Genomic DNA, 112,885 nt, shown 5'->3' on the forward strand with positions numbered 1-112,885 from the left:
CGCGAAGTGCGCGGCTTCCTCGGCGGTGGAGATCATGGGGGCCATGACCCACACTTCGGCCTGGTTGGCGGCCTCTGCCGCGGCGATCGCCTTGAGCTGGCGCTCGAGGACCCCAGGGGAGGTGAGGTCGGTACGGTACCCGCGGACGCCCAGAGCGGGGTTGGGTTCATCAGCGTTGGTGAGGAACGGCAGCGGCTTGTCAGCGCCGGCGTCGAGGGTTCGGACCACAACCTTCTTGCCCGGGAACGCAGCAAACACGGCGCCGTAGGCGGCGATCTGCTCCTCGACGGTGGGTTCGTCGTCGCGATCCAGGAAACAGAACTCGGTGCGCAACAATCCGACGCCCTCGGCACCGGCGTCGGCGGCTTTGACCGCATCGGCACCGGTACCGACGTTGGCGAGCAGCGGAACCCGGAACCCGTCGGCCATGACGTTGCTGCCGCTGAAGGCGGCAACCGTTGACGCCTGGGTGGCCCAGGCCTTGGCCGCAAGGCGGAGTTCCTCGCCGGGATCCACCGTGATGGTTCCGGCAGCGCCGTCGATGTAGATCTCGGTGCCGTCCGCGATCTCGTCGACTCCCGGGGCCGCGACGATCGCGGGCAGGCCCAAGGCACGGGCCAGGATAGCGGTGTGGGATTGCGGGCCGCCGCTTGAGGTGATCAGGGCGATCACCTTGGCGGGGTCCAACGTGGCGGTGTCTGCCGGGGCGAGGTCCTCGGCGGCCAGGATGAACGGAACATCCGACGCCGGGATACCCGGCGCAGGCAGCCCGCGCAGTTCCGAGACGATGCGTGCGCGGACGTCCAGGACGTCCGCCACGCGCTCCGCCATGTAGCCGCCGAGGGCCTTCAATGAGTTTGCAACCGTGGCACCTGCCTCCCAGATGGCCCGTTCAGCGGTACGTGCGCCGCCCGGGGCATCGGGGAGAGGAGCTTGATGGCCGATTTCACCAGCATCGGATCGGCGGCCATCAAGGCGGTTGCTTCCAAGACCTCTTTGCCTTCGCCGGACGCGGTGGCGGCTCGGGCACGGAGTTCCGCCTGCACGGCCTTGGCGGCATCCTTGATGCGCTGGCCTTGCGACTCGACGGTAACGTCCGCAGGAATGTTGACGTTCGGGTGCGGTTCCTGCACCGGCTTGGGCATCTGCCGCGCCGGCCCCAGAACACGCCCGGGAGCAACGCCTACGCCTGAAAAGGTCTGCATGGATTTAGTCCTCTACTTGCTTGCTAACGGTGACGTCAGGCTGCGGCAACGACCGGAACGGGCTCTGCCGCAACGGGCTTCCGGACTGCCCAGCGCTTGAGCGCGAGCAGGACGAGGGCCGTGACCACGACGCCGACCGCGATCGATGCGATGAACATGAACACGTTGCCGATAGCGAAGAAGACGAAGATGCCACCGTGGGGTGCCTGGGAGGTGACCCCGAAGGCCATGCTCAGCGCACCGGTAACTGCGCCGCCCACCATGCTTGCGGGGATCACTCGGAGCGGGTCGGCAGCTGCGAATGGGATGGCGCCCTCGGAGATGAACGAAGCACCCAGCAGCCAGGCCGCCTTGCCGTTCTCGCGCTCAGCCAGGCTGAAACCCTTGCGGTTCAAGGTGGTGGCGAGTGCCATCGCCAGCGGCGGAACCATGCCTGCGGCCATGACGGCAGCCATAATCTGCAGCGGAGCGGGGTTGGCGAGGCTTCCCGCGCCAAGGCCGGCGACGGCGAAGGAGTAGGCAACCTTGTTGACCGGACCACCGAGGTCGAAGCACATCATGAGGCCCAGGATGATACCGAGAACGATCGCCGACGTGCCGGTCATGCCGGTCAGCCACGTGTTGAGGCCCTTGGTGATTCCGGCGATCGGGCCGCCGAGGAAGAGGAACATCAGGCCGGAGGCAACGATTGAGGCGACCAGCGGGATGATGACCACGGGCATGAGGCCACGCAACCAGCGTGGAACGGAGAACGTGCCGATCCAGTGTGCCGTGAGGCCGGCCAGCAGACCGCCTACCAGGCCGCCCAGGAAGCCGGCGCCCATGAAACCGGCCACAGCACCGGCCACGAAGCCGGGAGCGATGCCGGGCCTGTCAGCGATGCCGAAGGCGATGTAGCCCGCCAAGGCAGGGACGAGGAAGCCAAGGGACAAAGCACCGATCTTGAAGAACACGGCCCCGATGAAGGCGCCCAGCGGACCCCAAGCATGCGCAGGGTAGTCAGTGGGCAGATTCACGAGGGTGTTCGCGCCGAGGATCTTGTCAGCCACTCCGGCGATTTCGTAACCGCCCAGCAGGAAGCCCAAGGCAATGAGCAGGCCGCCACCGGCGACGAACGGGATCATGTAGCTGACGCCCGTCAGCAGGACCTTCTTGACCTTGGTGCCGAGGTGTTCGCTGGCAGCTTCGGATGCATGTTCGGCGTTTTCTTCCGCGCCGAAGTGCGGGACGCGGTGGGCGTGGGGATCGGACGCGGCGGCGATGGCTTCCTGGACCATCTTGGCCGGCTCGTCGATGCCGCGCTTAACAGGCGCGTTGATGACGGGCTTGCCGGCAAAGCGCTCCTTACCACGGACGTCGACGTCTACCGCGAAGATCACGGCATCGGCAGCGGCAATGACAGCCGGGTCCAAGGCGGTGAATCCACCCGAGCCCTGCGTCTCCACCTGCAGGTCCACGCCGGCTTCCTTGCCCGCAGCCACGAGGGAGTCGGCCGCCATGTAGGTGTGGGCGATGCCGGTGGGGCAGGCCGTGACGGCGACGATGCGCTTCGGCGACATGGCGGAAGCGGCGCGGGCCGAAGCCGGCGCAGCCTCTGCAGCAGGTTCGGCAGCGGACCCCGCTGCGTGCGCAGCTGGCTTGTCGGCCAGTGCGCCGTCAACCAGGTCCACGATGTCCTGCTCGGTGACGGCCGCACGGAGGGCTGCCGTGAAGTCCTTTTTGATGAGGGAGCGGGCCAGTTTGGAGAGCAACTTCAGGTGCTCCTGGTCTGCTCCTTCAGGGGCTGCGATGAAGAAGATGATGTCGGCAGGGCCATCCTTGGCGCCGAAGTCCACCTTCTGGGAGAGGCGGGCCATCGCCAAGGCGGGCTCGGTCACGGCGACGGAGCGGCAGTGCGGGATAGCGATGCCGCCGGGCACGCCCGTGGCAGTCTTCTGCTCGCGGGCGAAGGCGTCGGCGAAGAGCCCTTCAACCTCGGAGGCGCGTCCGGCTGCGGCAACTTTGCCCGCCAGGAAGCGGATGACATCGGCGGGAGAATCGCCGAGGTTCTGGTCAAGGGAGACCAGTTGGGGGGTGATGAGCTGGGTCACTGTTAGTCCTTCTAGAGGGCCGTGATAGTTACGGCGTCGGGAGTTGTTTGGTGGACCGCCGGGACAGTGGAGCCCGGCAGCGAAGCAGCGGCGGCACCGTGTGCCACAGCCTGACGGAGGCAGTCCTGCGCGGAACCGCCGCGAGTGGCGGCCAGCAAGTAGCCAGCAAGGGAAGAATCGCCGGCACCAACTGTGCTGACGGCTTGGATCGGCGGATGCGTGGCGAGCCACGCGCCGTCGGCGGTTACCAGGACGGCGCCCTTGGAACCGAGTGTTGCGAGTACTGCACCCACACCGCTGCCGACGACGGCGGCGGCAGCCCTGGCGGCAAGGCCGGGGTCCGCTTCCAGTTCGTCAGCCGTGTGGACGTCTGTGAAGCCAGCTGCGGCGGCCAGTTCGGCCAGTTCTTCTGCGTTGGGCTTCAGGAGATCGGGCTTGCCGTTGATGGCGCTGGTGGAATCGCCACTGATGGCGGCCGCCAGCGGGGCTCCGGAGGAATCAATTGCTATCAAGGGGGCGTCGCCGTCGTGCGTGGAACGGAGCCGGCGGGCGACCGTGGCGTAAAAATCAGCCGGAACTCCTGGTGGGAGCGATCCGGCCAGTACCACCCAGCTCGCGCCACGGGAGCGGTCCAGCAGCAGCCCGATCAGGGCTTCCTGCTCGTCCAGGCTCAACTTCGGGCCGGGTTCGTTGATCTTTGTGGTGACGCCGTCCGGTTCGGTGAGCGTCACGTTGCTGCGCAGCGGCTCACTGATGGGAAGCGCTGCGTAGGGGACGCCGTCGTCGAGCAGTCCCGCGAGGACGGGATCGGAGTCCCCGCCCGGCAGGACGGCGACGGTGTCCAGGCCCGAGGCGACCAGCGCCCGGGAGACATTGACGCCCTTGCCGCCGGAGTGCTGGTGGACGGCGACGGCGCGTTGCACCTCGCCGCGGGCCAAGGGGGCCGGGAGCTCCACGGTGCGGTCAAGGCTGGGGTTGGCGGTCAGGGTGACGATCATGCGATCACCACGTCGACGCCGGCCTCGGCCAATGCGGCGGAGAGCTCTTCGGAGGGTTCGTGGTCAGTAATCACGGTGTCCACATCTTTCAGGGCAGCGAACTGGACGAGCGTTTCGGCGTCCAGCTTGGAGGAATCCGCGAGGACGACGACGCGCCGTGCGGACGTGACGAAGGCGGCCTTGACGGCGGCTTCTTCGGGGTCAGGGGTGCTGAGTCCGAACGTGGCGTGGATACCGTTGGCCCCGACGAAGGCGATGTCCGGCCGGAGCCGGGAGGCGGCTTCGACCGTGGACTGCCCGACTGCAGCCTGCGTGAGGCCGCGGACCCGGCCGCCCAGGATCTGGAGGGAGATGTTCGGGTTGCCGGAGAGCCGTCCGGCGATGGGGATGGCGTGGGTGATCACAACCAGTTCTTCGCGGGGTTTCCCGTTGGCGGACGCCGTGTGCTGGGCTGCGCGTTGGCCCAGCAGGCGGGCCAGGGCCTCCGTGGTGGAGCCGGCGTCGATCAGGATGCTGCCGGCCGCGTTCTCGGGGATGAGCGCTAGGGCGGCCTCGGCGATACGAAGCTTTTCCGGTTGACGCTGGATGGCGCGCTCAACAACGCTTTCCTCGCGGGTGCTGAGGCGGTCTGAGGGGACAGCCCCGCCGTGCACGCGGCGGAGGTTTCCGGCGGATTCGAGGGCAGCGAGGTCGCGGCGGACGGTCTCCGTGGTGATGCTGAATCGGTCCGCGAGGTCCGTGACGCTGACCCGTCCGCGCTCAGCGACGAGCTCGGAGATCAGCTGTTGGCGCTCTTCGGCAAACACATACCCTCCATTGCGTACAAGCTGTAAGTACACCAGTGACAGTCATCACATGATGTGGAATTGCTTGACTCTATCTTTGTTCGTGTTGGTCTGTCAACAGAAAACAACATAAACAAAGATTTGGGGGTGTGTGGGAATGGTTGAGGTGCGTGCCCCTACGGCCACTCGATCTCGCTGGGGCCGGGGTAGTCGACGGGGAGGTTGTCAGGGTCGGGCGGATCCGGCAAGCGGAGCTGCGGAGAGGAGTCCGTTTCCTTTCGATGCTTGCTTCGTTGTTCGTCCAACTGGCTGGATTCTTGCTGGGGGTCGTCTTCGGGGTGTCGATTCTGGGTACTTTCGAGCTTCATCATGCTTCCTTCGGGTAATGCTGCAATGCGGTTAAGTAGGTATTTCGAACTCCAGGAGGCCATCCTGTATCCCCCGACGATTCAGGATGGCCCCCGCCTGCTGGACAGTGGCTGGGTGGCTGTAGGAAAACCCGCATGACATGCACGTGTAGAACACGGCGAGCTGCTGGGAAGACCGCGGAGTCTGGGCCTGGATGGATTCGACGATCAGGTGCGCGTCTGTGCCACAAGCGCTACACCACAGAGGAAGGACGCCGGACTGATGAGGTTCGTGAGGTACCGGGGATTGGGAGAGGGTCGACATCGACTAGCTCCGCGCCGGTATCAGGTATTTGCTCATGGGGCAGCACCTTCATGTTGAATGAAATGGCGCCCGGCTGCTTGAGCGAAACAGGCCGAAGACCCGGCCTTTTGTCCGGTGGTCTGCGCGGACTGTAGAAGAATTGTGCACTCCACATCCCCGGTGCGCAACCCCGGCGGAGAGTCTGTCCAAGTGGTGGACGCCGGATTGGGACGCCCTTTTTCCTCCGTTGCGACCCTGCTGCTCGTAGACTGAGCCATGGACGATATGAGCCTGGATGGCTCGGTAGTGGGACAGCTCCAGGATTTGGTCATCGACAGTGAGGATGTCAGTGGCTTCCTCGAAGACCTTGCGGAGTTCACTGCGTCGTCAGTGTCTGCTGCACGGGGCCAGGAAGTCCTGTGCGGGGTCACGCTGAGCCGACGACGCCGTTCGATCACGGTCGCCGGAAGCAGCCACGAAGCCCGCCTCATTGACGAGGTGCAGCAAGCTTACGGAGATGGACCGTGCTTGGAGGCCATGAGGACCGGGAAATCCGTCCTGGTTCCGGACACGTCCGCGGACTCGCAGTGGCCTGAATACTGCACCACCATCGCGGAGCGTGGGCACATGGCCGTCCTCTGTGTCCCGTTGGGCCTGGAAGAGGGTGCGACGGCGGCGATCAACCTGTTTGCCCGGCAGCGCAATGCATTTGATGAGGCCTCCATTCGCAGCTGCGAACAATTCGCCAGCCAAGCAGAAAAGGCCTTGCGGCTGGCGGTTCGGATCGGTGCCAGGCAACAACGCGCAGAAGACCTTGAGCAGGCCATGCGTTCCCGGACGGCAATCGATCTGGCAACCGGCGTCATCATGGGCCAGAACAGGTGCAGCCAGGAAGAGGCCTTCAGGATTTTGACCAAGGCCTCAAACGGAAGGAACCAGAAACTGAGGGATGTCGCGGAATCGCTTCTCAAATCCTTGACGAGCAAAACGCCAGTCTTGCACTTCGAGCCTTAAGCGACTCCGCTAACTGCGCTCCGCGATATTTTTGACGCTCTCCACGAGGCTGTCCCACATGCCCTTTGAATGTGCGGCTTCATCCGGGCTGGCGTTGTTGTCTTGGGTCAGGGTCAGCTTGGTAGCACCGCCTTCGGGCTCCAAAGTCCACGTCAGCGTGTGGTAGTTCTCCGGAGCGTCATCTTGGCCGGACAGTGGACTGAAATGGGTGTTCACCAGCCGCCTCCCGGGCTCGAATTCGAGGATGACCCCCTTGTCTTCATACGCCTTGCCCTTCCAGATGCCGCGCCAAACGATGGGTCCGCCGACTGTCCAGTCAGTGACAACATCGGTTCCGAACATGAACTCCTTGATGGCTTCGGGGTTTGTGAGCACGGACCACACGCGATCGGCGCTTGCCTGGATCGCGATGGATGAACTCGCAATGAAATTGCCTGTCATGTCCTTCTCCTTAGCCTGCTCGGCGTCCTGAAGCTCGCGAAACAGAGTCTACGCCCGGGGTGAGGGGCGGCGGAGCCAGGCTTGGTTGTGCTCACGATCACGTCAAGAGATTGAGGGTGTTTTCTCTTAGGCTCGAAGTGCCTCTCAGAATTGTGCCTCTGAGCTGGGGCGATATCCCGTTTGCGACGAGCGTTATGCATTCCGCCCTCGGAATGTCTGCCGCAACGTGCAGTTTGCCCACGTCCGGAAAAGCCGGGTCCGTAGCGTGATGTCTCACACACAAAGTTCCTCTTCAGAACAATCAGGAGACATACATGCCGAACTACAGGGTGTCTATGGACATCGGTGGAACGTTTACCGACATTGTCGCGTATGACCAGCACGCCGGAACCTACGCGGCCACGAAAGCATCCACTACGCCGGGGAATCTGAGCGCGGGTGTCATCGCCGGCCTCGAATCCATTGTCGACAACTTGTCCGACATCGAGTTCCTGGTTCACGGCACCACGCAGGGATTGAATGCCTTCCTGGAGCGCCGCGGCGTACCGGTGCTGCTGCTGGCCACCGCCGGTGTCGAAGACACTTATCACATTGCCCGCGGACCGCGCCTTGAGCTCTACAACGCCCAGTACCGCAAGCCTTCCCCGCTGCTTGAGCGCAAGGATGTCATCGGTGTTGGGGGACGCCTGGATGGGCAGGGCCTCGAGATCAGGCCTTTGGACGAAGTTGCTGTCCGTCAGGCAGGCCGTCGGGCAGTTGCCGAAGGTTATGGCGCAGTCGCCGTCGCATTCCTGTTCAGCTACAAGAACCCCGCTCACGAGCTTCGGGCCAGGGAAATCCTGCTCGAAGAACTAGGCGAAGATTTCACCGTTTCACTTTCCCACGAGGCCGCGAAGGAGTGGCGCGAATATGAGCGCACCTCATCCGCCGTCGTCGAGGCCTACACCGGACCGGTGGTCCGCAACTACCTCCTGGACCTCGAAAAGAAGCTCGGGGACCGCGGCGTGGAAGCCCCGCTGCACATCATGCAGTCTTCCGGCGGGGTGCTAACCGCTGAGTCCGCACGGAAGCGCCCGCTCCAGACGCTGCTCTCGGGCCCGGTCGGCGGCGCCATGGGCGACGTCGAACTGGCCGGCGTTTCGGGAAACCGCAACCTAATCGGCGTCGACATGGGCGGAACGTCCTTCGATGTCTCATTGGTAGTCGACGGCAAGCCCGACGTCTCCACCGAGGCGCACCTCGAAGGCCTTCCAATGCTCATGAGCGTGGTCAACATCCACACCGTGGGCGCTGGCGGTGGCTCGGTCGCCTGGCTCGAAGCCGGTGGCCTCCGGGTCGGGCCGCGTTCCGCGGGAGCCACGCCCGGACCGGCCTGCTACGGACGGGGAGGCACGGAACCCACTGTCACTGATGCCAACCTGGTGCTTGGCCGCGTGGACCCGGACTGGTTCGCGGGCGGACAGGTTGCCCTTGATCGCGAAGCCGCGGTCACCGCCCTGAAGACCGTAGGTGACCAGCTAGGACTGGACCCCATTGCCATGGCCGAAGGTATCTGCGACGTGGCCAACTCTCAGATGGCCCAGGCGATCCGGACCATCACGATCTCCCGGGGCATCGAACCCCGCGACTTCGCCCTCGTGGCTTTCGGCGGCGCAGGCCCCATGCACGCCGTCTTCCTGGCCAAGGAACTGGGCATCCCGGAAACGGTTGTTCCCCGCTTCCCGGGCGCTTTCTCCGCCTGGGGCATGCTGCAGACCAACATCCGCAAGGATTTCTCCGAGCCCTACTTCTACCTTGACGAGGACATCGACGTTGCCCATATGGCCGGCGTGCTGCGGTCCATGGAAATCGAAGGCCTGGGTTCCCTGGTCTCCGAGGGTGTTCCGGAGGACAGCCGCCTCACCAATGCGTCAGTAGATGTGCGCTACCAATCGCAGGAATTCTCCCTGAACGTTCCCCTGGCCTCCGCGGACGAACCAGAGTCCGCCGACTTTCTTGCCAAGCTGGCCACTCGTTTCTCCTCGATGTACCACGAACGTTACGGCCACTCCAACCTCGGAGCGCCTATCGAAATCGTCGCGCTTCGGACGCAGGCCGTCGGCGAGTTGGGCCGCCTTGATGCACCACGCTTCCCCACCGCCCAGAGCGCCGAGTTCAAGCATGAAATCCGCCCGGTGGTCTTTGAGCAGATCGAACACGAGACCATCGTGGTCCGGCGCGACGAACTTGAAGCCGGCCATGCATTCGAAGGCCCCGCCATCATCGTGGAGCAGACCGCCACAACCGTGGTGCCCCCGGGCTTCGACGTCATCGTCGATGAATTCGGATCCCTGGTCATCCGCACCCAAGACGTCGAAGGAAACTGAGGTACCAAGAATGACAATTGCAGCAGTCAAAACCCTGGATCCGGTCACCGTGGAGATCATCCGCAATGCGCTCACGAGCGCCGCGGATGACATGAACGCCACACTGATCCGTTCCGCTTACTCACCGATCCTCTACGAGGGCGGGGACTGCGTCGTGGCCCTCCTAGACACCGAACACCGCGTGCTCGGACAGTCTGCCGGCCTGCCGCTGTTCCTGGGCAATCTGGAAACCTGTTCCATCGCGGTGGAGGAGATGTATGGCCGCGCGGTCTGGCAGGAAGGGGACATCTGGATCCTCAACGATTCCTACCTTGGCGGGACCCACCTGAACGATGTGACAATTTTTGCGCCGATCTTCGACGAGGGTGCGGTGGTTGGCTTCGCAGCTACCCGCGCGCACTGGATGGACATGGGATCCAAGGATGTCGGCGGTTCCATGGATGCCACGGACATCTTCCAGGAGGGCTTCCGGATGGGGCCGGTCAAGCTTGTCGAGGCGGGCATTGAGACGTCCGTCGTGGACCTGATCCGCACCAATGTTCGCTTCCCGTACCAGACCATCGGCGACATGCACGCAATGATCGCCGCCCTCCGGATGGGGACCACCCGGATGAAGGAGCTGGTGGGCCGCTACGGGATGGACCAGCTGGATGCTGCCCGGGATGAGATCTTCCGCCAGACAGAGGAGATCGAGCGCGAGACCGTCCGCAACATCCCCGACGGCGTTTACGAAGCCGAAGGCTTCCTGGACAACGACGGTATCAACCTGGACACCCCGATTCCGATCAAGCTGAAGATCACGGTCTCCGGCGACACCGTTGATTTCGACGTTACAGGATCGGCTGACCAGACCATGGGTCCCGTCAACTGCGGTGCTGCCCAGGCCGTCTCGGCGCTCCGCGTGGGGTACAAGCTCCTCGTCAGCCCGGACTCCAACTCCAACGGCGGATCTTTCCGGCCCTTGACCACCCAGGTGCGTTCAGGTTCAGTCCTTGGCGCGGTTGCCCCGGCTCCATGCCAGTGGTACTTCTCCCATCTCGGGCTGCTGATCGATCTTGTTTCCAAGGCCATGGCGCCGGCCATGCCCGAGCGGGTTGCCAGCGCCAGCCACGGCGATTCGATGATCATCACCGCCGCCGGCTTCGATCCGCGCTTCGGCCGGAACTTCGTGACCATGGAGGCCACGCTAGGCGGTTGGGGGGCCTGGCAGGGGACGGACGGAGAGTCCGCCATGATCAACAACGTGAACGGCTCCCTCAAGGACCTGCCCATCGAAATGATGGAGACACGCTACCCGTTCCGGATCAACGAGTACTCCATCCGTCCCAACTCGGGCGGCCCCGGCCAGTGGCGCGGCGGAAACGGTGTAGTGCGCGAATACGAGTTCCTAGCCGACTGCGTCGTAGGGCTCTGGTTCGAAAGGTCGAAGACCCCGGCTTGGGGACTCTTCGGGGGCTCGGATGCCCAGGGCCCCGAGGTTGTCTTCAACCCCGGACGAAATGACGAGGTCCGCACCTTGAAAGCCAACGCCCGGAAGGTCAAGGCCGGCGACGTCGTCCGACTCGCCGTCGGCGGGGGTGGCGGCTTCGGAGATGTTGCCCAACGCTCGCGGGAAGAGATCACCTACGACATCGTCAACGGCTTCATCACCGAGGCCTTCGCCAAGACCCACTACGGATACTAAGCCCCGCCCACAGAAAGACACCCCAATGAAAAACATCAAGCGATCAGCGGCAGCCGCCGCCCTCATCGGGCTTGCCCTGCTGACGTCGGCCTGCAGCCCACCCACGCAAGCGGCCGCAGGGCCAGCTTCGACGGCGGACGCCGGCACACCCCTCAACGTCGGATTCTTCGGCTTCGCCAAGTCCAACGGCTTCGCCCAAGGAACCTTCCTCGGCGTCCAGCAGGCGGCCAAGGCCAACAACGCCACCGCCACGTTCGTAGACCCCAACTTCAACGCCCAGACCCAGGTCCAGCAGATCCAGGACGCCGTCACCTCAAAACAGTTCGAGGTGATCGTTGTCCAGGCGAACGACAACCAGGCCCTTATCGCGCCACTGCAGCAGGCCGTCCAAGCTGGCATCACGGTGGTGGTCGAGTTCTCCGTTATCGGCCCGAAGTTCGACACTATCCAGCCCCAGGTCCCGGGTGCAATCAGCATCGTTGACCTTCCCACCAGCAACGGCAAGATGCTCGGCCAAATGGGCAAGGATGCCTGCGCCAAAGTCTCCAAAGACACCTGCAAGGTGGCCTACCTCGAGGGATTCAAGTCCCTGCCGCTGGATAACGCCCGGACCGAAGCAGTGAAAGCTGAGCTGGCCACTGATCCGAAGATCAAGCTGGTGGCCAGTGTCGAAGGCGGATACACCCAGGACAGCGGCCGGCAGGCGTTCCAGAACGTTTCCCAGGCCAACCCGGACGTCGATGTCGTCATCGGCGCATCCCAGGCGATCACGGGTGCGGCCGCCGCGGCTGGCAATAGCAACATCAAGTTCATTGGCAACGGCGCATCCACCTCGAATGTCGAGGCCGTCCGATCCGGTAAATGGTTCTCCATCTACGTCAGCGACGTGGTGGCGAACGGCGCCAAGGCCACGGAACTCGGCCTTGCCAAGGCCCGCGGCCAGCAGGTGGAAATGGCAGTGGACGAGGCCAGCCTTTCCCCCAACAAGGCCAAGGGTACGAAGGAAGCCTTGGACGCCGTGAACTACGTCTCGAAGTACTCGGACTAGCCGACTTATCCCCCCTCGTGGTCCTGTCCTGCCGGGGCTGAGGTCCCGGCAGGACCGGCCAAAACTTCCATTCCATCTCCCGAGGTCAAAATGGCTATACAACAGTTGGATACACCAGAGCGAGTCAATCGGAGTGCCGCTCCGGAAATCACCGTCTCCGGAATCGGAAAGCGGTACGGTGCCAGCACTGTGCTCCGCGATATCACGTTGTCGGTGGCTCCGGGGGAAATCCACGGCATCATGGGGGAAAACGGTGCTGGCAAGAGCACGCTGCTGAAGATCCTCGGCGGCGCCATCGCGGCAGATTTCGGCGTCGTCAAGCTTGACGACCGGGAGGTGAAGATCACCGAGCCCCGGGACGCCATCGCACAAGGAATATCCCTTATTTCCCAAGAGCTGGCACTCATTCCTGGCCTTTCAGTGCTGGAGAACGTCTTCCTGGGCCGATGGGCCAACACTGGAAGCCTGCTCCGTTCGCGGCGGGACGCCGATCACTTGGACCGCCTCCTGGCCGAGACCGGCTTTGAGCTTGACCCCCGGGCGATGGCAGGGGACCTCCCCATCGGTCAGCAGCAGCAGGTCGAAATCCTGAAAGCCCTCGCCCGTGGCGCCAAGGTGCTGTGCATGGACGAGCCGACGGCGGTCCTGAACGAGGCCGAGAAAGCAAAGCTGTTGAAGGTGATCAGGAGCCTCGCGCGTTTGGGCACCACCGTCATCCTCGTATCGCACTATCTGGAGGAAGTCCTGGGTTTAGTGGACCGCGTGACCATCCTCCGTGACGGACAGCACATCACCACTGAAGACGCCTCGGGGCACACGCCGGAGTCGCTCGTCGGCTTGATGGTCGGCAGGGAAGTCGATTTCCTCATCCCGGAGGTTCGGCCGGTGCCTCCGGAAGCAAAAACGGTAGTCCAGGTGGCGGGACTGAGCAGCTCAAAAGTGCAAGACGTCTCCTTTACGGTCCGCCAAGGCGAAATCCTGGGTATCGCCGGCCTGGTGGGCAGTGGCCGCAGCGAGACCCTGCTCGCCATGTTCGGTGCTGATCGAACCACCGGTGGACATGTCCAGATCAACGGCCGACGCCTCCGTGCCAACTCCATCCGGGAAGCCATCAAAGCCGGAATGGCCCTCGTCCCCGAGTCGCGGAAAGAACAGGGCCTGGTCATGTCCCGGCCGGTGGACGAAAACATCGCCCTTTCCACCTTGTCGGGCCGATCACTGGGCGGTTTCGTCAGGGTAGCCCGGGAAAAGGCAGCCGTATCCGAGATCAGCCGTTCCGTCGACCTGCGGGGCGCCCGCCGCGGCTCGCTGATTGCCGATTTGTCCGGAGGAAACCAGCAGAAGGCGCTCTTCGCCAAGTGGCTGCTCAATCCTCCGGCGGTGCTACTGGTGGACGAACCCACGCGTGGTGTCGACATCGCGGCCAAGGCGCGCATCCACGGAATGATCGCCGACCTCGCAGCAAAGGGCACGGCTGTTGTCGTTGTCAGCTCCGAACTCGAGGAAGTCATCGGCCTGTCCCACCGTATCCATGTCATGAGGCAGGGCCGCATCGTTGCTGAATTCGACCGGAACGCCTCCCGCGATGAAGTCATGACTTCCGCATTTCTGAAATAGGTGAATCAAATGACCACAGTTACCGTTGCCAAGTCCGAGCCGGCCGAGAAGAAATTCAAGCTCAATGTCAAGGATTTCGGGATCGTCTTCGGACTGATCGCCATCATGCTGTTATTGACCCTCAATACCGGAACGTTCCTGACGGGCCGAAACTTCATTAACTTGTTCGACCAAGCTGCCATCGTGGGACTGTTGGCCGCTGCCGCAACACTGTGTATCGTCAGCGGTGTCTTCGATCTCTCCTCCACCGCAAACTTGGCTGTTTCCGCCATCGCCGGAGTGATGATCACCCAGCACTTAGGGGTGATCGCGGGATTCGTCGGCGCATTGTTGGTGGGGGCCGCCCTGGGAACCGTCACCGGCCTGATCGTGGTTAAGACGAAGGTGAATTCCTTCATAGGCACGCTGGCGGTGAGCATCATTTATCGCGGCCTGGCCATCGTGATCACGGGCGGAGCTATCGTCGCGCCGCTGCCCGAGCAACTTGCCGCCTTCCAGACGTGGACCTGGCCCAGCCTCTTCGGCCTCACTGCAGGCTCCGTGCTCATGGTTGCCATGACGATCGTCCTAGGCATCGTGCTCTGGCGCACTACGTTTGGACGCAGGATTTACGCCGTTGGCGGCAATAAGGAAGCGGCACGCCTCAGCGGTATCCGCACCGGTTCCATCCACGTCGCCGTCTTTGCCATCAGTGGCCTGTGCTCCGCGATGGCCGGCATGATTCTTGCTTCGCGCGCAGGCTCAGCCCAGCCAGCCATGGCCATCGGCGTCGAACTCACGGCCATTGCCGCCGTGGTCATCGGAGGCACCAGCATTCTCGGCGGACACGGCGCTATGTGGCGGGCCTTCGTCGGAGTAATGATCCTGACCGTCATTGGCAACGGCTTCAACCTGCTCCACTGGGACACCACCTACCAGCAGGTTGTCACCGGCGTCCTCATTCTGCTTGCGGTCGCCGCGGACGGATTGTTCTTCCGTAAACGCGCCAGATAGGCCCTCTTGGAGGACTCTATATACATGGAACATGGTCATGACCTGTTGAGGGAGCGGCAAAACGCTGAACAGGAGGCCGAACAATGCGCATAGGGCTGCGATTGCAGGGAACAAGCTGCCGGACCTTGGTGCTGGACGGGCACAGCGTGGTGGCCGCCGCGGCTGCGGTGCGATGCCGCACGGTTGCGGAGGCAGTCGACACCGCCTTCGAAGAGCTTCGTCACGAGCTCGGTTCGGAAGTGACGAAAGTAACGGACATTACCTCCGACGCCGGACGCGTCCTCGCAGCACGGAAACTGGCCTCGGTGATCGCGATCCGGATTTCGCCCCGCCCGCCTGCGGACGCGTTCCACGTCACTGGGCTGCCGGCACTCATAGAACCAGTGGTGGCCCGGACCGTCCACGTCGGCGGAGGCCACGACCTGCGGGGACGCCCCCTCGCTCCGCTGGGGTTGGAGGCTTTCCTGGCCGAACTTCCGGACATCCTCTCCGGAGAGGTACGAAACATTGCAATCACCTCCGTCGGGTCGACAGCGTCGAAGGATCACGAAACGCGCATTGCCGATGCCATCTTGTCCAATGACAGCGAAATGCGTATCAGCATCTCCAGCGACTTCTATTCCAGTGTTTTCCGCGACCGTGACTACACAGCCATCCTGAACAGCGCCCTTATGGAAACAGGGGAGGACCTGGCCGCGATACTGGAAGCGTCGGGGCGGCGGCATTTTCCCTCCGCCACGATGTGGTTCGCCAAGAACGACGGCGGCCGCGCGCCGCTTGCGCGGCTGGCAGTTATTCCGATTCACGGGTTGCGCCCCGAACCCGCTATGCAGCTCCTCGGCGCGGCTACCTTGGCCGGCGCCCCGGATGGGGAGGTCGTCATCTGCGCGGACTCTGGGGTCACTGTGGGCCAAATCCGTGGGGGCCTCCCTGCCACGCGAAGCGTCATCCGCCAAGGGTACGAGGCGAGCCTCGCCAGCAACGCCGCCGTCGTCGAACCGTACACGGCCGACCATCCGGTCCGCCCTGCGGTCCCCTCGGTGATTGCCGACCTCCGAAGCGGGCAGGACACCCCGCTCCCGTTCGGGCTGGTTCCCACGCTGGCAACTGCGCACGACGCCGCGCAGGTGGGGTCCGCCGTCGCGCCCCTGACCGCCTGGATCGACAGGTTGGAGACAGTTAGCGGGCCGGCGGACCTCCAGTTGGTGCAGCGGCGCGCGGAAGAAGATGCCGAGTCGGCAGCCGTTCAGTTGGGGGCGAGCCCCGGGCTCACGCGGATCATTGAATCGAACGTCTATGCCATGCCCTATGGCAACCCCGGTATCGTTCGGATCAGGGTCCAAGCGGCTGGTGAAGTCTCCGGGGACACGATTGAAGATCCCGCCGAAATTCAAGTACGGGCACCTTTCGGGGCGGAAGAGGGTGTCATCCGATGAGCGCCCTACTGACTGTGGAGGATGTCCGGCACCTGCGAACCGGCGCCCACTTCCTGGCCTGCACCATCGACCCGACGGCCATCTACGTTTACGCGGAGATGATCGAAAAGGCCATGGAAAACCGTGCGTTGGAACTCATCTCCATTGACGAGCTGGCCCCCGATGACCTCGTGGTTGCAATCGGAATGGTCACTCAGGGCCTCCTCATCGCGGATATGCCTCCGGTAGGCGATGAGTTCATTGGATGCATCCGTGCCATCGAGGCCAACCTCGGCCAGCAGGTGCGGGCGATCTATTCGCTCGCCGCCGCCAACATCAACGGAATTGTTCCCCTCATGGTCGGGCTGCAGTCCTCGCTGCCGGTGATTGATTCCGACCCCATGGGCCGTGTTTTTCCCTTGATCAGCCAAACAACGTTGAACATCGGACACGTCCCCATCAGTCCGATCGCCCTCATGGGAGTTACCGGCGAACGGGCTGTGGTGGAGGCCGAGAACCCGCAGCGGGCCGAAACCCTGGTGCGGGCACTCGTCACGGAGATGGGTGGGTGGGCCGCTACAGCCATGTATCCGTGCTCAGCGGGCCAAATGCGCGAGCACGGAGTCCACGGCTCCATCAGCCGGATGATCCGAATCGGGGAGATTCTCGACGCTGAAACCTCGGTTGAACGCAAGTTCCAGCAGCTCGCTGAATTTCTGGGTGCCACCCGGATTGCCCGGGCCCGGGTGAGCCACGTCGAAGGCCTATCGCGCCCTTCGGACCTAGGCCTTCCGGCGCTGCCGTCCAGCGTGACGCTCGTGGACGAACGATCCGGGCAGATCATCCGCTTGGAGATCCAGAACGAAATCTTGCTGGTCCTCGTCGACGGTGCCGTCGCAGCAGCCGTCCCGGACATCGTCTCGCTGCTCAACTCCGAGCACGGCACGGTGGTCAACATCGACGATGTGCGGGTTGGCGATGTCATTGACGTCCTGAAGATCACGGCTGCGGCGCAATGGTACTCGGAGGCGGGCCTTGATCTTGCTGAACCAAAGGCCTTTGGTATTCCGATCGGGCACCCAAGGCGGCAACATGCGTAGATCGAAAAGCGAGAACCATCTGGATGTCGCCGGGCTCCTGGCGCACGGCTCCCTCCGCGGCACCACCCCGCTGTATCTCACCCCGACCAGCGCGGCAATCGACGGCGTCGTTCTTGTCTCGCAACTCGATGCCATCCAGCGGGTGCGGCCCAACACCGTCATCGTCCTGTCAGCGGAGATGGGCTCCGGCGGCTGGCTGGTGTCCGCAGCCCTGCGGCACGCCTGGGAGCGGAAGGCCAGCGCCGTCGTCGTCGCTGGAAGTACCTACTCCAGCGCGGTGATCGGCCTCGCCGAGCGGTTGGGTATCACCTTGCTGGCCGCCGAGGGCGACACGTCGGGCATCGCCCTCGCACTCGCCGCTGAAATCGGCGCCGCCCTTTCTGTGGTGGACGCTGAGCTGGCGCGGTTTGCCCGAGCGGTCGCGAAGGACACTACCTTGGGAGCTGTCCTGAGGACCATCTCCAGGGAGCTGGACGGTATTGAAATCTTGCTGGAGTACGACGGCGTGAGCCTGGCGTCCGCGGGAACGCCCACCCGGGAGGCAGTCGAAATCATCACGGTGGATGTTCGCGGGTCGAATACTTCCATCCCATCCAGGCTCACCGCGCGGGTGCCAAGATCCGGAGTCCACAACCTGCAGCTCGTCCGGTCGATCCTCGAGGTGGCCACGCCGTCGGTAAACGCTGCGTGGCTGTTGGGAGATGTCCTCGACACCGCGCGAGCAGTACCCACGGCGGCCTTGGTCAGCTTGAACCACGACCCCGACTCCTCCTGGACCACGTTCCTGGAACGTCACCGGCACTTGCTCTTTCAGCTGGGCTGGCGTGGGGAGGAACAATATGTGGCGGTGTGGATCCGCAGGGCGTCGTTGGAAGCTCATCGTCCGGAGCTTACAGCGGTGCTGCGGCTGCTCTGGCGGAAAGTCACAGTCCGCAGCCCCCTGGCCGAAGTCCACGGTGGCTGGCTCGCCCTTGTTCCCGCCGGATACCAGGAGGCCGCGGATCAGCTCGAAGCGCGGATCAGGGTCCGTCTCGGGAAGTCTTTGGGGGAACTGGGTCTGGGGGCAGGACTCTCCCGCTGGCGCGAGGAACCCGCGGCACTGCCGAATATCGTCCGTGAATCCCGTTTGGCCGCCGAATCCGCGCTCTCGACGGGACCCGGCACGGTGGCAGGCTTTGCCAACCTTGACGTTGCGGCGGCCGCGACGTTCGTCGATGAGGACTCGGTCCTGCTCGTGGCCGAACTGACGCTGCCCCTGCTCATGGCCAGCCCGGACAGAGACCTCGTCATTGCGGCTGCGGGGGCCTTCCTCGACCACCACGGCTCCGTCAGCCTCGCAGCAAGCTCCCTTGACCTGCATCGGAACACCCTGCAGGCCCGGCTCAACCGTGCCCGCGAATTGGGCGTCCCCCTCGACATCCCAGCCAAGCTTTTGTCCGTCCACCTCATCCTCAGCACACTTCGCCGCTCAATCCACAGCAAGACGAGTTCCGCCAATCCCGGCTTAAACCAGAAAGGACTCCCATGAGTTCCCAGTTCGACAACTTTGACGATGTCTATGCCGCCGCACAGGAAACGCCCGGCGTCATCCTGTTCACCGCTTCCGTCGTCGCCGACGCAGGCACCAGCATGGCGCGCATCTATACGAGCCACCCAGGGGTCTATCCCGTCGGAGGAAGGAAGACCCTGGACGGGGACACCAACCCCGTGTGGCTTGAGCAGGTCCTCAAGGGCCAGCAGCCGTTCCTTGGGGCCGACAAGGAAGCAGTCCGGGCATTCTTCTTCGACTCCGCAACCATTGAGTCGCTGGGTTGCGGTGCCATCGTCAACGTTCCAGTGGTAAGCAACGGTGAGACCATCGGATCCATGAACTTCCTTGCCCCAGAGGGTAGCTATGGGAAGACATCGGTGGATGCGGCCGTGGACATCGCCCAGCGCTCTGTCCCGCTGTTCGAACAAGCAGAAAGGAACCTCCACACGTGACCACTAGGCAGCCGGGAACACTGACAATCCGGAACGCCCTCATCTTCGATGGCGAGACCCGGAACCTGCTCGAAGGCTCCATCACAGTCCGCGAAGGCCGGATCACGGAAGTGGGGCGAGACGTGGAAGAGGCCGGAAAAATTGTTGACGCCGACGGCCGTACCGTGATTCCCGGGCTCATCGATGCGCATTTCCATGCCTACGCACTCAGCTTGACTGCCGCCAAGAACGAAACGGGGCCATTGAGCTACTCTGCGCTCGCAGGGGCCCGGCGACTTGAGGCGGCCTTGAACCGGGGCTTCACGAGCGTCCGTGACGTCGCCGGGGGAGACATAGGCCTTGCCAATGCCATCGACGAAGGCTTATACGCAGGTCCGAGGTACTTTTTTACCGGACCGGCGCTGAGCCAGACAGGTGGCCACGGTGACATCCGGGCCGCGGACGACGGCGGTTGCTTCCATGGCGGGCACATGTGCGAAGTGGTGGACGGCGCGGATGAGCTGCTGCGGGCCGTGCGCAACCGCTTCCGCACCGGGGCCACGGCCATCAAGCTCATGACGTCCGGCGGGGTCATTTCGCCCGTCGACCCCATCAGGGTTCCGCAGTACAGCTCGGCCGAAATCCGTGCGGTAACGGAGGAGGCATCCCGCCGGGGCAGCTATGCCACGGCCCACGCCTACTCGCCCGAGGCGATCCGTCATTCGGTGCTCAACGGGGTGCGCTGTATTGAGCACGGCAATCTGTTGGACGCCGAAACTGCCCGCTTGATGGCTGACAACGAGGTCTTTCTGGTACCGACTTTGGCGACCTACGACGCGATGGCCCGGCGCGGCGAAGAAGTCGGTCTCACGGAGGTGGGGGCGGCCAAGAACCGGGAAGTGCTGAATGCCGGCCGGAACGCCGTCGAGCTGGCCCGCGACGCGGGAGTCCGGATTGGATTTGGTACGGACCTCATGGGGGAGTTGGAGGATGAGCAACTGGCCGGGCTGCGCCTGCAATGCGAAGCACTGGGTGTCTACGATGCGCTCCGCTCGGCAACATCGACCAACGCAGCCCTGTTGCGTCGCGATGACCTGGGCCGTATAGCCGAAGGAGCCTGTGGAGACCTGGTCATCCTGGACGGAGACCCCGTCGACGATCCGTCGGTGCTCTGGGACGAAAGTCGCACACGGACGGTCATCAAGGCTGGGCAGGTCGTCACAAGGCAGTAGCCAGCCGCGCACCGGGATCGAGGCCCGTGCGGTCCAACCGACCGCGGTCCCGCCACCACTAAGCTGTGGCCCATGGAAACAGTCGTCTGGTCCAAGCCGGAAAATGAGCGCGCCGGGACGCCGCTGCTTGTGATGATGCACGGATACGGTACGGACGAGCAGCGAATGGTGGATCTCTTCCCACAGCTTCCCCGGGAATTCACCTGCGCTGCGCTCCGTGGGCCCATGCCGATCGGCGACCACTACGGCTGGTTTCTGCTGGACTACTTCCTGGCCAATGACTTTGCGGACGTCATTACCGCCACCAACAAGGTGTTCGCCTGGATTGACTCAGTCAAACGCAACCACAGCAGCGTGAGCCTCCTGGGCTATTCCCAAGGCATGGCCATGGCAAGTACCCTCTTGCGGCTTCGTCCGGAAGGCTTCAAAGCGACCGTTGGCCTCTCCGGATTCGTACTGGAAAACGATCTTCTGGCGCTAAGCGAGTCCTTCGACTCGCCACCGCCGTTCTTCTGGGGCAGGGACAAAGCCGATCCCGTGATCTTCAGTGATGCCATTGAGCACACGGCGGAATGGCTCGACAAGAACACGGCTCTCACCGCGCGAACCTACCCTGGGATGGGGCATCGGATCGAGGCCCCGGAAATGACTGATGTCAGCGCGTTTCTGAAGTACTACGTCCTCCGCTGAGGTGAGCCCCGCGTCACATTCAGTGATGCTGGAAAACAACTCTTGATTGCCAAAATTGTAAGCGCTTACACTCTTCTTCGGCGGTGCAAGGATGTGCCGTCTAATCCAGAAGATGAAAGGGTTGAGGCCGTGTTGAATGGTTAAGGCTCAACGCGTGACAATTCAGGACGTCGCAGTCCTCTCAGGCTTGTCCATCTGCACCGTCTCACGCGCTCTGCGGAACCTGCCGAACGTGTCCGAAAAAGCACAAGCGAAAGTGTCCGACGCCGCCGCCAAGCTCGGCTACAAGGCATCCTCCGCCGCAGCCCGGTTGGCCGGCGGAAACACCGGCTCCATCGCAATCATCGCCCCCACCGCCACCGCCTGGTTCTTCGCCCAGGCCGTCGAGGCCGCCGAGGAAGTGTTCGGAGACAGCGGTTTCGACACTGTTCTGATCAGCCTGCGCGGCAAATCGAGCGTCAAACGGAAGATCTTCGGCGACCTCCTTGGCCTGTCCCAACGCGTGGACGGCGTGCTCCTCCTCAACGTTGACTTGAGCGAATACGAGGTTGCCCTCCTGGCCGCATCCGGCCTTGCAGTTGCGAGCGTGGGGATGACTTCCGTACCGTGGGACAACGTAGGGATCGACGACGAACTTGCGGCTTGGCAGGCTACCTCGCACCTTTTGAGGCTGGGGCATTGGGATTTGGCGGTCCTTTCCGGCCGCGAAACCCAGGAGAATTCCGTACTGACGTCCAGCGACAGGCTCAAGGGATTCGGCCGGGCATTGAAGGACCATCACCTGACCGTTCATCCGGACTTGGTCATCAATTCGGATTCCACCATCGACGGCGGCCGCAAAGCCATGAACGAACTCATTGCCCACAGAAGCCTTCCCACGGCAGTCTTCGCAGATTGTGATGAGGCGGCCTTCGGAGCCCTGATGGCCATGCGCGAGCATGGATTGTCCGCACCGAAGAATGTCTCCGTGATTGGAATCGACGACCACCCCATGAGTTGGTTCCTTGGACTGAGCACAGTGGCGCAGCCGGTGGCGGACCAGGGTGCCTTCGCTGCCAACCTGCTGGTGGACCGCCTCCAAAACGCCGACGCTCCAAACGAACCCTCCAACCATTTCCTTGACACCAAGCTCATTGAACGCAAAACCACGCGCCGCCAGCGCTGAACGGACCACTGCACACCATGACTGATACCACCCAGAAGACTGCCTGGACCGGCGCTGCCGCGCTCCTTTTCGACCTCGACGGCGTGCTCACGCCCACCGCCGTCGTGCATGAGCAGGCTTGGCAGGAGCTCTTTGACGGCTACCTGGCGGAAACCGGCCACCCGGACGGCTACCAGGAGAGTGACTACTTCGACCACATCGATGGCAAGCCGCGCTTCGATGGCGTACGGGATTTCCTCACCTCCCGCGGAATCAGCTTGCCGGAGGGGCCGATCGACGACGATCCCGCGAACACCAGCGTGCAGGGCCTGGGCAACCGCAAGAACCGGATCTTCAACGAGATCGTGGATTCGCGCGGCGTCGAGCCCTACGCGGGCTCCGTCCGCTTCATCCACGCCGCTTTGGAGCTGGGACTCAAGCTCGCCGTCGTATCCTCATCGCGTAACGCACCCGCGGTCCTGAAGGCGGCCGGACTGGATGGCTACTTCCCTGTGGTGGTCGACGGCCAGGTGGCGGCCGCCGTCGGGCTTCCGGGCAAGCCGGACCCCGCAACTTTCCGTTACGCGGCCGCGCTGCTGGACGTTCCCGCCGCTGGCTGCGTCGTCGTCGAGGACGCAGTGTCCGGCGTGCAGGCCGGCAGTGCCGGGAACTTCCGCGCGGTGATCGGGGTGGACCGCGGTGCCGGCCACCAGACCCTGCTCGACGCCGGTGCAACTTTCGTGGTCGACGACCTCGACGAACTCCTCTAACCAAGCCGTTTCACCCAAGCCGTTTCACCAGAAACAGAAGGAACCCAACAGTCCATGGCACTCATCAGCTCCGATCGGCTGCGCTTCCCTTGTGAACCGTGGAAGCTCGTGGAGAGCATCCACGTTCCCGGTGACGCCGGTACGCTCGAAACCCTCTTCAGCCTCGGCAACGGCCACCTGGGCATCCGCGGCGCCCACTGGGCGGGAGCGGACGCCGAACTCCCCGGCACGTTCATCAACGGTTTCCACGAAACGTGGGACATCAAGCATGCCGAGAACGCTTACGGTTTCGCCCGCACGGGACAAAGGATCGTCTACGTTCCCGATGCCAACAACTTCAACGTTGTGGTCGACGGCGAGCACCTGAGCCTCGCCGAGTCCACGGTGCAGAACTACCGGCGCAGCATCGATTTCGCCACGGGCGTGTATGAATGCGCCATCACCTGGGAATGCCGTTCGGGAGCAACCGTCACCACGGTGGAACGCCGCGCAGTCGGAATCGAATCCCGGGGTTCCCTTGGCATCGAGCTGAGCCTCACCGCCGATCGCCTGGTGTCTGCGGACATCACGTCCCTGGTGATCAATCGGCAGGACCAACCTGTGGAGGACCACTCGGCCCACGATCCCCGCCGCTCCGGCCGCCACGCCGGCCGGGTGCTGCGCCCCCTCCACCTCCAGGGCTCCGATGGATCCCTGCGTCTCGCCTGGGAGACTGCTGAATCCCACCAGCGCATCGGTATGGCCGTGGACCACTGGATCTCTGCCGAAGGCCAGCCGTTCGAAACCGTGGTGGGGGAGGACGAGTCCACGGTTCGCTACGTCATGGCAGTGAGCGAGGGCGAGACCTTCCGCTTGGAGAAGAGCGTCAGCTACGTCGTGAACAGCGCCGACGCAAACGCAGCAGAGCCGGGCGAGATCCTGGCATCGGATGCCGAGTTGGGGCTCGTCCCGTTCAACACGATCCTTGCCGAAGGGGCCGCGCACTACCGCGACTACTGGTCCACCGCTGACATCACCATTGGTGGCCAGCCCGAACTGCAGCAGGCCGTGCGCTGGAGCCTGTTCCAGCTTGCCCAGGCCACTGCGCGTGCCGGCGTCGCGGGCATCCCCGCCAAGGGAGTCAGTGGCTCCGGCTATGAGGGCCATTACTTCTGGGACCAGGAAGTGTACCTGCTGCCGTACCTGACGTACACCAACCCGTTAGCTGCGCGGCAGGTCCTGGAATCGCGCCATGCCATGCTGCCCGACGCCCGGATCCGGGCCAAGGAACTAAGCGTCGACGGTGCGCTGTTCCCGTGGCGCACCATCAACGGTCTCGAGGCCAGCGCCTACTACGCCGCCGGCACTGCGCAGTTCCACATCGCCGCCGCCATTTCCTTCGCCACCAACCGCTACCAGTGGGCCAGCGGCGACGCCGGATTCCGCGCCGAGGTGGGCGCCGATCTGCTGATCGAGACGGCGCGCATGTGGGCTTCGTTGGGCTTCTTCGGCAAGGACGGCATGTTCCACATCCACGGCGTCACCGGCCCGGATGAGTACACGGCCGTGGTCAACGACAACCTCTACACCAACGTGATGGCCCGCTTTAACCTGCGTGCCGCCGCAGCCTTGGAGCATCCGGATGTCCCGGAAACCGAGCGGATGGTGTGGCAACAGGCCGCGGCGCGTATGTCCCTTCCCTACGATCCGCACATGGAGATCTACAGCCAGGACAACGACTTCATGACCCTGGAGCCGTGGGACTGGTCCACGCCGCGGTCCAAGTACCCGCTGTTGCTCCACTTCCACCCGCTGGTGATCTACCGGCACCAGGTCCTCAAGCAGGCGGACACGGTGCTGGCGATGTTCCTGCAATGGCAGGACTTCACCGCCTCGGAAAAGCAGCGCGCGTTCGACTTCTACGATCCCATCACCACCGGCGACTCCACCTTGTCCGCGTGCGTGCAGGGCATCATGGCGGCCGAGGTGGGCTATTCCGACGTCGCGCTCAAGCACTTCACCGAGGCGCTGTTCATTGACCTGGACAACACGCACAACAACACTGTTGACGGCGTGCACATCGCATCCACAGGCGGAATCTGGAGTTCCTTGGTATGCGGTTTCGCGGGTATGCGGGACCAGGGCCAGGTCCTGCACTTCGATCCGCGGCTGCCGGCCGAGTGGGACAGCCTGTCCTTCCGGCTCAAGATCCGTGGGCGGCTGTTGTCCGTCGAGCTGCGTCCGGGGTCTATCAGCCTTGCGCTGGTCCCGGATTCCGGTTCAGCGCCCGACGCCGGTGCCGCACCTTTGGAGGCCAGCGTGCTGGAGGTCAGCGTGCGCGGGCAGCGGGTCGTCGTCGGCGTCGAGACCGTCACTGTGCCCCTCGACGAAATGCCGGTCCCCGCACCATCGGTCTTCCCGAGCCTCTTCCCGACGGCGGGACTCCCCGTGATCGGAAGCGCGCGGGTCTAACTGGGCCCATCGATTGCTCCCCACCGGCTCCCAGCCTTCGCAAGCTCAGGCCGGTGGGGAGCTGCGGTTTCGGAGTTATTCGGGAACGGTTCATTCCTGATTCATGGGACGCAGATACGGTCTCCGGAGACCTCTCAGGAAAAGGACTCCTCCCATGGATCGACGGACATTCGCCTCCGCTGCCTTGTTGACCGCGGCGGCACCGCTGCTCACCACTACTCCGGCCCTCGCGGACTCGTCCGAGAAAGGAAAGGACGCCAAACTCACACGCACCATGTTGGACGCTTTGGAACGTGAACTGGACGACCGTGCCACCGCCGCCTCTCTGGAACCCCACATTGAAGACATAGGATTCAACTGGCATCCGCCAACCAAGCCGGTCGAGAGCATTGATTTCATCATTGCCTACGGTTTCGGCAACCGACGGCCGGCAGGAGGCGGAGATCCCAGCCGCGTGCTCTACGAGCCTGGACCGGTCAACGAAGCTCTCGCGGACACGGTTGCGAAGCTGCGGGCGAGGCGCGACCTTCCCGTCTTTGCCCAGTGGGAAATCGCCAGGTTCCTCGAGTCCAAGTACCACATGAGCGGGGTGACCTCGATTGAACCGGTCATTTCGGCGGATGGCACCATTGTGTATCTGAGCACGGACGGCGTTGCAGCCCAGGTCAAGGAGCTGCGCGCCGCTCAGCCTGCGGGGATCGCCGGAATTGTAGGATTCCGGGACCACATCAAGCGCTGTGTCCAAACCACCCAAGATCGCGGGATGGACGCTTTCGCACCCGAAGGCATCGATATGCCCGGCACCTATGATCCGCAGTCCGGACAGCCGTGGACCCGGCGTCGTGACCTCTATCTGGTGCACGACATGTACGCCCAGATCGCAGTGCTCCGCGCGAAATTGATCGCACAGGCCTATCCCAACGGCTGACTCCCGGATGGCGCAGGGGACGTGGGGTGCTAAGCGAAGTTCAGCGCGCCGGTGCCGTTTCCGGCGCGTCCCAGTCGATGTGGTGGCGATAGACCCAGTCGAAGTTGTCGGCCGTCTTCCGTGCGAGTGAGCGGAAGGCGGCCTTCAGCACAAGGTCTTCGAAGACTCGCTTGAATTGGCCGCGGATCTTCGGGGCGGCGTTCCGTCGACCCCATTCGACCACCAATTCCGCCCGGCTCCGGCGTTCCTTCTCGTAGCGGGACAGGGCGCCGGGGATGTCCGCGGGCGAGATGCCCCGGAGCGATCGCCCGAGTGCGACGGCGTCTTCGATAGCCATGGAGGCGCCTTGCCCGGACGACGGCGATGCGGCGTGGGCGGCGTCTCCCACCAACACCAGGTTGCCGCGGTGCCAGCTGGGGATGCTCGGAAAGTCGGAGGTCGTGTACGGCCTGATAATGCCGTCAGTTGCGGCGATGATCTTGGCCATCGGGGTGCGGTCCCCGGCCACGAGATGACTAAGCCAGGACTTGCGGGCGCTGTGGTCCAACACGGCCGGATCTTCCGACGACCGCTGGAGCGGATTGGCAAACCACCAGATCCTTCCCTCCGGATCCTGCATGTAGCAATAGAAGCAGCGCTTGCCGAAGACCATCTTCATACGCCCCGGTTCAAGGTTCAGCAGCTCGGCCGTGAGCAGCCCGGCCTCGACAATGCCGCCGGTGTTGAGCAGGGGGATATTGCGGGGAGCGGGGGATGAGGGGTCGATCAGGGGCCGCACGGCCGAGTGGAGGCCGTCCGCGCCGACCACCAGGTCTCCATGAGCTGAGGTGCCGTCGGTGAAAACGGCCGTGACGCCGTCGTCCGCTTCTTCTACCGTAGCGAGCCGCTTGCCATACTCGATGCGGATCCCGCGGTGACTGGCCGCCTCGCGGAACATTCCATACAGCTCGGAACGCGTCATGGTGCGGGCGGTGGTGCCGTCAGGGAGGGATCCGCCGTAGTCAAAGTCGATGAGGTGTTTTCCGGTGCTGCCCAGGTACATGGACATCTGTGGGGTGCTGAAGCCCAGATTGGCGGCTGCGCCTTTGAGCCCGAGGGTTTCCAAGGCATCGAAGCCATTGACGGCCACGGTGAGGAAGCCGCCAACGCCGTCCGAGGGCTCACTGTAGGCCTCGAAGACGGTGGCGTGATGGCCGGCTTTCTGCAGCGAGATGGCCGTGGCGAGTCCGGCGATTCCGGATCCGATGACAAAGCAGTTCAGCATGGCGGAGTCCTTTGCAATTTATTTCGTTCGGTTAAAAGAAATATATGGCTGGCGCCAAGTGCCGTCAATCCTTTCGGTGAGACGAAATAATTTGCTAGCCTCGGAGGATGGAGAACCACACCGGCGTCAGTATGCAGCGCCAAGAATTGCTTGAGGCGGTCTTTGCCTCGGGACGGGAGCTTTCGACGGCGGCCGTCATGTTCCACACAAAGCTGTCCGAGCTGCGCGGACTGTCAGCGACGGAGGGCAAGGCGATCGACATCCTGCTGCGCTTCGGACCCATGACGGCGGGGGAATTCGGCGAACATTCCGGGCTGGCTCCAGCCTCGGTCACGGGACTGATGCAACGCCTCGAGAGCAAGGGTGTGGCCCGCAGGGTCCGGCACGAAGGGGACAAACGGAAGGTGCTGATCGAGCTCGTGGGGGACCAGGTCACCGCTGCAATGCCCTATTTCGTCGATTTCATGGGCGGCCTGGCGAGCCTGTTGGAAGGGTACAGCGACCAAGAACTACGCGTCATCGCGGACTATTCGTCCAAAGCCGCACGTATCCAACAGGACGCGGCGGGGCGGCTGGGTGCCGAACCCAGCGGGAACGCGCATGACGACGGCGGCCGCGCGCCGTCGTCGAACCCCGCCTGAGCTGCTCCCTACTGAGGCGCTATGCCCCGCATGCTGTTGTTCCGCTTCTCGTGGGTAAGTTCGGCGAGGCCAAGGGCTTCCAGGAGCGGCGGCATGTACATGCCGAAACGGCCGCGGTATCCCTTGCGCAGGCCGTACCAACCGCCCACCGGATTGCCGCCGTCGCGCCCCCAGGCCTCAACGGTGCCTTCGACGGCCGGTTTGTTCTCGTCGGCGGCGCCGAGCGGCACCCAATCGCCCTGCTGGAGTAGCCACGCATGCAGGTCTTCGATGGCGCTCAAATGGTATTTGAGGGTCGTGGAACCCACCTGGCAAACGATCGCGGGAGGGTCACCCGCTTCGTCCCGATACATCGTGTAGTCGGAGGAGCCAGACGGGGTGGTGAGCTTCCAGGGGTCTTCCTTGGATCCAGCGGCCATGTACGGTGTCCTTCCTGGCGGGCGTCGCGCGGGTGTTGGCTACACGCTACAGAGCATCGGGCGGTATGTCAGCGGGGCGAGGGGCGGGCTTAGCCGCCCTCGGCTAGCCGAACCGCCAATGCCCGGCTGTAGCTCGGGGGGTCGCTCCGCGTCACCGCCGAAACAACTAGTTGCCGGCGGCTGATGCGTTTGGCGTAGAAGCCGGCGTAGGGGAGAACGATGATTTCTTCCAGGCCGCTCTCCCAGGCCGGGATCAAGGCCTGCAGGCTATCGCGTTCCGCAATCGGCGGAACGGTAGGGACCAGGGAATTGTGCCAGGCATGGAAAGCCGCCTGGTCCACGCCCTCGCTGCCGTACTCAGAACTCCACAATGGTGGAATGAACGGGTGGAGCGGTTGACCCGGCCGGGTGACCTGCCGGATCGCCTCAGGTGTGGGCCTGTTTTCCGCGGTCCGTTCCCTCATCTTGTACCAGTCCCAGGCGCGGCTCCAGGCAGTTTGCCACCTTTCCTCCCATTCGGCGACGCTTGCCGAACCGGGGGGCCGTGAGCCCCCGGATCCGGACGGGGTGAGAGTGCGGGAATGTCGGCGTCGGGGGCTAGGGCCCAAGCGTGCCGGATGAACAGAAGTTCGTTCAGGGGCAGGGAGCGGTCCTCGACGCTGATCACCATGTCGTGCGGCCATGGGTTGTTCCACGGCATACCCGCGGGAGCATTGATCCAGCGCATGAGGCCCTCCCATCGCGATGATGGCTACACGCTACACAGCATCGGGCGGCACTGGAAGGCGGACAGTGGGGCCGCGCAGGAAGTCCTCGATGGCGTCGGCAGCTGCGGGCGCTCCGCCGGAATTGCGGACGCTGGCGCTCATTGCCTCGAGGTTGCCCCGGATCGCCTGATCGCTACTGACTTCAATGACAGTTTCCCGGATCAGCCCGGGGGTAAGCCCCTCCAGGGGGAGCCTCCGGCCGAGTCCCAGATTCTCCACGCGGCGTGCATTGGCGCCCTGTTCGGGCTGCAGCGGGAAGGCCACCAGCGGCACGCCGAAATAGAGCGCCTCCATGGTCGAGTTCATTCCGGTGTGGGAAAGGAAAGCGTCGGCGTGGGCTAGGACTTCCAGCTGCGGAAAGAACGGCCGTACCTCAAAGTTCTCCGGGATGTCCGCCAGCTCGGACTCCTGGACGCGCTCTCCGATTGCCATGGCAACCTGCCAGTCGGTGTCCGCAAATCCTTCCAGGCACATCCTGAAGAAGTCTGGCCGGTCATTCAACGGGGTGGTGCCCAATGAGATAAACAGCAGCGGCCTGTCCTTCTCCCGGGGTTGCCAGGCCCCCTCGTTGCCACGCAGACCGAGGCACGGGCCCACGAAATGGAACCTGGCATCGAACGTCTCTCCCGAGGGCTGGAATTCCCTCGGGATGAAGGAGATGTTCAACGATGCAGGAGGGCCTCCCATGAATTGCAGATGGCCCACGCCCTGCTCGGCGGCGAAATCATGGATCCGCTGGCCGACCTGTTTCCAGGCCTCGACCATGCCTGGCGGCGGAGGGCCGGGCATGAGATCCCGCATCGAGAAATGTTCATTGGTGGCATAGCTCGGAAGCAACGCAATGTCCGGCAGGGCCAGCTTCGCGGCAGCCATCTTCCCGGCGAGCGTCATGGCGTCGTAGGCCACTCCGTCCGGCGGTTCCTCGGCAAGACGGGCCAGCAGCGTCGGGAATTCCTCCCTTGCGCCCTTGAGAATCCGCCCAAGCAGTCCCGACATCATTCCGGACGGCATTCCGGCGAACATCCCCGTCATCGGTGATGGACCTCCACTAGCGGGCGCTGCGCCGCCGTCTGCCGGTGCCGGACCGCCTTCAGCGGAACGCTCGCGCGGGGGGAGCAAGGCCGCCAGATCCTCTCCACTGGGAAAGAATGCGGCGCCGGCAGATTCGACCGCCTTCGCGTACTTCTCCGACGTGGCATAGGTGACCTTGTGGCCCCTGCGAACCAGCTCGGCGACCACTGGCAACGTTGGGTTCACATGGCCCGCCGCAGGCAGACAGATGAAGGCTATGTGCATGGCGCCACTCCCAGGAACAGCGAATGCCTCAGTTGGAAAGATCAGTGCCATGGACGCTGCGCCGACGCGATTTCAGCCCAGTCTCGAGCTTGGTCCGCACCTCGCGCTTCACGCGGGCGGCAAGCTCGGTCTCATGCGATTCCAAGAAGGTCCGGACGGCACGCGGATCCCACGGCACCAAGGACCGCAACGCCCAGCTGGCTGCCTTGACCACCGTGTCGTCGCGATCGTTGATCAAAATCCCGACGACGGCGAGCGTGCGTTGCGTATCGCCGGTTCCCCACCGCGACCTGGTGTTGAGCACGGTGGTGGAAACAAGGGCAATACGACGCCACCAGTGGTCCGGGCTCCGTGCCCAGCCGTCAACGTCGGAGTCCGAGATCAGCCCTTCGCGCCACGCCGGCCCCACCAAGATCGTGGCGAAGGCATCGGCCTGGCCCCAGGAAGCGATGCCTGCCCCCAGCTCTTTCAAGCGGGCCGGTGTGAGGGCCGCGAAAGCCGCCCGGTGGGCGTTGATGAACTCCCATCCTTCCCACTCAAAGCCGGCTTCCACCAAACCTTCGGCGAGACTGAAGACGACGGCGGCGTCCAGAGTGGAGATTTCCGCGGAGACTTTGCGGCGGACGGCACGGAAGCTCGCGGCGTCGTGCTTCTCCAAAGCGCGCAACTCTTCAAGGACGCGCGCCAACAATTGCCCCGGTTGGGTATCCCCCGGAGATACGAGCACTCCGTGCGAGGCCATTTCCAGCCCCAGGATTGCGCGGCTGAACGCTATTATTCCGGGGCGTCGTCGGTGTCCGGCCCTTCGGCGGGTTCCTGGCTATGCAGCCCGGTCTCGTGGAACACCCAGCCCTCGGTTTCCCCTTCAGCAGGGGCGTCGCTGTGGTGGCGGACGTCGTTGGGCTCTGCTGGCTTCTTCATTCCGGATACTTCCTGTCCTTCGTTGGACTGTTCCCGCGAACGCCTTAAAGTCTACGCCGGGGAGGGGGTGCGTGGCCTAGGCTAGGCCAAGGAACTACCGCACGAATCCAACGGCTGAATGCAGAGGTGAAGAATGGCCAAGCGACCCAATCCAGCAGTGAAGATTGCGCAGGAAACCGCCCATAACACCGTGTTCGACGCCAACGGCAAAGCCAGGCCCGGTGTCCACAATGTCCTGCTTCGCGCCGTCGAGGTGCAGCGCCCCCTTGTCTTGGCGAACCTGCGCCGACTTCACCGCAGGCACCCGCAGGCCACCGCGGCGCAGCTGGCCGCCAAACTGGAGCGGGACTACCTTGCCGCAGTCACCGGTGGAGGAGCCGCGGTGGGGGCAACCGCCGTCGTGCCCGGTATCGGCACTGCGGCCTCGCTGGGCCTGTCCGCGGTGGCCACTATCGGCTTCCTGGAAGGAACCGCGCTCTACGCCGCTTCCTTGGCCGAGCTCCACGGCATCCGCCTGACCGATCCGGACCGGGCCCGCACCATGGTCATGGCCATCATGCTCGGTGAAGAGGGCACCGCCTTGCTGGGTTCCCTGAGCGGACAATCGCTCGGCAAGGGCAAAGGCGTGACCCAGGCCTGGGGCAAGACACTCACCAAGAAGCTGCCCGGCGGAGGGTTCGGAGTAGTTCGCGACGCCATCCAGCGCGCCTTCCTCAAGAAGCTGCTGAGGCACCAAGGCACCGCCTTCCTTGGCCGCGCCCTGCCCTTCGGCGTGGGGGCCGTAGTGGGCGGAGTGGGGAACCGCATCATGGGGCGTGCGGTGGCGGCCGCGGCGAGAGAAGCATTCGGTCCTATGCCGGACACCATCCCGGGCGAGCTGCTCCCAGCCGCCCGCCAGAACGCGCTGGAAGGCGGAAATAGTGGATCTCAACGCTGATTCGGGGGAGTCGTTCGGCTCCTGGACCATGGGAAACGACGCCCCGATGTTTCGGATTGTCAGTAGCGCCAACGTCGCTTGCGGCTTTCATGCCGGCGACCCGGTGACCATGCTGGACAGCTGCCGTGCGGCCTTCGAGCTCGACGTCCGGGTTGGCGCCCATGTGGGCTACCGCGACCTGCACGGCTTCGGCCGCCGATCGATGGACATGTCCTTCGACGAGCTCTTCGGGGACGTGCTCTACCAGCTTGGTGCCCTGGACGGCATGGCCCACGCGGTGGGCGCCTCGGTGGACTACGTGAAACCGCACGGCGCCCTGTACAACAGGATCGTCAACGACGTGGAGCAGGCAGAAGCCGTGGTTGCCGCCGTTCACGCCTACGATCCCGGGCTTCCCGTCCTTGGCTTGCCGGGTTCCGCGTTCCTGCGCCTCGCCGAAGAATCCGGCCATCCGGTGTTCCGGGAAGCTTTCGTGGACCGCGGCTACATGCCGGACGGCACCTTGGTGCCGCGCTCGCAGGAAGGCGCAGTGGTCCACGACGCCGCAACTGTAGTTGAGCGGGCCGTGCGCTTTGCCGTGCGGGGCGAGGTGCTCGCCGTAGACGGCACGGTGGTGCGCGTGAAGCCAGATTCGCTGTGCATCCATGGCGATACCCCTGGTGCTGTTGAGCTGGCTGCGGCGGTGCGCGCCGGCCTTGAGGAAGCTGGTGTGGAGATTGAATCCTTCGCCTAAGTTTCTTTTGCCCTGCGGGGACAGCGCTTTCTTGGTGGAACTGCCGGACCTCAATGCCGTGGTGGCGTACTACCGAGGACTGACCGGGGCCGGAGTCTCTGCGAGCCTTTCCCTACCGCGGGGGATCATCGACGTCGTGCCCGCCGCCCGGACCGTCCTGGTCACCTTCGATCCCGGGGCGATCCGTCCCGCCGAGGTCCGCGACTGGCTGGACTCCGCCGAGCCCGCACGGGACGCCGTCAGCTCCGGCCGGGAAGTGACCATCGAAGTGTCCTATGGTGGCCCCGACCTTGCCGAAACGGCGCAGTTCCTCAGCATGAGCGAGGCCGAGGTGGTCAAGCTTCACACGACCTCACAATGGACGGCCGCTTTTTCCGGTTTTGCGCCCGGTTTCGTGTACCTGGTCACCACGCATGAGCGGCTCCGCGTCCCGCGTCGGAACACCCCGCGCACCGCTGTGCCGGCCGGGGCTGTTGGTCTCGCGGGCGAGTTCAGCGGCGTCTACCCGCGATCTTCGCCGGGCGGCTGGCAGCTGATCGGAACCACGACGGCGGCACTGTGGGATGCGTCCAAAGCGGACCCCGCGCTGATTCGGCCGGGCGACGTGGTGCGGTTCGTGGAGGCCTGATGGCGATTGTGGTGGTGAACCCCGGCCCGCTCACCCTGGTGGAAGACCTCGGCAGGCAGGGCTGGGCTTCGTTGGGGCTGAGCCCTTCCGGTGCCTTGGACCGGCAATCTCTTCGCCTCGCCAATCTGCTGGTGGGAAATCCTGTGGAGGCGGCCGGGCTGGAAATATTGCTGGGCGGGCTTCGCTTGCGGTTCGTGACCGCGTCCACTGTTGCGGTGTCAGGTGCGGAGGGAATCGTGACACTCAATGGTGCCGAAGTGCCATTCAACCAAGCCGTCCGTGTTGCTCCCGGGGCAGTGTTGGATTTCGGGGTTCCGCTGTTCGGTCTGCGGTACTACCTGGCTGTGCAGGGAGGGATCGATGCGCCCAAGCTCCTCGGTTCAAGCAGCACGGACATGCTCTCCGGTGAAGGCCCCGCGCCGTTGAAATCGGGTGAGCAGTTGGGGATCGGCCGTCTTTCAGTGGGCAACGGTTCCGGCACTTGGGCCTTCAACAACGTAGCGGCCCTGCCTGCTATCCGGCGCGCCCCGGATCCCGGGCGCGCCATCACAGCCCGAGTGGACCGCGGCCCCCGTGCAGACTGGTTCGACGAGGATTCCTGGCGCCGCCTTGTCAGCCAGGAATGGACCCTGTCGCCCGATTCCAACAGGATCGGTGCCCGGTTGGTGGGCCGCCCGCTCACCCAGACCCGGCTCGAGGAACTGCCCAGCGAAGGCATGGTGCTCGGCGCGCTGCAAGTGCCGCCGTCGGGCCTTCCCACGGTATTCCTGGCGGATCATCCCGTGACGGGCGGGTACCCCGTCATAGCGGTGGTGCGTCGCACGGACTTGGACTTGTTAGGCCAAGCCCGCCCCGGCCAGCGGATCCGTTTCCTGGGCTGAGGGGTTCCCCCGCCGGACTGGTGTCAGCCGAACACCAGGTGCGCCACCGTGAAGATCGCCAGCCCGGCCAATGATCCGACTACGGTTCCGTTGATGCGGATGTATTGCAGGTCCTTGCCGACTTGGAGCTCGATCTTTTGCGATGTTTCCTCGGCATCCCAGCGCGCCACGGTGTCCGTGATGACCCCGGCGATGTCCGAGCGGTAGGTGTTCACGAGGTAGCCAGCGGCGTCCCCGATCCACGCGTTGACCTTGCCTGCCAGTTCGTCGTCGCTGACAAGCCGGGAACCGAAGTCCCGCACGGCGCTTTTGAAGCGTTGGGTCAGCTCGCTGTCTGGATCGTCGACGGCGGTGAGCAGCGCGTTCTTAATGGTGCCCCACGTGCGGGAGGCAAGTTCGCGGACCTCGGGATCACCAAGGATCTGGGTCTTGATGCCTTCGGCCCGGGCGATCATTGCAGGATCGTGCTGCAAATCCTGGGCGAGATCGTTGAGGTAGGTATCGATCGATTGGCGCACTTGGTGATCGGGATCCTGCTGTACCGCCCGGACGAACTTGGAGATCTCGTTGTAGACCCTGCCGCCCACAATGTCGTCCACGAAGGACGGAACCCACAGGGGAGAACGGTCGGACACGAGCCGGTTCACGGTGGAGTGGTTCGCTTCCACCCAGTCCGCGGCGCGGTCAACCAACAGGTCCACCAGCTTATGGTGGTGGCCTTCGGCGAAGATCCGCTCGGCCATCCGTCCCACAGGCGGTCCCCACGGCGGAGTCAGCAAGTGCTTGCGGACCATGCCCTCGATCACTGCCTGGACGTCGTCGTCGTTCAGGACGGTGAACGCGCCGCGGATCACCGCTGAACCCTCCTTGGCGACGCGCTCGGCGCCGCCCGGGGAAGCGAGCCACGTGCCGGCTTTCCGTGCGATGTCCACGCTCGCAAGCTTCTCCTGGACCACCTGCTCGGACAGGAAATTTGTCTCCACGAACTCCCCCAGTGAGGCGCCGATCTGGTCCTTCCGCCGAGGAATGATGGCCGTGTGCGGGATTTTGAGGCCCATGGGGTACTTGAACAGCGCAGTGACGGCGAACCAGTCGGCCAGCGCTCCCACCAAGCCGCCCTCGGCAGCCGCCCGCACATATTCCATCCACGGGTACTGCTTTTGCAAGGCGAAAGCGGCCGTGAAAACCAGCGCCATGAGGATCAAGAGTGCCAGCGCCACCGACTTCATCCGACGCAGGGCAGCTGCCTTTTCGGCGTCACCGTTCCGTTGCCCGACGCCGGGCGCAACCGTTGAGGCGGTCCTGGCGCCCGCGTGCCGGGGGGCCTTTCCCGGGAGGGCACTGTCCGTCACCGGGATTTGTTCAGAGTTCACCTGCATGTGCCCAGCGTAGCCCCGTCGCTGTCATGGGCGTGGGCTACCGTGTCCCCATGACAAATGACGAGCCCGGTCGCCCAGACCAAAGCACGGAGCAGAACACGCGGCCCATGGTCTACGCCCACCGTGGAGCCAGTGCCGCATTTGCGGAGCACACGCGTGCCGCATTCCTGAAGGCAATCGCCGACGGCGCCGACGGCGTCGAGTGCGATGTCCACCTGACCCGGGACCAGCACGTTGTCCTGCTCCACGATGCAAACCTGGACCGTACCTCGGACGGAACGGGTCCGGTGGCCGACAAGACGCTCGAAGAGCTGCGCCAACTCGACTTCTCCTCCTGGAAGGGCGCCCGTATTCCGGAGCAGTACGGCGCAAAGTCGGAGCAGCTGCTGACGCTCGCTGAACTGCTGGAGATCCTGCGCGGCGCCGGGAGGGACATCGGCTTGGCCATTGAGCTCAAGCACCCCAGCCCGTACCAGCTCAAGCTCGAAGACCGTGTGCTGGAGCTTCTGGGCAGTGAAGGGTGGAACGCGGAGACCTCCATGGTGGACAACATCCAGGTTTCCTTCATGAGTTTCAGCCCGGATTCCGTCAAGCACTTGCTCCAGTTCGTTCCCGCGAAGCACATTTGCCAGCTCGTGGACGATGTCACGGTGGAAGAAGTCCGCGATGAACTTGGCTTGGGCGTCATCACCGGGGGAGCCGTAGCCAACGTGATGAAGGCAGCCCAGCAGGAAGGCGAACGGATCCTGGACGACTGTGAAGTCGGACTGGCGGGCCCGGGCATCGACTACGTCCGCAAACACGCCCGCACCGTACAGCGTTGGCTGGAATCAGGCCGACGCTTCCGGGTGTGGACCGTTGACTCGGAGAACGATGTTGCCCTCTGCCAAGGCCTGGGCATCCACGAGATCACCACCAACAAGCCGGCGCAGGTCCTGGCCCAGCTTTAGGCTCCCAACTAACTCGCAGTTGTTGTCGTTATGGGGCCTTATAACGACAACAACTGCCAGTCAGATGACCGTGTTGCTGAGGGTTCCGATGCCGCCCAGCGTGATGTCCACCCGGTCGCCAGGCTGAACTGCCACGAAGGTGTTCGGGGCTCCCGTCATGATGATGTCTCCCGGCTCCAGGGTCAGCCATTCGGTGACGTAGACAAGGCAGTCCGTGATGGAGGACGGCAGGTTGAAGGAGCCGGAGCGGGCCTTGACCTCGCCGTTGACCACTACTTCGGTGCTGACGTTGTCCGGATCCTCGATGTCGGTCTCGATCCACGGCCCCAGCGGTGTGTAATTGGTGCCGGATTTGCCCTGGAACAGTTTTTCGTCGATCTGGTTCTGGTCCACGTTGGTGACGTCATTGACCACGGTGTATCCGAGGATATGGCTCAAGGCGTTCTCGGCCGTGAGCTTCTCGGCCCGCTTCCCGATGACGGCGGCCAGCTCGCCTTCTACGTTGACCGTTCCTGCGCCACGTACGGCCACAATGTCATCACCGGGGCCGGCGATGCTGTGGACGGACTTGTGCCATGCCTGGATGGGCAGCACATGGCTGTTATTGCCCAGGTTGTGCCCGATTCCAAGCACGACGGAAGGCCGCACCGGGGCAAGGAACACGGCGTCGTCGGCAGAACTGGACTCCCCGGTGTAAGCGAGGGTTTCGGCAAAAGGATCTTCGATGTGATCCCAGTTTCCGTTGCGCAGCACTGCGTGCCGGGGGCCGGAAGGGGTCTGTACTCGGGCAATGCGCATGGAACTCCTCGTTGAATTTCTTGTGGCGGTGGACATAGCCGGGCAACAGCCACCAAGAGAAGCTAACACTATGCTGAACTGAGTTCAATACTCTGAACGGTTATGACGTTGCTGCTGCCCTGCGCGCCACCTTTCCGTTTATCGTGCCGGGCGGGGCTGTGGTTGCATGAATACATGCCTTTTTCATGGTCCGCCCGGACAGCCCAGACAATCTCCGCGGCGGCCTTGAGCGCACTATTGTTCGCGAGCGCTAAGAAGCACTTCGAGGAGCCGAAGTTCTTCTCTCCCGTGGTCCCGGACTATCTGTGCCGTGAGGACAATGTAGGCGGCCAGGCCGATCTCGAAGACGGCCACAACATTGCCAACGCAGCTGCACCCCGGAACGGCGCCTTGGCGGTCATGTCCCGGGAGGAATGGATCGCGGTGAGCGGACTGCTCGAGGCGGCCGCCGCCGTCGGGCTCCTTATTCCTGCCACGCGCAAGGCCGCGGCCCGCGGCACCACGCTGATGTTCACTGCGTTCCTGGCCGGCCATGTGGACGCGCTCCGCCGCGCGTACTCTCCCGGCGGAACCACGTCCGAGCGGCGAATTCACACACTGCGCCTTCCCTTGCAGGTCCCCTTGATCGTATGGGCTTGGAGCTTGGCTGGAACGAAACGGGGCGTATGAAACTCCTCGAATCCCCGGCAGTGAAGGTGGGCCTCTCCATCAGCATCGCAACGGGCCTCTACGGCGTCTCGTTCGGGGCGTTGGCCTCGGCCTCCGGATTCAATTTCTGGCAGACCATGGCGTTCAGCCTGCTCATGTTCAGCGGTGGCTCGCAATTCGCCTTCATTGGCGTGGTGGCTGGTGGTGGCTCCGGGATTGCGGCCATGACTGCGGCCGCCCTGCTGGGCCTGCGCAACGGCATCTACGGCATGCAGATGAACGCCCTGTTGCGTCCCGGCGGTTGGCTCAAGTACCCGCAGGCCCACATCACCATCGATGAATCCACGGCCACGGCGTCGGGCCAAAGCGATCGGGATGAACAACGCCGTGGTTTCTGGACCGCCGGAGTCGGAATCTTCGTGCTGTGGAACATTTTCACGGCCGTCGGAGCCTTGGCAGGCGATGCCCTGGGCGACCCCAAGCAATGGGGGCTCGATGGCGCGGCCGTGGCAGCTTTCCTTGGGTTGCTGTGGCCGAGGCTCAAAGGACGTGAGCCGTGGGCGATTGCCGCGGCTGCTGCATTGGCAACCATCATTGCGGTGCCGTTCGTTCCGGCCGGGGTGCCCATTTTGGTGGCCGCCGTCGTGGCTGGAACCATCGGCTGGTTCAGCCACGGACGCAGCGACGAAGGCATGGAGCCCGACGTCGATCCCTATCAGCACGAGCATTCTCGCGCGGACCAGGCGGGCCAAGCCAGCAAGGAAAGGAACGCCGAATGAATCTCTGGCTCTGGATCCTGATCGCCTGCGGCCTGGCGTACCTCACCAAGCTCTCGGGCTACTTCGTGCCTGCGAAGCTGCTGCGGAGTCCCCGGATGATGCGCGTGGCCGGCACCATGACCATCGGCCTGCTGGCGTCCCTGACCGTGGTCAACGCGGTGGCGTCGGGGCAGTCCCTGGCTTTCGACGCCCGGCTCGGCGCCCTGGTCGTGGGGGCCATTGCACTATGGCTCCGCGCGCCGTTCCTCGTGGTGGTCATCGTCGGATCAGCGGCGGCCGCCTGCCTGCGGCTGCTCGGCTGGCGCTGACTGGGTCTTTTGGCGAGCCCGACGGCGGCGACCCGCCGTGGGCGGGTCTAACGGTCGCTGTGGTGCGCGCCGCCGTCGTGCGCTGTTTCCTCGAAGGCCATCCCCGGGATGGGAGTTTGAGGCGGCAGGGGGCGCGACGGACGTTCGGTGCGGATGGCGTCCTCGAGCAGGGCAACCGGCCGTTCCCAGGCGCGGGATCCCGGCTCCATAGTGTCCACGGCGCCGATCAGCATGGCAACAAGGCGGACCATGTCCTCGATTGAGATGTCCCGGCGCAGCGAGCCTTGGCCCTGGCCACGGGCAAGCAGCTCTGCCATCGAATCGATCAATCCACCAGTGATGCCAACCAGGAGCCCTCGACGGCCGGCGACGGCGCCAAGCAGGTTCGCGTCTTCACTGGCAACCTGCACCACGGCGTCGATCACTCGGATGAGCCCGACGGCGGCATCCATGGCTGCCAGGGCGTCTTCCACCACGGGGTCCACATTCAGCCTGAGTTGCCGCGATAGTGCAGCCAGGACAAGTTGTTCCTTGTCAGCGAAGTTGCGGAACAGGGTAGCCGGGCCAACACCTGCGGTGGCGGCGATCGTCTGCAGCGGAACCTCTGGGCCCAGCTCGCGGAAGCACTGGCGTGCGGCCGTGATGATCTTGTCCACATTGCGTGCAGCATCAGCTCTGAGTGGCTTGCGTTCTAAGGGCCGGTCCATGCTGCTCACAGTAGCAACGGAGGGGCTCCCAATAGTTTTGTGACATTCTTGCCCATGAAAGACTGGATTCATGTTGCTTGCCTTTTCAGTTGCCCCGTCCGGCCAGCCTGCTGCTGGCGCCGTATCGGTTGATGGCTCGGTGCACGACGCCGTTGCCGAGGCCGTGAAGATCGTCCGCGAATCGGGACTCCCCAACCAAACTGACTCGATGTTCACCACCATCGAGGGGGAGTGGGACGAGGTGTTCGACGTCGTCAAGCGCGCCACCGAGGCCGTGGGCAAATACGGAAACAGGGTCTCCTTGGTGATCAAGGCGGATATCCGCCCCGGGTACACGGGGGAACTCACCGGGAAGGTCGAGCGGTTGGAAAGCGCGATCGCCCAAGGGGAGTAGGGATCCACTGGCGGCCCGCGGGACTGCGCGGGTCCCCGCCAGTCCTTCCCTCCGCCCGGACCCGGTGCCAGACTGGGGCCATGCTTGAACACAAGGCCCAGCCAGCTTGGGTGGCTGTCGAGGAATACTTGTCCGCCGCCGTCGTCCGCCCAAACGCGGCGCTCACACACGCGGTCCAATCGGCCGTCGACGCCGGGATGCCGCCCATCGAGGTGGCGCCCAACGCGGGCAAACTGCTCAAGATGCTGGTACAGATCTCCGGTGCCCGGCGCGTACTGGAAATCGGCACCTTGGCCGGGTTCAGCGCCATTTGGATGGCCCAGGGACTGCCCGACGACGGCCGGCTGGTCACCTGCGAATACCTCCCGGAACACGCCAGGGTGGCCCGCGCGAACGTGGACATGGCAGGGGTGGGCCACAAGGTGGACATCCGGATCGGACCGGCGTTGGAGACGCTTGCCGCGCTGGCCGAAGATCCCGCGCGGGATGAGCCGTTCGACTTCGTCTTCATTGACGCGGACAAGGAGAACGATCCCAATTACCTCGACTGGGCCATCCGGCTCGGGAGGCCGGGGACCGTGATCGTGATGGACAACGTCATCTGGGAAGGCGCCATCCTGGATCCTTCCATGGACGAGGTGAATGCTCCGGGCATCGTAGACGCCTTGGAGATGATGGGCAGGGACCCACGCCTCGACGCAACGGCCATCCAAACGGTCGGGACCAAAGGCTGGGATGGATTCGCGATAGCCCGGGTTGTGTGACGCTAGGCTGTGCCCATGGAATTTACCCTCCGTCCCGCCACGGTGGACGATGCCGAGTCCCTGACGCGCATGCATTTGGCTGCTTGGCGCGAAAGCTACCGCCGTCTCTTGCCCGAGGAGTTCTTCGCCTTCCGGGAAGCCACTATCAACGCCCGGATCGAGAGGCAACGGGAGGCTTTGGCAGGCTCCTACAAGCCGATGCTGGCCCACGACGCCGACGGCGTTTTGGTTGGTCTCGCCTCTGCTGGTCAGGCCCGGGATGAGGACCGGCCCTGCGAGCTGCAGCTGCAAATGATCTACACCCTGCGTCGTGTGCACGGTTTGGGTGTGGGGCAGGCGCTGGTGGACGCCGTGATCGGCAACGCTGCCGCCTTCCTTTGGGTGCTTGAAGACAATCCCCGCGCCCAGGCTTTCTACCGCAAGAACGGGTTCGAGGCCGACGGTACGCGGCAGCTCTTGCCGCCGGAGTGGCACGAACTGCCGGAGATCCGGATGGTGCGTCCCGCCGTCGGGGGCTGACGACGCCGGGTGCGTCGCGCCGTCGGGGGCTGACCGCGAAGACAGCTGCGTCAACTAGGGTTGAAGCATGACCGGAAGAGGGCGGCTATAGTGGCAAAGCGGGGCAAAAACAGGGGCGCCGGGCAGGTCGCCGGAGTCATCGAGGTGCCCGCCGGCACAAAGCCGGACGGTCCCGTGGAGGGCGTTTACTACATCGATACCGGCGACTGTGAACTCGTTGCCGATCCTGATAACTCCAACGGCTGGCTCCTCAAGATCAACGGCGTCATGAGCTCGCACATTGATGTTGCGGAGCCGCTGTTCCTGGACTTCGAGTACATGCGCTGGATCGCGGCTTTGGTCGAATCCAAGTGGCCCCCGGAGGCGAAACCGAAGCTGCGTGCCTTGCATCTCGGCGGCGGAGCATGTTCCCTGGCCCGGTACTTCCACGCGGCTTATCCCGATGCACGCCAAGTGGTGGTGGAGCTCGACGGCAAGCTCGCTGAATACGTGCGCGGCTGGTTCGATCTCCCCAAGGCCCCGCTGCTTCGAATCCGGGTGGGTGAAGCGAGGGAGGTCACCGAGAGCCTCACCCCGGATACGCGCGACCTCATCATTCGGGATGTCTTTGCCGGAGCCTTCACACCACGGGCGCTCACAACCCGGGAGTTCAACGATCACGCACAGAGGGTGCTTGCCCCGGGCGGGCTGTATATCGTGAATTCCGGAGACGCTCCGGACCTCAAGAACGCCCGCGAGGACGCAGCCACCATCGCAGACACCTTCGCGCACACCATGATCATCGCCGACCCCGCCATGCTCAAAGGGCGCAGGTACGGCAACATGATCATGGCCGGCAGCCACGAGCCCTTCGGCGACGATCCCCAACTGGCGCGGAAGCTCCTCGGCGGGGCGGTTCCCGCGCATATCTGGGACGATGCCCGGGTCCGGGCGTTCGCCGTTGGCGCCCACGTCCGGCACGACCCCTTGCCGGCCGTCGGTGCACCTTAACGCCGCGCCAGTAGCAGTTCCCGGTGCGCGGCCGTCTCCTCCTGCAGGGCGTGCACGACGGCGGCAACAGCCGGGCGGCGCATCGAGTCCGGGCGCAGGACCATCCAGTAGGGGAGCAGCTCCGCGAAGTCCGAGGGCAGCAGCCGGACCAGGTCCGGGTGCCGGTCGGCCATGAAGCACGGCAGGAAGCCGATGCCGGCCCCGGCCCGTGTCGCCTCCACATGGACGAAGACGTTGGTGGAGCTCAATCCGTCGCGCATGGACGGGACCAGCCTGCGAGGGGCGTCAAGATCGTCCACTTGCAGCATGGAATCCACGAAATAGACGAGCTGATGCTGTGTCAGTTCCTCCACAGTGGAGGGTACTCCGTGGAAAGCCAGGTACTCCCGCGAGGCATACATTCCCAGCATGTACTCGCCCAGCAGCAGTGCCTCGGCGCGGTGCACCTGCGGTTCGCCAACCACCACCTCCACATCCAAGCCGGAACGCTGTTGGAGTGCCCGGCGCGTCACCGTGATGATCTCCACGGTGAGCCCGGGATGCGCTCGCCGCAACCGCGCCACGGCGGGTGCCGCGATATATGCGCTGAAACCGTCAGTTGCAGTCATGCGTACGACGCCGCCAATGGGGTCCGGTGCGCGGTCTTCCGGTCCCAGCGTGCCCACCGCCGCTTCGATCCGCTCTGCCACGCCCACGGCCTCGGCACCGAGCTCCGTGACTTCCCAGCCGCCCGCCGCCCGCGCGAGGACCCGGCCGCCGAGCGCCTTCTCCAGTGCGGCGATCCTGCGGGAAACGGTGGTGTGGTTCAGGCCCAAAGCTTGGGCCGCCGTCGTGAACTTACCTGAGCGCGACACCGCGAGGAGGACCAGCAGGTCATCCGGATTCGGATTCATATCTGCAATTCTGCACGCACTTGGTGCCATTTTGGCCATTGAAGCACCGAAGATGTGCGGCAATACTCATTGGAGCATTTCGTGTTGTGGATCACAGCACGTGTCAGCGTGGACACTAAGGAGATGGACATGAGCGTAGGACAACGCTCCGCAGCAGGCGCCGCCGCGACCGGTAAAGGCTCAGGACTCAAGAAGATCGTCGCCGCCTCGATGGTGGGCACCGTGGTGGAATGGTACGAATTCTTCCTCTACGCCACCGCCGCGACCCTGGTTTTCGGCAAGTACTTCTTCCCGCCTACCGGCAATGAGCTTGACGGCATCATCCAGGCATTCCTGACCTACGCAGTCGGCTTCGTTGCCCGGCCCCTGGGCGGCATCGTCTTTGGCCAGATCGGCGACAGGCTCGGCCGCAAGCCCACGCTGCAGCTCACCATCGTGATTGTTGGCGTCTCCACCTTCCTCATGGGTTGCCTGCCGGGCTTCGCAGACCTCGGTTACTGGGCGCCGGCCATGCTCGTGGCGCTCCGTTTCATCCAAGGCTTCGCGCTCGGCGGCGAATGGGGCGGCGCAGTGCTGCTCGTGGCAGAACACAGCCCCAACAAGTCGCGCGGATTCTGGTCAAGCTGGCCGCAGGCCGCCGTTCCAGTCGGCAACCTCCTCGCCACGCTGGTCCTGTTCATCATGTCCACCACGCTCAGCAGCGCAGCCTTTCTGGGCTGGGGCTGGCGGGTGGCCTTCTGGCTCTCCGCCGTGATCGTCTTCGTGGGCTACTACATCCGCACCCACGTGACCGAGGCACCGATCTTCCTTGAGGCGAAGGCCCTAGTGGAGAAGGAGCAGGCCATCAGCTACGGCATCGGCGAGGTCATTCGCAAGTACCCCAAGGGCATCCTGCAGGCCATGGGACTGCGGTTCGCCGAGAACATCATGTACTACCTCGTGGTGAGCTTCTCGATCGTCTACCTCAAGAGCGTGCACAAATACGACACCTCGTCCCTGCTGCTCGCCTTGCTGATCGCGCACGTCATCCACTTCGTCGTCATCCCGCAAATCGGCAGGCTGGCGGACAGCTGGGGACGCAAGCCGGTCTACCTGATCGGCGCCATCAGCGGTGCCACGTGGCCCTTCTTCGCCTTCCCCATGTTCGACACCAAGAACCCCGTGGTGATCGTTGCCGCCGTGACCATAGGCCTATGCCTGCACGCCTTCATGTACGCAGGTCAGCCGGCCATCATGACGGAGCTCTTCCCCACACGGATGCGCTACTCGGGCGTCTCCCTTGGATCCCAGGTCACCTCGATCTTCGCGGGTTCGCTGGCCCCGCTGCTGGCGACCCAGTGGCTCAAGGACACCGGGTCCTGGCTCCCCACCGCCATCTACCTCGTGGTCGCGTGCGCCATCACCGCCGTCGTCGTCTTGACGCTCAAGGAGACCCGCGGCGTGGCACTCGAGGACGTTGACAACGCCGACGCTGTTCGCCACGGCCTGCCTATCGGTGCCCGCGCATGACCCTGGAAGGCCGCAAGGCCTTGGTCACCGGCGGGGCGAGCGGCATCGGGGCAGCATGTGCCACGGCCCTCGCCGCGCGGGGCGCGAAAGTTGTCGTGGCCGACGTCGACGCCGCCGGGGCCGCGGCGCTCGCCGACAAGCTCGGCGGCACCGCCTGGGCTGTCGACTTGCTCGACACGAAGGCGCTCGCCGGACTCAGCCTGGATTGCGACATCCTGGTCAACAACGCCGGCATCCAGAAAGTCGCTCCCATCGAGGAGTTCGAGCCGGCAGACTTCCGCCGAATCCTGACCCTCATGCTGGAAGCCCCGTTCCTGCTCATCCGGGCCGCATTGCCACACATGTACGCCAACGGATTCGGCCGGATCATCAATATTTCATCCGTCCATGGGCTGCGGGCGTCGGCGTTCAAGAGCGCGTATGTCTCGGCCAAGCATGGGCTCGAGGGACTCAGCAAAGTGACCGCCCTCGAAGGCGGCCCGCACGGGGTCACATCCAACTGCATTAATCCGGGGTACGTGCGAACGCCCCTCGTCGAGAGGCAGATCTCCGACCAGGCCTTGCTCCACGGGATTCCGGAATCCGAAGTCCTGGCCAAGGTCATGCTGACGGAGTCCGCGGTGAAGCGACTGGTGGAGCCGCACGAAGTCGCGTCGCTGGCCGCGTGGATGGCGTCCGACGACGCCGGCATGGTCACCGGGGCGAGCTACACGATGGATGGGGGCTGGTCCGCCCGCTAACGCACCCCTCAATGTCGTACGCTGGGGTGGGGGTGCGAGGGGAAACGAATATGGGTCTCGATCCGGCCAGTCTCAAGGTGGCTCTGGGCGTTGTCGCGCTCACCTTGTGCCTGCTGTTTTTCGGATCGTTCCGCAAGACCCGCTCGGCGTACAGCGGCTGGTGGTGCCTTGCCCTCGTCCTCTTGCTTGCCGGGAATATGGCCTACCTGCTCACCGGGACTTCCCAGCAGGTCTGGGCGGGTCCCCTCGGCAACGCCTTGCTGGTGGCCGGGGCATTCAGCGTGTGGGCGGGCTCGCGTTCGTTGAGGTTGCTCCGGACCCCGCGATGGCAGATCCTCGCTGGACCCGTCGCCACCGCTGTGGCCGCGGCGCTGGAGAATCCAGCCACCAACGCATGGTCCGGCGGCTTGGTGTATCTGGCCATGATGTCCATGGGCATGGCCTTGGCAACAGTTGAACTCTGGCGGTTGAAGCCCAGCGTTTCACACGCCTATCGGTCCCTGGCGCTGGCCGCGGGCGTCCTGGCCGCGTTCTTTTTGTGCCGGGGGATCGCGTACGTCGTGGAGGGGCCCGACGGGCCGGACTTCGGTACCTATCTCAGCCCGGCAGCCACCAGTGTGATCACCATGGTGCTGCTGGTCACCGTGTCCTTCAGCATGACGGCGCTGAGCAACGAACAGCTTATTAACGGCCTCAACGAACGCGCCACCCGCGACGGCCTGACAGGTCTTCTCAACCGCACATCCTTCTTGGAGTTGGCCACGCGGGAAATCGGCCGGCTGCACTCCATCGGATCGGTCTCTACCTTGATCCTCGCCGACCTGGACCATTTCAAGGCCCTCAATGACAGCCACGGCCATGCCGCGGGCGACACCGCCATCCAGGCATTCGCCGCCGCATGCCAGGCCTCGGTCCGCCACACAGACCTCGTCGGGAGGTATGGCGGGGAGGAATTCACCATCCTGCTTCCCGGGGCAGACGTGGAGAGCGCCGAAATCATCGCGAGCGAAATCAGCCGCCGTTTGGCCTCGGCAAAAACTCCGGACGGCATCACCTTCCCCACCGTGAGCTACGGCATCGCTCCCAGCACCCTTGTCAACGCCGAGGTGACCCACATGATTGCGGCCGCCGACAAAGCCCTCTACCAAGCCAAGTCCCTCGGGCGGAACCGCTCGGTCTGCGCGACTGCTTAGCTACGGCGATCCAACCGCCGGCGTGCCCGGTAAAACAATCTGCTAAAACGCTTGATCAAAAGTGTGACCTCGGTTACGCTTGCCATGATCAAACGCTTTAGCAGAAATGGACATCAACGCCGATGACTCGCTCAGTCTTCTTCCAGCCCGCCGATGGATGGGTCGGAGACTTGATCCCTTTCCAGAAGGACGGGGAGTTTTGGCTCTTCTATCTGCACGAGGTACGGAACGAACCGAAGCCGGGGACGTCCTGGAATCTTGTGACCACCAAAGACCTGACACTGTTCGAAGACCATGGAGTGTCGCTGCACCATGGCGCGGACGGCGACGCGGACTTCAATGCGTACACGGGAAGCGTTGTATGTGACGAATCCGGAATCCACCACTTGTTCTATACAGGACAGAATCCGCGGCACCTCGGCTCCGACGGAGCTCCGTTGCAGCTCGTCATGCACGCCACGAGCGCGGACGGAATGCTGACATGGGTTAAGCATCCGGAGCTGACCTTCGGCGCCCCCGCTGGCTACGAATCCGGCGACTGGCGCGATCCGTTCGTCTTCAAGGACGAGGCAAGCGGTGTGTGGCGGATGCTGCTGGCCGCACGGCACTCGGAAGGCCCGGAGCGCCGCCGTGGAGTGATCGCCCAATGCGTTTCCCCGGACCTGATGGCCTGGGAGCACACGGAGCCCTTCTGGGATCCGCGCCGGTACATCACCCACGAATGCCCGGAGGTTTTCGCCTGGGGCGACTGGTGGTACCTCGTCTATTCGGAATTCTCCGAGTCCTTCACCACCCGCTACCGCATGGCGAAAAGCCCCGATGGGCCATGGATCGTGCCGCCACGGGACAGCGTTGACGGCCGCGCCTTCTATGCCTCGAAGACGGCCGAGAGGGATGGCCGCCGGTTCTTCTTCGGCTGGATCGCCAGCAAAGAGGACAACCGCGACGACGGCCCCTGGCAGTGGGCGGGCACGATGTCCGTGCTCGAGGCGCGCCAGAACGACGACGGCACCCTGGCGTTTTCCTTCGCCGACGAACTTGTCGAGAGCTTCTGGGACGACATCCCGGTAACCCTCGGCAGCGACCTTCCCGCGGCGCTGCATGCCCCTGACGGGTACACGGCCTTGGTGTCCGATGAAGTCCTCCCTCGGCAGTTCTATGCGCGGGCGGTGTTGCAGATCGAAGCCGATACCACCGAATGCGGCCTGCTGCTCCGCTCAAGCGCGGACGGAGACGAGTCCTACATCATCCGCCTGGAACCGAGGCGCGGCCGCATGGTGTTCGACCGATGGCCCCGCGAAATCAACGGCGACGCGCAATGGCACGTCTCGGGGGATGTCCCCTTCGAGATCGAGTTGGAACGCCCCTGCGAGCTCGTCCCGGGAGAGCACACCCTCGAACTTGTCGTGGACGGGGACCTCTGCGTCGCCGTCGTCGACGGGCAGGTCGCGTTGAGCACCCGGATCTACGGGCTACCGGACGGCCGGATCGGCGTTTTCGCCGGTGAAGGCACCGTCGCTCTCACTGAACTTGAGATACGTAAGCGCACAGACAACTAAATACCCAGCGCCAGACCTCCGTTCAAATCAAAGGAGATTGTCCCCCATGAAGAAACTCATGCGAACGGCCGCTGTAGCGGCGGCCGCAGCCCTCGCCCTCTCCGCCTGCGGCGGTGGAGGCGCCGGCAGCGCCTCCAACGTCAACTCCACCGGAGACATCAAACCGCGGCAAATCTCGTGGCTTCTGTCCCGGCCGGCCGACGGTGCAGTCATCAACGTCATGAAAAAGGTGGCCGACGAGTACGCCCAGACCCATCCCGGCTTTTCCCTCAACCTGATCACCACCCCTGACCGGCCCTCGTACATCCAGAAGTACGAAACCCTCGCCGCTGCGAACAAGCTTCCGGAGCTGTTCGACACGGACGCCACACCCTTCGCCCAGCAACTCGCCAAGCAAGGCAAGATGGTCGATGCCGAGAAGCTGCTCAAAGACCTCGGTGTCTACGACAGCTACCGGACGAACGCACTGAATTACCAACGCTTCGACGACGGATCCCTCTACATGATCCCGTTCCAGTTCGAGCTCGAGTACTTTTGGTACAACAAGGCCCTTTTCCAGCAGGCTGGAGTATCAGTGCCGAAGTCACTCGACGACATCCCCGCGATGTGCATGGCCCTGCGCAAGGCTGGGATCACGCCCCTCGCTCTTGACGGCCAGGACCAGTGGCCCCTTGAACGCTACGTCTCCTACCAGCCCTTCCGCGACGCCGGACCCGACTTCGTGCAGAAGCTCAAGAAAGGTGATGCGAAGTTCAGCGACGCCGCCGGCCAGAAGACAGTCAACTGGATAAGCCAGCTCGGAGGGGCCGGTTGCTTCCAGGACGGGTTCTCGTCGCAGGGCTACTCTGACGCCCAGAACCTCTTCACCTCCGGCAAGGCCGCCATGTACAACATCGGCACCTGGGAGCTGCCCAGCCTCGCGACCGACAAGCTGAATCCGGCGGTGCGTAACGACGTCGACTACTTCACGCTTCCTGCCACGCCAAGTTCCGCGACGGCCGCCAACGAGTACGTGGCTACTTCCGGGATCGGCATGGCGGTCAACTCCAAGACCTTTGACCCGCTGGTGAGCGACTTCCTGAAGTTCGCCCTCGCCAAGTACCCCTCGGAGTACGCGGCCACGGGCGCCCTCTCTCCGACGACGAATGTCCAGACGACGATTCCGGCCAACGCCACGCCGCTGTACAAGAAGGCAATCGACCAGGCGAAGGATCTCGGATCGAAGCTCGCGATGCCGTGGGACACGCAGCTTGATCCGACCACCAACAGCAGGCTGCAGCAAGAGCTCGTGCTCTTGGCCCAGGGCAACGTCAAGCCTGCCGAGTTCACCAGCACGATGGATAGCACCATCGCACAGAACGCTCCTAAGTTCTTCAAATAACACGCAGCGGTGGGGGGCTCAGGCCCCCCACCCGAAAGGCCCTCCCATGCTTCCCAATCGATCACGACTCTCGGTCCTGGTCTTCCTGCTCCCGCCGCTGCTTCTCTATGGCGTCGCGGTGCTGTTCCCGATACTGCAGTCGCTATTCCTCAGTTTCTTCTCGTGGAACGGCATCAGTGACATGGAGTTCGTGGGCTTCGCAAACTACGTGCACATGCTCACCGGTGACGGCGTCTTCTGGCGTTCTTTCTTCAACGCCCTCGGCTACCTCGCCATCTGCCTCGTCCTCCAGTTGGGCGGTGCGCTGTTCGTCGCCAGCCTCCTGACCTCCCTGCGCCGGGGCCGCGAACTCGTCAAAACCCTGTATCTCCTGCCAGCGGTGATCTCGACGGTGGCCATCGCCTTCCTCTTCGTACGCATCTACTCGATCGACCCGGTGGGGCTTCTCAACCAGGTCCTCGGCTGGATCGGTCTCGGCGCCCTCGAACGTCCCTGGCTTTCCGACGTCAATACTGTCCTCGCCGCAGTTTCAGCACCTGAAGGCTGGCGGTTCACGGGACTCTACATGCTCATCATCTACGCGGCGCTGCTCGCCGTCCCCCAGGAACTTGAAGAGGCGGCACGCCTGGACGGCGCCAATCGATGGCAGCTGTTCACCAAAATCAGGTTCCCGCACATCCGGCCCGTGTGGATCACCACCACCATCATGGCCACAACCTACGGCCTGCGCGGATTCGATATCCCTTACCTCATGACCAACGGCGGTCCCGGCCAGTCCTCGGAGCTCCTGACGACGTACATGTACAAAACCGCGTTCACCAGCACCGACTTCGGCTACGCCAGCACCATCTCGGTGTTCATCGTGGTCGAGTGCCTCGTCGCCGTCGGATTCATCTTGCTCATGCTCAAACGAAAGGCTGACGCATGACCGCGCAAACAGCCCCCGTTACCCGGCCGATCCCCGCCCCACCAAGCACTCCGGCGCCCCAACGTCGGCGGCGTAAGCCAAACGTCTTCCGAAGCTTGTCGAGGGTGCTGATCGTCCTCATCGTCGTGGTGCAGGTCTACCCCCTCGCCTGGCTGTTCCTCACGAGCCTGCGCAACGAGCACGACTTCGCCACCGGTGATCCCTTCGCGCTGCCGAGCTCCATCAGCTTCGACAACTACGTTCGCGCGTTCCAGACAGGCAACCTCGGCCAGAACATCCTGAACAGTTTCATTGTCACGATGGGTGCCAACCTCCTGATCGTCCTGCTGGGGATGATGGCGGCCTATGCGTTGCAGGTCCTCGGATTCCGCTTCAGCAAATTCGTCCGTGGCCTCTTCCTGATCGGCATCATCGTGCCGGTGCAGATCGCGCTTGTGCCGCTGTTCATCGACTACTCGTCCGTGAACCTGCTGGACACCTACCAATCGATGATCATCCCCTTGGCAGGGTTCGCCCTTCCCATGTCGATCTACCTCTTCTCATCGTTCTTTGAATACATTCCCAGGGAGACCTATGAGGCAGCCTCGTTGGACGGCGCCGGCCCGTACCGGATCTTCGGGCTGATCACCCTTCCGCTCTCGACCAACACCGTAGTGACAGTGGTCCTGGTGAACAGCATCTTCATCTGGAACGACTTCATCTTCGCGAACACGTTCGTCCTCTCCGAAGGACTCAAGACCATCCCGCTCGGGCTGCAGAACTACATCGGAGCGATGGGCAAGGTGGACTGGACCGCGACGTTCGCCGCTGTCTGCATCACGATCACGCCTCTGCTGCTCGTGTTCCTCGTCCTCAACAAGGCGATGATCCAGGGCCTCGAGAGCGGGGCGACGAAGGGGTGAGAAAGCGCCACTGGATAGACTGTGAGGGGAGGGCCAATGACGTCTGAAGAAAGCTCTAAAGAACCCGAGGTTAACCCCTCGCATCCACCGGCGACTCCGAGGACGAGTCATCCGGTCACGATGCGGGAGGTAGCGGAAGGGGCTGGGGTCTCCGTTGCCACGGTTTCCCTCGTTATCAACAACAAGAAAGACGCCCGGATCGGCGCCGCGACCCGCAAACGCGTCTTGGACACCATCCGTGAACTGGGATACCGCCCGAACGCCCTCGCGAAGAACCTCGTGAGCGGCAGTTCACGGTTCATTGGCCTCGTCGCTGACGCGATCGCCACGACTCCCTTCGCAGGGCAAATCATCCATGGCGCCCAGGACGAAGCTTGGAAGCACGGATTCGTGCTGCTGGTCGCCAACACCGAGGGCGACGAGCCCGTGGAAAAGGACGCTATCTCCATGATGCTCGAGCACAAGGTTCGCGGCATCCTGTACTCCACCTGGTTCCATCGCCCAACTGAGATCCCCGCCGCGTTGCAGGAGACCGACTTCGTGCTGGTGAACTGCTTCTCCCCGGGCTCCGACGCGCTTGCGGTGGTCCCGGATGAAGTCCACGGCGGACGGGAAGCCACTGAAATCCTTGTGCGCAAGGGGCACCGACGGATCGCCTTCATCAACGCAACCATTCCAGCCCCGGCCAAGGATGGACGTCTCCAGGGCTACCGGGAAGCGCTCGAATCTGCCGGAATCGCATTTGACCCGCACCTCGTGTTCGACGCGTATCCTGACCAGGAAGGCGGATATGGCGCCGTCGAGGAACTTCTCAAACGAGACGTCACGGCGGTCTTCTGCTACAACGACCGTATGGCCATGGGTCTCTACGACGGGCTGAAGCAGCGAGGGTTGTCCATTCCCGAAGACATGGCCGTCGTCGGGTTCGACAACCAGGAAGTCATCGCCGCCCACATGCGGCCACCGCTCTCCACCGTCGCGCTGCCGCACTACGAACTCGGCGCTGCCGGCGTGCGCCTCCTCCTCGGCGTCGACGAACCTGTAGGCAGCGCTGTGGTCAAGATTGAGTGCCCGCCAGTGGAACGCGATTCCGTCGGAACGAACATCCTGACAGGTCCGCGGCTTCGTTGGAGTTCAACTACCTGATTCTTCGGCGCCGTCCGGGTGCTGCTCGGCCTCGTCCACTGCGGAGTGTTCGATGTAGGACTCCACCGCAGACTCCGGAACGCGGTATGACCGCCCGAATCGCACCGCGTGGATGGCGTGCGAGTTCACGAGGCGGTAGACGGTCATTCTGGATACCCGCAACGCCTCGGCAACCTCGGCGATTGTCATGAATCGGTTGGCTGGAATGCCGGCGGCGGACATGTTCACCACGGCTTCCTCAACTGACGGTAGTCGTAGTAGACCACCGGCCCACCACTTCGCACGACAGTTCGCAAGCCAATCGATGAACCATTGATGACGGCCACTACGCCTTCCTGGCTCCCGTTGAATGGATCGTCACCGGCCACGTAGTCGCCAAGCTTGAAAGGGGAGACCGTCACTTTGGCCTGCTTGGCTGCCCCGGAAAATACCTGGCGCAGTCGTCGGGCCAGCGCGAAGCAACGCCTCACCCGCATCCGAACGATGTACCTCGATGTGGGATCAAACATCAAAACCACTCCCTTGCAGTCGCGATGTGCCTAGGGTAGGCGCCGACCACACAAGGCACATGAGTGACTTTCACCCGTTATGCCACACGGGCCACTCAGGCCACTCGGTCAACTACTCGGACGGGAATCCCAATTCAAGCAAGTGGTCACCCGAGTAGTCCGGGCAAAAGACGGGTAGGTGCCACGCAAGCCAGACCGGGCGAACAGTCCCTAGGCTCAAGGCAAATGTTCCGTCAGTTCCGGGGGCTGTTCGGTGTCCCCGTTCTGTGTGCCGTTCGGTTCCCTGAGCCGCAGCCAGATGGGGTCTATCTATGAGCGTTTCCAGTCCGCCCACTCAGGAGAGGCCCAAGCCGCGGAGCATTCCGACGGCGGGCGCCCGCCGTCGTCGTTCCCGTACGTTCGCCGCTATTGCGGCGGTCGCCATGGCCAGCGTCGCCCTGGTGTTTGCCGCCCCAGCCGCGCAAGCGGCCAATCCCACGATTGTTTCCCTGACGTTCGACGACGGGAACGCGGACCAGCTGAACGCGGCCCAAATCATGAAGGCCCAAGGCATGGCGGGGACGTTCTTCATCGTTTCGGGATTTGCAGACAACCCCGGCTATCTGTCGGTGGCGGATCTCCACGGACTCGTTGCGGACGGCAATGAGATCGGTGGCCACACCGTGACCCACCCCGACCTGGTCACCCTGCCTCCAGACGAAGCCAAGCGTCAGATCTGCAACGACAGGGTCAACCTGAGCAACTGGGGCTTCTCGGTCACCGATTTCGCGTACCCTTTTGCCTCGGAAAACGCCTCAGCCGAGGCCATTGCGCAGAGTTGCGGCTACAACAGTGCCCGTGGCCTGGGTGACATCAAGACCCGCTTCAGCTGCCCGACATGCAGCCTGGCGGAAACGATGCCCCCGGCCAACCCCTACAACACGGCGGCGCCCGATGAGGTGGATTCCACCTGGACGCTGGCCGATTTGCAGACTTCGGTCACCCAAGCGGAGGCAGCCGGCGGCTGGGTGCAGCTGACCTTCCACCACATCGATGCGAACAGCACGGACCCCCTGAACATCCAGCCGGCCCTTTTTGAACAGTTCCTGGTGTGGCTCAAGGCGCGTCCGGCAACCACCACCGTGAAGACCGTCAACCAAGTGATGGGCGGCGCGGTCAAGCCGCTGGTCTCGGGACCGGCTGTACCTCCCCAGGCTCCCAACGGCAACCTTGTGCAGAATCCCGGGCTCGAGACCTTGGTGAGCGGAATGCCCCAGTGCTGGTTCGCCGGCGGCTATGGCACCAATACCCCCAGTTACTCCGTGGTCAGTCCCGGCCGGACAGGCGCAGTCGCCGAGAAGCTCGTGATGACCGGCTATGTGGACGGTGACGCGAAATTGCTGCCGGCCCTGGACCTTGGCGGATGCTCGCCAACGGCAACGGAAGGGCATCAATACAACATCGGAGCCTGGTACACGTCTACGGTGCCCACACAATTCACCCTGTACTACCGAACTGGACTGGGCTCATGGAAGTACTGGACATCCAGCCCATGGTTTGCCGCGGCAACGAGCTACCAAAAGGCGGCCTGGGCCACCCCGGCACTACCCGCGGGTGCAAACGGAATCAGCTTTGGATTGAACCTCTTCAGCAACGGCACCCTCATCACGGATGACTATGAAATGTTTGACACCGCCACGGCGCCGGCCCCGGTTCCCCCGGCTCCCGGTACCAACCTGGTGCAAAACGCGGGCCTTGAGACGGCGGGAATCGGCTGGGCACCGCAGTGCTGGCAGGCCGGAGGCTACGGAATGAACAATGCGGCCCTCAGCGCCGTGCCCGCGGCCCACAGCGGCGCAATGGCGGCCCAACTTGTTGTCAGCGGTTACACCGACGGCGACGCGAAGCTCCTCCAGACCATGGATAGCGGCAGCTGCGCTCCGCCGGCCATCGCCGGACATGGCTATTCGCTCCGGGCCTGGTACACCTCGACGGCGGTGACCCAGTTTACGGTGTATTACCGGGACGCTACGGGCAGCTGGGTCTACTGGACATCGAGTCCCTGGCTGGCGGCGTCGGACACGTACATCCAGGCCAGCTTCACCACTCCCGTGCTGCCGGACGGTGCCACAGCCGTGAGCTTCGGCTTGAACCTCTTCAGCAACGGCACGCTGACTACTGACGACTACGCCATGTATGACACTGTCGGGGCGCCGGCACTGTGAAACATCGGGGGCTTCACGAAGGGGAAGGTGCGGTCGCTGGCCGCGCAAAGGCTGGCCGCGCAAGGGGCAGGGAAGTGAGCTGGGAACGATGAAACGAGCGGCAAAAGCAGGAATCGTGGTTGCGGGCGTGGTCGCGGTCGGAGTGGCGGGGGCGATTACCCTCAATGCCACCCAGACAGCCTCACTCTCAGTTGCAGGCGCCACACCGTCGGTCACCGCCAGCGCGGCTCCCTCCGCTTCGGGAGCCACCCATGCGCCATCTGCGGCGCCGAGCGCCGCCATCTCAACGCCTGCCGCGAATGCCTCCTCGAGCGCAGCGCCTTCAAGTCAGGCCGCAGCCCCCGGCCCGGCGATCACCTCGAAGCCCGACGCCCCGGTTGCACCGGCGCCAGCGCCAGCCGCGCCGGCTCCTGCCCCGGCTCCCGGGGCGCAGGGCCTCGACGCCGCTGGGATCCAACGTATCGAAGACACCTGCAGCGCCCGGCTGAAAAGCGATGCTGCCCATTCCGGAACAGTGACCGGAACGGTGGTTCCGCGGCCATTCATCGTCGTCTCCATTGCCTTCTCGGGGACCCCGGTGCGGTCAACGGCCGCCTCGGGACTGGCGTCGTACGACGTCCTCATGAAGATCACCACCAAGCTGGTTGATGGTCCTACCCAGGACGGAGTGCGTGTTTGCCGCGTCTATGACTCGGATTCGCACGTGGATTGGCTTCCGGCAGGCTGATTCCGCGATTGTCGCTGCGGGTTCCGCGAGAAAAGGACGCTAGGACTTGGTGCCCGTGAGTGCCAAGGTTCCGCCGAGCCCGATCATCATGACCCCGCCAGTCGCACCCAAAGTGGAAATCCGGCGAGGGGAGCGCGCGAACCAGTGGCGGGCAGTACCTGCCGCAAGGGCCCACATGCTGTCGGAGACCAGGGCGATCACCAGGAAAACGGCTCCAAGCTCGGCGAGTTGAACTGGAATGCTGCCGCTGGAGTATTCCACGAACTGCGGCAGCACCGCCACGAAGAACACGATCGATTTCGGGTTGCTCGCACCCACGATGAAGCCTTCGCGGACCAGCCGCCAGTTAGACCGCGACGGCGTCGGACCGGCCGCCGTCGAACGCCCTCCGCGGTGACGGATCGCCTGCACGCCGAGGTAGACCAGATAGGCCGCGCCCGCGAACTTGATGACAGTGAAGAGGAGGATCGATTGCGCCAGCACCGCGCCGAGCCCCAAGGCTACCGCGGTGATCTGCGGAACCATGCCCAAGGCATTTCCGAGCACGCTCAGGAGTCCGCCTTTGCGGCCTAGGGCAAGGGAACGGCCAATCACGAAAAGCACACTGGGACCAGGGACTGCGATGAGGACCAGCGAGGCCAGGGCAAACGCCAGGAGATTGGTGAACGGAACCATGCCTGATGATAACCCTGGCCTCTAGTGACGGTCGATGGTTGGCGGGGGCCGCCGTCGTCGTCCTCTTCGCCGCAGCTACGAGCGCTCGGCGACCACCGGTATCGAGGCGGTCTCGTCAACGAGGTCCGCACGGACGCGCCCGCCGCCGCGGACCCACAGCTTGTAAGCCAGCACTAGCAACCCGAGCCACACGGCACCCACGTACAACGCCACGCGGGTGTCCTCGAAGACGCCAAGGATGACGATCACCATGGCCATGAACGCAATGGTCAGCACGGAAGCGGTGGGCCACCACGGCGACGCGAATTCCGACGCCGGCAGTCCCTTGCGCTTGATCTCCCGCTTCATGGCTACGTGGGAGGCGAGGATCATTGCCCACACCCACACGGTCGCGAAAGTGGCGATGGAGGCGATGATGACGAAGACGCTCTCAGGGATCACCGCGTTGAGCACCACGCCCACCAGCAGGATCCCGCCCATCAGGACAACGGTCATCCAGGGAACTCCGTGACGGGAGATCTTGCCGAAGCTCCTGGGTGCGTGACCTTGCTGGGAGAGACCGAAGAGGATGCGTCCCGCGCCGAAGATATCGCTATTGATCGCGGACAGCGCCGCGGTGATCACCACGGCATTGAGGATGTGGGGCGCTGCGGGAATGCCGAGGCCGCTGAAGATCTGCACGAACGGGCTGCCGTTGTTGCCGATTTCATTCCAAGGGAACAGGCTCATGAGCACGCCGAGAGTCAGGACGTAGAACAGCAGCACGCGCACGGGCACGGTGTTCACGGCCTGCGGGATGACCTTCTTGGGGTCTGCGGCCTCGCCTGCGGTGATGCCGATCGTCTCGATCCCGCCAAAGGCGAACATGACGACGGCGAACGAGGCCAGGAGCCCTTCGAAACCGTTCGGGAACAGGCCGCCATGGTCAACGAGGTTCCCCAGCCCCGGTGCCGCACCGCCGTCGCCCGTGTGGAAGCCGAACACGATGATCGCCGCACCGCCCGCAATCATGGCGATGATAGCCACTACCTTGATGAGGGAGAACCAAAACTCGAGTTCCCCGAAAACCTTGACGCTCAGGAGGTTCATGGCCCCGAGGAGCAGAATGATCGCCAGGACCCAGATCCAGCGGTCCACCTGCGGGAACCAGAAGCCCATGTAGATACTGAATGCTGTCACGTCCGCGATCGCCACGATGGCCATTTCGAAAACGTAGGTCCATCCGGTGATGAACCCAGCCAGCGGTCCGAGGTAACGGCTGGCGTACTGGCCGAATGAGCCGGAAACGGGGTGGCGGACAGCCATTTCGCCGAGCGCGCGCATCACCATGAAGACGGCGGCGCCACCGATGATGTATGCAAAGAGAACTGCCGGGCCCGCCTTTTGGATGGCAGACGCGGAGCCGTAGAAGAGGCCTGTTCCGATGGCCGAACCGAGGGCCATGAAGCGGATGTGGCGGACGTTGAGGCCGCGGCTGAGAACGGTGGTTGCCGCGCCGGCGACGGCGTCGGCGGCTGTTGTCCTGCCCGCTATTGGTGCTTGTTGCATGCGAATACCTTCTCGTCATTGGGAGGGGGACTGTTAACCAGCAGACCATTTCGGGACGGCCTGTGATGGGACTCACGGCGCATCGCTGTCTCGGTTCTCAGACCCTGGTGACATGGTGCTTTGCCCTGTACGTCAAAAACTCTTGACTCAATGTCAATCAGGCTTTACATTTGCAATGTCAACTTTGTTTTACATGGGAGTCGAAATGTCATTCGAAGAAAAGAGTGCCTGGATCATGGGCGTGCTCGCGGTGGGCTCCTACGCGGCGTACCTCATCATCGTCCTGGGCGGCGCGGCCGGCACTCCGCTGACCCAGGTTCCCTACGTGGCGCCCATGCTCTGGACTATCGGAGCATCGATTGGCGTGTCCATAGTGCTTCATATCCTGATCCGGATGGCTTCTCCCAGGAACGCAGGCAAGGACCAGCGGGACAAGGAGATTTATCGCTTTGGCGAGTACATCGGCCAGTCGTTCGTGATCATTGGCGCAGTGGCGGCGCTCATCATGGCCATGGCCACGTTGGACTATTTCTGGATCGCCAACGTCATCTACTTGGCATTCGTTCTCTCCGCAGTGCTCGGATCCGTTGCGAGGATCATTGGCTACCGCCGGGGTTTCCAGCCGTGGTGAAGCCGACCAAAGTCACCAATTCCATCCGGGCCCTCCGCTTCGCCCGCGATGAAATGACCCAAGCGCAACTGGCGGACAGTATCGGGGTAACCCGGCAGACCATCATCGCCATCGAGCAGGGCCGCTACTCGCCTTCCCTCGAAATGGCATTCCAAATCGCCCGCGTCTTGAACGTGCCGCTCGACGACGTGTTCCAGTACCCGGACAGCGAAGGAGAAGCATCATGAAAGCGATCGTTCAAGACAGTTACGGCTCCGCAGATGTGCTCGAGTTTGCCGAGGTCGACAAACCGGTCCCCGGCGAAAGCGAGGTCCTCGTACGCGTCCGCGCTGCCGGCGTCGATCCCGGCGTCTGGCATCTGATGACGGGTCTCCCATACCTCACGAGGGTGTTTGGCTTCGGGGTAAGGAAGCCTAAGAACCGCATCCGTGGCAGGGACGTGGCGGGCACGGTGGAATCCGTCGGCGCGAAGGTGACCCAGTTCCGGCCGGGTGACGAGGTCTTCGGAACGTGCGAAGGTTCCTTTGCCGAATACGCGTGCGCGAAGGAGGAGAAGATTGCGCCGAAGCCCTCCACGCTCAGCTTCGAGCAGGCCGCAGCCGTCCCCATCTCGGCCACAACCGCCCTGCAAGGCCTCCGGGACAGTGGGAAGCTGCTAGCGGGGGAGAAGGTCCTGATCATCGGCGCGGCGGGCGGAGTGGGATTGTTCGCCGTCCAGTTGGCGAAAGCGTTCGGCGCGGTGGTCAGTGGCGTGTGTAGCGCGCCGAAAATGGAGGTGGTCCGATCGGCAGGCGCCGACCACGTCATCGACTACGCCAGCGAAGATGCCACTGATGGAACCACGCACTACGACCTCATCCTGGACACCGCTGGCAACCGTCCGCTCAAGCAGCTTCGGCGGGCACTCGCCCCGCGGGGGCGGCTCATCATCGTCGGCGGGGAAGGCGGTGGCCGTTGGCTGGGTGGCTTCGACCGCGCCCTTCGCGCGCCCATGCTGTCGCTGTTCCTGGGTCAAAAGCTGAGTGGCCTGATGGCCGTGGAACGTCAGGAAGACTTGCGCTTCCTGACGGGGTTGATTGAGGCAGGCAAAGTCACGCCTTTCATCGACAAGACCTTTCCCCTCGCCGAAGCTCCCGACGCAATCCGATACGTGCATGGCCGCGGTGCACGGGGCAAAGTAGTAGTCGCAGTGGCGGCGGCCGATAGCTAGTCCAACAGGCTTGCGATTGTCTGGTATTCCAGACAGCTTAATGTTCTGATTGGTTTCCGAACCGCCCTACGGGGCGCACGCTTAAGTACGGGATCCCGGACACCCTGACTATCGCCTTTGCGGCAGCAGGGCGTGCCGGGGATGACAGTGCACTCGAAGAGGAGCCATGACCATACAGCCGTCCACCCAAGGCCGGGCCGCTTCCAAGGTTCCTGCCGCTGAAAACACCCTGCGCATCCTGAAGTTGCTTGCTTCCCGGCGCGGCCCGATGGCAGCGTCCAACATCGCTACCGCGCTTGGCCTGCCCCGGTCCAGCGTCTATCACTTGCTCGGCGTCATGGAGGCCAACGGTTTCGTCCTGCACCTTCACGAGGAACAGCGCTACGGACTGGGCATTAGCGCCTTTGAACTCAGTTCGGCCTACTCGCGGCAAGAGCCTTTGTCGCGCCTCGGCCGCCCTATGCTTGCCGCCCTCGTGGATGCGATCGGTGAGAGCGCGCATTTGGCCGTGCTGCATGGCCGCGATGTGCTTTACATCGTGGAAGAGCGGGCCAAGAACCGTCCGTCCCTGGTGACCGACGTCGGGGTCCGGCTTCCCAGCCACCTCACCGCCAGCGGACGCGCCATCCTGGCCGCACTGCCGAAATCGCAGGTCAGGGCCCTGTATCCGAATGCCGCCGCCTTCACGGCCCGGCATGAGATGGAATCGCCCATCATGAAGTACTCGGCCTTGTCCTCGCACCTGGACCAGGTCCGGCAGCGCGGCTACGCCACTGAACACGGCGAAGTCACGCCAGGCTTCGGCTCGGTGGCCGCCGCCGTCACCGACCATTTGGGATGGCCGACGGCGGCAGTCGCCGTGACGTTCCTCGAGGACCGGGTGCCGGTTGAGGAATGGCCTGCACTGGCCGCCCGCATCCAAAAAACGGCGGACGAGCTGTCGATCCGCATTCACGGCCGCCCGGGGCAATAGCCTCCCGCTGCACCCCTCCCGCCCCCCGTTAGTTGAGTCTGTAATCCCGGACAGCACCCTTCATAAAGCCGTTCCAAGACGGTTGCGGAAGGGCTCTACTGGATACAGAAGGACTTACACCTAGCAACCTCCAGAGACGAAGGAGTCACCATGGCACCCGCCGATTTCACTACCGGAGCCCGTCCGGTCAAAGCTGCCCGCGGTACCGAGCTGACCGCGAAGAGCTGGCAGACCGAGGCGCCGCTGCGCATGTTGATGAACAACCTGGATCCGGAGGTCGCCGAGCGTCCGGATGACCTGGTCGTGTACGGCGGCACGGGCCGCGCCGCCCGGTCCTGGGCCGCGTTCGATGCGATCACCCGGACCCTGGAGACCATGGAGAAGGACGAAACCCTCCTGGTCCAGTCCGGCAAGCCCGTGGGCGTGTTCCGCACCAACGAATGGGCGCCGCGGGTGCTGCTGGCAAATTCGAACCTCGTGGGCGACTGGGCGACCTGGCCCGAATTCCGCCGCCTTGAGGCCGAGGGCCTGATGATGTACGGGCAGATGACCGCCGGTTCCTGGATCTACATCGGCACCCAGGGCATCCTGCAGGGCACCTACGAGACCTTCGCCGCCGTCGGGAACAAGCTCCAGGCCGAAGGCCGCATGGCTCCCAGCACGGGCACCGAGGGACCGCTGGCCGGGACCCTGACCCTCACCGGTGGGTGCGGTGGCATGGGCGGGGCCCAGCCGCTGGCCGTGACCCTGAACGACGGGGCCTGCCTGATCGTGGACGTGGACGAGTCCCGGCTGCGCCGCCGCGTCGGCAAGCGCTACCTGGACGAGGTCGAGACCGACCTGGACACCGCGATCGCCAAGGTCGTCAAGGCCAAGGAAGAGCGCCGCGGCTGGTCCGTGGGCTACGTCGGCAACGCCGCCGAGGTCTTCCCCGAACTGCTCCGCCGCCACCAGGCCGGGGAACTGTCCATCGATGTCGTGACCGACCAGACCTCCGCGCACGATCCTCTGTCCTACCTGCCCGAGGGCATCACCGTGGCCGAGTGGCACACCGAGGCCGAGGCGGACCCGGAAGGGTTCACGAAGAAGGCCCAGGCCTCCATGGCCCGGCACGTGCAGGCCATGGTCGAGTTCCAGGACGCCGGGGCCGAGGTCTTCGACTACGGCAACTCCATCCGCGACGAGGCACGCAAGGGCGGCTACGGGCGGGCGTTCGAGTTCCCCGGCTTCGTCCCGGCCTACATCCGGCCGCTGTTCTGCGAGGGCCTGGGCCCGTTCCGCTGGGTCGCGCTCTCGGGTGACCCGGAGGACATCGCCGTGACCGACAAGGCCATCAAGGAACTCTTCCCGGAGAACAAGCACCTGCACAAGTGGATCGACGCCGCGCAGGAGCGGGTCGAGTTCGAAGGCCTCCCGGCCCGCATCTGCTGGCTCGGCTACGGCGAACGCGCCAAGGCCGGCCTGCTGTTCAACCGGCTCGTGGCCGAAGGCAAGGTCAAGGCCCCCATCGTGATCGGCCGCGACCACCTGGACTCCGGATCCGTGGCCTCCCCGTACCGGGAAACCGAAGCCATGAAGGACGGCTCCGACGCGATCGCGGACTGGCCGCTGCTGAACGCCCTGACCGCCGCGTCCTCGGGCGCCACCTGGGTCTCCATCCACCACGGCGGCGGCGTGGGCATCGGCCGCTCCATCCACACCGGCCAGGTCTCCGTGGCCGACGGCACCGAGCTCGCCGCCCAGAAACTCGAACGCCTCCTCACCAATGACCCCGGCATGGGCGTCATCCGCCACGCCGACGCCGGCTACGAACGCGCCATCGAAGTCGCAGCAGAGCGCGGCGTCCGCATCCCGATGAACGAGAAGTAGGAACACCGTGACTGTTCTCCCCAATAACCCCCTAACCTCGCAAGCTCGGCCAGGGAACCCTGTCCCCGTGGCCCCAGCAACATCCCTTGGCCGCCAGACGGTCATCCTCGGCTCCAGCGGAGTCACGCCGGAGGACGTCGTCGCCGTCGCACGCCACGACGCCAAGGTGACCATCTCCCAGGAAGCCCTGGACACGGTCGCTAAAGTCCGCGCCCACATCGACGGCCTCGCCCACAGCGAGGTTCCGGCGTACGGCGTCTCCACGGGCTTCGGTGCCCTGGCCAACCGCCACATCCCCAACGAGCTCCGCACCCAGCTGCAGAAGTCGCTGATCCGCAGCCACGCCGCCGGCATGGGCCCGGCCGTGGAGCGCGAAGTGGTCCGTGGCATCATGTTCCTGCGCGCCAAGACCTTGGCGTCGGGCCGTACAGGCGTTCGTCCCGTGGTTCTGCAGACCATGGTGGACGTCCTCAACGCAGGCATCACCCCCGTGGTCCGCGAGTTCGGATCCCTGGGCTGCTCCGGCGACCTCGCTCCGCTGTCCCACTGCGCCCTCGTCCTGATGGGCGAAGGCGAAGCAACCGGCCCCGACGGCGAGCTCTACGGCGCCGCCGGAAAGAAGCCGGTGGCCGAGCTCCTCGCCGCGCACGGCATCGAGCCGGTAGTCCTTGCGGAAAAGGAAGGCCTCGCGCTGGTCAACGGCACCGAGGGCATGCTCGGCATGCTGCTGATGGCCATCGCTGACCTGCACTTGCTGCTCACGACGGCGGACATCACCGCCGCGCTCAGCGTCGAGGCGCTGCTCGGCACGGACCAGGTGTTCCTCCCGGAACTGCACGCAGCCCTGCGTCCCCACCCGGGCCAGGCCGCCAGTGCAGACAACATGCTGAGGGTGCTTTCCAACTCGCCGATCGTCGCTTCGCACCGCGTCAATGACACCAAGGTCCAGGACGCATACTCGCTCCGCTGCGCACCCCAGGTGGCAGGCGCAGTCCGCGACACCGTGACGCACGCTGAGCTGGTTGCTTCCCGCGAGTTGGCAGCTGCCATCGACAACCCCGTGGTGCTCCCGGACGGCCGTGTGTCTTCCAATGGAAACTTCCATGGCGCTCCGGTGGCCTATGTGCTGGACTTCCTGGCCATCGCCGTCGCGGACTTGTCCTCGATCGCCGAACGCCGCACGGACCGCATGCTGGACCCGGCCCGCTCGCACGGACTCCCGGCATTCCTTGCCGACGATCCCGGCGTGGACTCGGGCCTCATGATCGCCCAGTACACCCAGGCCGGCCTCGTCTCGGACAACAAGCGCCTGGCCGTTCCGGCGTCGGTGGACTCCATCCCGAGTTCCGCCATGCAGGAGGACCACGTCTCCATGGGCTGGCACGCGGCACGCAAGCTCCGCAAGGCCGTGGAGAACCTGCGCCGCGTCCTGGCCGTGGAACTCGTCACGAGCACCCGTGCCCTCGACATCCGCACCAAACTGTCCGGTGGGGAACTCACTCCGGGGCCTGCTGGCTCCGCCGTGATCGAGGTGCTGCGCGGCGTCGTCGACGGTCCTGGAACTGACCGTTTCCTCTCACCTGAGCTGGAAGCGGCGGACCGTCTTGTAGGCGCTGGCGAGGTCCGCGCCGCCGCCGAATCCGCCGTTGGAATTCTCGCCTGACGCCGAACAAAATACCGTTCGAGTGAACATTAGGAAGCGCCCCGGAAATGTTTGGCAATACGTGCCCCGGGGCGCTTTCTGTGTAGTAGAACTTATGGGGTACGGCATGTCCACGCCGACGATGTCGTGGGCCTGCCGGGGAAATCCGTTTACAACTGAAACAACAACGAACATCCACAAAGGGGTAGAAGTTCAATGAAGGCACGCGGGACAGTCCTGTCCAGGCGAATCGCACAGTCCGCCGTCGTTTCCAATTGGGGAACGTTGAAGGTGGGGGAGCGGATCGAAGTCGTAAGGCACGCACATGTGGTCGCGGCGGGGGAGGTGCAGGAAGTCTCGGGCAGCGGCAACGTTGTGTGGCTCGAACCTGCAGGACCCGGCGCCGACGAAGCCGCCAAGCAGCTTTTCATGAAGTCCGACGGCGTGGAGTTGCGTCGGGTGTAGCCGGCAGAGTCGCCGTCTAAACCAAGAGAAACGGCCCTTCCGATGAACGCGGAAGGGCCGTTTCTGGCTACTTAGCCTGCGGCTAAGCGGCGACGATCTCGAGAGTCTGGCCGAATGGCACGGACTCGTCCAAGGCAACCGTGTACCTTCCGGGCTCGCGGCGGGTCACCAGGATCCCGCAACGGCCGTCTTCGGCTGCGGCTTCGATGAGCGTGCCGACAGCACGGTCAAGGCCTGCGTGGACTTCATCGACGGATGAAAAGGACAAATGGATCTCGTTGTGTTCTATCGTGGCTGTGCTCATTGGGGGGCCTCCTTCTGCAGGCTGCCGCGGGGGGAGCGGCAATTCCTGCATAAAAAGATAGCAAACTGTCATCGGATGTCTGTCATTCTGGGAGCTGGGTCACCGGCGGACCATGGCCCGAAGGAGCTTCACGGCTACCGAGAGGGCCGCGATGTCCACCGGACCGGGCTTGATGGCCGCCTTGATGGTGTCCTGAACACGCGCGAGTTGTTCGATGTTTCCGCGTTCCCAATCCATGATCCGCTCAACGGGGTCGGCAGTTGCCTCCGAGGAACGGGGGGTGTGCCGGACCACCGCCTTGGTCATGTCGGCAAGCACCAGGTACATATCGTCCCGGAGGGCTGCACGCGCCAACGCTTCCCAGTGCGTGTCCCGCGGCAACAGGGTGATGTGTTCCAGCAAGGGGATGGCCGAGATCCGTTCGAACACGGCAAAGTAGACCTCAGCCACACCCGCGACCGGCTCTTGCAGCTCTTCGGCGATCGCGGAAATGTCCAGCAGGCCGTAGCTGACCAGGAGTTCGGAGGCACGGATGCCCAAGTCGTGTGGCAGGCCCACCGAATCCGTGTGGGCAAGGCGGTTCAACGAGTGGGCCAGGTTGATGCCATGCAGGAAGCTCGTGAAATTGGCCCGCACCAAGGACATGGGCCGTTCGAGCCGCGCAAAGGCGTCCGCAATGGGCTTGTCCCGGAAATCGTGGGTGACGTACCAGCGGGTGGACCGGTCAAGGAGGCGCCGCATGTCCAGGGCCACAGCGCATACGTGTTCCTTGGGAATGCTCGCCGGCACCCGGGCCAGGGCTTCAGTGACCGAATCCAAGTCCCAGATATGGCGCATCACCACGAATCCACGCGCCACCGCGGCCGCCGAAACGGTGGTTTCCTCCATGGCGCGGAACGCGAAGGCTATGCCGCCGAGGTTGATCATGTCGTTGGCAACCACGGTAGCCACGATTTGGCGGCGCAAGGGATGCGTGGAGAGGTCATCGCCGAACCGTTCCGAGAGCTGGCGGGGGAAATACTCCCGCAACGTCTGCGAGAACCACGGATCGTCCGCGAGTCCGCCCTCGGTCAGTTCCCGGGCCAGCTCGATCTTGGCATAGGCCGCCAACACAGCTAGTTCGGGCGCAGTCAGTCCCATCCCGGTCTTGACGCGGGCCCGGAGCTCCTCGGTAGTCGGCAGGCATTCAAGCTTGCGGTCCAAGTCCGTGGCCGAGTCGAGCCAGTCCATGGTCCGTTCGAAGCTGGGGCTCCATTGCAGGACCAACTGCTTGTCATTGAGGAGGAGGACATTTTGGTCAACGTTGGTTTTCAGGACGAGCCGCCCCACTTCGTCCTGAAGGGAGTGCAGGAAGGCCGTTCTTTCGTTCGGAGGCATCTTGGCCGCCGTGATCATTTGGTCCAGGAAGATCTTGATATTCACCTCGTGATCCGAGCAGTCCACGCCGGCGGAGTTGTCGATGGCATCGGTGTTCACGAGGATCCCGGCCAGCGCGGCCTCGATCCTGCCGCGCTGGGTAATGCCGAGGTTTCCACCCTCAGCGATGATCCGGGTGCGCAGTTGGGCGGCGTTGACGCGGATGGGATCGTTCAATTTGTCTCCGACGTCGGCATGCGTCTCCGTGGAGGCCTTGACGTAGGTGCCGATTCCGCCGTTGTACAGCAGGTCGACGGGGGCCATGAGGACCGCCCTGAGGAGCTCAGGCGGGGACATCGCCGTCGTACCCTCATCCAATCCCAAGGCGACGCGGACCGGTTCGGTGATGCTGATTGACTTCTCCAGCCGGGAGAACACCCCTCCACCGGGACTGAGCTTCGCGGGGTTGTAGTCGGCCCAAGACGATCGGGGGAGCCTGAAGAGCCGTTTCCGCTCGGCGAAGGAGATGGCGGGGTCAGGCGTGGGGTCCAGGAAAATGTGACGGTGATCGAAGGCCGCCACCAGCTTGATGTGGTCCGAGAGCAGCATGCCGTTGCCGAACACATCGCCGCTCATGTCGCCGATGCCCACCACGGTGAAATCCTCCGTACTGGAGTCGATGAGCAGCTCGCTGAAATGTTGCCGCACTGACTCCCAGGCGCCGCGCGCGGTGATGCCCATCTGCTTGTGGTCATAGCCCACCGAACCGCCGGACGCGAACGCATCCCCAAGCCAGAATCCGTATTCCGCGGCCAGGGCGTTGGCAATGTCGGAGAACGTGGCCGTGCCTTTGTCCGCAGCCACGACGAGGTAGTAGTCGTCGCCGTCGTGCCGTACGACGCGCTGGGGCGGGACCACACGGCCGTTCGAAACGCCGTCGGGTCCGGCAACCAGGTTGTCCGTGATGTCCAGCAGTCCACGAATGAAGATCCGGTAGCTTTCCTGGCCCTCGGCCAGCCAGGCCGCCCGGTTTTCGGAGGGATCGGGGAGCTGTTTGGGGTAGAAACCGCCCTTGGCTCCAGTCGGAACGATCACGGCGTTCTTAACCGTCTGGGCCTTCACGAGCCCCAGGACCTCCGTGCGGAAGTCTTCACGCCGGTCAGACCAGCGCAAGCCGCCGCGGGCAATGGCGCCGAAACGCAAGTGGACGCCTTCTACCCGCGGTGAGTAGACCCAAATTTCGTACAGCGGCCGGGGTGCCGGTGCGGCCGGGATGTTGGAGGGGTTGAGCTTGAAACTCATGTACGGCTTGCCCAGGTAGAAGTTGGTGCGCAGTGTGGCCTCCACCAGGCTCGCCAGCGAACGCAACAGGCGATCGGCGTCGAGGACCGGTACGGCGTCGATGGCTTCCGCCAGTTCTTTGCGGGCGGCGTCGGTGGCCCGCGTCCTGGATGTGTACTTGCTGCCGTCCACGTCGAACACGTCACTTCCGGCTGGCAACGGCTCAGCCGGCTTCGGCTGGAGCAGTTCAGGATCGAACAGGTCAGGTTCGAACCGGTCCGGGTCGAACTTCGCCTCGAAAAGCGAAAGCAAAGCGTGGGTTGCGCGGACATTCTCGCGGAGCGTGTCCGCGATGAACCCGTACGAGTTGGTGCTCCCCAACTGCCGAAGGTACTTCGCGTACGAGCGCAGGATGGCTGTCCGCCGCCAGTCGATTCCTTCCCGGATGACCAAGGCATCGAAGGCGTCCGACTCCGCATCTCCCCGCATCGCGGCACAGAACGAACCGGCCAGCAGATCGCCCGTTTCCACCGGATCTACTCCGCGCGGATACACGAGCCCGAGGTCGTAGAGGAAGAAGGCCCGTCCGTCAGCACGCTGAACATGGAACGGCCGCTGGTCCAGGACGCGCAAACCCAGATTGTGGAAGAAGGGCAGAATCTGGGTCAGGCTCTGCGGACGGGTCAAGTAGAGCCGAATGCGCGCATCCTCTGCAAGCACGGCGGTCCCTGGGCGCTTGTAGACCGTTAACAGCGGGTCCGCGGTGTCGTCGTGTTCGGAGGAACCGAAACTTTCGAACCGGACAATGTCCTGAATCGCGTCTTCCACTTCGTAGTCGGCCTTGTAGCTGGCTGGAAAGGCGGTGGCCCATTGCCGGGACAATCGGGCGGCTTCGTTCGCGGGGAACCTTGCATGCAGGGCCTCGTCCAGGCCTTCGGCCCAGGATCGTGTGGCGGCGATGATCCGCTGCTCCAGTACCGCAGGATCCACCACGACGGCGGACGCCCCCTCGTGTGGCAACAGGACCCTGAAGAACACGCGGGCCATGGCGGATTCGCCCAGGCGAAGCTCGAACTCGATTGACTCGGAGCCGAACGCCTCGCGAAGCTCGCGTTCGATGTTGAGCCGGACGGCTGTGCTGTAGCGCTGGCGCGGCAGGAAGACCAATGCCGTCATGAAGCGACGGTGCGAGTCCGGGCGAAGGAACAACCGTGTGCTGTGCCGTTCCTGGAGGCGCAGGATGTGGCGCGCGTGCTCGGCTAACTGCCGGGCATCGATGTGGAAGAGCTCGTCGCGGGGATAGGCTTCCATCACTGCCAGGAGCTCCTTGCCGCGATGTGATGTGGGCGAGTAGCCGAACGTGCGCATCACCTCATCCACGGTGTCCCGGATGACCGGGATCTGGAGTGCCGAGCGCGAAGCCGAGCTGGGTGCGAAAAGGCCAACGAAGGTGCGCTCGCCGCTTTCGTCATCCGCAGTCAGGCTGATTTCGTCGAGGTAGGCGGGCCGGAGGACCGTCGAGCGGAGGGTGGCCTTGGTGAGGCTCAGGACGGGAGCTGTGCCAGGCACCGCGGACGGTCCTTCCTCGGACGCAGCGGCCGCCGCATTCCTGAGCAGCCCCAGGCCCCGGCGGCCCCGGTAGCCGAGGAACACGAAATTCCCGTCGTCCAGCCAACGCAGCAACTCCTGGACCTCCCGCGCTGCGGGAACGGCCTGAGACAGTCCGTCCAAACGGAGGACCTCGTCGGCAAGTTCCTGGTGGATGGCGGCCGTATCTTCCGCGGCGGCCCGGACATCGCCAAGGACGTTCTGCAGCCGTTCGACGAGGTGTTCGGCACTCGTTTCGTCCGGAAGCCGGGAAATCTCGACGGCGATCCAAGCCTCGGTGAGGGGCCCGCCGTCGTCGTGGTCCATTGGGGTGACAGAGGCGGAAGGCTCGACGCCGGACGCCAGTCCCGACCGCAAGGGTCCGCGGTGGACGTCGGTCAGGCGATGAGTGGCTGCATCCCGGGTGACGCTGAAGGTGGGGTGGACCAGGAGCCGGATGGGGGCGTTGTCCCTGGCGATTTCCGCCGTGACCGAGGGGACCAGGTAGGGCATGTCGTCGGTGACAATCGCCACGAGGCTGGCATCGGGCTCGTTCAGGACGCCGATCACAGCTTGCGCGGGAGCCCGTCGTTCCGCCAACGAGCGGTGGTACCGCGCACGCTCCAGAAGCGTGTCCGCGGTGTAGTTGCGGACATCGTCATCGGCCACGTGTTCGTAGTAGTCGGCAAGGAATCGGTCCGGGGCGCCTGCAGAAGTGCCTGCCGGGGCGTGGTCCGCGGGCTCGATCCTGGGTGACATGTCGCTGTGCCTCCGCCGGGCAAGGAGCGGCCGTGCTGTAGCGGTCGGCGAAGTCCCTGCGCCTCATTTCATGATGGCTGGCGCGGGGCAGGGCGTAAAGGCTTGGGAGCCACCGCGAGACGGCACTTCGCGGCAGTATTGCCGTGATGTGCCATCTCGCGGGTGGTGATGACGTGCCTAGCGCTTGACGGCGTCGAGCTTGAGCATCTTGGCGATGACGCCGTCAAGCTCGGAGTCGTCGAAGATCTTCTTCCAGTCGTCCTTGATGATGGTGTCCTTGCCGTACTGGATGGCGATTTCGCACGCCTCGGAGAACGGGTTGGAGCCGCGCAGGGCGTTGGTCAAGGCGATCTGCACGTGGCCGAACAGCATGGCCTTGGCTGCTTCTTCCGGAACGCCGGCGGTGTGCACGGTTTCGTGGAGGGCTTCGTTGAGCAGGGTGCCGATCATGCAGGCCACGGTTTCCACGAGGGTGGGTTCGAGGATGGCGAGCTGCTTCACGGTGACCCAGTGGACGTCGATGACGGGGGCGTAGATGGTGCGGATGGTCGCCTCGGCTGCGTCGCGGGTCGCTGCCGGGGCGTCCTCGTCGATCGCGGCCACGACGTTCTGCGGGGCGCCCTGGCCGCCGAAGGTATCGGCCCATTCTTCCTTGGTGGTGCGCTCGAGGAACACGGACGGGTGGCACGGGTGGGCTACGGCCTGGACGACGTCGTCGCGCTGGGCCAGCAGTCCGGCGTATGCAGCGGCCGGGTCCAGGGTGAGGAGGATCGAGCCGGGCTTCATCTGCGGGACGACGCCTTCGGACACGATGCCCAGGACGGTGTCCGGCACGGCGAGGATCACGACGTCGGCGCCCTTGACGGCGTCGTCCGTTGCGGTGATCTCGCGGCCCTCGGCGCGGACGCGGTCCTGGCCGGCGGGGGAGTTCTCGCTGTAGGTGACGGTGTGGTTGCTCTTCTGGAGGTTGGCGGAAACGCGCATCCCCATCTTGCCACCGGCTCCGACAACGGCGACGGTCAATTGTTCTGCTGACATTTCACTTGCTCCTTAGGAATTCGAGGCTTTGTTGGGTCCACTGGTTTTCGAGACGGATGGTTTCCGTCTCGGTGTCCTGCCAGGGCAGCCAGTGCTCGACGATCTGGTTGATGTTTCTTTGCGAGGGCTGGATCTTGCCGGCCATGTAGTCGTAGTCCAAGAGGCCTTCGCCGAGCGGTGCGCCGGAGTACGTGAACCCGACCCACCCCTCTTTGCGGCTGAACGCAAAGTCTTTGATGTGCATGTTCAGGACGTAGGGCGCGACGGCGTCGATCACCTCGCGGGGCATCTCCAGCGCCGCGACGGTGTTGGCGGGGTCGCTGCAGATCCCGAGGTACGGGCTGTCAATCCGGCGGATCACGTCCAGGATCCGTGCGGTTGGCACCTGTTCGTAGGTTTCGACGGCGATCCGCACGCCTGCCGCTTGGAAGGCGGGCAGGATCTCGGTGAAGATCGCCGCGGCTTCGTCCGCGTCGGGAGTGTGGCCGGGGACGTTGAACATGGTCCGCAGCAGCTTGGCTTCCAGGGCCACAGCGATGTGCAGGAACCTGTGCAGGCGCTCCGGGCGGATGCCTTTCGTGCCGAGTTCCAGCGTGATGCCCAGGGAGTCCGCGGTGGCGCGGACCGCGGCGAGTTCCTGGTCGGACATGTGCTCCAGGGGAGCGTAGTCGCAGATCTGGAACAGCTCCACGCCCAGTTCCGCGGTGCGCGCCAGCGCGTCGTGGATGCTCAGCGGTGCTGAGACGGCGTCCGAGAGTTGCCAGAAGAACGCGTAGCTACTGAGGCCGATGCGGCTCATACTGTTACCCCTTTCGCGGCCCTTGCCGGTGCGGACGCAACGAGGCGTGCGGCAGCCTCGTCCAGGATGGTCTTGAGGGCTTCCGGGTCGTGCGCGAAGCGGCCCAGGAACAAGCCAGCGACGGACATGTCCAACTGGCTGATCAGTCCGGGGCCGGCGCTGCCGCCGTAAATGACCCTGCTCTCGGCCTGTCCCGGCAACGAGCGGAGGTGCTCGTCGAGGCCGCGGACCACGGCGCTGATGTATTCGGGCGTCGCGGGTTCCGGCGCGCCGATGGCCCATTGCGGTTCGTAGGCCACGATGGTCCGCCCTGCGGGACCGAGCGATTGCGCCCGCTTGAGGGCGGCGTCGATTTCGGCGGTGCAATGGGTGATGGCTTCCTCCGGGGATCCTGAGTTCAGTTCGCCGACGCAGAGAACCGGAGTGAGCTTGTTGCGGTAGGCGGCAGCGGTCTTGAGCCCGATGACCCGGTGGTCCTCGCTGAAGATCCTGCGGCGTTCGGCGTGGCCGACTTCGACGTAGCTCCCGCCGACCTCGGCCACCATCTTCCCGCTGACTTCGCCGGTGTACGCGCCTTCGTCTTCCCAGAAGATGTCCTGCGCGCCGGTGCCCACGCCGGACATGTCCAGGAGTCGGCCGGCTTCGGCCAGCACGGGGAAAGCCGGCAGGACGAACAACTCGACCACGCCGCTCCGGACCGCGGGATGCGCAGCCGCGATGGACGCCACTTCCCGGCAGTATTCGAGCGTGTGCTCGTAGCCGAAGTACATCTTCAGGCTGACGCCGATGATGGCCTTCCCATTCGTCCCGCCAACGGCGGGCTTAGCAGGAAGTGACACCCTCGTAGTCCTTAATGAGCGTGACCTTCTCGGCGGAGGCAGAGGATTCGTCGAAGGTATACGTAAGCCATTCCTTGGCGAGGCGGCGGGCCAGTTCCAGGCCGACGACGCGCTGTCCGAAGGTGAGGACCTGGGCGTTGTTGCTCAGGACGGCCCGTTCCACGGAGAAGGAATCGTGGGCGGTGACGGCGCGGATGCCGGGGACCTTGTTGGCAGCGATGGCCACTCCCAGGCCGGTGCCGCATACCAGTAGTGCACGGTCGGCCTTGCCCGCGGCGATGAGCTCGGCAGCTGCGATGGCCACAGAGGGGTACGGGGTGTGGCTGATGGCGTCCACTCCCACGTCGGTCACGGATTCGACCAGTTCGCTGGCCTCGAGGTCGGCCTTGAGGGCTTCCTTGTACTCGAATCCGGCGTCGTCCGATCCGATGACCAGGCGCAGTTTGGTGCTCATGCTGTCTCCTTAATGGTGTTTTCCTCGGGGGTGATCTCCTTGAGGAGGGACTCGTGGATTGCCTTGACGATCAGTGCCATCGAGACGGCTCCGGCGTCCGGGGTGCCCAGGCTCTTCTCGGCATGCGGGCGGGCGCGGCCCATGAGCGGCAGCAGGTTCGCGGTGTCCTCGGCGGCCTGTTGGGCAGCCGTGACTGCGGTGCCCCACGCGTCCGTCAGGGACTGGCCGTCCTGCACGCCGGCTTCGAGCGCGTCGCGGAACGGGACCAGGACATCCACCAGGGTTTTGTCGCCCACCTTGGCCTTGCCGAAGTTCATGATGGCCGCGGCGGCGTCCGCCACGCCGGTGGCGACGGCACCGCCGTCGGGCGCGTTGACGTTCCCCAAGGCGTCACCGACGGCCCGCAGGGCCATGCCCCACAGCGCACCGGAGGTTCCGCCGGCCTTATCAGCCCAGGCGTCCCCGGCGAAGTGCAAGGTGGTGGCCGCACCGGCACCGCGTACGACGGCGTCTGCCGCGGCTTCCACGGCAGCGCGGACTCCGCGTTCCATGCCGATGCCGTGGTCGCCGTCGCCGGCGATCGCATCGATCCTGCCGAGTTCCTCGGCGTTGGCGTCCACGACGTCTTTGGCGGCGCTCAGTGCGGCCAGGACGCGGACGGCGGCCGCGCGGGACTCGGCCGTGGCGTCCGGGATGGAAAGTTCGACGGCGGCCAGACCGCCGTCGTCGGACGCCAGCGCCTGGGCCGTGATCGCGCCGCGGCGGAAGGCAGGGGCGTCGGCCGGCGCGAGCCACAGATGTTCGAGTTCCTCGTCCAGCCAGAAGAGCGTCAGCGAGGTGCCTGCCATGTCGAAGCTGGTCACGAGCTCGCCCACCTGGGGATCCACGACGTCGAGCCCTGCTTCTGCGAGGAGCTGTGCCACGCGACGGTAGACCACGAACAGTTCCTCGTACTTCACGCTGCCCAGGCCGTTGAGGATGGGGACGACGCGGGCACCACTGATCTCGACGCCTTCGGGAACCTCGGCGAGGAGCTTGGCGACCATCAGCGCGGCGAGCTCATCCGCCGTCGGGATGTCTGTTTCGCCGATGCCGGGCTCGCCGTGGATTCCCATGCCGACCGCCATCCGGCCCTCGGGGACGGTGAAGAGCGGCTGCTCCGCGCCGGGCAGTGTGCACCCGGTGAACGCGACGCCGAAGGAGCGGGTGCGGTGGTTGGCGCGTTCGGCGATCTGCACGACGTCGTCCATGGTGTGGCCGGCTTCGGAGGCTGCGGCGGCGACCTTGAAGACGGTGAGGTCACCGGCGATACCGCGGCGCTTGTGCATCTCGCTTGCGGGGGCGGAGGAGATGTCGTCCGTCACGGCGATGCTGCGGCAGTCGATGCCCTCCTTCCGGAGCTTCTCCTGCGCCTGGGTGAAATGCAGGACATCGCCGGCGTAGTTGCCGTAGCCCAGGAGCACGCCGCCGCCGTTGTCCGACGCCTTGGCCACTTTGTAGACCTGCTGCGCGGACGGCGAGGCGAAGAGGTTGCCCATCGCCGCGCCGTGGGCCAGGCCCTGGCCGACGAGACCCCCGAAAGCCGGGTAGTGGCCCGAGCCGCCGCCGATCACCAGTGCTACCGTGCCGGGATTGCTCCGGGTGCTGCGGGCAACGCCGCCGGAGACGCGCCGTACCCAGCGGCCGTGCGATGCGACGAAACCTTCGATCATCTCGTCGGCGAAGGCTGCGGGTTCATTGAACAAGCGGGTCATGCGGAACTCCTGGACCTAATAGCGAGGATTGGGGTGGTGCCGAATGGCGGGGCGGTTGGGCGGGCCGGGCGGGGGTTAGGGCTCTGCGTGCTGGCTGGCGCCTGCGGGATCCAGCGCCTCGGCCGGGATGCCGTCGCTGGCCTTGCCCCGGCGGCTGAGGACAACCATGAGGATCGAGGACAGGAGCATGAACCCGCCCACCACGAACAGCGGCATCGTATAGCTGCCGGTCCAGTCCTTGAGCCAGCCCGTGATGTAACCGGCGCTGAAGCCTGCGAGGTTGCCGACGGTGTTGATCAGCGCGATTCCGGCTGCGGCCGCCGCCCCGGTGAGGAACTGCGTGGGCACCGTCCAGAAGTTCGGCAGAGCCGCGAAAATGGACATGGCGGTGATGGTGATGACGGCGATCGTAGCGGCCGGGGATCCTGCGAACAGCGCCAACGGGATGCTGACGGCGCCTGTCAGTGCGGGAAGCGCAATGTGCCACGTCTTGACGCCGCGCTTGGTGGCGTCCCTGGACCAGAAGTACAGGGCGACGGCGGCAGGCAAGTACGGGATAGCCGTGATGAGGCCTTGCTGGAAGACGTCGAACTTCGTGCCGAACTGGGACTCGAAACCCTTGATGATGGTCGGCAGGAAGAATCCGAGGGCGTAGAGGCCGTAAATGAAGCCGAAGTAGATCAGGGAGAGCATCCAAACGCGGCCGTTGCCGAACACTGTGCGGACGCTGACGTGCTTGTTGCTGGCAGCGGTTGCTGCCTTTTCCTTTGCAAGGGCACCGGTCAGCCAGGTCTTTTCCTCCGACGTCAGCCACTTGGCCTTGGCGGGGGAGTCGGCCAGGTAGAACCAGGAGATGACGCCGATGACGATCGCCGGAATGGCGACGCCGAAGAACATGAACCGCCAGCCTTCAAGGCCGAAGAACACGCCGTGCTGCTGGATCAACGCGCCGGCCAGCGGAGCGCCGATCACCGTGGTCAGAGGCTGTGCCAAGTAGAAGAGCGCCAGGATCTTGCTTCGGTGCTTTGCGGGGACCCAGAGGCTCAGGAAGAGGATTGCGCCAGGGAAGAATCCGGCCTCGGCCACACCAAGGATGAAACGGAGGACGTAGAGCTGGTCCATGTTGCCCACCCAGGTGAACACGAGGGACACAATCCCCCAGCTGACCATGATTCGGGCCAGCCAGCGGCGTGCGCCGAACTTGTGCAAGGCCAGGTTGCTAGGCACCTCGAGCAGGATGTAGCCGATGAAGAAGACTCCGGACGCGAAGCCGAACTGCGCTGCGGAGAGCGCAAGGTCCTTGTTCATGCCGTTGGGGCCGGCGAACGAGATGGCCGTCCGGTCTAGGTAATTGATGAAGAACATCAAGGCGACGAACGGCACCAGCCGGATCGCGACCTTTTTGATGGCCGATCTTTCGACCACCGATTGTGTGGTGTCCACATTGACTCCTAGAGGTTGCCGGAGCGCGTTGTCCTTCTGCGGACCAGGCGGCTCGGGTTTTCTTAGTGCCGATCCGTGGACTTCGATGCCTCAGGACCGAGCTAAGCGTGTGATAAAAACCATAAGCCCATGAGTGCAAATTGGTCAACCGGTTGACTAATCTTAATTTGCGGGCGCCAGGCTCGCGCTCGATCGCGGGGTGCTTGGGTGCGGGAGAAATTGGTCATCCGGTTGCTACGCTGTGAAGATGTCAGCGAATTCCGCCGCCGCAGCGGCCCATATGACGGCAGCCCTTGCCCCCATGGAGCACGGCTCCGTCGTGTCCGAGGTTGCAGAGAGGCTTCTCGCGTACTTCACCAGCGGCGACATCGCGGCGGGGACCCGTCTCCCGGCCGAGCGGCAATTGGCGGCTTCGCTCGGCGTCGGGCGTTCAGCGGTTCGCGAGGCGTTGGCCGCGCTGGAAATCCTCGGGATCGTCATCGTCCGGCCGGGGTCCGGAACCTACCTGCGCGACGGCGTCTCCGAACTGCTGCCCCGCACCCTCAGTTGGGGACTCATGTTGGGCGAGCCACGCACACGCGAACTCGTCGAGCTCCGCAGTGGGCTGGAGGTCCAGGCGGTTCAGTTGGCTGCAGCCCGCATTACTGACGAGGCATTGGGGCGCATGCGAACCAACCTTGACGCGATGGAGGCCGGCTTGGACAACCTCGCTGTTTTCGTCGAGGCCGACGCCGCATTCCATAAGGAGATCGCGACCGCTTCCGGGAATCAGGTCCTGCAGGAACTCCTGCAGAGCATCAGGTCGCTCTTGCGAATCTGGGTGGACCGGGCACTGACCGATGAAGGCCATGCCGCCGCCGCGCTCGCCGAGCATCGCGCGATCTTCAAGGCGCTCGAGTCCCGGGACGCCGCCTTGGTGACAGAGGCCATGGTCTCGCACATGGGCACGGCGTCTCGCCGCCTGCTGGCGGGCTACGACGCCGCCCAATAGCTCGGCCCCTGGGGGTTTCGCCCAGGACAACACATGAGACGTGGTGGCGGGATTCGAACCCGCGTGCGCTGCTTTGCAGGCAGCTCCCTGGCCTCTCGGGTACACCACGTGCATCGAGGTTAGGCAGGCTGCGGCGCACGAACCAACAATGGTTTCGAAGCCTTTCGCCGGGTTTCTCGGCATTGCTTCAGGTGACCTTCCGCGACGCGGATTGCATCGCATGAGTTCCCAAATATTGGTCAACCGGTTGACTCGTCGCATGGTGCGCATCACAATTGAATCCGATTGCGCTTACTTCCCTCCTCGCTGCAAAGGCCTGCTGTGATCAATGACGAAAACCACTCCAGGCTGTTCGCCCCATCGGAAACGGTGGAAGCAGCAGCTTGGCGGGCCGAGCTACGCAACGATGAACTCTCGGACATCACGTTTAACGGCATACCAGTACTCCGGGCCATTCGCGCAGTGGTCCGCGACCACGACTGGCGCACCCTCGTGCCCACTGTCAGCCGGGTGGCGCAACACGCCGACGGCGCCACCACGCTCCTGCTCGACATCGACTTCGCCGGTTTCGGCTCCAGCTACACCGGCGAGCTCGCCATTCACCTCATGAAGGACAGCGTCAAGGTGACGTTCGACGGCGTCGCTCCCGCTGCCTTCCGCAGCAACCGGATCGGACTCGTGGTGCTGCACCGCCCCGACGACGCCGGCCGCGCGGTGACCATCGGCAGTCCCGGCGGCGCCAGCTCGCCGTCGTTCTTCCCCAAGGACATCAGTCCGCACCAACCCTTCCTGGACGTTTCTTCCATGGAATGGGAGCGCGACGGAACGCGGTTCAGGCTCGACTTCCACGGCGACGTCTTCGAAACCGAAGACCAGCGGAACTGGACGGACGCCTCGTTCAAGACGTACAGCACGCCGCTTTCCAAGCCGTTTCCGGTGGATGTTTCCGCGGGCGACCGCGTCCACCAGTCGGTGCTCCTGACGGCGACGCCCGGGCCTGTGGCGCCGGTTCCGCGGCCGGGTCAAGAAGGCGTGCTCACAGTGCTCGACGGCGGCACGGCCCGGGTGCCGGCGCTTTCGGTTTCGGCTTCCGCGGCCGCGTCCGAGGTCCATCCCGAGCCCATCCCCGGCTTGGACGCGCTGCTTCTGGAGCTCGCGCCCGGGCCGGACGCTGAGGGCTCGGTCCGGCATGCCGCTGATGAGGCCATGGATCTGGACGTTCCGCTGGATGTACGCCTGTCAGTCGATTCGCCGGATCGCATCGGAGAACTCCTCGACCTCCTGCCGCTCGACAACGTGGTGCGGCTCGCGGCGTTCAGCGCTTCCAGCCACATCACGGAGCCGGAGCTCTGGGCTGAACTCAAGGACCAGGCTCGGCAGCGCGGATTTGGCGGCGCACTGCTTGCCGGCGCGCGGTCGCACTTCACCGAGCTGAACCGCAACGCGGACCGCCTCCCCCGGACGCCGACGCCGTGTCCTTCAGCATCACCCCGCAGATGCACGCCACCGAGGTGCCGCACGTCCTCGAAACGCTGCCAATGCAGCGGCTCGTCGCGCTCAACGCACTCCGGATCGGCTCGGGACGGCCGCTGCACCTCGGGCCGGTGACCCTGAAGGCGCGGTTCAACGCCGTCGCCACCGAAGGCGACGAGGCGGCAGCCGAAGCCATGGCCACCGACCCGCTGCAGCCTGAGGGTTTCACCGCCGCCTGGCTATTGGGCAGCATCGCGGCGCTCAGCGTTCCCGGCGTCGAATCCGTCAGCTATTTCGAGGCAACAGGACCGCGCGGTATCCGTGAAACCGGCGGCCTCACGCCCGCGGGCGAGCTGCTGGCCGCCCTCGCCGCTGTGCGAGGCCTAGATGTCCTTGACGTTGCTGGCGAGGTGCCCGGCGTCGTGCTGTATCCCGTGCGCGACGGCGGCCGGACGGTTTTGTTTGCCGCCAACCTCACTGCCAAATCGCTGAGCGTCGTCATGCGGCTGCCGGGCGGCGACAGTACCAATCTTGAACTTGAGCCGTGGACTGCTGTTGTCCGCCGCGTCGACTGAACCGAAAGAGGAATAACTATGAGTAATCGGCTAGATGGCAAGACCGCGCTGGTCACAGGTGCCGGCTCGGGCATCGGGCTGGCCGTGGCCCAGCGCTTCGTCGCCGAAGGCGCCCGGGTGTACTTTGCCGACATCAACCTGGAAGCTGCGGAGAAGGCCGCGGCGGCCACGGGATCGGCCCTGGCACGGGCTGTACACATGGATATTTCGGACGAAGCAAGCGTGGCTGGGGCCTACGCCGCCGTGGCGGAAGGTGGAGTGCTCGACGTGGTGGTGGCCAATGCCGGGGTGCAGCTGTTCGGGCAGGATGCCCGGGTGGGCGAGCTGGATCTGGAGGTTTGGGAGAAGACCGTGTCCATCAATCAGCGCGGGGCCTTCCTCACACTCAAGCACGCAGTCCGTGCCATGGAAGGCCGCGGGGGCTCGATCATCTGCACCGGAAGCCCAACGGCGGTGGTGGCTTGCGGGCAGACCTTCACCGCGTACACAAGCTCCAAGGCCGGGGTGCATGGCCTTGCGCGGGTGGTCGCCGCCGACTATGCGGCCGAAGGAATAAGAGTGAATACGGTTGTTCCCGGTTACACCGAGACCCCGCTGGTGCAGACGATCGCGGACGATCCGGTGAGTCGTGCCGGGCTGGTGGAATCCACGATGCTCGGCCGGCCCGGAACCGCGGCCGACGTCGAGGGCATCATGGTGTTCCTCGCCAGCGACGATTCCGCGTACGCCACCGGCGGGCTGTTTACCGTGGACGGCGGCCTGACTGCGCTGTGACCCAAGGCGCCCGCCTTAGCCGGAGCCCCGCCGTCGCCCCGCCTTACCCAACTAACTCGCAGTAAGTGTCGTTTTGAGGGCTCATAACGACAACAAATGCGAGCCAGTTGGGTGGGTTAGAAGCTCTCGGTCGTGACGGCGTTCAAGTAGGCCGCGACTTCGGATGGCATGTCCACGGAATCGTTGTCGAGAAGCCACTGGACTTGCAAACCGTCCATGAGTGCGATCAGCTGGCGTGACGCTGCGGCAGGCGCGACGCCGGGCCGTAACGTGCCGTTGTCCGCCATGTGCGAGAAAGCCTCGCTTAGCAAGTGGCGTACCCGCTCGTACCGGTCAAGGAAGTACTGGTGGGCCGGGTGCTCGGGGTCGGTGGCTTCCGCGGACAGTACGCAGTACAGGGCCACGAGGCCTGGGATGGTGGTGTTGTGCCGGGAGAGATCCACCATGGCATGCAGCAAGTCCGAACCCTTGGCATCCAAGGCTCCGGTGTAGATTGCGGACTCGTCGTCGCGGAAGGTCAGGAGTGCCTCCAGCAAGGCTTCCTTGCTGGGGAAGTGGTGCAGGAGCCCGGCTTGGGTCAGGCCCACTTTGTCCGCCACGTCCTTCAGCGAGCCTGAGCGGTAGCCCGAGGATGAAAAGACGTCGAAAGCGGCCTTCAGGATTTCCTGCCTCCGCGCCTCCGTCTTGGCATAAGTGCCGCGGCGCCCTCGACGCACCGTTTCAGGCGGGGTCCCGCCCAAAGTCTCTTTCATGGATCAACCCTAACAACGTCGATTTTTAATAAGTCCATCAATTGGTCAACCGCTGTGCGCATCGTCACATTTCATAACGATTCAAAAAGTTCATCAAAAACCTAGTGGTCACTAGGTTTTTGATGTTACGGTCTTTCCCAATGGCCGTCCATGGTGGACGCCACTGATCGTGAAAGGGACCAAAGATGTTCCGATCCAAGCGAATGGCCGCAGTCATTGCGGCTGTTGCCCTGGGGCTCACTGCTTGTGGTGGTGGCGGAGCCGCTGCCCCCCAGGACCAGTCCTCCCAAACCCTGACCCTGGGCGCGCTGTTGGCGCCCAAGACCTTCGCTGCAAACCAGTCCGAGTTCGCCAACCTCTCGCCGTTCTACCAGGCCGTGTACGACACCTTGATCCGGATGAAGCCGGATGGCTCGCTTGTGCCGATGCTGGCCAAGGACTGGAAGTACAACGCGGACAAGACCGTTCTGACACTCACCCTGCGTGACGACGTCAAGTTCACCGACGGCACCCCCTTCAACGCCGACGCCGCGAAGCAAAACCTTGAACGCTTCAAGGCAGGAACGTCTCCGGATGCACAGTTCATGGCCGCACTGAAGACTGCCAAAGCCGTGGACGCAACAACCTTGGAACTGACCCTGTCCGCCCCGGACCCGGCGTTCCTGAACTACCTGTCCAAGGACGCGTCCTTCATGCAGAGCCCGGCGTCCTTCGGCAACGCGGACATCGCCACAAAGCCCGTCGGCTCCGGCCCCTATGTGCTGGACACCGCAGCCACAGTGACCGGCACGTCCTACAGCTATCACCGCAACCCGAATTACTGGGACAAGAGCCTGGTGCACTACGACAACCTGGTCCTCAACGTCTACGGCGACCAGACCTCCCTGCTGAACGCCATCAAGTCCGGACAGCTCAACGCCGCCAACACCGCCGACAACAACACGCTTACGGAGATCCAGGCTGCCGGTTACAAGGTCAACCCACTCCAGCTGAACTGGGCGGGGCTCATCCTGTTTGACCGCGCCGGCACCGCCAACCCCGCGCTCAAGGACGTCCGCGTCCGCCAGGCACTCAACTACGCCTTCGACACCAAGGCGATGCTGCAGTCAATCGGCCAGGGCTATGGCGAGCTGACCACCCAGGTGTTCCCGCCGTCGTCGGCTGCTTATGACAAGTCCCTGGACTCCCGCTACGCTTACAACCCCGCGAAGGCCAAGGAACTGCTTGCCCAGGCCGGATACGCCAGCGGGCTGACCCTGAAGCTGCCGTCCTCGGCGCTCATGGGCAACACCCTCCCTGCGCTGATTACCCAGCAGCTCAAGGACGTCGGCATCACGGCGGAGTTCACGGACACCGGCAACAACTTCATCGCGGACCTCCTCGCACCGAAGTATGGCGTGAGCTACATGATCCTGGAGCAGCAGTCCGACTGGCAGCTGATCAACATGAAAATCTCTCCGACCGCCCCCTGGAACCCGTACAAGTACGAGGACCCGAAGGTGGACGAGCTGATCAACAAGATCCATGTCGGTTCTACAGATGAGCAGACGGCCGCCGCGAAGGAACTGAACAAGTACATCGTGGAGCAGGCATGGTTCGCTCCGTGGTACCGCCCGCAGTCCAGCTTCGTCACCGACGCCAAGACCAAGGTTGAGGTCCAGACGGGTAACGCCTACCCGTTCATCTGGTCCTTCTCTCCCGCCTCCTAGCGGACAGCCGCCGGGACCGGACCACCCACTGACCAAGCGGTGGCCCGGTCCGGGCGGCCCCAGGAACCTTCCCTTAAGGAACTTTGATGTACCGTTTCGTGCTGCGCCGCCTGCTTTCGGGCGTCCTCCTGCTGTTCGTCATTACAACGGTCGCCTACTTGCTGCTGTACGCGGGCGGCGGCGATATCGCCCGCCGCATCGTGGGCCCCACAGCCAGCCAGGCCCAGGCGACACTGAAGGCCTCCCAGCTGGGCCTGGACCGCCCGCTCGTGGTCCAGTACTGGGATTGGCTCACCCACGCGCTCACTGGCGACCTTGGACGCTCGTGGTTCAACGGCCAGCTGGTCGCCACCGGCGTCTCCAGCCGCGTGTCCGTGACCCTCTCCCTGGTGTTGGGCGCCACCATCATCGCCGCGGTGATCTCCGTGGTCATCGCCGTTTTGGCCGCAGTGCGCCGGGGCTGGGTGGACCGTGTGGTCCAGTTCGTGGGCGTTCTGGGCTTCGCGATTCCCGGCTTCCTCATCGCCTTGGGACTCGTGTCCCTGTTCGCTTTGAACCTCAAGTGGTTCAAGGCCACCGGTTACGTACCGATCACGACGTCGTTCGGCGGTTGGGCGGCCACGGTCACCTTGCCGATCATCGCCCTTTCGATCGGCTGCATCGCCTCTGTGGTCCAGCAGGTCCGGGGCTCCCTGATCGATGCCCTCCGCCAGGATTACGTCCGCACGCTCCGGGCCCGCGGGCTCTCCTTCAACCGGGTGGTGTACAGGCACGTGCTGCGCAACGCCGGCGGTCCCGCCTTGGCAGTCCTCGCGGTCCAGTTCATCGGCCTGCTCGGCGGTGCCGTGATCGTTGAACAGATCTTCGCCCTGCCCGGCCTCGGGCAGATCGCCGTTGCCGCCACCAGCCAGGGGGACATCCCGGTGGTGATGGGCGTCGTCGTCGCCACCGCCGCCATTGTGGTGATCGTCAACCTCATCATCGACCTCGCCCAAGGCTGGCTCAACCCGAAAGTTCGGCTGTCATGATCGACACTTCCATCGCGCTGCCCACCCAGGCAGCCAAAGTCTCCTTGTTCCGCAAGCTCCTCACGAACCCCACCGGCGCCGCATCCATGCTGGTCCTCGCGATCGTGGCGTTGGCCGCGGTGCTGGCACCTGTGCTCGCAACGTACGACCCTGGCTTGGCCAACCTGCAGGCGGTCCTGGCAAAGTCCGGCCCTGACCACGTGCTGGGTGCGGACAGTGCCGGGCGCGACGTCTTCAGCCGGCTGCTCTTCGCGGGGCAGTTCAGCCTGGCCGGGGCGCTGTTGGCGCTCGTGGTTGCCGTCGCGATCGGCGTCACGGGCGGCCTGGTCGCCGGATACTACGGCGGCTGGTTCGATTCGGCGTCCTCCTGGCTCACAGGCCTGCTCATGGCAATGCCCGGCATTGTCATCCTGCTGGCCGCACGGGCCGTCCTGGGACCATCGATGTGGTTGTCCATGATGATCTTCGGCGTCCTGCTTTCCCCGGCCTACTTCCGGCTGGTCTACGCCTGTGTGACGGCGGTGCGCAACGAACTGTACGTCGACGCTGCACGGGTTTCCGGGCTCAGTGACTTCCGGATCATCGGCCGCCACATCCTCACCGTGGTGCGCGCGCCCGTCATCATCCAGTCCGCCATGGTCCTTGGCATCGCCATCGCCATCCAGGCCGGCCTGGAATTCCTTGGCCTGGGCGATCTGAACATCCCCACGTGGGGGAGCATGCTCAACGACGGCTTTATCAACCTCTACAAGGCACCCACCCTTGTACTGTGGCCAAGCCTCGTCCTCGGCGTCGTCTGCATCGCACTGACCCTGCTGGCCAACGCGATGCGCGACGAACTCGAGCGCAGCCGCGGGCCGGTCAAGCGTCGCCGCAAGGGGGCCGCCGTCGTCGATTCCGCAGAAGCCGCCGCCAAGCGCGGCGAGCCTGCCGTGGTGCATCCCGAAACGCCGTCCGGAAATCCCGGTGAGGTCCTCCTTGAGGTGACCGACCTGGGCGTCGGCTACGACCAGCCCGACGGTTCCACCACCCATGTGGTGAACCATGTGGGCCTCACGGTCCGCCGCGGTGAAGTTCATGGTCTGGTGGGCGAGTCCGGCTCGGGCAAGACCCAGACCGCTTTCTCTATCCTCCGGCTCCTGCCGCAGGGCGGACGAGTCACCGGCGGCTCCATCATCTTCGACGGCACGGACCTGGCCCGCCTCTCCGAGAAGGAGATGACGAAGGTCCGCGGCCAGCGCATCGCCTATATCCCGCAGGAACCCATGAGCAACCTGGACGCCGCGTTCACCATCGGCAGCCAGCTCATGGAACCCATGCGGGTATGCCTCGGCATCTCCAAGGCGGAAGCCCGGAAGCGCGCACTGGCATTGCTTGCCAAAGTGGGGATTCCCCACCCCGAACGGACCTTCAATGCCTACCCGCATGAAATCTCCGGAGGCATGGCCCAACGGGTGCTGATCGCCGGCGCGGTTTCCTGCGAGCCGGACCTGCTTATCGCGGACGAGCCCACTACCGCATTGGACGTCACCGTGCAGGCCGAAGTGCTCGACCTGCTGCGCGAACTCCAGGACGAGCTGAAAATGGGCGTCATCCTGGTAACCCACAACTTCGGTGTCGTCGCCGATCTGTGCGACCGCGTGTCCGTGATGCAGACGGGCCGCGTCGTGGAAACCGGGCCCGTCCGGACCATCTTCAAGGACGCCCGCCACCCGTATACCAAGCAGCTGCTGGAAGCGATCCTCGAGGACGCGGCGCCGCGCGGGCCCTTGAGTGCCGGTGGCCCCCTCACGAGCAGTGCACCGCTGAGCACCGGCGGATCCCTCACCAGCCTGACAGGAGTGAAGCCGTGACCGAAACACTGCTCGACGTCCGGGACGTCGTCGTCGAATATCCCCTCAAGGGCTTCCGGAAGGAGCCGTTCAAGGCCCTCAAGGGCGTCTCCCTCGACATCCGGCCTGGCGAGACCGTCGGCCTGGTGGGCGAGTCGGGCTCCGGCAAGACCACGCTGGGCCGCGCCGTGCTGGGGCTCGCTCCGGTCACCGGGGGAAGCATCAAGTACCGCGGCCAGGAAATCTCCCAAGCCACGCGCGCCCAGCGCAAGGAGCTCAGCCACGAGATCCAGGTGGTGTTCCAAGACCCGTACACCTCACTCAACCCGTCCATGACCATCGAGCAGATCCTCACCGAGCCGCTCACGGTCCGGAAAGTGGAACGCCAGGCCGCCAACAAGCGGGTTGCCGAGCTCCTGGACCAGGTCCGGTTGCCGCACGGCGCCGCCCACCGGCTGCCGCGCGAGTTCTCCGGCGGGCAGCGCCAACGCATCGCCATCGCCCGGGCCTTGGCCCTGGACCCGAAGCTGATCGTGTGCGACGAACCCGTCTCGGCCCTGGACCTCTCCACACAAGCCACGGTGCTGGACCTTTTCATCGAGATCCAGGAACGCACCGGCGTCGCCTACCTCTTTGTCTCCCACGACCTCGCGGTGGTCCGCCACCTCAGCCACCGCGTGGCCGTGATGTATCACGGCGAAATCGTGGAATGGGGCGACGGCGAGCAAGTCACTGGAGAACCGGAGCATCCCTACACCCAGCGACTCTTCATGGCCGCCCCGGTCCCGGATCCGGACCGGCAAGCCCAACGCCGCGCAGACCGCCTCCGCTTGCTGGACATCCAGCACCAGCAGAACGTCCAAGCCGGCGTGGCCTGACCCGCCGCAAGTCCTACTTTCAGAGCAACACAGACACAGAAAGGCGAGCCCATGACGCAGCCGCCACTGTCCGCGAGCCCGGAACTCTCCCCGGCCGCCGCCTTTCCCGCCGACTTCGCCTGGGGCGTGGCCACCGCGGCGTACCAGATCGAAGGTGCCGTCAACGAGGGCGGACGCGGCCAGAGCATTTGGGACACCTTCTCCCACCAGCCGGGCACCACCATCCACGGTGACAACGGGGATATCGCCTGCGACCACTTCCACCGCTGGGAAGCGGATCTCGACCTCATGGCGGAACTGGGCATCCCGTCCTACCGGCTGTCCTTGTCCCGGCTGCAGCCCACCGGCGTCGGTCCCCTCAACCCCGAAGGCGTGCGCTTCTACCGTGACCTGCTGGCGGGGTGCGCCGCCCGCGGCATCACCCCGTACGTGACGCTCTACCACTGGGACCTGCCGCAAGCCCTGCAGGACGACGGCGGCTGGCCGGCCCGGCACACGGCCTACCGTTTCGGGGAGTACTCCGGACTCGTGGCCGAGGCCCTCGGTGACCTCGCCGAGCATTGGATCACCATCAACGAGCCGATGTGCGCGGCCTTCCTTGGCCACTCCTGGGGAATGCAGGCCCCGGGCTTTAAGGATGACCGCCTTGCCGTGCGTGCAGCCCATCACTTGCTCCTGGCCCATGGCCTGGCGCTGGCCGAATTCCGTGCCCGCCGCCCTGGGGCCAAGGTGGGCATCACCAATATCATCGGCAACCTCAACCCGGCCAGCGATTCCGAAGCCGACCGCAAGGCCACGGAATACTGGGACGCCGTCAGCAACCGGATCTTCCTGGACCCTGTCTACCGGGGCCGCTACGCCGAGTCCACCCTTGCGGTCTACGGCCAGTACGGCCTGACCGCCACGGGCCAAGGGGCCTCGGCCGACGACCTCGTCCAGCCCGGCGACCTGGCCATCATCTCGGCACCCGGCGACTTTGCCGGCATCAACCACTACACCAACATGCTGGTTTCCGCGGACGAAGCAGCCCCGGGAGGGGCAAGCTGGACGCATGTGCAGCCTGCGCCGTCGTCGTTCGGTTGGTCCAATACGCCCGCGGCACTCAAGGCGGTACTCAAGCGGGTCGCCGCCGAGTACACCTCCCTTCCGCTGTACGTCACGGAAAACGGCGTCACGTTCCACGACTACGTGGATCCGAACGGCGAGGTCCGGGATCCCGAGCGGATCGACTACCTGCGCGGCTACATTTCCGCGGTGGGCGAGGCCATCGCCGACGGCGTGGACGTCCGCGGCTACTTCGCGTGGTCCTTCATGGACAACTTCGAATGGGCCGAAGGGTACGACAAGCGCTTCGGGCTGGTCTACGTGGACTACGGGACCCAGGCCCGCATCCCCAAATGGAGCGCGTACTGGTACCGGGACATCATTGCTGCCCAACGCGAAGCCGCCGGGGCCGCAGTCACCACGGGTGCCACCGCATGAGCATCAATACTTCATCCCTCAAGACAGACAAGAAAGCCACCATGGAACTCCTCACCGACCAGACCACCGACCAGCGCCTCGAGTCCCTCCTGGCGCAGCTGAGCCTGGAGGAGAAGGTGCGGTTGCTGACGGGCCGGGATTTCTGGACCACGTGGCCGGTGGAGAAGATCGGGCTGCGGCGGATGTTGTTCTCGGACGGGCCTACGGGGGTGCGTGGTGAGGTGTGGGATGAGCGGCAGCCGTCGATGAACTTCCCGTCCGCGACGGCGATCAGTTCATCCTGGGATCCCGCGATGGCGGACCGTTTGGGTGCTGCATCGGCGGTCGAGGCCCGCCGGAAGGGTGTCGACGTCGTGCTGGGCCCGACGATCAACCTGCACCGTTCACCGCTGGGCGGCCGGCATTTCGAGGCGTTCAGCGAGGACCCGGTCCTGACCGCTGAGCTCGCGGCGGCGTATGTGGCCGGGGTGCAGCGCAACGGCGTCGGTGCGACCCCCAAGCATTACGTGGCCAATGATTCGGAGACGGACCGGTTCACGGTGGACGTCCGGGTGGCGGACCGGCCCTTGCGCGAGCTGTACCTGCTGGCGTTCGAGAAAGCCATCGTGGAGTCGAAGGCGTGGCTTGTGATGAGCGCGTACAACTCGGTCAACGGCACCACGGCCACGGAGAACGTGCTGCTCGAGTCGCCGCTGAACACTGAGTGGGGTTTCGATGGCGTGGTGATCAGCGACTGGACCGCCGTGCGCAGCGTGGAAAGCGCGAAGCACTCCCAGGACCTGGTGATGCCGGGTCCGGACGGGCCCTGGGGTTCGGCGCTCGTGCTGGCGGTGAAGTGCGGAACTGTTTCGGAGGCCGCGGTTGACCGGAAGGTGTTGCGGATCCTGCAGCTCGCCGCCCGGGTGGGCGCCTTGGAAGGTTTCGAACCCGTGGCAGCGCAGCCGGCGGACCGGGAGGATCCGGTCGCGTTTGCCCGGGAAGCGTCCGTGGCCGGGACGGTGATGGTGAAGAACGACGGCGTGCTGCCGCTGGCTCCTGCTTCTGTCGGCCGGATTGCGGTGATCGGGCACAATGCCCGCCATGCCAGGACCCAGGGCGGCGGGTCCGCGACCGTGGTCCCGGAAAGGATCGTCACCCCGCTGGACGGGATCCGTGAAGCGTTCGGCCCGGAGAACGTCAGCTACAACGTGGGCGCGGTGGTGCAGGAAGGCATCGCCGAACTGCCCCTCGAGCAGCTCACCAACCCGGTGACCGGCGGCCCTGGGCTGCGGGTACGCTTCTTTGCGTCCACCGGAAAGGAACTCTTCGCGGAGGACCGCCGCTCCACCGCGCTGGTCTGGTTCGGCGGGGACGCCCCCATCGCGGAGTCCTCCATGGTCCAGTTCCACACCCACTACACGCCCGAGGAGACCGGCACCATCCGCTTGGGCTTCTCCACCGTGGGGCACGGGCGGATCTTCGTGGACGGGGTCCTTGCGCATGAGGCATCCATCGAGGCCACGGGCACGGACCTGGGCGCTGCGTTCCTGGCCCCGCCCTCTGCCTCCGTTTCGCTCGCAGCGACCGCGGGTGTTCCGCTGGAAGTGACGGTGGAACTGGACCTCGCCGGGCGCAGCGGCGCCCTGGGCAACGCCCTGGCTGTGACCATCGGGCTCGAAGCGGACAACAAGGACCCCGAGGCACTCATCAACGACGCCGTCGAAGCGGCCCGGGCGGCCGAGGTCGCCGTCGTCGTGGTCGGCACGAACTCGCGCGTCGAATCCGAAGGCTACGACCGCACCACCCTGGAGCTCCCCGGCCTGCAGGACCGCCTGGTCCACGCCGTCGCCGCGGCCAATCCGCGCACCGTGGTGGTAGTGAACTCCGGGTCCCCCGTGCTGCTGCCCTGGCGGGACGAGGTGGCCGCGACCCTCATCGGGTATTTCGGCGGGCAGGAATTCGGCACCGCCCTCGCCGACATCCTGGTTGGCGCCGCCGAACCCGGCGGCCGGCTGCCGACCACCTGGCCCGCGACCCAGGAGGACGTGCCGGTCCTCAACACCACCCCTGACGCCGACGGAAAACTGGAATACGCCGAAGGCATCCACATCGGCTACCGGGCCTGGCTCAAGGAAGGGACGGAACCGGCCTACGAATTCGGGCACGGACTCGGCTACACCAACTGGACCCTCGACGCCGCCGAAGCGCCCGGCACCGAGGTTCCCGGCGCCGTCGTGCCCCTCACGGTGACCCTGAGCAACACTGGCAACCGCGCCGGCAAGCAAGTGGTGCAGGTCTACGCCGAGCGGCCCGGCTCCGCCGTGGACCGTCCCGTGCGCTGGCTCGTCGCCTCCGCCCCTGTCTGGGCCGAACCCGGCGAAACGCTCACGGCGGTAATCGACGTGCCCACCCGGCTGCTGGCCTACTGGGACAACGGCTGGACCTACGAACCCGGTGGCTACCGCCTCCGCATCGGCACCTCAGTCAGCGATCTGCCGCTCGAAACCGTTCTCACCCTGACCGACGCAACCCAGGCCGACTCAAACCAGGACGGTGCTGCATGAACTTCCCTAACCCACTGATTCCGGGCTTCAACCCCGATCCCAGCATCGTTAAGGTCGGCGAGGACTACTACCTGGCGACCTCCACCTTCGAATACCTCCCCGGCATCCCGATCTACCACAGCACCGACCTGGTCAACTGGGACCGGATCGGACACGTGGTGGACCGGGAAGGGCAGCTCGATTCACGGGACGTGCCCACCCTTGGCGGCGCGTGGGCGCCGACCATCCGTTTCCACGACGGCCTCTTCTACGTCGCCGTCACCGATGCCATGGCGCGGGGGACCCTGGTGTTCACGGCCGAGAACCCCTCCGGCCCGTGGAGTGACGGACTCGTCATTGAGGGCGCCATCGGCATCGACCAGGACCTTGCCTGGGACGAGGACGGCACCGCCTACATGACGTACTCGGGACTCGACACGGTCACCGGGAACATCGGCGAGCACGGCGGTATCCTCCAGGTCCGCGTGGATTTGGAAGCGGGCAAGGCGCTGGAGGAGCCCCGCAGCGTGTGGTCCGGTACCGGGCTGATGTTCCCCGAAGCACCTCATCTGTACCGGCACGGCGACTACTGGTACCTCATGATCGCCGAGGGTGGCACTGAGCGCGGACACAGCGTCAGCATTGCCCGCGGAACGTCGCCGGCCGGTCCTTTCGAGGGCAACCCGGCGAACCCCATCTTGAGCGCCCGCAGCACAGACCGCCCCATCCAGAACACCGGCCACGGCGACCTCGTGCAGACGCCCGACGGCGGCTGGGCCATGGTGCTGTTGGGCATGCGGCCCAAGGGCATGACCCGGGCCTTCTCCGCCTTGGGCCGGGAAACCTTCATCACTCCGGTCACGTGGGAGGACGGCTGGCCGGTGGTCGAACCGGTCATCCTCAACCCCCGGCCCGGGGGCGGCGAGTTCGAGGACAACTTTGCGGACGCCGAGCTCGACGGCGGCTGGATCGCCGTGCGGCGGTTCCCCGGCACGTTCGCCTCCACCGAGAAGAACCCCGGGCGCCTCACCGTGGTCAGCGACGGCACCGGCCTGGACGATTCCCGGCCTTCCTTCCTGGGCCGCCGCCAGCGGTACCAGGTGGAGACCATCTCTGCCCTGGTGGACACGGGATCGTCCGAGGAACTGGATCCCCTTGCCGCGGAGGAGAGCGCGGGGAAGGGGAACGCCGGCGGCCTCGCCGTCCGTTATGACGAGGCCCACCACTACTCCATCGAACTGAACGGGACCACCCTCTCGGCACGGGCCCGGATCTCTTCGATCGAACAGAGCTGGACGCGGCAGGTTCCAGCCGGGCCGCTGGAACTTCGCATCGAAACCCGCCAGCCGGATTCGGGTGCGGGATTCGGTCACCTGAGCTCGGACACCATCGCCCTCCAAGCGGTTGTCGACGGCGAACTGCTCACCTTGGCCGAACTGGACGGCCGCTACCTCTCGGCGGAAACCGCAGCCTCCTTCACAGGACGCGTTGCCGGCGTCTTCGCGAGCCGCGGCACGGTCACGTTCGACTGGTTCCGTACCGAAGGCCGCGAACCACAGTAGGAACTCCAGCACCCACCCACCCACCGTTTTCCGAAAGGCCCATCCGTGACATCAACCTCCCTGGCACCGCAGCCAGCAGGTCTCCGCCAGACTTCTGTCAGCCGGTTCAGCGCTGAGTACCGGACTGATACCGCCTTCGTGGCCAATCCGCGGCCGCGGCTCAGCTGGGTCACCGCCACGGACAGCACGGATTGGCAGCAGACCCGTGCCGAACTGCGCTTGACCCGTGCGGGCGCTGTCGAGTCGACAGTGCACGAAGGCCCTGACTCCGTGCTGGTGGAGTGGCCTTTTGCGGCCATCGCCGCCGGGGAGCAGGTGGCAGTCGAGGTGCGGGTCTCGGGGAACGACGGCGGCACAACCGCTTGGAGCGAACCCCTGACTTTGGCGGGCGGTTACCTTGACGGGCCGTGGCAGGCCGAGGCCATCGGGCTGCCCTTCCTTGCCGGAGTGGAGATTCCGCTCGGACAGCCCGGCCAATTGCGGCACGAATTCACGGTGCGCCCGGGCTTGGCCAAAGCCACCCTGTTCGCGACTGCGCATGGTGTCTACCAGGCCGAAATCAACGGCTCGGAAGTGGATGACCAGGTTCTGAAACCGGGCTGGACGGCCTACGCCGACCGTCTCAACCACGAAACCACCGACGTCACCGCCCTCCTCCAAGCGGGGGCCAACGCCATTGGTGTGTGGCTCGCGGGAGGCTGGTACACCGAAGAGTACGGTTTCCACGGCTTCGCCAAGCCGTTCTACGGCGAGCAACCGGCCGTCAAAGTGGAACTGCATCTCGAATACGCCGACGGCACACGGCAGACCGTGGCCAGCGGGCCGGACTGGCGGGGAACCACAGCGGGCCCACTCGTTTCCAGCGGCATCTACGCGGGGGAAGCCTTCGATGCGCGGCGCATCGAGGCCGGCTGGTCATGGCCGGGCTTCGACGATTCGCACTGGCTTCCCGCTTCCGTGGACTCCGGAACTGCGGATTCCAGGGCTGCGGACTCCAAGAGGTGGGCGGAAGCAACTCCCGCCGTGGCGCCTCCGGTCCGTCGGATCGAAGAACTGCCTGTCAGGGAAGTCCTGACCACGCCTTCCGGCGCCACGGTCCTGGACTTCGGCCAGAACCTGGTGGGACGCCTCCGGGTCCGGGTAAGCGGCGACGCGGGACATCGGATCACCCTCCGCCACGCTGAGGTCCTGGAGGAAGGCGAACTGTCCCTTCGTCCTCTTCGCCTGGCTGCCGCGACGGACAGCTACACGCTCGCCGGTGGCGGGGAGGAGGAATGGGAGCCTCGCTTCACGTTCCACGGGTTCCGTTACGCGCAAGTAGACAACTGGCCAGGCGACCTGGACCCGGCGGCGATCACCGCCGTCGTAATCCACAACGATATGCGCCGCACCGGATGGTTCGAGTGTTCGGACCCGATGCTGAACCGACTGCATGAGAATGCCTTGTGGGGAATGCGCGGCAACTTCCTGGCGCTGCCCACGGACTGCCCGCAGCGCGACGAGAGGCTTGGGTGGACCGGAGACATCCAGGTCTTCAGCCCCACGGCCAGCTACCTCTACGACTCCTTGGGTTTCCTCAGTTCCTGGCTGCAGGATCTCGCCATCGAGCAAAGCCACCGTAATGGCGTGGTGCCCATTGTCGTTCCGGCGGTGCTCGGCATGCTGGAATCGCCGGTGGCCGCCTGGGGTGACGCTGCCACCGTGGTTCCGTGGGTGCTCTATGAACGCTTCGGCGACCGCGGACTACTGGGCAGACAGTACTCCAGCATGTGCGATTGGGCTGATGCGTTGCTCCGCGTCCGGGACAGCTCCGGGTTGTGGCAGGGCCAAATGCAGCTGGGCGATTGGCTGGACCCGGCAGCACCGCCGGACAAGCCCGGCGCCGCCCGTACCCACGGCGACATCGTGGCCAGCGCCTACCTTTTCCGTTCCCTCGAGCTCACGGCCAAGGCCGCGGCCGTGCTGGGCGCCGACGACGACCACGGCAAATACTCGGCCCTCGCCGAAGACGTGCGCAGCTCGTTCCTGGCCGAATACGTCACACCCTCCGGCCGCATGGTTTCCGATGCGCAGACGGCTTACTCGCTGGCACTCATGTTCGGGATCAGCACGGATCCCGTCCAGCGCCAGGCACTTGGTGACCGGCTCGCGGAACTCGTTCGGCTGGGCGGCTACAGGATCGCCACCGGCTTCGTCGGCACGCCCCTCATCGCGGACGCCCTGACGGTCACCGGGCACATGGACGCTGCCGAGCGTTTGCTCACCCAGACCGAATGCCCCTCCTGGCTTTACCCGGTCACCCAGGGAGCCACCACCATCTGGGAACGCTGGGACTCCATCCTGGAGGACGGCACGGTCAACCCCGGCGAAATGACCTCCTTCAACCACTACGCGCTCGGTGCCATTGCCGATTGGATGCACCGGACCGTTGCCGGACTGGCTCCTGCTGCGCCTGGCTACCGGAAACAGCACATCGCCCCGCGTCCGCTCCGCAGCCTGCAGCATGCCGGCACCTCACACGAGACGCCGTACGGCCTGGCCAGCGTGGCCTGGAAGCGTTCCGGCGAGCGGATCCTCGTGGAAGCAGTGGTGCCGCCGGGGACCACCGCCGTCGTTTCTTTGCCGGACGGATCCGAGGAGTTCGAGGTGGGATCCGGCCGGTACGCCTGGGACGTGCCAGACGCCGCTCCTGCCGCGGCGCACGGTGCCGTGTCCCTGGACTCGCCGCTGTCCGCCATCATGGACGATCCCGAGGCTTACGCGGCGGTCTGGCAGGCCATCGACGCGCACGATCCCACGGCGGCCGCCCAATTCCGCAAGGACACCGTGTGGTACCGCCAGACCTCCCTGAACCAGGGGCTGATCTTCACGCCTGCGCCCATCAAGGAAGACATCGGCTCCGCATTGTCGGCACTGAGCGACACACGCGCTGCCGTCCAGTCCCTTTACCCCCGAGAACTCTGAACTGAGAACCCTGAACCGAGAAGGCAAAGATGACCACTTTCACCGCTGAAAGCCCCCTGTACTTCGTGATGCGGCACGCCGAAGGCAACCGCATACTGAGCGAACGCGTCCCCACGCTTGTTAACAGCCCGGCGCTGCATACGCTCTATTTCCACGAGGTGGGCACCATCCTGGGAACCGAAGACGCCCTGCAGGGGAAGCCCGGGGAATCCGCGGAAATCCTGCGCCTCCTCGGCGAGTTGGAACCGGAGGATCTGGTTGCCCAGCGGGCCGCTGAGGCGGCGGCTGATCTTCCCGCCCCGTCCCGGGACTATGAGCAGGGCTCGGTGGTACGCGGCAGTGCGGTTGCCGAATACCCGACGGCGGCGGCCGCCCTTGAGCGCTTCGAGCTCACCCTGGCCGGTCCCTCGCACGGCAACCCGTTCACCGACGTCGAACTCCGTGCCGTGTTCACTTCTCCGTCCGGTGAGACGCTCGGTGTGCCCGGTTTCTACGACGGCGACGGCGCGTACCGCGTGCGGTTGTTGGTGCCGGAGGCGGGGGAGTGGACGTTCACCACCACCAGCAACGCACGCTCGCTGGATGCCGTCGCCGGCGCGTTCACGGCCGGCGAGGCGGTTGCCGGGGCGAAGGGCGTGGTCCGGGTGGCCGAAACCTTCCACTTCGCTTACGAAAACGGAACCCCGTACCTGCCCATCGGGACGACGTCCTATGCGTGGACGCACCAGGGCGACGCGCTGGAGAAGCAGACCCTGGACACCCTCGCCGCCGGGCCGTTCAACAAGATGCGCATGTGCATTTTCCCGAAGTCCTACCTGTTCAACGAGAACGAACCGGAGTTCTACCCCTTCGAAGGATCCCTCGCTGCCGGGTTCGACTATGACCGGCCCAACCCGGAGTTCTACCGTCACCTGGAACACAGGATCGGGCAGCTGGAGGAGCTCGGTATCGAAGCAGACCTGATCCTGTTCCACGCGTACGACCGCTGGGGCTTCTCCACGATGAGCCCGGGCCAGGATGACCGCTACCTGAAATACGTCGTGGCCCGGCTGGCTTCGCACCGGAACATCTGGTGGTCCCTGGCCAACGAGTACGATCTCCTGTTCCGCAAGACCACCGAGGACTGGGAACGCTTCGCGGGCATCGTCCAGGGCAACGATCCCAACGGGCACCTGCTGTCCATCCACAATTGCCATGCGTTCTACGACTACTCCCGGCCATGGATTACGCACAGCAGCATCCAGCGCCAGGACGTCCACAAGACGGCCGAATTCACCGGGGAATGGCGGGAGCGCTGGCAGAAACCGGTGGTCATCGACGAGTGCGCCTACGAGGGCAACATCGACCAGGGCTGGGGCAACATCACGGGCGAGGAAATGACCCGGCGGTTCTGGGAAGGGGCCGTCCGGGGCGGCTACGTGGGCCACGGCGAAACCTACATGCACCCGGCGGACGTGCTGTGGTGGGCGAAGGGTGGGGAACTGCACGGGTCCAGCCCGGAGCGGATCGCCTTCCTGCGCCGAATCCTCAAGGAAACCCCGGGCGGATTCCTCGAGCCGCTGCCCAGCGCCTGGGACGTCCCCACCGCCGGCATCCGGCACGAGTACGAAATCAGCTACTTCGGTTTCAACCAGCCCACGTACCGGAACTTCGTGATGCCGGCCGGTCGCCGCTACGAGGTGGACATCATCGACACTTGGAACATGACCATTGAAACCCTGCCGGACGCGGCAGAAGGACGCTTCCGCTTGGAGCTCCCCGGCCGCCAGTTCATCGCCGTCAGGCTCCGCGCCGCCGCCTAAGCCGGCCTCACGCGCGGCGGCCCGACTGCCGCTCCTCAGCCCAACTAACTAGCACTTAATGTCGTTTTGAGGGCTCATAACGACATTAAGTGCTAGTTAGTTGGGTGGCCCGGGCGCTACGGGGAACGCCTACCCCAGCAGCGCGTTCACCAAGCGCGCGGCCACCTTGGCGGTCCGCGAGTCGATATCGAACCCGGGGTTGAGCTCGGCGACGTCCAGGTGCAACAGCTTGCCGCTCGCGGCAAGCTGCTTGCACACGGCGCTGATGATGGGCAGCGGCACGCCATAGGCCGCCGGGGCGCTCACCCCGGGAGCCACCGACGCCGGCAGCACGTCCAGGTCGATCGTCAGGTACAACGCGTCCACGGTGTCCAGGAACCGCGCCACGAAGTCCTGCACAGACTCCGCGGAGCAGTCCTCATCCAGCAGGTACTTCACGCCGAGCCGATCCGCCGTGTCGAAGAGGGTGCGCGTGTTGTTGGGCTCGGAGATTCCGACGACGGCGTAGTTCAGTTCGCGGCCCGCGGCGGCTTCGGCCCGAGCCATCTGAAGGAACGGCGTGCCCGAGCTTGGCACCTTATCGTCCCGCAGGTCGAAATGCGCGTCCAGATTCAGGACGCCGAGGCGCTTGCCGCTCCTCACGGCCTCCGAGCCAGCCACGCCCAGGTAGCTGGCGAAAGCAGTTTCGTGCCCGCCGCCAAGCAGCACCGTGAGCTTGCCGGCGTCGAGCAATTCCGAAATCACGCGGCCCGCGCGCTCCTGGCCCGCCTCCAGCGAGCCGTCCTCCACCACGACGTCTCCGGCGTCGAACACGTCCCGGTCCAGGTGGAAAGCCAGCGGACCCAAAGCATGCCGGATCGCCTCCGGGGCGGCCGCCGCGCCAACACGGCCTTTGTTGCGCCGCACGCCCTCGTCACTGCGGAAGCCCACGACGACGGCGGGCCGGGTGCCGGCTCCCGTCGAGCCGGGGGTGTGGGGCGTCACCGCTTGCCACCAGCGGCGATGCTCGTCGCCGTCGCCGTCGAAACGGCCCGCCCACGGCGTCGGGCGGATGTCAGCGACGGCGGGTGAAATCTCCATGATTCAAGCTCAACCCATGACGGCGTCGAAAAACCCTGTTTGCACGCCGCGGGTGTCCGGTATTCCGGAAAGGGCTACTTGACGCCCAAAATTTCCTCGACGGGACCGATCCCGAAGAACAAAAGGAATGCCGCGGCCACGGCCCACATGAGCGGGTGCACTTCGCGGGCCCGGCCCTGGAAAGTGCGGATCAGGGCGAAGGAGATGAACCCGGCGCCCAGGCCGTTGGCGATCGAGTAGGTGAACGGCATGAGGGACATGGTCAGGAACGCGGGAATGCCGACGCCCCAGTCCTGCCAGTGGATCTTGCCGACCTGGGACACCATCATGAAGCCCACCACCACCAGGGCGGGTGCCACAGCCTCGAACGGGACAAGGTTGATGAGCGGAGTGAAGAACATGGCCACCAGGAACAGGAGGCCAGTCACGATCGAGGCCAAGCCGGTCCGTGCACCCTCACCGATGCCGGCACCGGACTCCACGAAGATCTGGTTGGAGGATACGGACGAACCGCCGCCGATGATCGCGCCAAGGGCGTCCACTTGCAGGACACGGTCCACATTGGGGATGTTTCCGTGCTTGTCGATGTTTCCTGCTTCCCTTGCAAGGCCCACCATGGTGCCCATGGCGTCGAAGAAGATGCTGAGCAGGATCACGAACGCTAGCAACGTGGCGGCGATGAAGCCAAGATGCTGGAATGCGCCGAGGGGGTTCGCCTTACCGATGAGCGACAGGTCCGGGGCAGCCCATTCGGTGAACTTGGGCGCGACGAGGGACCAGCCCCGGGGGTTGTAGGTCTTCCCGTCGAAACTCGGACCGATGTGCAGGGTGAATTCCAGGATGGCCGCGAGGGCCGTGGAGACGATGATGCCGATCAGGATTGCGCCACGCACCTTGCGGACCACCAAGGCGATGGTCAGGACCAGGCCCACGACGAACACCAAGGTGGGCCAGCCAAGCAGCTTCCCGTCGAAGCCCAGGCCCAAGGGGACCGTGGTGCCTGCGGCGTCCGGGATACGGCGCACGAAGCCGGCGTTGACCAAGCCGATCAGGGCGATGAAAAGCCCGATGCCCACCACGATCGCTGTCTTCAGTGCTTCAGGGACGGCCTTGAAGACCGCGGTGCGGAAGCCCGTCAGCACCAGGATCAGCATGGTCAGGCCAGAGAGCATCACGAGGCCCATCATGTCCGGCCATGTCAGGCCGGGGTGCGAGGCAATGGTGACGGCCACGAACGCGTTGACGCCCAGTCCCGTGGCCACGGCGAAGGGGTGCTTGGCCCATGCCCCCATCAGGATGGTCAGGATGCCGGCCACGAAGGCTGTGGTGGCGGCGACCGCGGGGAAGCCGAGGGACGCGCCGCTCGAGTCGGCCCCGGAGAGGATCAGGGGATTGAGGACCACGATGTAGCTCATGGCAAAGAAAGTGGCGAAGCCGCCCCGGATTTCACGCGAGTAGTTGGATCCGCGTTCCGAAATCTTGAAGTAGCGATCGATGGCTGAACCCTGTTTGAGCATGAAGGTCTCCGGGAATCGGGGAAGTGTGCTCTCAAATCCTATGCCCGCGGCTTCGGCCCTCCCACGAATTCGCCTAGTCTGTAAGGAATCCAACACCAAGGGAGTCACTCGCTCATGCGCCCCATCCGCCAGTTGCTGGCCGTCGTCGTCGCTTTTACCGCGGTCCTTTTCTCTGCCGCCCTGATCTCGGCGGCACCGGCCTTCGCGCACGACGTCGCCGAGTCAACCTCACCGGCCAACGGCTCAACGGTTGCGAGCGTCCCGGACTCCGTGTCGGTCACGTTCAACAACCGGCCGCTCCTGCTCGGTTCGCAGATCCGGGTCAACGACGCTTCCGGCCAGAACTGGGCAGATGGTTCCGTGGAGATTGTGGACGCAGTGGTGTCGCAGAAGCTGCGGCCCGGCGCCCCTGCGGGGGCATTCACCGTCATCTGGCGCGTTGTCAGCTCGGATTCGCACCCCATCGAAGGCACCTTCACCTTCACCGCGAAGGCGGGAAGTACGACGTCGGGCGGCGCCTCCTCGAGCACCCAGCCCTCCGCGCCGGTCCCCACAGCCGGCACAGTCGCTCCGGGTTCGACCACGACGCCGGACAAGGCGCCGGATGCTTCCCAGCCGTTCCCTTGGAGCATTGTGGTCTTCGCGGTGGTAGCCGCGGCGCTCCTGGTGTTCCTCGGCGTGACTGCACGACGTCGACTGGCAAGCGGGGACTCCGGCGATTCTGGGGATTCCAGGGATTCCGACCACTCTGCCGACGACGAGCCCGAGGGATCGTAAGGACCCGCTCCTTCGAACCGGGCTAGCTAAGCCAGGGCGGGAACCGCCGCAAAGGTGCCGGTAAGGGCCGCGTGGACGCTGTCCGGGTGCACTTTGGCCGAGATCGCCTGGCCCACCACTTTGGCTTGGCGCAGGACTTCCTTAGGTGTGGGCGTGGCCAATTCGCCGACGCCTACCAAGTACATTCCAATCGCACGCATGGCTGCGACGAGGTTCTGGCCGATGGCGATGCCGAGCTCGGCAAGCATCCGCCGCAACTGGCTCTGTCCGCAACGAGTAACAACTATGTGGTCGGCCAGAAGCACTCCGTGGGCGGTGTGGACTGCCCATTGGTGCGTGGGTACGCCGATTTCGTCCAAGCGATCCAAGCGGACAGCTCGCGTGGTGCTGCGCACATCGAGGCTGTGGCTGGCTGCGTAGTTGCGCAGGTGCCTCAGGATTTCGTTGCGCTCCTGGAGGCCCGTGGCGTCGGCTGCGTCGCAGCGCTGCAGGATGCCGGTGTTGAGCTGCTGCGACGCTCCGGGGGCTTGCAGCCCGTCGACCACGATTGCATCTACTCCGTAGCGGCTGAGTTCGCTGGCCACGGCCAGGCCGGACATGCCGGCACCGATGACCACAGCGGTGGTGCGTTCCGTACTCGCAGCAGGCATGGTTGACACAGCTTGGCTCCTCCTTGAAAGGTGCGTTGCCGTAGGCAACGCCGTCGGTGGCGTCCGAGTCCCCAAGCGGTCGCGAATAATGGCCGTTGATGTGCTGAAAAACACCATCCCCGGTCACCAGTGCCTCGAACATTACAGAAGAAATCGCGTGCTGGATAGCCCCGGCATCGGCATGTCCGCCAATGCATTTTTCACGCTACGATGCGGCCGAATCCAAGGCGCTCGGGCGGGTTTCCACATACGCTTCTTCCCGCTTGATTCGGCCCTTGCAAACGAGAATAGTGAGCATTGGAGACCGCAACTCACGGCAGAAAAGCGAGAAACGCGTTGTGGGCGCGGCCTCTGGCAGAATAGCCGCAACATCAGCCAGTAGTGCGAGGAGGCGGGCCCCATGGACCAGCACGGCAAACACTCTGAAAGCCATCACGCAGAGACCGAAGGCAACGGAGAGGAACCATCGATTGCCCCCGGCGGGATCGTGGTGGGCGTTGATGGCAGCGAACACGGCCAATGCGCCCTCATTTGGGCTGCCCGCGAGGCCGAGCGCAGGCAGCTTCCCCTGCACGTAGTCACGGCCTACTCCGTGCCCATCTTCGCGGCCTCCGGCTTGGACGGCGGTTATGCAACAGTGGATGATTCCGTTATCCGGGACGGCGCCGAGGCGATCGTCAAGCAGGCCCTTGAGAAAGTTTCCGGCTACGCCATCGACGTCGATGGCTCGGTGGAGAACGGTGATGCTTCCGGCGTGCTGCTGGACCTGTCCGAAACAGCCGAGCTCCTGGTCTTCGGCACCCGGGGACGTGGCGGATTCGTGGGCAGGCTCTTGGGATCGGTGAGCAGTGCCCTTCCGGCGCACTCCAAGTGCCCCACCGTGACAGTCCCGCTTTTCTGCGCGGACCGCTTGGGTGAGACCACGGAGGACAAGCACATCAAAGCTGAGCGCGCCAAGGCTGGCCCCCACGTGATCGAGAATGTGGTGGCAGTGGGTGTTGACGGTTCGGAGCAAGCCCGCGTTGCCGTATTGGAAGCCGCCGAACAGGCCCAGCGCATGGGCGCGAAGCTGCGAGTCATTTGTGCCGTACCTGAGTACAGCGGCTCGTTGGCCTGGGTTCCGGCGCCTTTGGACCGGGAGGCTCTCTTCAAGGACATCAGGGTTCAGCTGGACGCAGGATTGGCATGGCTTAAGAGCCACTTCCCCAAGCTGCCTGTGGAAACCCAGTTGCTGGATGGTTCGCCCGTGGAGGTTCTCGTGGAAGTGAGCCGGGGTGTGGAACTCGTGGTGCTCGGCACGCGCGGGCGGGGAGGCTTCGCGGGGATGCTCCTCGGTTCAACGTCGGACGGCGTCCTGCATCATGCCAAGGGGCCCGTGTTGGTTGTTCCTGACCGCGAGGATCCGAGGCTGGCAGACCGCGTCAAGTTCGGTCCCATGCTTGGCGCCGCATAACGGGAAAGCGGCCAAACAAGAGGTAAGCACTCAAACACCGGCGGAGGCAGGCAGGCGCGATGGCAGAGAATCCAGGGCCGGGGGAGGCCTCGCGCTTCATCATCGAGCTGCGCCGGATCCGGGCGACTATGCTTCCGGAGGTCGGCGGCAAAGCGGCCAACCTCGGCGAACTGATCTGGGCGGGCCTTCCGGTCCCGCCCGGGTTTTGCCTGACCACGGAGGCCTACCGGCGTGCACTGCAGCCGGATGGAAGCCCTGAGTCAGCTCTCTCGGATGTTCTGCGCAGGCTTGAGACCGTGGATCCCGGCGACCTTGAAGGCCTCGCATCCCTCGCGGCCCGCGCCAGGGATGCGGTGCTCGACGCCGGGATCCCCGCCGACGTCGAGGACTCTGTCCGCCTGGCCTACGCCGCGCTAGGCCCGGAATCCGCGGTGGCCGTCAGGTCCTCCGCGACGGCCGAAGACCTGCCCTTTGCGAGTTTCGCTGGACAGCAGGACACCTACCTGAACGTCATAGGGGCCGACGCCGTGCTGGAGGCCGTCCGCAAGTGTTGGGCCTCCTTGTGGACCGACCGGGCGGTCAGCTACCGGGAAAGCAACGGGATTGACCATGCCGCGGTGACACTCGCCGTCGTCGTTCAACGGATGGTGGACGCTGAGACTGCCGGGGTGCTGTTCACAGCCAATCCGGTGACCGGGCGGCGCCGCGAGGCGGTCATCGACGCCAACCCCGGACTTGGCGAGGCAGTGGTCTCCGGCGCCGTGAATCCGGACCACTTTGTAGTGGACTCGCTCACCGGCAGGATCACGGAGCGAAGGATCGGAGACCGCAAGCTGGTGATCCGCTCCCTTCCCGGGGGCGGTACCGAAAGGCTCGACTCGCCGGGGGCCCACGACGCGCCTGGGGTGCTGGACGCTGCGGAGCAGACCAAGGATGGACCGGCCGGAGATGCTTGCCTCAGCGACCCCCAAATCAGGGCACTCGCCGTTCTCGGCCAGCGGGTGGAGGAACACTACCGGGCGCCCCAGGACACCGAGTGGGCCATCGATGGCGATGGCAAACTGTGGCTCACCCAAGCCCGTCCCATCACCACGCTCTACCCGCAAATGACCCACCAACCCGCGGTCCCCGGCCCCCACGCGTACCTTTGCTTCAGCCTTGCCCAAGGCCTTACCCGTCCCCTGACTCCCATGGGCCTCGCCGGCATCAGGCTTATGGGGTCCTCGATCGCTGGCGCGGCGGGATTCCGGATTGCTGAACCGCGGAACGGGCCACCGCCTTACTACGAGGCCGGGCAGCGCATCTATATCGACCTCACCTCGGTGCTCCGGAGCGCCACAGGCCGGGCCATCGTGCCCAGGATCTTCGACGTCATGGAAGCGCGCTCGGCGGCCGTCATGCGCGCCCTGTTCGAAGACCCGCGTTTCGCTGTCACCAGCAGGACGCCGCTCAAGCTGATCAAGCACGTTGCCCCGATCATCCTCCGCTTCCGCCTTCCGGAGATCCTGTTCCGCGCCCTTTTTCGGCCGAACGCTGCCCTCGGCAAGGTGCAAGGAATAGGCCCCAACCTGAAAGCTGCGTTCGAAATATCGGCCGGTTCCACCCCCCGTGAAAGGCTTGACCACGCCGAGCGGATACTGGGCGAAAAATTGTTCCCCATACTGCCCAACACCTTGCCACCGGTAGCGCTCGGCTTCGGGATGATGGGGCTGGTCCGCAAGCTACTCGGCCAGCAGGCCTCCTGGGTCGAGCTCCAGACAATCATCCGCGGCCTGCCCAACAACGTCACCACGGAAATGGACCTTGCGCTGTGGCGGCTCGCGACCAGCATCCGTGACGACGCCCCTTCCGCGGAGACCTTCATCGGCGGCGAGCCCGCCGCCCTTGCGGAGAGCTACCGCGACGGCGGGCTGCCCGCCGTCGCGCAATCGGGATTGACCGCGTTCCTGCGCGACTACGGGCACCGAGCCATCGCGGAAATCGATCTGGGCATGCCCCGCTGGTCCGACGACCCCACCCACATCATCGGAGTGCTGGTCAACTACCTTCGCTTGGACGATCCCCGCCTGGCGCCGGACAAACAGTTCGAGAAAGCCGCCCACGACGCCGAGGAACAGGCTGCAGTGCTGGTGGCCCGCGCGCGGTCCAAGAGTCCGCTCCATGCCAAGATCGTGAAAATGGCACTTGAGCGGACACGGATGTTCGCAGGACTGCGTGAGCTTCCCAAGTACAACCTTGTGCTGGCCTTCGCCGCGGTTCGCGCCCAGATTTCGAAGGTGGGAGAAACCCTCGCGGACGCGGGAAGCATCGATCACGCCGGAGATGTTTTCTTCCTGGATTTCGATGACGCCCGCCTCGGCCTGGATGGCGCGGATCTCCGTGACCTAGTAGCGCAGCGCCGGGAAGATTACGAGCTTGAACTGAAGCGCCGGCACGTGCCACGCGTGTTGCTCTCGGACGGCACAGAGCCGGAAGCCCTGCCCTCCGGGTTCCTGCGACGCCGGACTGGCGCTTTGGCGTCGGACGGCGCACCGATGCCGGATGGCGCGCTGCTGGGAACCCCGGCTTCGGCGGGATCGGTGACTGCGGTAGCCAGGGTGATCATGGACCCGGTGGGCGCGCATCTTGAACCCGGGGAAATCCTCGTGGCTCCCTCCACCGATCCCGGCTGGACGCCGCTCTTCCTGACTGCGGCAGGACTCGTGATGGAGATGGGCGGACCCAACTCCCATGGCGCGGTCGTAGCGCGTGAGTACGGGATTCCGGCGGTCGTGGGCGTCCCGGATGCCACCTCCCGGATCAGCTCAGGCCAAACGATCACGGTGGACGGTGCCACGGGGACGGTGGTACCTGAGCCCTAGCGCCTAGGCGTGCTGGTGGGTTTCGTGCGCCGAGTGGCCCGCCGGTTCCAGTTGGAAGGTGCAGTGCTCGGTGTCGAAGTGCGAGCCGAGGCAGGAACCGAGTTGGTCCAGGAGCCGGTCCGCACCCGTGGCATCCAGGATCCTGTCCTCCACCACCACGTGGGCGGAGAAGACCGGAACTCCGGACGTGATGGTCCAGATGTGGATGTCATGAACGGCCACCACGCCCTCGACAGAGAGGATGTGCTCGCGGATCATCTGGACCTCGACGCCCTTGGGTGTGGCCTCCAGCAGCACGTCAACCACGTCGCGCAGCAAGTGCCAGGCCCGGGGCAGGATCATGAGCGAGATCAGGATGGAGGCAATGGGGTCCGCGGCCCGGAAACCGGTGGTCATGATGATAATCGCGGCGGCGATGACGGCAAACGAACCCAACAGGTCGCCCAGGACTTCAAGGTAGGCCCCCCGGACGTTCAGGCTTTCCTTCTGGGCCCCGCGCAGGATGAGGAGCGAGACCAGGTTGGCGACGGCGCCCAAGATGGCGGCAAAGAGCATGATGTCCGTGCGGATTTCCGGGGTCTCCCCGAACCTGCGGATCGCCTCGATGAAGATCACCACCGAGATCACGATCAAGATGAGGGCGTTGGCCAGCGCGGCCAGGACCTCAGCGCGCTGGTACCCGTAGGTGCGTTGATCGCTCGGCGGCCGGGTGGCTATCCACGCGGCGAGCAAGGCAATGAAGACGCCCGCGGCGTCGGAGAGCATGTGGCCTGCGTCGGCCAGCAGCGCCAGCGAACCGGAGACGACGGCGCCCACCACCTGGACGAGGACCACCGCCAGGGTGATGGCCAGGACAGCGATGAGCCGCTTCCGATGCTTGCCGGTTGCGGTGACGCCGTGTGAGTGGTTGTGATCGTGCCCCATGCCTACAAGGCTATCCCCAGCCGAGTTCGTGCAAGCGGTCGTCGCCGATTCCGAAGTGATGGGCGATCTCGTGGATGACGGTAATGGCGACCTCGTCGATCACTTCTTGGCGCGATGAACAGATATCCAGGATCGGTTGCCGGAAGATCGTGATCCGGTCCGGGAGGGAACCAGCGTCCCACCAGGAATCCCGTTCAGTCAGCGGTACGCCCTCATACAGACCCAGCAACACCGTGTCCGGGGCGTCTCCGGGCTGCGGCGTGTAGTCGTCCTCAATGAAGATCGCCACATTGTCCATGGCACGGGCCGCTTTGTCCGGGATCAGAAGCAGGGCGTCGCCCACCGCCGCCTCGAAGTCTTCCGGCGACATATTGAACGGCGCGGTATTGAACTGTGCCGCCCCAGGGCCAGTCCCGGTTCCTGGAAGTGGCGAGGAGGTGCGCTGGCCGCCGGGGGCATCGCCGTCGGGAACGATCGGCAGGCCGGGAGGCAAATTCGCGGGCATGCTCTGACTCTAGTCCGTGGCCAGGCCGTTGACGCCGGATGTGATGACAGCTACAGTTTTCCGGGCTGGTAATTCGTATAACCCAGCCCCAGGTTAAGCCCAGCCAGTCGTGCAGATCCTGTGACAAAGCACCCCTCCAAGCTCGCGACAGACAGGCCACTCCCATGACCCGCCCCGGTAGCAGATCCGGCACGACGATGAATGACGTCGCAGCCGCTGCCGGTGTTTCCCAGGCCACGGTTTCGCTGGTGCTCAACGACGCCGTGGGAACCAGGTTCTCGGAGGAAACCCGGCGCAAGGTCCATGCTGCCGCCCACGAGCTGGGCTACCGGACCAATGCCCACGCCAAAGTGCTCCGCGACGGTGTTGCCGGGATGATCGGCTTCGTCGGCGACTTCGTGGCCACTGCGCCTTTCGCGGGCAAGATCATCGAAGGCGCTCAAGCAAGGGCTTGGGAGGCCGGACTGCTGCTCCTGACCGTCAACACGGGCGGTGACAAGGCCCTCGAGGCCGCTTCGCTAGAGACCATGCTGTCCTACAAGGTTGCCGGAGTGGTTTACGCCGCCATGTACCACCGGCTCCTTGATGTGCCCGACGTCCTGGCGGAGGTGCCCGCCGTCGTGCTCAATTCGCGCGACCGATCCGGACGCTTTCCCAGCATCGCTCCGCAAGAGGAGTTGGGCGGCTACACCGCCACCAAACGCCTGCTCGACGCCGGACATCGCCGGATCGCGATGATCAACATCGGTGAGGTGGACGGTGAGCTTCCGGCCGCCGTCAGGCGCTATGCGGGCTATCTCCGGGCGCTTGAGGAGGCCGGCCTCCACCCCGATTCCGGGCTGCACCGCACAGGCGACGGGCACGAATCGGGTGGTTTCGACAACGCCCGCGCGCTCATGACCGGTCCGCAGCCGCCCACGGCCATCTTCTGCGCCAATGACCGCACCGCCTGGGGCGCCTACCAGGCGTTGGCCCAGCTCGGATTGTCCATCCCGCACGACGTCTCCCTGGTGGGTTTCGACAATCAAGAGACGCTCGCCCCGCATTTGCGGCCCGGACTGACGACGCTCGAGCTGCCCTTCCTGGAGATGGGCCGGCGCGCCGTTGAACTGCTGCTGGCCGGCGCCGACCGCGACGGCAGGACCGAATACTTTGAATGTCCCCTCGTCGAACGCCATTCCGTGGCCGCGCCACCGAAATTCACTAATAGCCACTGAAACTCCCCAAACAAGGAACAGGAAACGCATGAACCACTCGCCCCTTGCGTCCGAGCCGCTCGACGTCGTCGTGGTCGGCGAAGCGCTCATCGACATCGTCAACTCGCCCGAAGGGCAGACCGAATACCCCGGCGGCTCGCCGGCAAACGTCGCGTACGGCCTCGGGCGGCTCGACGTGAAAGCCGGGCTGCTGACCGCCGTCGGGCGCGATTCCCGTGGCGAGTCCATCGCGGCGCACCTGGCAAGCGCCGGTGTGGTTGTGCTGCCGGGCTCGCAATCGCTCGCGAAGACCGCGACGGCGACGGCGGAGATCGCCGCAGACGGTTCGGCCGAGTACACCTTCGACATCGAATGGAAACTGGCTCCGGCCGCACTCCCTTACGCCCCGAAGATCCTCCACACGGGTTCGATCGCCACGTTCCTCGAGCCCGGCGCCGGCGTCGTCAGGAACCTCCTGGAGCAGGCGCAAGGCGGATGCATTGTCACATACGACCCCAACATCCGCACGGACCTCCTGGGCAGCCACGGCGAGGCACTCAGCATTTTCGAGGAGCTGGTACCGCTGACTAACGTCGTGAAGCTCAGCGACGATGACGCGTTCTGGCTCTACCCGGGCAAGTCCCTGGAGGAGACCGCCCATCACATCCTCGGCCTCGGCGCAGGGCTCGCCGTGGTCACGCGAGGTGCGGAAGGTTCCCTGATGGCGACACCGCACACCCAGCTGACCGTCCCCGCGGTGACTTCGGTGGTGGCGGACACCATCGGCGCCGGCGATTCCTACATGTCGGCATTGATCCTCGGACTGCTGCTGCGTGGCAGCCAAGGACTCGCGCCCACCGTGCTTGAGCGTATCGGCCAGACCGCCTCTATGGCCGCCTCCATTACCGTGGGGCGCCCGGGAGCCAACCCGCCTACGCACCGCGAGCTTCTGGCTGGAATGGCGAGGTAACGGCGGCGGGCCACTTTGGTAGCGGGTGGTGGCCTTAGCGGGACCGGCGCCGCGTCAGCCCGACGCCGACGAGGCAGATCACGCCGCCCACCAGTCCCCAGATGGTGGGGATCTCATTGAGCAATGCCCAGGAGATCAGAATGGTGGTGCCCGGAACCAGGTACGTCGTGGCGGCGAGCTTTCCCGCCTCGATGAGGGACAGGGCATAGGCCCAGGTGGTGAAAGCGATGGCCGTGGGGAAGATCCCCAGGTACACCAGGCCAAGCGTGGCCGGAACGGGAGCGGCCTGCACCTCAGCCACCAGTTGGCCTGTCCACGGCAGGCAGCAGACGGCGCCCACCATGATGCCGAACCACGTGGCCTGCGCCGCTGAGAAGGTGCGCAGCACTGGCTTCTGGACAATCACGCTCACCGCGGCGAGCACAGCGGCGAGGAGGCACAACAGCACCCCGGCGACGTCCGCCGTCGAGCGCTGCCCCGATCCGAGCGCGATCAGCGCAACCCCGCCGAATGCCACGAGGCTGCCGATGATCAGCCAACGCGGAAAGCCTTCTTTCAGGATGACGCCGGCGAGGACCGCGATCAGGATGGGCGAGACATTGATGAGCATGGCGCTGGTCCCGGCGTCCAGCATGTGCTCGGCGGCGTTCAGGGCCACGTTGTAGCCCGCGAACCACATGACGCCGTAGGACAAGATGGGCCACCATTCGCGGCCTTTCGGCCAGCGCTTGAGCCTGGGCAGGGCGACAATGCCGAGCGCGACGGCGGCAACCGCCAGCCGCCCGAGCGTCAAGGAGCCGGGGGAGAAGCTGGGCCCCACGGCGCGGATGCCTACGAAGGCGGACGCCCACAGGACAACGGTGACGACGACGGCAGCGATGCCGAGCTTGCTGATGGTCCGGGAGTTGGTGGTCGCCGGGGAGGTTGGGGTGCTTGTGGCCATGATGCCAATCTAGTCCGCGGAGGGCAGGACGGACTGGCGGAATTCGGACGTCTTTCATCAAGAAACCGCCAACTCTGACGGAGCGGATGTGAGCGTCGGCTTGAGGCCCTCGTTTGAGTCTGGTGTGCGTTCCGGTTTGAGACCTGTGTGCGTTCCGCGGGGCGCGATTTGGGAATAACCCTGACTATGCTCTAAAGTTTTAGAGTCCAGTTCGGACGAGCGAGAAGCGGTAAAACACATAGCGTTGTTGACCGTCGCGAATTCGGATTGTTCCAGGCCCCCATCGTCTAGCGGCCTAGGACACCGCCCTTTCACGGCGGCGGCACGGGTTCGAATCCCGTTGGGGGTACGCAAGGAACTGGTCAAACTAGGCTGAGAAGTCTGGTAGGCTGGGATCCTTGAAAAAATCGCGGTAGAGATACTGCGAGCGTAGTAGAGATACTACATTGCAAGGCCCTGTAGCGCAGTTGGTTAGCGCGCCGCCCTGTCACGGCGGAGGTCGCGGGTTCAAGTCCCGTCAGGGTCGCTCTGATTGCCGGAAGAAATTCCGGCAATCATGGTGACATTGTCACCTAAGGCTCTGTAGCTCAGTTGGTAGAGCGTTCGACTGAAAATCGAAAGGTCACCGGATCGACGCCGGTCGGAGCCACCACTGGGAAGCGCTAGTTCTTCGGAACTGGCGCTTTTCTTCTTAATGCCAAATACGTCCCAATAACTGGGTTATAGGACAAAACGTGTGTAAATCCCGGGCGCGTCATGAGCGTCCTGCCCAGCCTGCGCGGTGCCGCGCTTGGCGGCGCGACGGCGGCAAGTGGCATAGGCGGGTCGGTCGCCATTGCGGCCTGCGGGCTAGCTTCGGGCGCGATCGCGTGGACCGCAATCACCGCGGATAACCATGGCAACTGCGTAGGGTTGTCGTTTTGGGGAGTCTATCCAGCTATTGGATGGAATCCTTTTGAATACAATGGTGTGCAGTGCAGATAACAGCCGAGCTGAGGAGCACTTATGTCTAGGGACAGAGTCATCTATTTGGTCGGGGTAGCGGTTATCGTTGCCGTAACGTGGTTCCTTTTGGTCCCGATTACGAGAACGACGTACGAAGGACTGCTTTACGCCTTCCTTGCCGTCGGGGCAGGCGCGTTGCTTCGCATGTGGTACATGGCCGCCGTTCGCCGCAGGAATGCACGTAGCGAATAGCCTGTTGACAGAGGGCGTGCAACGTCCGTCCTGACCCTGTTTGCGGTCCTCCACCTCTATCCACCCTTGTCTCCCGGGCATATTCTTTCCTCGTTGGCACGTCGATACGCGCGAAAAAATGGGGAGAAAAAATGAAGAACACGCCGCGGCTGCTGCTTGCCACTTTAGTGGCCTCACTCTTGGCCTTGAGTGGCTGTGCATTCCAAATGCCGACAGCCCAAGGCACGCAACCAGCCCAGAACACCCAATCGGCTCCGAGCAAGCAACAGTCGTCGGCCACTCCGGCGCCCAGCCAAGGCGGACCGAGTGCCGAACCCAGCAGCTCCGGCGGCTTGTATGGCGCTTTCGGTTCGATGAACGAGGCCTGCGTTTCCGTCAGTGCCACGTGGCTCAGCATATCCCTCCTCCCGTTGGCGAGCTTGGCGGGCGGCAACCCCGACGACATCAAGAAAGCCCAGGATGAGCTGGCCAAGATGCAGGGCAAAGTTCCGGATGAATTGAAGCCGCACTTTGAAAAGCTCAAGGCCTTCATCGATTCAGCGGGCAGCGACTACAGCAAGTACGGCACCGGGGAGTTCGAAGCGCTCTCCAAGCCGATCGAGGACTGGGTCAACAAGAACTGCAAGTAGCAGGCCCGAGCTGCCGTCTTCCTCTTTGTATTCCTCTTTGTCTCCGCCTTGTCACAGGCAAGCGCTAGGGTGGTACTCAAGAGAAGGGGAGGGCTACATGGAACAGCAGGAAAGCTTCACCGCGCCTGAACCGGAAGCCGTTGGGGCTCCGGTTTCCGAGGATCGGCAGACGGTGGCAGGAAGTGGCCGCACAGTGATCTCGGATTCCGCTGTC

The 112,885-nt window shown here is 64.6% G+C and carries 101 protein-coding genes, 4 tRNA genes and 1 pseudogene (2 of these 106 cut by a window edge); 70 read left to right on the forward strand and 36 right to left on the reverse strand.

From position 1 onward, the window contains the following. The 5 genes and pseudogenes from ptsP to ACX5I4_RS00580 form a co-directional block, all read right to left on the reverse strand. A pseudogene (gene ptsP, locus ACX5I4_RS00560) lies at nucleotides 1–1,205 on the reverse strand (phosphoenolpyruvate--protein phosphotransferase); it reaches 511 nt to the left of the window's first position. A 35-nt stretch (nucleotides 1,206–1,240) separates the two neighbouring features. Continuing rightward, complete coding sequence (locus ACX5I4_RS00565) at nucleotides 1,241–3,295, reverse strand: PTS fructose transporter subunit IIABC (protein WP_461834932.1); 2,055 nt, start codon at nucleotides 3,293–3,295, stop codon at nucleotides 1,241–1,243. 11 nt (nucleotides 3,296–3,306) lie between these two features. Next, nucleotides 3,307–4,293: a 1-phosphofructokinase family hexose kinase gene (locus ACX5I4_RS00570; RefSeq protein ID WP_461834933.1), complete on the reverse strand. Its 987-nt coding sequence runs from the start codon at nucleotides 4,291–4,293 to the stop codon at nucleotides 3,307–3,309. Further along, nucleotides 4,290–5,099 carry a DeoR/GlpR family DNA-binding transcription regulator gene (locus ACX5I4_RS00575; RefSeq protein WP_461834934.1) on the reverse strand — a complete coding sequence of 270 codons (810 nt, stop codon included), beginning with the start codon at nucleotides 5,097–5,099 and terminating at the stop codon, nucleotides 4,290–4,292. Before ACX5I4_RS00575 ends, ACX5I4_RS00570 begins: the two co-directional genes overlap by 4 nt. A 155-nt stretch (nucleotides 5,100–5,254) precedes the next feature. Continuing rightward, nucleotides 5,255–5,449: a hypothetical protein gene (locus ACX5I4_RS00580; RefSeq protein WP_461834935.1), complete on the reverse strand. Its 195-nt coding sequence runs from the start codon at nucleotides 5,447–5,449 to the stop codon at nucleotides 5,255–5,257. Nucleotides 5,450–6,005: 556 nt separating this feature from the next. On the opposite strand from ACX5I4_RS00580, the gene ACX5I4_RS00585 reads away from it, so the two are divergent. Next, a complete protein-coding gene (locus ACX5I4_RS00585; RefSeq protein WP_461834936.1) occupies nucleotides 6,006–6,743 on the forward strand; it encodes an ANTAR domain-containing protein in 738 nt (245 codons plus the stop codon). Between the two features lie 9 nt (nucleotides 6,744–6,752). Here the strand turns inward: ACX5I4_RS00585 and ACX5I4_RS00590 are convergent, their stop codons facing one another. Beyond that, complete coding sequence (locus ACX5I4_RS00590; protein WP_461834937.1) at nucleotides 6,753–7,184, reverse strand: SRPBCC domain-containing protein; 432 nt, start codon at nucleotides 7,182–7,184, stop codon at nucleotides 6,753–6,755. A 314-nt stretch (nucleotides 7,185–7,498) separates the two neighbouring features. Between ACX5I4_RS00590 and ACX5I4_RS00595 the strand changes: the two genes are divergently transcribed. The 15 genes from ACX5I4_RS00595 (at nucleotide 7,499) to ACX5I4_RS00665 (ending at nucleotide 26,584) form a co-directional block, all read left to right on the forward strand. Further along, on the forward strand, nucleotides 7,499–9,550 hold the full coding sequence (locus ACX5I4_RS00595) for a hydantoinase/oxoprolinase family protein (protein ID WP_461834938.1): 2,052 nt from the start codon (nucleotides 7,499–7,501) through the stop codon (nucleotides 9,548–9,550). A gap of 10 nt (nucleotides 9,551–9,560) precedes the next feature. Beyond that, nucleotides 9,561–11,234, forward strand: coding sequence for a hydantoinase B/oxoprolinase family protein (locus ACX5I4_RS00600; RefSeq protein ID WP_461834939.1), 1,674 nt, complete (start codon nucleotides 9,561–9,563; stop codon nucleotides 11,232–11,234). A gap of 25 nt (nucleotides 11,235–11,259) precedes the next feature. Then, complete coding sequence (locus tag ACX5I4_RS00605; RefSeq protein WP_461834940.1) at nucleotides 11,260–12,282, forward strand: sugar ABC transporter substrate-binding protein; 1,023 nt, start codon at nucleotides 11,260–11,262, stop codon at nucleotides 12,280–12,282. A 90-nt stretch (nucleotides 12,283–12,372) separates the two neighbouring features. After that, a complete protein-coding gene (locus ACX5I4_RS00610; RefSeq protein WP_461834941.1) occupies nucleotides 12,373–13,899 on the forward strand; it encodes a sugar ABC transporter ATP-binding protein in 1,527 nt (508 codons plus the stop codon). A 9-nt stretch (nucleotides 13,900–13,908) separates the two neighbouring features. Continuing rightward, entirely contained in the window at nucleotides 13,909–14,892 is a 984-nt protein-coding gene (locus ACX5I4_RS00615) for an ABC transporter permease (RefSeq protein ID WP_461834942.1), read from the forward strand. Between the two features lie 83 nt (nucleotides 14,893–14,975). Beyond that, nucleotides 14,976–16,328: a hydantoinase/oxoprolinase N-terminal domain-containing protein gene (locus tag ACX5I4_RS00620; RefSeq protein WP_461834943.1), complete on the forward strand. Its 1,353-nt coding sequence runs from the start codon at nucleotides 14,976–14,978 to the stop codon at nucleotides 16,326–16,328. After that, nucleotides 16,325–17,407: a DUF917 domain-containing protein gene (locus ACX5I4_RS00625; protein ID WP_461834944.1), complete on the forward strand. Its 1,083-nt coding sequence runs from the start codon at nucleotides 16,325–16,327 to the stop codon at nucleotides 17,405–17,407. The genes ACX5I4_RS00620 and ACX5I4_RS00625 overlap by 4 nt, the downstream gene beginning before the upstream one ends. Next, a complete protein-coding gene (locus ACX5I4_RS00630; protein ID WP_461834945.1) occupies nucleotides 17,400–18,935 on the forward strand; it encodes a helix-turn-helix domain-containing protein in 1,536 nt (511 codons plus the stop codon). The genes ACX5I4_RS00625 and ACX5I4_RS00630 overlap by 8 nt, the downstream gene beginning before the upstream one ends. Further along, nucleotides 18,932–19,390, forward strand: a complete 459-nt coding sequence (locus ACX5I4_RS00635; RefSeq protein ID WP_461834946.1) for a GAF domain-containing protein — start codon at nucleotides 18,932–18,934, stop codon at nucleotides 19,388–19,390. The genes ACX5I4_RS00630 and ACX5I4_RS00635 overlap by 4 nt, the downstream gene beginning before the upstream one ends. Next, complete coding sequence (locus tag ACX5I4_RS00640; protein WP_461834947.1) at nucleotides 19,387–20,601, forward strand: metal-dependent hydrolase family protein; 1,215 nt, start codon at nucleotides 19,387–19,389, stop codon at nucleotides 20,599–20,601. The genes ACX5I4_RS00635 and ACX5I4_RS00640 overlap by 4 nt, the downstream gene beginning before the upstream one ends. 72 nt (nucleotides 20,602–20,673) lie before the next feature. Further along, the gene (locus ACX5I4_RS00645) at nucleotides 20,674–21,291 is read left to right on the forward strand and encodes an alpha/beta hydrolase (protein ID WP_461834948.1); all 618 of its coding nucleotides are present in this window, start codon (nucleotides 20,674–20,676) and stop codon (nucleotides 21,289–21,291) included. A gap of 154 nt (nucleotides 21,292–21,445) precedes the next feature. Beyond that, a complete protein-coding gene (locus tag ACX5I4_RS00650; RefSeq protein ID WP_461834949.1) occupies nucleotides 21,446–22,456 on the forward strand; it encodes a LacI family DNA-binding transcriptional regulator in 1,011 nt (336 codons plus the stop codon). 17 nt (nucleotides 22,457–22,473) lie between these two features. After that, nucleotides 22,474–23,205, forward strand: coding sequence for an HAD family hydrolase (locus ACX5I4_RS00655; protein ID WP_461834950.1), 732 nt, complete (start codon nucleotides 22,474–22,476; stop codon nucleotides 23,203–23,205). Nucleotides 23,206–23,259: 54 nt separating this feature from the next. Further along, complete coding sequence (locus tag ACX5I4_RS00660; protein WP_461834951.1) at nucleotides 23,260–25,656, forward strand: glycoside hydrolase family 65 protein; 2,397 nt, start codon at nucleotides 23,260–23,262, stop codon at nucleotides 25,654–25,656. A gap of 154 nt (nucleotides 25,657–25,810) precedes the next feature. After that, complete coding sequence (locus ACX5I4_RS00665; RefSeq protein ID WP_461834952.1) at nucleotides 25,811–26,584, forward strand: hypothetical protein; 774 nt, start codon at nucleotides 25,811–25,813, stop codon at nucleotides 26,582–26,584. 40 nt (nucleotides 26,585–26,624) lie between these two features. Here ACX5I4_RS00665 and ACX5I4_RS00670 read toward each other — a convergent pair whose 3' ends face one another. Further along, nucleotides 26,625–27,848, reverse strand: coding sequence for an FAD-dependent oxidoreductase (locus tag ACX5I4_RS00670; protein WP_461834953.1), 1,224 nt, complete (start codon nucleotides 27,846–27,848; stop codon nucleotides 26,625–26,627). Nucleotides 27,849–27,955: 107 nt separating this feature from the next. Here ACX5I4_RS00670 and ACX5I4_RS00675 point away from each other — a divergent pair, with 107 nt between their 5' ends. Then, nucleotides 27,956–28,489 (forward strand): MarR family transcriptional regulator, encoded by a 534-nt coding sequence (locus ACX5I4_RS00675; RefSeq protein WP_461834954.1) that lies wholly within the window; start codon nucleotides 27,956–27,958, stop codon nucleotides 28,487–28,489. Nucleotides 28,490–28,497: 8 nt separating this feature from the next. Here the strand turns inward: ACX5I4_RS00675 and ACX5I4_RS00680 are convergent, their stop codons facing one another. The 5 genes from ACX5I4_RS00680 to ACX5I4_RS00700 all read right to left on the reverse strand — a co-directional run bounded on the left by ACX5I4_RS00680 (nucleotide 28,498) and on the right by ACX5I4_RS00700 (nucleotide 31,892). Beyond that, nucleotides 28,498–28,908: a DUF6855 family protein gene (locus tag ACX5I4_RS00680; protein WP_461834955.1), complete on the reverse strand. Its 411-nt coding sequence runs from the start codon at nucleotides 28,906–28,908 to the stop codon at nucleotides 28,498–28,500. An 89-nt stretch (nucleotides 28,909–28,997) separates the two neighbouring features. Further along, a complete protein-coding gene (locus ACX5I4_RS00685) occupies nucleotides 28,998–29,372 on the reverse strand; it encodes a hypothetical protein (protein WP_461834956.1) in 375 nt (124 codons plus the stop codon). Between the two features lie 294 nt (nucleotides 29,373–29,666). Then, nucleotides 29,667–30,971: a macrolide family glycosyltransferase gene (locus ACX5I4_RS00690; protein WP_461834957.1), complete on the reverse strand. Its 1,305-nt coding sequence runs from the start codon at nucleotides 30,969–30,971 to the stop codon at nucleotides 29,667–29,669. 28 nt (nucleotides 30,972–30,999) lie between these two features. Further along, nucleotides 31,000–31,713 (reverse strand): DNA alkylation repair protein, encoded by a 714-nt coding sequence (locus tag ACX5I4_RS00695; RefSeq protein WP_461834958.1) that lies wholly within the window; start codon nucleotides 31,711–31,713, stop codon nucleotides 31,000–31,002. A 32-nt stretch (nucleotides 31,714–31,745) separates the two neighbouring features. Then, entirely contained in the window at nucleotides 31,746–31,892 is a 147-nt protein-coding gene (locus ACX5I4_RS00700) for a hypothetical protein (protein WP_461834959.1), read from the reverse strand. A 133-nt stretch (nucleotides 31,893–32,025) separates the two neighbouring features. Here ACX5I4_RS00700 and ACX5I4_RS00705 point away from each other — a divergent pair, with 133 nt between their 5' ends. Genes ACX5I4_RS00705 through ACX5I4_RS00720 form a run of 4 tightly spaced genes read left to right on the forward strand, consistent with a single transcriptional unit; the run spans nucleotide 32,026 to nucleotide 35,071 of the window. Next, complete coding sequence (locus ACX5I4_RS00705; protein ID WP_461834960.1) at nucleotides 32,026–32,829, forward strand: hypothetical protein; 804 nt, start codon at nucleotides 32,026–32,028, stop codon at nucleotides 32,827–32,829. Continuing rightward, entirely contained in the window at nucleotides 32,813–33,562 is a 750-nt protein-coding gene (locus ACX5I4_RS00710; protein ID WP_461834961.1) for a LamB/YcsF family protein, read from the forward strand. Before ACX5I4_RS00705 ends, ACX5I4_RS00710 begins: the two co-directional genes overlap by 17 nt. A 34-nt stretch (nucleotides 33,563–33,596) precedes the next feature. Beyond that, on the forward strand, nucleotides 33,597–34,190 hold the full coding sequence (gene pxpB, locus ACX5I4_RS00715) for a 5-oxoprolinase subunit PxpB (protein ID WP_461838615.1): 594 nt from the start codon (nucleotides 33,597–33,599) through the stop codon (nucleotides 34,188–34,190). Then, nucleotides 34,190–35,071: a 5-oxoprolinase subunit C family protein gene (locus ACX5I4_RS00720; RefSeq protein WP_461834962.1), complete on the forward strand. Its 882-nt coding sequence runs from the start codon at nucleotides 34,190–34,192 to the stop codon at nucleotides 35,069–35,071. The genes pxpB and ACX5I4_RS00720 overlap by 1 nt, the downstream gene beginning before the upstream one ends. A gap of 23 nt (nucleotides 35,072–35,094) precedes the next feature. On the opposite strand, the gene ACX5I4_RS00725 is transcribed toward ACX5I4_RS00720, so the two are convergent. Beyond that, on the reverse strand, nucleotides 35,095–36,450 hold the full coding sequence (locus tag ACX5I4_RS00725; protein WP_461834963.1) for a DUF445 domain-containing protein: 1,356 nt from the start codon (nucleotides 36,448–36,450) through the stop codon (nucleotides 35,095–35,097). 50 nt (nucleotides 36,451–36,500) lie between these two features. Between ACX5I4_RS00725 and ACX5I4_RS00730 the strand changes: the two genes are divergently transcribed. Next, nucleotides 36,501–37,400 (forward strand): glycerophosphodiester phosphodiesterase, encoded by a 900-nt coding sequence (locus tag ACX5I4_RS00730; protein ID WP_461834964.1) that lies wholly within the window; start codon nucleotides 36,501–36,503, stop codon nucleotides 37,398–37,400. A 60-nt stretch (nucleotides 37,401–37,460) separates the two neighbouring features. On the opposite strand, the gene ACX5I4_RS00735 is transcribed toward ACX5I4_RS00730, so the two are convergent. Further along, nucleotides 37,461–38,198: a fumarylacetoacetate hydrolase family protein gene (locus tag ACX5I4_RS00735; RefSeq protein WP_461834965.1), complete on the reverse strand. Its 738-nt coding sequence runs from the start codon at nucleotides 38,196–38,198 to the stop codon at nucleotides 37,461–37,463. 174 nt (nucleotides 38,199–38,372) lie between these two features. On the opposite strand from ACX5I4_RS00735, the gene ACX5I4_RS00740 reads away from it, so the two are divergent. Genes ACX5I4_RS00740 through ACX5I4_RS00750 form a run of 3 tightly spaced genes read left to right on the forward strand, consistent with a single transcriptional unit; the run spans nucleotide 38,373 to nucleotide 39,933 of the window. Beyond that, nucleotides 38,373–38,867: a DoxX family protein gene (locus tag ACX5I4_RS00740; protein WP_461834966.1), complete on the forward strand. Its 495-nt coding sequence runs from the start codon at nucleotides 38,373–38,375 to the stop codon at nucleotides 38,865–38,867. Further along, a complete protein-coding gene (locus tag ACX5I4_RS00745) occupies nucleotides 38,864–39,625 on the forward strand; it encodes an AzlC family ABC transporter permease (protein WP_461834967.1) in 762 nt (253 codons plus the stop codon). Before ACX5I4_RS00740 ends, ACX5I4_RS00745 begins: the two co-directional genes overlap by 4 nt. After that, nucleotides 39,622–39,933: an AzlD domain-containing protein gene (locus ACX5I4_RS00750; protein WP_461834968.1), complete on the forward strand. Its 312-nt coding sequence runs from the start codon at nucleotides 39,622–39,624 to the stop codon at nucleotides 39,931–39,933. Before ACX5I4_RS00745 ends, ACX5I4_RS00750 begins: the two co-directional genes overlap by 4 nt. Before the next feature lie 47 nt (nucleotides 39,934–39,980). Here ACX5I4_RS00750 and ACX5I4_RS00755 read toward each other — a convergent pair whose 3' ends face one another. Continuing rightward, nucleotides 39,981–40,640 (reverse strand): TetR/AcrR family transcriptional regulator, encoded by a 660-nt coding sequence (locus ACX5I4_RS00755; RefSeq protein ID WP_461834969.1) that lies wholly within the window; start codon nucleotides 40,638–40,640, stop codon nucleotides 39,981–39,983. A 70-nt stretch (nucleotides 40,641–40,710) separates the two neighbouring features. Between ACX5I4_RS00755 and ACX5I4_RS00760 the strand changes: the two genes are divergently transcribed. From ACX5I4_RS00760 to ACX5I4_RS00775, 4 genes are all read left to right on the forward strand, one after another. Beyond that, entirely contained in the window at nucleotides 40,711–41,034 is a 324-nt protein-coding gene (locus ACX5I4_RS00760) for a thiamine-binding protein (protein WP_461834970.1), read from the forward strand. 80 nt (nucleotides 41,035–41,114) lie between these two features. Beyond that, nucleotides 41,115–41,798 carry an O-methyltransferase gene (locus ACX5I4_RS00765; RefSeq protein ID WP_461834971.1) on the forward strand — a complete coding sequence of 228 codons (684 nt, stop codon included), beginning with the start codon at nucleotides 41,115–41,117 and terminating at the stop codon, nucleotides 41,796–41,798. Nucleotides 41,799–41,813: 15 nt separating this feature from the next. Next, nucleotides 41,814–42,317, forward strand: coding sequence for a GNAT family N-acetyltransferase (locus ACX5I4_RS00770; RefSeq protein WP_461834972.1), 504 nt, complete (start codon nucleotides 41,814–41,816; stop codon nucleotides 42,315–42,317). 90 nt (nucleotides 42,318–42,407) lie between these two features. After that, nucleotides 42,408–43,307, forward strand: coding sequence for a spermidine synthase (locus tag ACX5I4_RS00775; protein ID WP_461834973.1), 900 nt, complete (start codon nucleotides 42,408–42,410; stop codon nucleotides 43,305–43,307). Here the strand turns inward: ACX5I4_RS00775 and ACX5I4_RS00780 are convergent. After that, entirely contained in the window at nucleotides 43,304–44,200 is an 897-nt protein-coding gene (locus ACX5I4_RS00780; RefSeq protein ID WP_461834974.1) for a LysR family transcriptional regulator, read from the reverse strand. The genes ACX5I4_RS00775 and ACX5I4_RS00780 overlap by 4 nt on opposite strands. A 129-nt stretch (nucleotides 44,201–44,329) precedes the next feature. Between ACX5I4_RS00780 and ACX5I4_RS00785 the strand changes: the two genes are divergently transcribed. From ACX5I4_RS00785 to ACX5I4_RS00820, 8 genes are all read left to right on the forward strand, one after another. Then, on the forward strand, nucleotides 44,330–45,709 hold the full coding sequence (locus ACX5I4_RS00785; RefSeq protein ID WP_461834975.1) for an MFS transporter: 1,380 nt from the start codon (nucleotides 44,330–44,332) through the stop codon (nucleotides 45,707–45,709). Beyond that, entirely contained in the window at nucleotides 45,706–46,449 is a 744-nt protein-coding gene (locus ACX5I4_RS00790) for a 3-hydroxybutyrate dehydrogenase (RefSeq protein ID WP_461834976.1), read from the forward strand. The genes ACX5I4_RS00785 and ACX5I4_RS00790 overlap by 4 nt, the downstream gene beginning before the upstream one ends. A gap of 50 nt (nucleotides 46,450–46,499) precedes the next feature. Continuing rightward, nucleotides 46,500–47,642, forward strand: coding sequence for a GGDEF domain-containing protein (locus ACX5I4_RS00795; RefSeq protein ID WP_461834977.1), 1,143 nt, complete (start codon nucleotides 46,500–46,502; stop codon nucleotides 47,640–47,642). Between the two features lie 122 nt (nucleotides 47,643–47,764). Continuing rightward, entirely contained in the window at nucleotides 47,765–49,201 is a 1,437-nt protein-coding gene (locus ACX5I4_RS00800; protein WP_461834978.1) for a GH32 C-terminal domain-containing protein, read from the forward strand. A gap of 46 nt (nucleotides 49,202–49,247) precedes the next feature. Beyond that, nucleotides 49,248–50,582, forward strand: coding sequence for an ABC transporter substrate-binding protein (locus tag ACX5I4_RS00805; protein ID WP_461834979.1), 1,335 nt, complete (start codon nucleotides 49,248–49,250; stop codon nucleotides 50,580–50,582). Nucleotides 50,583–50,628: 46 nt separating this feature from the next. After that, on the forward strand, nucleotides 50,629–51,510 hold the full coding sequence (locus ACX5I4_RS00810) for a carbohydrate ABC transporter permease (RefSeq protein WP_284754488.1): 882 nt from the start codon (nucleotides 50,629–50,631) through the stop codon (nucleotides 51,508–51,510). Next, nucleotides 51,507–52,412 carry a carbohydrate ABC transporter permease gene (locus ACX5I4_RS00815; RefSeq protein WP_461834980.1) on the forward strand — a complete coding sequence of 302 codons (906 nt, stop codon included), beginning with the start codon at nucleotides 51,507–51,509 and terminating at the stop codon, nucleotides 52,410–52,412. Before ACX5I4_RS00810 ends, ACX5I4_RS00815 begins: the two co-directional genes overlap by 4 nt. 120 nt (nucleotides 52,413–52,532) lie before the next feature. Next, nucleotides 52,533–53,558 (forward strand): LacI family DNA-binding transcriptional regulator, encoded by a 1,026-nt coding sequence (locus ACX5I4_RS00820; RefSeq protein WP_461834981.1) that lies wholly within the window; start codon nucleotides 52,533–52,535, stop codon nucleotides 53,556–53,558. Here the strand turns inward: ACX5I4_RS00820 and ACX5I4_RS00825 are convergent. Both ACX5I4_RS00825 and ACX5I4_RS00830 read right to left on the reverse strand, forming a co-directional pair. Then, nucleotides 53,547–53,780: a helix-turn-helix domain-containing protein gene (locus ACX5I4_RS00825; RefSeq protein WP_461838616.1), complete on the reverse strand. Its 234-nt coding sequence runs from the start codon at nucleotides 53,778–53,780 to the stop codon at nucleotides 53,547–53,549. The genes ACX5I4_RS00820 and ACX5I4_RS00825 overlap by 12 nt on opposite strands. Nucleotides 53,781–53,782: 2 nt before the next feature. Continuing rightward, nucleotides 53,783–54,067 (reverse strand): hypothetical protein, encoded by a 285-nt coding sequence (locus ACX5I4_RS00830; RefSeq protein ID WP_461834982.1) that lies wholly within the window; start codon nucleotides 54,065–54,067, stop codon nucleotides 53,783–53,785. Nucleotides 54,068–54,378: 311 nt separating this feature from the next. Here ACX5I4_RS00830 and ACX5I4_RS00835 point away from each other — a divergent pair, with 311 nt between their 5' ends. Both ACX5I4_RS00835 and ACX5I4_RS00840 read left to right on the forward strand, forming a co-directional pair. Then, the gene (locus tag ACX5I4_RS00835) at nucleotides 54,379–56,271 is read left to right on the forward strand and encodes a polysaccharide deacetylase family protein (protein ID WP_461834983.1); all 1,893 of its coding nucleotides are present in this window, start codon (nucleotides 54,379–54,381) and stop codon (nucleotides 56,269–56,271) included. Between the two features lie 88 nt (nucleotides 56,272–56,359). Beyond that, nucleotides 56,360–56,998 (forward strand): hypothetical protein, encoded by a 639-nt coding sequence (locus ACX5I4_RS00840; protein ID WP_461834984.1) that lies wholly within the window; start codon nucleotides 56,360–56,362, stop codon nucleotides 56,996–56,998. Between the two features lie 39 nt (nucleotides 56,999–57,037). On the opposite strand, the gene ACX5I4_RS00845 is transcribed toward ACX5I4_RS00840, so the two are convergent. Both ACX5I4_RS00845 and ACX5I4_RS00850 read right to left on the reverse strand, forming a co-directional pair. Continuing rightward, nucleotides 57,038–57,673, reverse strand: a complete 636-nt coding sequence (locus ACX5I4_RS00845; protein WP_461834985.1) for a LysE family translocator — start codon at nucleotides 57,671–57,673, stop codon at nucleotides 57,038–57,040. A 75-nt stretch (nucleotides 57,674–57,748) separates the two neighbouring features. Further along, the gene (locus ACX5I4_RS00850) at nucleotides 57,749–59,221 is read right to left on the reverse strand and encodes an amino acid permease (protein ID WP_461834986.1); all 1,473 of its coding nucleotides are present in this window, start codon (nucleotides 59,219–59,221) and stop codon (nucleotides 57,749–57,751) included. Between the two features lie 205 nt (nucleotides 59,222–59,426). Between ACX5I4_RS00850 and ACX5I4_RS00855 the strand changes: the two genes are divergently transcribed. From ACX5I4_RS00855 to ACX5I4_RS00885, 7 genes are all read left to right on the forward strand, one after another. Continuing rightward, nucleotides 59,427–59,852 carry a hypothetical protein gene (locus tag ACX5I4_RS00855; protein ID WP_461834987.1) on the forward strand — a complete coding sequence of 142 codons (426 nt, stop codon included), beginning with the start codon at nucleotides 59,427–59,429 and terminating at the stop codon, nucleotides 59,850–59,852. After that, on the forward strand, nucleotides 59,846–60,079 hold the full coding sequence (locus ACX5I4_RS00860; protein WP_461834988.1) for a helix-turn-helix transcriptional regulator: 234 nt from the start codon (nucleotides 59,846–59,848) through the stop codon (nucleotides 60,077–60,079). The genes ACX5I4_RS00855 and ACX5I4_RS00860 overlap by 7 nt, the downstream gene beginning before the upstream one ends. Further along, nucleotides 60,076–61,062 carry an NAD(P)-dependent alcohol dehydrogenase gene (locus ACX5I4_RS00865; RefSeq protein ID WP_461834989.1) on the forward strand — a complete coding sequence of 329 codons (987 nt, stop codon included), beginning with the start codon at nucleotides 60,076–60,078 and terminating at the stop codon, nucleotides 61,060–61,062. Before ACX5I4_RS00860 ends, ACX5I4_RS00865 begins: the two co-directional genes overlap by 4 nt. A 166-nt stretch (nucleotides 61,063–61,228) precedes the next feature. After that, nucleotides 61,229–62,035, forward strand: coding sequence for an IclR family transcriptional regulator (locus ACX5I4_RS00870; RefSeq protein WP_461834990.1), 807 nt, complete (start codon nucleotides 61,229–61,231; stop codon nucleotides 62,033–62,035). A 150-nt stretch (nucleotides 62,036–62,185) separates the two neighbouring features. Next, entirely contained in the window at nucleotides 62,186–63,904 is a 1,719-nt protein-coding gene (locus tag ACX5I4_RS00875) for a urocanate hydratase (protein ID WP_461834991.1), read from the forward strand. Between the two features lie 67 nt (nucleotides 63,905–63,971). After that, nucleotides 63,972–65,567, forward strand: a complete 1,596-nt coding sequence (gene hutH / locus ACX5I4_RS00880; RefSeq protein WP_461834992.1) for a histidine ammonia-lyase — start codon at nucleotides 63,972–63,974, stop codon at nucleotides 65,565–65,567. Nucleotides 65,568–65,762: 195 nt separating this feature from the next. Beyond that, nucleotides 65,763–66,011 (forward strand): hypothetical protein, encoded by a 249-nt coding sequence (locus ACX5I4_RS00885; RefSeq protein WP_059388455.1) that lies wholly within the window; start codon nucleotides 65,763–65,765, stop codon nucleotides 66,009–66,011. 82 nt (nucleotides 66,012–66,093) lie between these two features. Here ACX5I4_RS00885 and ACX5I4_RS00890 read toward each other — a convergent pair whose 3' ends face one another. The 8 genes from ACX5I4_RS00890 to ACX5I4_RS00925 all read right to left on the reverse strand — a co-directional run bounded on the left by ACX5I4_RS00890 (nucleotide 66,094) and on the right by ACX5I4_RS00925 (nucleotide 77,625). Next, nucleotides 66,094–66,315, reverse strand: coding sequence for a hypothetical protein (locus ACX5I4_RS00890; RefSeq protein WP_461834993.1), 222 nt, complete (start codon nucleotides 66,313–66,315; stop codon nucleotides 66,094–66,096). A gap of 99 nt (nucleotides 66,316–66,414) precedes the next feature. Next, the gene (locus tag ACX5I4_RS00895; RefSeq protein WP_461834994.1) at nucleotides 66,415–71,298 is read right to left on the reverse strand and encodes an NAD-glutamate dehydrogenase; all 4,884 of its coding nucleotides are present in this window, start codon (nucleotides 71,296–71,298) and stop codon (nucleotides 66,415–66,417) included. A 177-nt stretch (nucleotides 71,299–71,475) separates the two neighbouring features. Beyond that, nucleotides 71,476–72,336 carry a phosphogluconate dehydrogenase C-terminal domain-containing protein gene (locus tag ACX5I4_RS00900; RefSeq protein ID WP_461834995.1) on the reverse strand — a complete coding sequence of 287 codons (861 nt, stop codon included), beginning with the start codon at nucleotides 72,334–72,336 and terminating at the stop codon, nucleotides 71,476–71,478. A gap of 1 nt (nucleotide 72,337) precedes the next feature. Further along, entirely contained in the window at nucleotides 72,338–73,135 is a 798-nt protein-coding gene (locus tag ACX5I4_RS00905) for a sugar phosphate isomerase/epimerase family protein (RefSeq protein WP_461834996.1), read from the reverse strand. Further along, entirely contained in the window at nucleotides 73,132–73,974 is an 843-nt protein-coding gene (locus ACX5I4_RS00910) for a triose-phosphate isomerase family protein (protein WP_461834997.1), read from the reverse strand. The genes ACX5I4_RS00905 and ACX5I4_RS00910 overlap by 4 nt, the downstream gene beginning before the upstream one ends. Beyond that, entirely contained in the window at nucleotides 73,958–74,428 is a 471-nt protein-coding gene (locus tag ACX5I4_RS00915; protein ID WP_269994180.1) for a ribose-5-phosphate isomerase, read from the reverse strand. Before ACX5I4_RS00915 ends, ACX5I4_RS00910 begins: the two co-directional genes overlap by 17 nt. Continuing rightward, a complete protein-coding gene (locus ACX5I4_RS00920) occupies nucleotides 74,425–76,182 on the reverse strand; it encodes a dihydroxyacetone kinase family protein (protein WP_461834998.1) in 1,758 nt (585 codons plus the stop codon). Before ACX5I4_RS00920 ends, ACX5I4_RS00915 begins: the two co-directional genes overlap by 4 nt. Nucleotides 76,183–76,257: 75 nt before the next feature. Beyond that, the gene (locus ACX5I4_RS00925) at nucleotides 76,258–77,625 is read right to left on the reverse strand and encodes an MFS transporter (protein ID WP_461834999.1); all 1,368 of its coding nucleotides are present in this window, start codon (nucleotides 77,623–77,625) and stop codon (nucleotides 76,258–76,260) included. A gap of 247 nt (nucleotides 77,626–77,872) precedes the next feature. Here ACX5I4_RS00925 and ACX5I4_RS00930 point away from each other — a divergent pair, with 247 nt between their 5' ends. Continuing rightward, nucleotides 77,873–78,616 (forward strand): FadR/GntR family transcriptional regulator, encoded by a 744-nt coding sequence (locus ACX5I4_RS00930; protein WP_390283386.1) that lies wholly within the window; start codon nucleotides 77,873–77,875, stop codon nucleotides 78,614–78,616. A 38-nt stretch (nucleotides 78,617–78,654) separates the two neighbouring features. Here the strand turns inward: ACX5I4_RS00930 and ACX5I4_RS00935 are convergent. Further along, nucleotides 78,655–78,725 (reverse strand) — tRNA-Cys (locus ACX5I4_RS00935). A 212-nt stretch (nucleotides 78,726–78,937) separates the two neighbouring features. On the opposite strand from ACX5I4_RS00935, the gene ACX5I4_RS00940 reads away from it, so the two are divergent. The 3 genes from ACX5I4_RS00940 to ACX5I4_RS00950 are packed head-to-tail and all read left to right on the forward strand — an operon-like array spanning nucleotide 78,938 to nucleotide 81,438. Continuing rightward, the gene (locus ACX5I4_RS00940; protein ID WP_461835000.1) at nucleotides 78,938–80,224 is read left to right on the forward strand and encodes a hypothetical protein; all 1,287 of its coding nucleotides are present in this window, start codon (nucleotides 78,938–78,940) and stop codon (nucleotides 80,222–80,224) included. Continuing rightward, nucleotides 80,155–80,664: a hypothetical protein gene (locus ACX5I4_RS00945; protein WP_461835001.1), complete on the forward strand. Its 510-nt coding sequence runs from the start codon at nucleotides 80,155–80,157 to the stop codon at nucleotides 80,662–80,664. The genes ACX5I4_RS00940 and ACX5I4_RS00945 overlap by 70 nt, the downstream gene beginning before the upstream one ends. Nucleotides 80,665–80,682: 18 nt before the next feature. Next, nucleotides 80,683–81,438: an SDR family NAD(P)-dependent oxidoreductase gene (locus ACX5I4_RS00950; protein ID WP_461835002.1), complete on the forward strand. Its 756-nt coding sequence runs from the start codon at nucleotides 80,683–80,685 to the stop codon at nucleotides 81,436–81,438. Nucleotides 81,439–81,554: 116 nt separating this feature from the next. On the opposite strand, the gene ACX5I4_RS00955 is transcribed toward ACX5I4_RS00950, so the two are convergent. After that, nucleotides 81,555–82,190 (reverse strand): TetR/AcrR family transcriptional regulator, encoded by a 636-nt coding sequence (locus ACX5I4_RS00955; protein ID WP_461835003.1) that lies wholly within the window; start codon nucleotides 82,188–82,190, stop codon nucleotides 81,555–81,557. Nucleotides 82,191–82,375: 185 nt separating this feature from the next. Here ACX5I4_RS00955 and ACX5I4_RS00960 point away from each other — a divergent pair, with 185 nt between their 5' ends. From ACX5I4_RS00960 to ACX5I4_RS01000, 9 genes are all read left to right on the forward strand, one after another. Beyond that, nucleotides 82,376–83,899 (forward strand): ABC transporter substrate-binding protein, encoded by a 1,524-nt coding sequence (locus ACX5I4_RS00960; RefSeq protein WP_461835004.1) that lies wholly within the window; start codon nucleotides 82,376–82,378, stop codon nucleotides 83,897–83,899. A gap of 86 nt (nucleotides 83,900–83,985) precedes the next feature. After that, on the forward strand, nucleotides 83,986–84,927 hold the full coding sequence (locus tag ACX5I4_RS00965; RefSeq protein WP_461835005.1) for an ABC transporter permease: 942 nt from the start codon (nucleotides 83,986–83,988) through the stop codon (nucleotides 84,925–84,927). Then, nucleotides 84,924–86,780 carry a dipeptide/oligopeptide/nickel ABC transporter permease/ATP-binding protein gene (locus tag ACX5I4_RS00970; RefSeq protein ID WP_461835006.1) on the forward strand — a complete coding sequence of 619 codons (1,857 nt, stop codon included), beginning with the start codon at nucleotides 84,924–84,926 and terminating at the stop codon, nucleotides 86,778–86,780. Before ACX5I4_RS00965 ends, ACX5I4_RS00970 begins: the two co-directional genes overlap by 4 nt. Next, entirely contained in the window at nucleotides 86,777–87,637 is an 861-nt protein-coding gene (locus tag ACX5I4_RS00975) for an ATP-binding cassette domain-containing protein (RefSeq protein ID WP_461835007.1), read from the forward strand. The genes ACX5I4_RS00970 and ACX5I4_RS00975 overlap by 4 nt, the downstream gene beginning before the upstream one ends. A gap of 51 nt (nucleotides 87,638–87,688) precedes the next feature. Then, the gene (locus tag ACX5I4_RS00980) at nucleotides 87,689–89,119 is read left to right on the forward strand and encodes a GH1 family beta-glucosidase (RefSeq protein WP_461835008.1); all 1,431 of its coding nucleotides are present in this window, start codon (nucleotides 87,689–87,691) and stop codon (nucleotides 89,117–89,119) included. A 41-nt stretch (nucleotides 89,120–89,160) separates the two neighbouring features. Beyond that, nucleotides 89,161–91,662: a beta-glucosidase family protein gene (locus ACX5I4_RS00985; protein WP_461838617.1), complete on the forward strand. Its 2,502-nt coding sequence runs from the start codon at nucleotides 89,161–89,163 to the stop codon at nucleotides 91,660–91,662. After that, complete coding sequence (locus ACX5I4_RS00990; protein ID WP_461835009.1) at nucleotides 91,659–93,203, forward strand: glycoside hydrolase family 43 protein; 1,545 nt, start codon at nucleotides 91,659–91,661, stop codon at nucleotides 93,201–93,203. Before ACX5I4_RS00985 ends, ACX5I4_RS00990 begins: the two co-directional genes overlap by 4 nt. Before the next feature lie 45 nt (nucleotides 93,204–93,248). After that, the gene (locus ACX5I4_RS00995; protein WP_461835010.1) at nucleotides 93,249–96,167 is read left to right on the forward strand and encodes a family 78 glycoside hydrolase catalytic domain; all 2,919 of its coding nucleotides are present in this window, start codon (nucleotides 93,249–93,251) and stop codon (nucleotides 96,165–96,167) included. A gap of 29 nt (nucleotides 96,168–96,196) precedes the next feature. Further along, nucleotides 96,197–97,969, forward strand: coding sequence for a DUF5605 domain-containing protein (locus ACX5I4_RS01000; RefSeq protein WP_461835011.1), 1,773 nt, complete (start codon nucleotides 96,197–96,199; stop codon nucleotides 97,967–97,969). A 129-nt stretch (nucleotides 97,970–98,098) separates the two neighbouring features. Here the strand turns inward: ACX5I4_RS01000 and hutG are convergent, their stop codons facing one another. Next, nucleotides 98,099–99,049 (reverse strand): formimidoylglutamase, encoded by a 951-nt coding sequence (gene hutG, locus ACX5I4_RS01005; RefSeq protein ID WP_461835012.1) that lies wholly within the window; start codon nucleotides 99,047–99,049, stop codon nucleotides 98,099–98,101. Between the two features lie 74 nt (nucleotides 99,050–99,123). Beyond that, nucleotides 99,124–100,566, reverse strand: a complete 1,443-nt coding sequence (locus ACX5I4_RS01010) for an NCS2 family permease (RefSeq protein WP_461835013.1) — start codon at nucleotides 100,564–100,566, stop codon at nucleotides 99,124–99,126. A gap of 114 nt (nucleotides 100,567–100,680) precedes the next feature. Here ACX5I4_RS01010 and ACX5I4_RS01015 point away from each other — a divergent pair, with 114 nt between their 5' ends. Beyond that, nucleotides 100,681–101,343, forward strand: coding sequence for a copper resistance CopC family protein (locus ACX5I4_RS01015; RefSeq protein ID WP_461835014.1), 663 nt, complete (start codon nucleotides 100,681–100,683; stop codon nucleotides 101,341–101,343). Nucleotides 101,344–101,369: 26 nt separating this feature from the next. On the opposite strand, the gene ACX5I4_RS01020 is transcribed toward ACX5I4_RS01015, so the two are convergent. Then, nucleotides 101,370–101,993 carry an NAD(P)-binding protein gene (locus tag ACX5I4_RS01020; protein ID WP_461838618.1) on the reverse strand — a complete coding sequence of 208 codons (624 nt, stop codon included), beginning with the start codon at nucleotides 101,991–101,993 and terminating at the stop codon, nucleotides 101,370–101,372. A gap of 400 nt (nucleotides 101,994–102,393) precedes the next feature. On the opposite strand from ACX5I4_RS01020, the gene ACX5I4_RS01025 reads away from it, so the two are divergent. Further along, the gene (locus tag ACX5I4_RS01025) at nucleotides 102,394–103,446 is read left to right on the forward strand and encodes a universal stress protein (protein WP_461835015.1); all 1,053 of its coding nucleotides are present in this window, start codon (nucleotides 102,394–102,396) and stop codon (nucleotides 103,444–103,446) included. 59 nt (nucleotides 103,447–103,505) lie between these two features. Then, on the forward strand, nucleotides 103,506–106,307 hold the full coding sequence (locus ACX5I4_RS01030; protein WP_461835016.1) for a PEP/pyruvate-binding domain-containing protein: 2,802 nt from the start codon (nucleotides 103,506–103,508) through the stop codon (nucleotides 106,305–106,307). A gap of 3 nt (nucleotides 106,308–106,310) precedes the next feature. Here ACX5I4_RS01030 and ACX5I4_RS01035 read toward each other — a convergent pair whose 3' ends face one another. After that, nucleotides 106,311–107,231 carry a cation diffusion facilitator family transporter gene (locus tag ACX5I4_RS01035; RefSeq protein ID WP_461835017.1) on the reverse strand — a complete coding sequence of 307 codons (921 nt, stop codon included), beginning with the start codon at nucleotides 107,229–107,231 and terminating at the stop codon, nucleotides 106,311–106,313. Between the two features lie 10 nt (nucleotides 107,232–107,241). Then, on the reverse strand, nucleotides 107,242–107,736 hold the full coding sequence (locus tag ACX5I4_RS01040) for a metallopeptidase family protein (RefSeq protein ID WP_461835018.1): 495 nt from the start codon (nucleotides 107,734–107,736) through the stop codon (nucleotides 107,242–107,244). Nucleotides 107,737–107,900: 164 nt separating this feature from the next. Here ACX5I4_RS01040 and ACX5I4_RS01045 point away from each other — a divergent pair, with 164 nt between their 5' ends. Both ACX5I4_RS01045 and ACX5I4_RS01050 read left to right on the forward strand, forming a co-directional pair. Beyond that, nucleotides 107,901–108,953: a LacI family DNA-binding transcriptional regulator gene (locus tag ACX5I4_RS01045; protein WP_461835019.1), complete on the forward strand. Its 1,053-nt coding sequence runs from the start codon at nucleotides 107,901–107,903 to the stop codon at nucleotides 108,951–108,953. Nucleotides 108,954–108,981: 28 nt separating this feature from the next. Further along, nucleotides 108,982–109,902 carry a carbohydrate kinase family protein gene (locus ACX5I4_RS01050; protein WP_461835020.1) on the forward strand — a complete coding sequence of 307 codons (921 nt, stop codon included), beginning with the start codon at nucleotides 108,982–108,984 and terminating at the stop codon, nucleotides 109,900–109,902. 34 nt (nucleotides 109,903–109,936) lie between these two features. On the opposite strand, the gene ACX5I4_RS01055 is transcribed toward ACX5I4_RS01050, so the two are convergent. Further along, on the reverse strand, nucleotides 109,937–110,845 hold the full coding sequence (locus ACX5I4_RS01055; RefSeq protein ID WP_461835021.1) for a DMT family transporter: 909 nt from the start codon (nucleotides 110,843–110,845) through the stop codon (nucleotides 109,937–109,939). A gap of 276 nt (nucleotides 110,846–111,121) precedes the next feature. On the opposite strand from ACX5I4_RS01055, the gene ACX5I4_RS01060 reads away from it, so the two are divergent. From ACX5I4_RS01060 to ACX5I4_RS01085, 6 genes are all read left to right on the forward strand, one after another. Then, nucleotides 111,122–111,194 (forward strand) — tRNA-Glu (locus ACX5I4_RS01060). 103 nt (nucleotides 111,195–111,297) lie between these two features. Then, nucleotides 111,298–111,371, forward strand: a tRNA-Asp gene (locus tag ACX5I4_RS01065). A gap of 50 nt (nucleotides 111,372–111,421) precedes the next feature. Beyond that, a tRNA-Phe gene (locus ACX5I4_RS01070) sits at nucleotides 111,422–111,497 on the forward strand. Nucleotides 111,498–111,850: 353 nt separating this feature from the next. Then, nucleotides 111,851–112,042 carry a hypothetical protein gene (locus ACX5I4_RS01075; RefSeq protein WP_461835022.1) on the forward strand — a complete coding sequence of 64 codons (192 nt, stop codon included), beginning with the start codon at nucleotides 111,851–111,853 and terminating at the stop codon, nucleotides 112,040–112,042. A 131-nt stretch (nucleotides 112,043–112,173) separates the two neighbouring features. Then, nucleotides 112,174–112,671 carry a hypothetical protein gene (locus ACX5I4_RS01080; protein ID WP_461835023.1) on the forward strand — a complete coding sequence of 166 codons (498 nt, stop codon included), beginning with the start codon at nucleotides 112,174–112,176 and terminating at the stop codon, nucleotides 112,669–112,671. Nucleotides 112,672–112,768: 97 nt separating this feature from the next. Continuing rightward, nucleotides 112,769–112,885: the beginning of an Asp23/Gls24 family envelope stress response protein gene (locus ACX5I4_RS01085; RefSeq protein ID WP_461835024.1), read on the forward strand. 357 nt of this gene lie beyond the right edge of the window; the window shows 117 of its 474 coding nt (coding positions 1–117); its start codon is at nucleotides 112,769–112,771; its stop codon lies off the right edge, out of view.

Source organism: Arthrobacter sp. MMS24-S77, from assembly GCF_054888235.1.

Bases quoted from the DNA above. Each gene is read 5' to 3' on its own strand.
- ACX5I4_RS00570 (WP_461834933.1), bottom strand. From the start codon at position 4,293: ATGATCGTCACCCTGACCGCCAACCCCAGCCTTGACCGCACCGTGGAG.
- ACX5I4_RS00580 (WP_461834935.1), bottom strand. From the start codon at position 5,449: ATGATGAAGCTCGAAAGTACCCAGAATCGACACCCCGAAGACGACCCC.
- ACX5I4_RS00585 (WP_461834936.1), top strand. From the start codon at position 6,006: ATGGACGATATGAGCCTGGATGGCTCGGTAGTGGGACAGCTCCAGGAT.
- ACX5I4_RS00590 (WP_461834937.1), bottom strand. From the start codon at position 7,184: ATGACAGGCAATTTCATTGCGAGTTCATCCATCGCGATCCAGGCAAGC.
- ACX5I4_RS00595 (WP_461834938.1), top strand. From the start codon at position 7,499: ATGCCGAACTACAGGGTGTCTATGGACATCGGTGGAACGTTTACCGAC.
- ACX5I4_RS00600 (WP_461834939.1), top strand. From the start codon at position 9,561: ATGACAATTGCAGCAGTCAAAACCCTGGATCCGGTCACCGTGGAGATC.
- ACX5I4_RS00605 (WP_461834940.1), top strand. From the start codon at position 11,260: ATGAAAAACATCAAGCGATCAGCGGCAGCCGCCGCCCTCATCGGGCTT.
- ACX5I4_RS00610 (WP_461834941.1), top strand. From the start codon at position 12,373: ATGGCTATACAACAGTTGGATACACCAGAGCGAGTCAATCGGAGTGCC.
- ACX5I4_RS00615 (WP_461834942.1), top strand. From the start codon at position 13,909: ATGACCACAGTTACCGTTGCCAAGTCCGAGCCGGCCGAGAAGAAATTC.
- ACX5I4_RS00620 (WP_461834943.1), top strand. From the start codon at position 14,976: ATGCGCATAGGGCTGCGATTGCAGGGAACAAGCTGCCGGACCTTGGTG.
- ACX5I4_RS00625 (WP_461834944.1), top strand. From the start codon at position 16,325: ATGAGCGCCCTACTGACTGTGGAGGATGTCCGGCACCTGCGAACCGGC.
- ACX5I4_RS00630 (WP_461834945.1), top strand. From the start codon at position 17,400: ATGCGTAGATCGAAAAGCGAGAACCATCTGGATGTCGCCGGGCTCCTG.
- ACX5I4_RS00635 (WP_461834946.1), top strand. From the start codon at position 18,932: ATGAGTTCCCAGTTCGACAACTTTGACGATGTCTATGCCGCCGCACAG.
- ACX5I4_RS00645 (WP_461834948.1), top strand. From the start codon at position 20,674: ATGGAAACAGTCGTCTGGTCCAAGCCGGAAAATGAGCGCGCCGGGACG.
- ACX5I4_RS00655 (WP_461834950.1), top strand. From the start codon at position 22,474: ATGACTGATACCACCCAGAAGACTGCCTGGACCGGCGCTGCCGCGCTC.
- ACX5I4_RS00660 (WP_461834951.1), top strand. From the start codon at position 23,260: ATGGCACTCATCAGCTCCGATCGGCTGCGCTTCCCTTGTGAACCGTGG.
- ACX5I4_RS00665 (WP_461834952.1), top strand. From the start codon at position 25,811: ATGGATCGACGGACATTCGCCTCCGCTGCCTTGTTGACCGCGGCGGCA.
- ACX5I4_RS00670 (WP_461834953.1), bottom strand. From the start codon at position 27,848: ATGCTGAACTGCTTTGTCATCGGATCCGGAATCGCCGGACTCGCCACG.
- ACX5I4_RS00675 (WP_461834954.1), top strand. From the start codon at position 27,956: ATGGAGAACCACACCGGCGTCAGTATGCAGCGCCAAGAATTGCTTGAG.
- ACX5I4_RS00680 (WP_461834955.1), bottom strand. From the start codon at position 28,908: ATGGCCGCTGGATCCAAGGAAGACCCCTGGAAGCTCACCACCCCGTCT.
- ACX5I4_RS00685 (WP_461834956.1), bottom strand. From the start codon at position 29,372: ATGAGGGAACGGACCGCGGAAAACAGGCCCACACCTGAGGCGATCCGG.
- ACX5I4_RS00690 (WP_461834957.1), bottom strand. From the start codon at position 30,971: ATGCACATAGCCTTCATCTGTCTGCCTGCGGCGGGCCATGTGAACCCA.
- ACX5I4_RS00695 (WP_461834958.1), bottom strand. From the start codon at position 31,713: ATGGCCTCGCACGGAGTGCTCGTATCTCCGGGGGATACCCAACCGGGG.
- ACX5I4_RS00700 (WP_461834959.1), bottom strand. From the start codon at position 31,892: ATGAAGAAGCCAGCAGAGCCCAACGACGTCCGCCACCACAGCGACGCC.
- ACX5I4_RS00705 (WP_461834960.1), top strand. From the start codon at position 32,026: ATGGCCAAGCGACCCAATCCAGCAGTGAAGATTGCGCAGGAAACCGCC.
- ACX5I4_RS00720 (WP_461834962.1), top strand. From the start codon at position 34,190: ATGGCGATTGTGGTGGTGAACCCCGGCCCGCTCACCCTGGTGGAAGAC.
- ACX5I4_RS00725 (WP_461834963.1), bottom strand. From the start codon at position 36,450: ATGCAGGTGAACTCTGAACAAATCCCGGTGACGGACAGTGCCCTCCCG.
- ACX5I4_RS00730 (WP_461834964.1), top strand. From the start codon at position 36,501: ATGACAAATGACGAGCCCGGTCGCCCAGACCAAAGCACGGAGCAGAAC.
- ACX5I4_RS00735 (WP_461834965.1), bottom strand. From the start codon at position 38,198: ATGCGCATTGCCCGAGTACAGACCCCTTCCGGCCCCCGGCACGCAGTG.
- ACX5I4_RS00740 (WP_461834966.1), top strand. From the start codon at position 38,373: ATGCCTTTTTCATGGTCCGCCCGGACAGCCCAGACAATCTCCGCGGCG.
- ACX5I4_RS00745 (WP_461834967.1), top strand. From the start codon at position 38,864: ATGAAACTCCTCGAATCCCCGGCAGTGAAGGTGGGCCTCTCCATCAGC.
- ACX5I4_RS00750 (WP_461834968.1), top strand. From the start codon at position 39,622: ATGAATCTCTGGCTCTGGATCCTGATCGCCTGCGGCCTGGCGTACCTC.
- ACX5I4_RS00755 (WP_461834969.1), bottom strand. From the start codon at position 40,640: ATGGACCGGCCCTTAGAACGCAAGCCACTCAGAGCTGATGCTGCACGC.
- ACX5I4_RS00760 (WP_461834970.1), top strand. From the start codon at position 40,711: ATGTTGCTTGCCTTTTCAGTTGCCCCGTCCGGCCAGCCTGCTGCTGGC.
- ACX5I4_RS00765 (WP_461834971.1), top strand. From the start codon at position 41,115: ATGCTTGAACACAAGGCCCAGCCAGCTTGGGTGGCTGTCGAGGAATAC.
- ACX5I4_RS00770 (WP_461834972.1), top strand. From the start codon at position 41,814: ATGGAATTTACCCTCCGTCCCGCCACGGTGGACGATGCCGAGTCCCTG.
- ACX5I4_RS00780 (WP_461834974.1), bottom strand. From the start codon at position 44,200: ATGAATCCGAATCCGGATGACCTGCTGGTCCTCCTCGCGGTGTCGCGC.
- ACX5I4_RS00785 (WP_461834975.1), top strand. From the start codon at position 44,330: ATGAGCGTAGGACAACGCTCCGCAGCAGGCGCCGCCGCGACCGGTAAA.
- ACX5I4_RS00790 (WP_461834976.1), top strand. From the start codon at position 45,706: ATGACCCTGGAAGGCCGCAAGGCCTTGGTCACCGGCGGGGCGAGCGGC.
- ACX5I4_RS00795 (WP_461834977.1), top strand. From the start codon at position 46,500: ATGGGTCTCGATCCGGCCAGTCTCAAGGTGGCTCTGGGCGTTGTCGCG.
- ACX5I4_RS00800 (WP_461834978.1), top strand. From the start codon at position 47,765: ATGACTCGCTCAGTCTTCTTCCAGCCCGCCGATGGATGGGTCGGAGAC.
- ACX5I4_RS00805 (WP_461834979.1), top strand. From the start codon at position 49,248: ATGAAGAAACTCATGCGAACGGCCGCTGTAGCGGCGGCCGCAGCCCTC.
- ACX5I4_RS00810 (WP_284754488.1), top strand. From the start codon at position 50,629: ATGCTTCCCAATCGATCACGACTCTCGGTCCTGGTCTTCCTGCTCCCG.
- ACX5I4_RS00815 (WP_461834980.1), top strand. From the start codon at position 51,507: ATGACCGCGCAAACAGCCCCCGTTACCCGGCCGATCCCCGCCCCACCA.
- ACX5I4_RS00820 (WP_461834981.1), top strand. From the start codon at position 52,533: ATGCGGGAGGTAGCGGAAGGGGCTGGGGTCTCCGTTGCCACGGTTTCC.
- ACX5I4_RS00825 (WP_461838616.1), bottom strand. From the start codon at position 53,780: ATGTCCGCCGCCGGCATTCCAGCCAACCGATTCATGACAATCGCCGAG.
- ACX5I4_RS00830 (WP_461834982.1), bottom strand. From the start codon at position 54,067: ATGTTTGATCCCACATCGAGGTACATCGTTCGGATGCGGGTGAGGCGT.
- ACX5I4_RS00835 (WP_461834983.1), top strand. From the start codon at position 54,379: ATGAGCGTTTCCAGTCCGCCCACTCAGGAGAGGCCCAAGCCGCGGAGC.
- ACX5I4_RS00840 (WP_461834984.1), top strand. From the start codon at position 56,360: ATGAAACGAGCGGCAAAAGCAGGAATCGTGGTTGCGGGCGTGGTCGCG.
- ACX5I4_RS00845 (WP_461834985.1), bottom strand. From the start codon at position 57,673: ATGGTTCCGTTCACCAATCTCCTGGCGTTTGCCCTGGCCTCGCTGGTC.
- ACX5I4_RS00850 (WP_461834986.1), bottom strand. From the start codon at position 59,221: ATGCAACAAGCACCAATAGCGGGCAGGACAACAGCCGCCGACGCCGTC.
- ACX5I4_RS00855 (WP_461834987.1), top strand. From the start codon at position 59,427: ATGTCATTCGAAGAAAAGAGTGCCTGGATCATGGGCGTGCTCGCGGTG.
- ACX5I4_RS00865 (WP_461834989.1), top strand. From the start codon at position 60,076: ATGAAAGCGATCGTTCAAGACAGTTACGGCTCCGCAGATGTGCTCGAG.
- ACX5I4_RS00870 (WP_461834990.1), top strand. From the start codon at position 61,229: ATGACCATACAGCCGTCCACCCAAGGCCGGGCCGCTTCCAAGGTTCCT.
- ACX5I4_RS00875 (WP_461834991.1), top strand. From the start codon at position 62,186: ATGGCACCCGCCGATTTCACTACCGGAGCCCGTCCGGTCAAAGCTGCC.
- ACX5I4_RS00885 (WP_059388455.1), top strand. From the start codon at position 65,763: ATGAAGGCACGCGGGACAGTCCTGTCCAGGCGAATCGCACAGTCCGCC.
- ACX5I4_RS00890 (WP_461834993.1), bottom strand. From the start codon at position 66,315: ATGAGCACAGCCACGATAGAACACAACGAGATCCATTTGTCCTTTTCA.
- ACX5I4_RS00895 (WP_461834994.1), bottom strand. From the start codon at position 71,298: ATGTCACCCAGGATCGAGCCCGCGGACCACGCCCCGGCAGGCACTTCT.
- ACX5I4_RS00900 (WP_461834995.1), bottom strand. From the start codon at position 72,336: ATGTCAGCAGAACAATTGACCGTCGCCGTTGTCGGAGCCGGTGGCAAG.
- ACX5I4_RS00905 (WP_461834996.1), bottom strand. From the start codon at position 73,135: ATGAGCCGCATCGGCCTCAGTAGCTACGCGTTCTTCTGGCAACTCTCG.
- ACX5I4_RS00915 (WP_269994180.1), bottom strand. From the start codon at position 74,428: ATGAGCACCAAACTGCGCCTGGTCATCGGATCGGACGACGCCGGATTC.
- ACX5I4_RS00920 (WP_461834998.1), bottom strand. From the start codon at position 76,182: ATGACCCGCTTGTTCAATGAACCCGCAGCCTTCGCCGACGAGATGATC.
- ACX5I4_RS00930 (WP_390283386.1), top strand. From the start codon at position 77,873: ATGTCAGCGAATTCCGCCGCCGCAGCGGCCCATATGACGGCAGCCCTT.
- ACX5I4_RS00945 (WP_461835001.1), top strand. From the start codon at position 80,155: ATGCAGCGGCTCGTCGCGCTCAACGCACTCCGGATCGGCTCGGGACGG.
- ACX5I4_RS00950 (WP_461835002.1), top strand. From the start codon at position 80,683: ATGAGTAATCGGCTAGATGGCAAGACCGCGCTGGTCACAGGTGCCGGC.
- ACX5I4_RS00955 (WP_461835003.1), bottom strand. From the start codon at position 82,190: ATGAAAGAGACTTTGGGCGGGACCCCGCCTGAAACGGTGCGTCGAGGG.
- ACX5I4_RS00960 (WP_461835004.1), top strand. From the start codon at position 82,376: ATGTTCCGATCCAAGCGAATGGCCGCAGTCATTGCGGCTGTTGCCCTG.
- ACX5I4_RS00965 (WP_461835005.1), top strand. From the start codon at position 83,986: ATGTACCGTTTCGTGCTGCGCCGCCTGCTTTCGGGCGTCCTCCTGCTG.
- ACX5I4_RS00970 (WP_461835006.1), top strand. From the start codon at position 84,924: ATGATCGACACTTCCATCGCGCTGCCCACCCAGGCAGCCAAAGTCTCC.
- ACX5I4_RS00980 (WP_461835008.1), top strand. From the start codon at position 87,689: ATGACGCAGCCGCCACTGTCCGCGAGCCCGGAACTCTCCCCGGCCGCC.
- ACX5I4_RS00985 (WP_461838617.1), top strand. From the start codon at position 89,161: ATGGAACTCCTCACCGACCAGACCACCGACCAGCGCCTCGAGTCCCTC.
- ACX5I4_RS00990 (WP_461835009.1), top strand. From the start codon at position 91,659: ATGAACTTCCCTAACCCACTGATTCCGGGCTTCAACCCCGATCCCAGC.
- ACX5I4_RS01000 (WP_461835011.1), top strand. From the start codon at position 96,197: ATGACCACTTTCACCGCTGAAAGCCCCCTGTACTTCGTGATGCGGCAC.
- hutG (WP_461835012.1), bottom strand. From the start codon at position 99,049: ATGGAGATTTCACCCGCCGTCGCTGACATCCGCCCGACGCCGTGGGCG.
- ACX5I4_RS01010 (WP_461835013.1), bottom strand. From the start codon at position 100,566: ATGCTCAAACAGGGTTCAGCCATCGATCGCTACTTCAAGATTTCGGAA.
- ACX5I4_RS01015 (WP_461835014.1), top strand. From the start codon at position 100,681: ATGCGCCCCATCCGCCAGTTGCTGGCCGTCGTCGTCGCTTTTACCGCG.
- ACX5I4_RS01020 (WP_461838618.1), bottom strand. From the start codon at position 101,993: ATGCCTGCTGCGAGTACGGAACGCACCACCGCTGTGGTCATCGGTGCC.
- ACX5I4_RS01025 (WP_461835015.1), top strand. From the start codon at position 102,394: ATGGACCAGCACGGCAAACACTCTGAAAGCCATCACGCAGAGACCGAA.
- ACX5I4_RS01030 (WP_461835016.1), top strand. From the start codon at position 103,506: ATGGCAGAGAATCCAGGGCCGGGGGAGGCCTCGCGCTTCATCATCGAG.
- ACX5I4_RS01035 (WP_461835017.1), bottom strand. From the start codon at position 107,231: ATGGGGCACGATCACAACCACTCACACGGCGTCACCGCAACCGGCAAG.
- ACX5I4_RS01040 (WP_461835018.1), bottom strand. From the start codon at position 107,736: ATGCCCGCGAATTTGCCTCCCGGCCTGCCGATCGTTCCCGACGGCGAT.
- ACX5I4_RS01045 (WP_461835019.1), top strand. From the start codon at position 107,901: ATGACCCGCCCCGGTAGCAGATCCGGCACGACGATGAATGACGTCGCA.
- ACX5I4_RS01050 (WP_461835020.1), top strand. From the start codon at position 108,982: ATGAACCACTCGCCCCTTGCGTCCGAGCCGCTCGACGTCGTCGTGGTC.
- ACX5I4_RS01055 (WP_461835021.1), bottom strand. From the start codon at position 110,845: ATGGCCACAAGCACCCCAACCTCCCCGGCGACCACCAACTCCCGGACC.
- ACX5I4_RS01075 (WP_461835022.1), top strand. From the start codon at position 111,851: ATGTCTAGGGACAGAGTCATCTATTTGGTCGGGGTAGCGGTTATCGTT.
- ACX5I4_RS01080 (WP_461835023.1), top strand. From the start codon at position 112,174: ATGAAGAACACGCCGCGGCTGCTGCTTGCCACTTTAGTGGCCTCACTC.